Source organism: Methanoculleus thermophilus, assembly GCF_001571405.1.
In the GTDB taxonomy this organism is placed as follows: Archaea; Halobacteriota; Methanomicrobia; order Methanomicrobiales; family Methanoculleaceae; genus Methanoculleus; species Methanoculleus thermophilus.
On sequence record NZ_BCNX01000003.1, the window covers coordinates 55,329 to 168,864 of the forward strand.

General features: G+C 59.0%; 109 protein-coding genes and 3 tRNA genes (1 of these 112 running past the window's edge). 33 read left to right on the forward strand and 79 right to left on the reverse strand.

Going from position 1 to position 113,536, the window contains the following annotated elements; all coding sequences use genetic code 11:
- The 5 genes from MCUTH_RS00360 to MCUTH_RS00385 form a co-directional block, all read left to right on the forward strand.
- Positions 1-947, forward strand: partial view of a potassium channel family protein gene (locus MCUTH_RS00360; protein ID WP_066953877.1) — the 3' portion only. It extends 256 nt beyond the left edge of the window; the window shows 947 of its 1,203 coding nt (coding positions 257-1,203); its start codon lies off the left edge, out of view; its stop codon occupies positions 945-947.
- Between the two features lie 14 nt (positions 948-961).
- A complete protein-coding gene (locus MCUTH_RS00365) occupies positions 962-2,797 on the forward strand; it encodes a DHH family phosphoesterase (protein ID WP_066953880.1) in 1,836 nt (611 codons plus the stop codon).
- A 269-nt stretch (positions 2,798-3,066) separates the two neighbouring features.
- Positions 3,067-3,744, forward strand: a complete 678-nt coding sequence (locus MCUTH_RS00370) for a hypothetical protein (RefSeq protein ID WP_066953883.1) — start codon at positions 3,067-3,069, stop codon at positions 3,742-3,744.
- Between the two features lie 294 nt (positions 3,745-4,038).
- The gene (locus MCUTH_RS00380; RefSeq protein ID WP_066953890.1) at positions 4,039-4,290 is read left to right on the forward strand and encodes a DUF7123 family protein; all 252 of its coding nucleotides are present in this window, start codon (positions 4,039-4,041) and stop codon (positions 4,288-4,290) included.
- 30 nt (positions 4,291-4,320) lie between these two features.
- Positions 4,321-4,506, forward strand: coding sequence for a hypothetical protein (locus MCUTH_RS00385; RefSeq protein WP_066953892.1), 186 nt, complete (start codon positions 4,321-4,323; stop codon positions 4,504-4,506).
- A 2-nt stretch (positions 4,507-4,508) separates the two neighbouring features.
- On the opposite strand, the gene MCUTH_RS00390 is transcribed toward MCUTH_RS00385, so the two are convergent.
- On the reverse strand, positions 4,509-5,117 hold the full coding sequence (locus MCUTH_RS00390; protein ID WP_066953895.1) for a hypothetical protein: 609 nt from the start codon (positions 5,115-5,117) through the stop codon (positions 4,509-4,511).
- Positions 5,118-5,299: 182 nt separating this feature from the next.
- Between MCUTH_RS00390 and MCUTH_RS00395 the strand changes: the two genes are divergently transcribed.
- Positions 5,300-5,560 carry a hypothetical protein gene (locus MCUTH_RS00395; RefSeq protein WP_066953898.1) on the forward strand — a complete coding sequence of 87 codons (261 nt, stop codon included), beginning with the start codon at positions 5,300-5,302 and terminating at the stop codon, positions 5,558-5,560.
- Between the two features lie 20 nt (positions 5,561-5,580).
- Here the strand turns inward: MCUTH_RS00395 and MCUTH_RS00400 are convergent, their stop codons facing one another.
- The 4 genes from MCUTH_RS00400 to MCUTH_RS00415 are packed head-to-tail and all read right to left on the reverse strand — an operon-like array spanning position 5,581 to position 11,015.
- Positions 5,581-6,375 carry a CheR family methyltransferase gene (locus MCUTH_RS00400; protein WP_066953900.1) on the reverse strand — a complete coding sequence of 265 codons (795 nt, stop codon included), beginning with the start codon at positions 6,373-6,375 and terminating at the stop codon, positions 5,581-5,583.
- A gap of 36 nt (positions 6,376-6,411) precedes the next feature.
- Entirely contained in the window at positions 6,412-6,879 is a 468-nt protein-coding gene (locus tag MCUTH_RS00405) for a chemotaxis protein CheW (protein ID WP_066953903.1), read from the reverse strand.
- Positions 6,880-6,889: 10 nt separating this feature from the next.
- Positions 6,890-10,105 (reverse strand): methyl-accepting chemotaxis protein, encoded by a 3,216-nt coding sequence (locus tag MCUTH_RS00410; RefSeq protein ID WP_083524695.1) that lies wholly within the window; start codon positions 10,103-10,105, stop codon positions 6,890-6,892.
- A 13-nt stretch (positions 10,106-10,118) separates the two neighbouring features.
- Entirely contained in the window at positions 10,119-11,015 is an 897-nt protein-coding gene (locus MCUTH_RS00415) for a ParA family protein (protein WP_236707418.1), read from the reverse strand.
- A gap of 813 nt (positions 11,016-11,828) precedes the next feature.
- On the opposite strand from MCUTH_RS00415, the gene MCUTH_RS00420 reads away from it, so the two are divergent.
- The 3 genes from MCUTH_RS00420 (at position 11,829) to MCUTH_RS00430 (ending at position 15,391) form a co-directional block, all read left to right on the forward strand.
- Complete coding sequence (locus MCUTH_RS00420; RefSeq protein ID WP_066953906.1) at positions 11,829-12,188, forward strand: hypothetical protein; 360 nt, start codon at positions 11,829-11,831, stop codon at positions 12,186-12,188.
- Between the two features lie 98 nt (positions 12,189-12,286).
- Entirely contained in the window at positions 12,287-13,843 is a 1,557-nt protein-coding gene (gene ade, locus MCUTH_RS00425; protein ID WP_066953909.1) for an adenine deaminase, read from the forward strand.
- 969 nt (positions 13,844-14,812) lie between these two features.
- On the forward strand, positions 14,813-15,391 hold the full coding sequence (locus tag MCUTH_RS00430) for an MJ0548 connectase family domain-containing protein (RefSeq protein WP_066953911.1): 579 nt from the start codon (positions 14,813-14,815) through the stop codon (positions 15,389-15,391).
- Between the two features lie 95 nt (positions 15,392-15,486).
- Here the strand turns inward: MCUTH_RS00430 and eif1A are convergent, their stop codons facing one another.
- Positions 15,487-15,798, reverse strand: a complete 312-nt coding sequence (eif1A, locus tag MCUTH_RS00435; protein WP_083524697.1) for a translation initiation factor eIF-1A — start codon at positions 15,796-15,798, stop codon at positions 15,487-15,489.
- A gap of 353 nt (positions 15,799-16,151) precedes the next feature.
- On the opposite strand from eif1A, the gene MCUTH_RS00440 reads away from it, so the two are divergent.
- Entirely contained in the window at positions 16,152-16,412 is a 261-nt protein-coding gene (locus MCUTH_RS00440; RefSeq protein ID WP_066953916.1) for an RNA recognition motif domain-containing protein, read from the forward strand.
- A gap of 175 nt (positions 16,413-16,587) precedes the next feature.
- Here the strand turns inward: MCUTH_RS00440 and MCUTH_RS00445 are convergent, their stop codons facing one another.
- The 7 genes from MCUTH_RS00445 to MCUTH_RS00470 all read right to left on the reverse strand — a co-directional run bounded on the left by MCUTH_RS00445 (position 16,588) and on the right by MCUTH_RS00470 (position 21,078).
- A complete protein-coding gene (locus tag MCUTH_RS00445) occupies positions 16,588-16,863 on the reverse strand; it encodes an aldolase (protein WP_066954655.1) in 276 nt (91 codons plus the stop codon).
- Positions 16,864-16,868: 5 nt separating this feature from the next.
- On the reverse strand, positions 16,869-17,204 hold the full coding sequence (locus tag MCUTH_RS00450; protein WP_066953919.1) for a cupin domain-containing protein: 336 nt from the start codon (positions 17,202-17,204) through the stop codon (positions 16,869-16,871).
- A gap of 127 nt (positions 17,205-17,331) precedes the next feature.
- Positions 17,332-17,517: a cupin domain-containing protein gene (locus tag MCUTH_RS12095; RefSeq protein ID WP_318010068.1), complete on the reverse strand. Its 186-nt coding sequence runs from the start codon at positions 17,515-17,517 to the stop codon at positions 17,332-17,334.
- Between the two features lie 65 nt (positions 17,518-17,582).
- Positions 17,583-18,365 carry a DUF2115 domain-containing protein gene (locus MCUTH_RS00460; protein ID WP_224732760.1) on the reverse strand — a complete coding sequence of 261 codons (783 nt, stop codon included), beginning with the start codon at positions 18,363-18,365 and terminating at the stop codon, positions 17,583-17,585.
- A gap of 137 nt (positions 18,366-18,502) precedes the next feature.
- Complete coding sequence (locus MCUTH_RS11495) at positions 18,503-18,685, reverse strand: hypothetical protein (protein WP_150468702.1); 183 nt, start codon at positions 18,683-18,685, stop codon at positions 18,503-18,505.
- Between the two features lie 90 nt (positions 18,686-18,775).
- The gene (gene cooS, locus MCUTH_RS00465) at positions 18,776-20,680 is read right to left on the reverse strand and encodes an anaerobic carbon-monoxide dehydrogenase catalytic subunit (RefSeq protein WP_066954661.1); all 1,905 of its coding nucleotides are present in this window, start codon (positions 20,678-20,680) and stop codon (positions 18,776-18,778) included.
- A 53-nt stretch (positions 20,681-20,733) separates the two neighbouring features.
- On the reverse strand, positions 20,734-21,078 hold the full coding sequence (locus MCUTH_RS00470; protein WP_066953925.1) for a DUF488 domain-containing protein: 345 nt from the start codon (positions 21,076-21,078) through the stop codon (positions 20,734-20,736).
- Between the two features lie 151 nt (positions 21,079-21,229).
- Here MCUTH_RS00470 and MCUTH_RS00475 point away from each other — a divergent pair, with 151 nt between their 5' ends.
- The 3 genes from MCUTH_RS00475 (at position 21,230) to MCUTH_RS00485 (ending at position 24,930) form a co-directional block, all read left to right on the forward strand.
- On the forward strand, positions 21,230-22,006 hold the full coding sequence (locus MCUTH_RS00475) for a cupredoxin domain-containing protein (protein ID WP_224732759.1): 777 nt from the start codon (positions 21,230-21,232) through the stop codon (positions 22,004-22,006).
- A gap of 258 nt (positions 22,007-22,264) precedes the next feature.
- Complete coding sequence (locus tag MCUTH_RS00480) at positions 22,265-24,421, forward strand: outer membrane protein assembly factor BamB family protein (protein WP_083524698.1); 2,157 nt, start codon at positions 22,265-22,267, stop codon at positions 24,419-24,421.
- 248 nt (positions 24,422-24,669) lie between these two features.
- Complete coding sequence (locus tag MCUTH_RS00485; RefSeq protein ID WP_066953934.1) at positions 24,670-24,930, forward strand: hypothetical protein; 261 nt, start codon at positions 24,670-24,672, stop codon at positions 24,928-24,930.
- 359 nt (positions 24,931-25,289) lie between these two features.
- Here MCUTH_RS00485 and MCUTH_RS00490 read toward each other — a convergent pair whose 3' ends face one another.
- Complete coding sequence (locus tag MCUTH_RS00490) at positions 25,290-29,378, reverse strand: Ig-like domain-containing protein (RefSeq protein WP_224732758.1); 4,089 nt, start codon at positions 29,376-29,378, stop codon at positions 25,290-25,292.
- Positions 29,379-30,275: 897 nt separating this feature from the next.
- Between MCUTH_RS00490 and MCUTH_RS00495 the strand changes: the two genes are divergently transcribed.
- The gene (locus MCUTH_RS00495; RefSeq protein WP_066953940.1) at positions 30,276-30,656 is read left to right on the forward strand and encodes a type IV pilin; all 381 of its coding nucleotides are present in this window, start codon (positions 30,276-30,278) and stop codon (positions 30,654-30,656) included.
- 157 nt (positions 30,657-30,813) lie between these two features.
- Here MCUTH_RS00495 and MCUTH_RS00500 read toward each other — a convergent pair whose 3' ends face one another.
- The 7 genes from MCUTH_RS00500 to thiD form a co-directional block, all read right to left on the reverse strand.
- On the reverse strand, positions 30,814-31,305 hold the full coding sequence (locus tag MCUTH_RS00500) for a hypothetical protein (protein ID WP_066953943.1): 492 nt from the start codon (positions 31,303-31,305) through the stop codon (positions 30,814-30,816).
- A 321-nt stretch (positions 31,306-31,626) separates the two neighbouring features.
- Positions 31,627-32,019 carry a type IV pilin gene (locus MCUTH_RS00505; RefSeq protein WP_066953946.1) on the reverse strand — a complete coding sequence of 131 codons (393 nt, stop codon included), beginning with the start codon at positions 32,017-32,019 and terminating at the stop codon, positions 31,627-31,629.
- A gap of 403 nt (positions 32,020-32,422) precedes the next feature.
- The gene (locus tag MCUTH_RS00510) at positions 32,423-32,947 is read right to left on the reverse strand and encodes a zinc ribbon domain-containing protein (protein WP_066953949.1); all 525 of its coding nucleotides are present in this window, start codon (positions 32,945-32,947) and stop codon (positions 32,423-32,425) included.
- 144 nt (positions 32,948-33,091) lie between these two features.
- On the reverse strand, positions 33,092-33,550 hold the full coding sequence (locus tag MCUTH_RS00515; protein WP_066953952.1) for a hypothetical protein: 459 nt from the start codon (positions 33,548-33,550) through the stop codon (positions 33,092-33,094).
- 1 nt (position 33,551) lies between these two features.
- Positions 33,552-33,830 carry a hypothetical protein gene (locus tag MCUTH_RS00520; RefSeq protein ID WP_066953955.1) on the reverse strand — a complete coding sequence of 93 codons (279 nt, stop codon included), beginning with the start codon at positions 33,828-33,830 and terminating at the stop codon, positions 33,552-33,554.
- 10 nt (positions 33,831-33,840) lie between these two features.
- Positions 33,841-34,272, reverse strand: coding sequence for an Lrp/AsnC family transcriptional regulator (locus tag MCUTH_RS00525; protein WP_066953958.1), 432 nt, complete (start codon positions 34,270-34,272; stop codon positions 33,841-33,843).
- A 186-nt stretch (positions 34,273-34,458) separates the two neighbouring features.
- Positions 34,459-35,274: a bifunctional hydroxymethylpyrimidine kinase/phosphomethylpyrimidine kinase gene (thiD, locus tag MCUTH_RS00530; protein WP_224732757.1), complete on the reverse strand. Its 816-nt coding sequence runs from the start codon at positions 35,272-35,274 to the stop codon at positions 34,459-34,461.
- An 87-nt stretch (positions 35,275-35,361) separates the two neighbouring features.
- Here thiD and MCUTH_RS00535 point away from each other — a divergent pair, with 87 nt between their 5' ends.
- Positions 35,362-36,690 (forward strand): AIR synthase-related protein, encoded by a 1,329-nt coding sequence (locus tag MCUTH_RS00535; protein ID WP_066953962.1) that lies wholly within the window; start codon positions 35,362-35,364, stop codon positions 36,688-36,690.
- On the opposite strand, the gene MCUTH_RS00540 is transcribed toward MCUTH_RS00535, so the two are convergent.
- From MCUTH_RS00540 to MCUTH_RS00600, 13 genes are all read right to left on the reverse strand, one after another.
- Positions 36,687-37,403 carry a class I SAM-dependent methyltransferase gene (locus MCUTH_RS00540; protein ID WP_066953965.1) on the reverse strand — a complete coding sequence of 239 codons (717 nt, stop codon included), beginning with the start codon at positions 37,401-37,403 and terminating at the stop codon, positions 36,687-36,689. The two genes, MCUTH_RS00535 and MCUTH_RS00540, sit on opposite strands and share 4 nt — an antisense overlap.
- Complete coding sequence (locus MCUTH_RS00545) at positions 37,378-38,388, reverse strand: AAA family ATPase (protein WP_066953967.1); 1,011 nt, start codon at positions 38,386-38,388, stop codon at positions 37,378-37,380. The genes MCUTH_RS00540 and MCUTH_RS00545 overlap by 26 nt, the downstream gene beginning before the upstream one ends.
- Complete coding sequence (locus MCUTH_RS00550) at positions 38,375-39,106, reverse strand: 4-phosphopantoate--beta-alanine ligase (protein WP_066953970.1); 732 nt, start codon at positions 39,104-39,106, stop codon at positions 38,375-38,377. The genes MCUTH_RS00545 and MCUTH_RS00550 overlap by 14 nt, the downstream gene beginning before the upstream one ends.
- Complete coding sequence (locus tag MCUTH_RS00555; protein ID WP_066953972.1) at positions 39,103-39,945, reverse strand: pantoate kinase; 843 nt, start codon at positions 39,943-39,945, stop codon at positions 39,103-39,105. The genes MCUTH_RS00550 and MCUTH_RS00555 overlap by 4 nt, the downstream gene beginning before the upstream one ends.
- Entirely contained in the window at positions 39,927-41,054 is a 1,128-nt protein-coding gene (coaBC, locus tag MCUTH_RS00560; RefSeq protein ID WP_066953973.1) for a bifunctional phosphopantothenoylcysteine decarboxylase/phosphopantothenate--cysteine ligase CoaBC, read from the reverse strand. The genes MCUTH_RS00555 and coaBC overlap by 19 nt, the downstream gene beginning before the upstream one ends.
- The gene (locus MCUTH_RS00565) at positions 41,054-41,923 is read right to left on the reverse strand and encodes a class I SAM-dependent methyltransferase (protein WP_066953975.1); all 870 of its coding nucleotides are present in this window, start codon (positions 41,921-41,923) and stop codon (positions 41,054-41,056) included. The genes coaBC and MCUTH_RS00565 overlap by 1 nt, the downstream gene beginning before the upstream one ends.
- A 5-nt stretch (positions 41,924-41,928) precedes the next feature.
- On the reverse strand, positions 41,929-42,972 hold the full coding sequence (locus tag MCUTH_RS00570; protein ID WP_066953977.1) for a 60S ribosomal export protein NMD3: 1,044 nt from the start codon (positions 42,970-42,972) through the stop codon (positions 41,929-41,931).
- Between the two features lie 4 nt (positions 42,973-42,976).
- Positions 42,977-43,270 carry a DUF424 domain-containing protein gene (locus MCUTH_RS00575; protein WP_066953980.1) on the reverse strand — a complete coding sequence of 98 codons (294 nt, stop codon included), beginning with the start codon at positions 43,268-43,270 and terminating at the stop codon, positions 42,977-42,979.
- Between the two features lie 45 nt (positions 43,271-43,315).
- Positions 43,316-44,146, reverse strand: a complete 831-nt coding sequence (locus MCUTH_RS00580) for a TatD family hydrolase (RefSeq protein ID WP_066953983.1) — start codon at positions 44,144-44,146, stop codon at positions 43,316-43,318.
- Positions 44,118-44,471 (reverse strand): dihydroneopterin aldolase family protein, encoded by a 354-nt coding sequence (locus MCUTH_RS00585; RefSeq protein WP_066953985.1) that lies wholly within the window; start codon positions 44,469-44,471, stop codon positions 44,118-44,120. The genes MCUTH_RS00580 and MCUTH_RS00585 overlap by 29 nt, the downstream gene beginning before the upstream one ends.
- Before the next feature lie 357 nt (positions 44,472-44,828).
- Complete coding sequence (locus tag MCUTH_RS00590) at positions 44,829-45,305, reverse strand: hypothetical protein (RefSeq protein ID WP_066953988.1); 477 nt, start codon at positions 45,303-45,305, stop codon at positions 44,829-44,831.
- 422 nt (positions 45,306-45,727) lie between these two features.
- Positions 45,728-47,833, reverse strand: coding sequence for a minichromosome maintenance protein MCM (locus MCUTH_RS00595; RefSeq protein WP_066953991.1), 2,106 nt, complete (start codon positions 47,831-47,833; stop codon positions 45,728-45,730).
- 10 nt (positions 47,834-47,843) lie between these two features.
- The gene (locus MCUTH_RS00600) at positions 47,844-48,812 is read right to left on the reverse strand and encodes a replication factor C small subunit (RefSeq protein ID WP_066953995.1); all 969 of its coding nucleotides are present in this window, start codon (positions 48,810-48,812) and stop codon (positions 47,844-47,846) included.
- Between the two features lie 156 nt (positions 48,813-48,968).
- On the opposite strand from MCUTH_RS00600, the gene MCUTH_RS00605 reads away from it, so the two are divergent.
- From MCUTH_RS00605 to MCUTH_RS00615, 3 genes are read left to right on the forward strand one after another with little or no spacing between them, the layout of a single operon-like run.
- The gene (locus MCUTH_RS00605; RefSeq protein ID WP_066954667.1) at positions 48,969-49,727 is read left to right on the forward strand and encodes a hypothetical protein; all 759 of its coding nucleotides are present in this window, start codon (positions 48,969-48,971) and stop codon (positions 49,725-49,727) included.
- A 6-nt stretch (positions 49,728-49,733) separates the two neighbouring features.
- Positions 49,734-50,468, forward strand: a complete 735-nt coding sequence (locus MCUTH_RS00610; protein ID WP_066953998.1) for a metallophosphoesterase — start codon at positions 49,734-49,736, stop codon at positions 50,466-50,468.
- Positions 50,416-53,145: a DEAD/DEAH box helicase gene (locus tag MCUTH_RS00615; RefSeq protein WP_066954001.1), complete on the forward strand. Its 2,730-nt coding sequence runs from the start codon at positions 50,416-50,418 to the stop codon at positions 53,143-53,145. The genes MCUTH_RS00610 and MCUTH_RS00615 overlap by 53 nt, the downstream gene beginning before the upstream one ends.
- Positions 53,146-53,349: 204 nt before the next feature.
- Here MCUTH_RS00615 and MCUTH_RS00620 read toward each other — a convergent pair whose 3' ends face one another.
- A complete protein-coding gene (locus MCUTH_RS00620; protein ID WP_191092825.1) occupies positions 53,350-53,904 on the reverse strand; it encodes a TATA-box-binding protein in 555 nt (184 codons plus the stop codon).
- A gap of 126 nt (positions 53,905-54,030) precedes the next feature.
- On the opposite strand from MCUTH_RS00620, the gene MCUTH_RS00625 reads away from it, so the two are divergent.
- Entirely contained in the window at positions 54,031-55,734 is a 1,704-nt protein-coding gene (locus MCUTH_RS00625; RefSeq protein WP_066954005.1) for an AMP-binding protein, read from the forward strand.
- A gap of 37 nt (positions 55,735-55,771) precedes the next feature.
- Positions 55,772-55,856: transfer RNA gene (locus MCUTH_RS00630), tRNA-Leu, on the forward strand.
- Positions 55,857-55,881: 25 nt separating this feature from the next.
- Here the strand turns inward: MCUTH_RS00630 and MCUTH_RS00635 are convergent.
- From MCUTH_RS00635 to MCUTH_RS00680, 10 genes are all read right to left on the reverse strand, one after another.
- Positions 55,882-56,136, reverse strand: coding sequence for a DUF2795 domain-containing protein (locus MCUTH_RS00635; protein ID WP_066954007.1), 255 nt, complete (start codon positions 56,134-56,136; stop codon positions 55,882-55,884).
- Positions 56,137-56,519: 383 nt separating this feature from the next.
- Positions 56,520-59,678 carry a fasciclin domain-containing protein gene (locus tag MCUTH_RS11865; protein WP_191092824.1) on the reverse strand — a complete coding sequence of 1,053 codons (3,159 nt, stop codon included), beginning with the start codon at positions 59,676-59,678 and terminating at the stop codon, positions 56,520-56,522.
- 384 nt (positions 59,679-60,062) lie between these two features.
- Positions 60,063-60,776, reverse strand: coding sequence for a fasciclin domain-containing protein (locus MCUTH_RS00645; protein WP_224732756.1), 714 nt, complete (start codon positions 60,774-60,776; stop codon positions 60,063-60,065).
- A gap of 203 nt (positions 60,777-60,979) precedes the next feature.
- A complete protein-coding gene (locus MCUTH_RS00650) occupies positions 60,980-62,410 on the reverse strand; it encodes an aldehyde dehydrogenase family protein (protein WP_066954015.1) in 1,431 nt (476 codons plus the stop codon).
- A 40-nt stretch (positions 62,411-62,450) separates the two neighbouring features.
- Positions 62,451-63,518 (reverse strand): MFS transporter, encoded by a 1,068-nt coding sequence (locus tag MCUTH_RS00655; RefSeq protein WP_066954018.1) that lies wholly within the window; start codon positions 63,516-63,518, stop codon positions 62,451-62,453.
- Between the two features lie 2 nt (positions 63,519-63,520).
- Entirely contained in the window at positions 63,521-65,413 is a 1,893-nt protein-coding gene (locus MCUTH_RS00660; protein WP_066954021.1) for a beta-CASP ribonuclease aCPSF1, read from the reverse strand.
- Between the two features lie 20 nt (positions 65,414-65,433).
- A complete protein-coding gene (gene psmB / locus MCUTH_RS00665) occupies positions 65,434-66,078 on the reverse strand; it encodes an archaeal proteasome endopeptidase complex subunit beta (RefSeq protein WP_066954023.1) in 645 nt (214 codons plus the stop codon).
- Between the two features lie 145 nt (positions 66,079-66,223).
- Positions 66,224-67,084, reverse strand: coding sequence for a CBS domain-containing protein (locus MCUTH_RS00670; protein WP_066954026.1), 861 nt, complete (start codon positions 67,082-67,084; stop codon positions 66,224-66,226).
- Between the two features lie 14 nt (positions 67,085-67,098).
- Positions 67,099-67,527 (reverse strand): universal stress protein, encoded by a 429-nt coding sequence (locus MCUTH_RS00675; RefSeq protein WP_066954029.1) that lies wholly within the window; start codon positions 67,525-67,527, stop codon positions 67,099-67,101.
- Between the two features lie 37 nt (positions 67,528-67,564).
- On the reverse strand, positions 67,565-68,611 hold the full coding sequence (locus MCUTH_RS00680) for an amidohydrolase family protein (protein ID WP_066954033.1): 1,047 nt from the start codon (positions 68,609-68,611) through the stop codon (positions 67,565-67,567).
- Between the two features lie 43 nt (positions 68,612-68,654).
- On the opposite strand from MCUTH_RS00680, the gene MCUTH_RS00685 reads away from it, so the two are divergent.
- On the forward strand, positions 68,655-68,813 hold the full coding sequence (locus MCUTH_RS00685) for a preprotein translocase subunit Sec61beta (protein WP_066954036.1): 159 nt from the start codon (positions 68,655-68,657) through the stop codon (positions 68,811-68,813).
- Here MCUTH_RS00685 and MCUTH_RS00690 read toward each other — a convergent pair.
- Both MCUTH_RS00690 and MCUTH_RS00695 read right to left on the reverse strand, forming a co-directional pair.
- Positions 68,810-69,556, reverse strand: coding sequence for a coenzyme F420-0:L-glutamate ligase (locus MCUTH_RS00690; RefSeq protein ID WP_066954039.1), 747 nt, complete (start codon positions 69,554-69,556; stop codon positions 68,810-68,812). The genes MCUTH_RS00685 and MCUTH_RS00690 overlap by 4 nt on opposite strands.
- Positions 69,557-69,900: 344 nt before the next feature.
- The gene (locus MCUTH_RS00695) at positions 69,901-71,133 is read right to left on the reverse strand and encodes a glycosyltransferase (protein WP_066954042.1); all 1,233 of its coding nucleotides are present in this window, start codon (positions 71,131-71,133) and stop codon (positions 69,901-69,903) included.
- 151 nt (positions 71,134-71,284) lie between these two features.
- Here MCUTH_RS00695 and MCUTH_RS00700 point away from each other — a divergent pair, with 151 nt between their 5' ends.
- From MCUTH_RS00700 to MCUTH_RS00710, 3 genes are all read left to right on the forward strand, one after another.
- Positions 71,285-72,832, forward strand: coding sequence for an FAD-dependent oxidoreductase (locus tag MCUTH_RS00700; RefSeq protein WP_066954670.1), 1,548 nt, complete (start codon positions 71,285-71,287; stop codon positions 72,830-72,832).
- Positions 72,833-72,933: 101 nt separating this feature from the next.
- Positions 72,934-74,472 carry an FAD-dependent oxidoreductase gene (locus tag MCUTH_RS00705; protein ID WP_066954045.1) on the forward strand — a complete coding sequence of 513 codons (1,539 nt, stop codon included), beginning with the start codon at positions 72,934-72,936 and terminating at the stop codon, positions 74,470-74,472.
- A 491-nt stretch (positions 74,473-74,963) separates the two neighbouring features.
- Positions 74,964-75,230, forward strand: coding sequence for a DUF1922 domain-containing protein (locus tag MCUTH_RS00710; protein WP_066954048.1), 267 nt, complete (start codon positions 74,964-74,966; stop codon positions 75,228-75,230).
- 149 nt (positions 75,231-75,379) lie between these two features.
- Here the strand turns inward: MCUTH_RS00710 and MCUTH_RS00715 are convergent, their stop codons facing one another.
- The 18 genes from MCUTH_RS00715 to MCUTH_RS00800 are packed head-to-tail and all read right to left on the reverse strand — an operon-like array spanning position 75,380 to position 86,262.
- Positions 75,380-76,150 carry a formylmethanofuran dehydrogenase subunit C gene (locus MCUTH_RS00715; RefSeq protein WP_066954051.1) on the reverse strand — a complete coding sequence of 257 codons (771 nt, stop codon included), beginning with the start codon at positions 76,148-76,150 and terminating at the stop codon, positions 75,380-75,382.
- Positions 76,147-77,847: a formylmethanofuran dehydrogenase subunit A gene (locus MCUTH_RS00720; protein WP_066954054.1), complete on the reverse strand. Its 1,701-nt coding sequence runs from the start codon at positions 77,845-77,847 to the stop codon at positions 76,147-76,149. The genes MCUTH_RS00715 and MCUTH_RS00720 overlap by 4 nt, the downstream gene beginning before the upstream one ends.
- The gene (locus tag MCUTH_RS00725; RefSeq protein ID WP_066954057.1) at positions 77,844-79,133 is read right to left on the reverse strand and encodes a formylmethanofuran dehydrogenase subunit B; all 1,290 of its coding nucleotides are present in this window, start codon (positions 79,131-79,133) and stop codon (positions 77,844-77,846) included. Before MCUTH_RS00725 ends, MCUTH_RS00720 begins: the two co-directional genes overlap by 4 nt.
- Positions 79,123-79,512, reverse strand: a complete 390-nt coding sequence (locus MCUTH_RS00730) for a molybdopterin dinucleotide binding domain-containing protein (protein ID WP_066954060.1) — start codon at positions 79,510-79,512, stop codon at positions 79,123-79,125. Before MCUTH_RS00730 ends, MCUTH_RS00725 begins: the two co-directional genes overlap by 11 nt.
- Positions 79,509-80,114, reverse strand: a complete 606-nt coding sequence (locus MCUTH_RS00735) for a 4Fe-4S binding protein (RefSeq protein WP_066954062.1) — start codon at positions 80,112-80,114, stop codon at positions 79,509-79,511. Before MCUTH_RS00735 ends, MCUTH_RS00730 begins: the two co-directional genes overlap by 4 nt.
- A 4-nt stretch (positions 80,115-80,118) precedes the next feature.
- The gene (locus tag MCUTH_RS00740; protein ID WP_066954065.1) at positions 80,119-81,207 is read right to left on the reverse strand and encodes a hydrogenase large subunit; all 1,089 of its coding nucleotides are present in this window, start codon (positions 81,205-81,207) and stop codon (positions 80,119-80,121) included.
- Positions 81,204-81,662 carry an NADH-quinone oxidoreductase subunit B family protein gene (locus tag MCUTH_RS00745; protein ID WP_066954068.1) on the reverse strand — a complete coding sequence of 153 codons (459 nt, stop codon included), beginning with the start codon at positions 81,660-81,662 and terminating at the stop codon, positions 81,204-81,206. The genes MCUTH_RS00740 and MCUTH_RS00745 overlap by 4 nt, the downstream gene beginning before the upstream one ends.
- Positions 81,659-82,042, reverse strand: a complete 384-nt coding sequence (locus MCUTH_RS00750) for a DUF1959 family protein (protein ID WP_066954071.1) — start codon at positions 82,040-82,042, stop codon at positions 81,659-81,661. Before MCUTH_RS00750 ends, MCUTH_RS00745 begins: the two co-directional genes overlap by 4 nt.
- Positions 82,039-82,290 (reverse strand): hypothetical protein, encoded by a 252-nt coding sequence (locus tag MCUTH_RS00755; RefSeq protein WP_066954074.1) that lies wholly within the window; start codon positions 82,288-82,290, stop codon positions 82,039-82,041. The genes MCUTH_RS00750 and MCUTH_RS00755 overlap by 4 nt, the downstream gene beginning before the upstream one ends.
- Complete coding sequence (locus tag MCUTH_RS00760) at positions 82,287-83,135, reverse strand: respiratory chain complex I subunit 1 family protein (protein ID WP_066954077.1); 849 nt, start codon at positions 83,133-83,135, stop codon at positions 82,287-82,289. The genes MCUTH_RS00755 and MCUTH_RS00760 overlap by 4 nt, the downstream gene beginning before the upstream one ends.
- Position 83,136: 1 nt before the next feature.
- Positions 83,137-83,340, reverse strand: coding sequence for a hypothetical protein (locus MCUTH_RS00765; RefSeq protein WP_066954080.1), 204 nt, complete (start codon positions 83,338-83,340; stop codon positions 83,137-83,139).
- 6 nt (positions 83,341-83,346) lie between these two features.
- The gene (locus MCUTH_RS00770; protein WP_066954083.1) at positions 83,347-84,015 is read right to left on the reverse strand and encodes a hypothetical protein; all 669 of its coding nucleotides are present in this window, start codon (positions 84,013-84,015) and stop codon (positions 83,347-83,349) included.
- A complete protein-coding gene (locus MCUTH_RS00775) occupies positions 84,008-84,613 on the reverse strand; it encodes an EhaG family protein (RefSeq protein WP_083524717.1) in 606 nt (201 codons plus the stop codon). Before MCUTH_RS00775 ends, MCUTH_RS00770 begins: the two co-directional genes overlap by 8 nt.
- A gap of 2 nt (positions 84,614-84,615) precedes the next feature.
- A complete protein-coding gene (locus MCUTH_RS00780; protein ID WP_066954089.1) occupies positions 84,616-85,083 on the reverse strand; it encodes an EhaF family protein in 468 nt (155 codons plus the stop codon).
- Positions 85,080-85,319 (reverse strand): DUF2107 family protein, encoded by a 240-nt coding sequence (locus MCUTH_RS00785; RefSeq protein ID WP_066954092.1) that lies wholly within the window; start codon positions 85,317-85,319, stop codon positions 85,080-85,082. Before MCUTH_RS00785 ends, MCUTH_RS00780 begins: the two co-directional genes overlap by 4 nt.
- Positions 85,309-85,545 (reverse strand): DUF2108 domain-containing protein, encoded by a 237-nt coding sequence (locus tag MCUTH_RS00790; RefSeq protein ID WP_066954093.1) that lies wholly within the window; start codon positions 85,543-85,545, stop codon positions 85,309-85,311. The genes MCUTH_RS00785 and MCUTH_RS00790 overlap by 11 nt, the downstream gene beginning before the upstream one ends.
- Positions 85,538-85,780 carry a DUF2109 domain-containing protein gene (locus MCUTH_RS00795; protein ID WP_066954096.1) on the reverse strand — a complete coding sequence of 81 codons (243 nt, stop codon included), beginning with the start codon at positions 85,778-85,780 and terminating at the stop codon, positions 85,538-85,540. Before MCUTH_RS00795 ends, MCUTH_RS00790 begins: the two co-directional genes overlap by 8 nt.
- Positions 85,777-86,262: a hypothetical protein gene (locus tag MCUTH_RS00800; RefSeq protein ID WP_191092823.1), complete on the reverse strand. Its 486-nt coding sequence runs from the start codon at positions 86,260-86,262 to the stop codon at positions 85,777-85,779. The genes MCUTH_RS00795 and MCUTH_RS00800 overlap by 4 nt, the downstream gene beginning before the upstream one ends.
- Before the next feature lie 327 nt (positions 86,263-86,589).
- Between MCUTH_RS00800 and MCUTH_RS00805 the strand changes: the two genes are divergently transcribed.
- Positions 86,590-86,674: transfer RNA gene (locus MCUTH_RS00805), tRNA-Leu, on the forward strand.
- Between the two features lie 138 nt (positions 86,675-86,812).
- Here the strand turns inward: MCUTH_RS00805 and MCUTH_RS00810 are convergent.
- The 4 genes from MCUTH_RS00810 to MCUTH_RS00825 form a co-directional block, all read right to left on the reverse strand.
- Positions 86,813-87,160: a HepT-like ribonuclease domain-containing protein gene (locus MCUTH_RS00810; RefSeq protein WP_066954098.1), complete on the reverse strand. Its 348-nt coding sequence runs from the start codon at positions 87,158-87,160 to the stop codon at positions 86,813-86,815.
- A complete protein-coding gene (gene mntA / locus MCUTH_RS00815; RefSeq protein ID WP_066954100.1) occupies positions 87,120-87,449 on the reverse strand; it encodes a type VII toxin-antitoxin system MntA family adenylyltransferase antitoxin in 330 nt (109 codons plus the stop codon). The genes MCUTH_RS00810 and mntA overlap by 41 nt, the downstream gene beginning before the upstream one ends.
- Before the next feature lie 490 nt (positions 87,450-87,939).
- On the reverse strand, positions 87,940-90,198 hold the full coding sequence (locus MCUTH_RS00820) for a PAS domain S-box protein (RefSeq protein WP_066954102.1): 2,259 nt from the start codon (positions 90,196-90,198) through the stop codon (positions 87,940-87,942).
- A 761-nt stretch (positions 90,199-90,959) separates the two neighbouring features.
- Positions 90,960-91,427, reverse strand: coding sequence for an MnhB domain-containing protein (locus MCUTH_RS00825; RefSeq protein WP_161937558.1), 468 nt, complete (start codon positions 91,425-91,427; stop codon positions 90,960-90,962).
- A gap of 475 nt (positions 91,428-91,902) precedes the next feature.
- Between MCUTH_RS00825 and MCUTH_RS00830 the strand changes: the two genes are divergently transcribed.
- A complete protein-coding gene (locus tag MCUTH_RS00830; protein ID WP_066954108.1) occupies positions 91,903-93,312 on the forward strand; it encodes a phosphoadenosine phosphosulfate reductase domain-containing protein in 1,410 nt (469 codons plus the stop codon).
- Positions 93,287-93,895 carry an imidazole glycerol phosphate synthase subunit HisH gene (hisH, locus tag MCUTH_RS00835; protein WP_066954676.1) on the forward strand — a complete coding sequence of 203 codons (609 nt, stop codon included), beginning with the start codon at positions 93,287-93,289 and terminating at the stop codon, positions 93,893-93,895. Before MCUTH_RS00830 ends, hisH begins: the two co-directional genes overlap by 26 nt.
- Positions 93,896-94,051: 156 nt before the next feature.
- Here the strand turns inward: hisH and MCUTH_RS00840 are convergent, their stop codons facing one another.
- Positions 94,052-95,890: an AMP-binding protein gene (locus MCUTH_RS00840; RefSeq protein ID WP_150468698.1), complete on the reverse strand. Its 1,839-nt coding sequence runs from the start codon at positions 95,888-95,890 to the stop codon at positions 94,052-94,054.
- A 183-nt stretch (positions 95,891-96,073) separates the two neighbouring features.
- Between MCUTH_RS00840 and MCUTH_RS00845 the strand changes: the two genes are divergently transcribed.
- The 3 genes from MCUTH_RS00845 to MCUTH_RS00855 all read left to right on the forward strand — a co-directional run bounded on the left by MCUTH_RS00845 (position 96,074) and on the right by MCUTH_RS00855 (position 99,376).
- Positions 96,074-96,898 carry an SDR family NAD(P)-dependent oxidoreductase gene (locus MCUTH_RS00845; RefSeq protein WP_066954110.1) on the forward strand — a complete coding sequence of 275 codons (825 nt, stop codon included), beginning with the start codon at positions 96,074-96,076 and terminating at the stop codon, positions 96,896-96,898.
- A 25-nt stretch (positions 96,899-96,923) separates the two neighbouring features.
- Positions 96,924-97,151, forward strand: coding sequence for a hypothetical protein (locus tag MCUTH_RS11780; protein ID WP_066954113.1), 228 nt, complete (start codon positions 96,924-96,926; stop codon positions 97,149-97,151).
- A 137-nt stretch (positions 97,152-97,288) separates the two neighbouring features.
- The gene (locus MCUTH_RS00855; protein ID WP_066954116.1) at positions 97,289-99,376 is read left to right on the forward strand and encodes a PAS domain S-box protein; all 2,088 of its coding nucleotides are present in this window, start codon (positions 97,289-97,291) and stop codon (positions 99,374-99,376) included.
- A gap of 445 nt (positions 99,377-99,821) precedes the next feature.
- Here MCUTH_RS00855 and MCUTH_RS00860 read toward each other — a convergent pair whose 3' ends face one another.
- From MCUTH_RS00860 to MCUTH_RS00870, 3 genes are read right to left on the reverse strand one after another with little or no spacing between them, the layout of a single operon-like run.
- Positions 99,822-100,517: a C39 family peptidase gene (locus tag MCUTH_RS00860; protein WP_066954119.1), complete on the reverse strand. Its 696-nt coding sequence runs from the start codon at positions 100,515-100,517 to the stop codon at positions 99,822-99,824.
- Between the two features lie 36 nt (positions 100,518-100,553).
- Complete coding sequence (locus MCUTH_RS00865; RefSeq protein WP_066954122.1) at positions 100,554-101,138, reverse strand: HD domain-containing protein; 585 nt, start codon at positions 101,136-101,138, stop codon at positions 100,554-100,556.
- Between the two features lie 57 nt (positions 101,139-101,195).
- On the reverse strand, positions 101,196-102,146 hold the full coding sequence (locus tag MCUTH_RS00870; RefSeq protein ID WP_066954125.1) for an ADP-ribosylglycohydrolase family protein: 951 nt from the start codon (positions 102,144-102,146) through the stop codon (positions 101,196-101,198).
- A gap of 104 nt (positions 102,147-102,250) precedes the next feature.
- On the opposite strand from MCUTH_RS00870, the gene MCUTH_RS00875 reads away from it, so the two are divergent.
- Together MCUTH_RS00875 and MCUTH_RS00880 are read left to right on the forward strand one after the other, a co-directional pair.
- A complete protein-coding gene (locus tag MCUTH_RS00875) occupies positions 102,251-105,331 on the forward strand; it encodes a PD-(D/E)XK nuclease family protein (protein WP_066954129.1) in 3,081 nt (1,026 codons plus the stop codon).
- Positions 105,318-108,617 carry a UvrD-helicase domain-containing protein gene (locus MCUTH_RS00880; protein ID WP_066954132.1) on the forward strand — a complete coding sequence of 1,100 codons (3,300 nt, stop codon included), beginning with the start codon at positions 105,318-105,320 and terminating at the stop codon, positions 108,615-108,617. Before MCUTH_RS00875 ends, MCUTH_RS00880 begins: the two co-directional genes overlap by 14 nt.
- A 32-nt stretch (positions 108,618-108,649) precedes the next feature.
- Here MCUTH_RS00880 and MCUTH_RS11785 read toward each other — a convergent pair whose 3' ends face one another.
- From MCUTH_RS11785 to MCUTH_RS00905, 6 genes are all read right to left on the reverse strand, one after another.
- Positions 108,650-108,811, reverse strand: a complete 162-nt coding sequence (locus tag MCUTH_RS11785; RefSeq protein ID WP_169795886.1) for a hypothetical protein — start codon at positions 108,809-108,811, stop codon at positions 108,650-108,652.
- A gap of 19 nt (positions 108,812-108,830) precedes the next feature.
- Positions 108,831-109,490, reverse strand: a complete 660-nt coding sequence (locus tag MCUTH_RS00885) for a hypothetical protein (RefSeq protein WP_066954134.1) — start codon at positions 109,488-109,490, stop codon at positions 108,831-108,833.
- A 162-nt stretch (positions 109,491-109,652) separates the two neighbouring features.
- Complete coding sequence (locus MCUTH_RS00890; protein ID WP_066954137.1) at positions 109,653-110,126, reverse strand: nuclear transport factor 2 family protein; 474 nt, start codon at positions 110,124-110,126, stop codon at positions 109,653-109,655.
- Positions 110,127-110,278: 152 nt separating this feature from the next.
- Positions 110,279-110,350, reverse strand: a tRNA-Arg gene (locus MCUTH_RS00895).
- 52 nt (positions 110,351-110,402) lie between these two features.
- Positions 110,403-111,434 (reverse strand): hydrogenase formation protein HypD, encoded by a 1,032-nt coding sequence (hypD, locus tag MCUTH_RS00900; RefSeq protein WP_066954140.1) that lies wholly within the window; start codon positions 111,432-111,434, stop codon positions 110,403-110,405.
- 63 nt (positions 111,435-111,497) lie between these two features.
- Positions 111,498-112,313, reverse strand: a complete 816-nt coding sequence (locus MCUTH_RS00905) for a radical SAM protein (RefSeq protein WP_083524702.1) — start codon at positions 112,311-112,313, stop codon at positions 111,498-111,500.
- Between the two features lie 411 nt (positions 112,314-112,724).
- Between MCUTH_RS00905 and MCUTH_RS00910 the strand changes: the two genes are divergently transcribed.
- Positions 112,725-113,456, forward strand: a complete 732-nt coding sequence (locus tag MCUTH_RS00910; protein ID WP_066954143.1) for a sugar phosphate isomerase/epimerase family protein — start codon at positions 112,725-112,727, stop codon at positions 113,454-113,456.
- The last annotated feature ends 80 nt before the right edge of the window (positions 113,457-113,536 follow it).

Genomic DNA, 113,536 nt, shown 5'->3' on the forward strand with positions numbered 1-113,536 from the left:
AGAGGATCGCGAATTCGGCCTCAGATATAGCAAAACTCATTCTAAAAGATATCAGGTTCCCGGCAAAACTCAAGCGTGTCTTTCCAGAGGCTGAAGAGATTGTCACCCGGGTTATTGTCAGTCAGGGCAGCGAACTTGCTGGCCATACGCTTGGTGACCTCAAAGTTCAGAGCACGACAGGGATGCAGGTGATTGCTATCCGACGTGGCAAGGGATGGATATACGATCCCGACAGGGTCACCCGGGTAGAGGGAGGAGATATCTTGATTGCGCGTGGCCCGGAAGCCGGAGAGGATCTCCTCTTCTCAATGGCCGGAGCACCGGAGCGCTCCCGAAGCGAACCACCACGCGCAGGAGAGGTCGACGATCTTGACCGGGCGGTTCAACTGATCATCGAGATGAAGAACCTCTCGGAGCTCTCCGTAGGGCTTGCGTATACATCGCTCCTCTTCAACAACAAGGAGGTTGCACATGAGGTAGTCGCCCTCGATTCAGCACTTGACGATATGCGTTATGACCTGGATCTCTGGGTCCTTGAAGCGGCGCGAAAGATCGAGGATGTGCACTATCTCCGTGGCCTGTTGTACATGTCCTCTTTTGCACAGGCAATCAGTGATTCCGCCCGCTCTATCGTCGACGTCATCCTGCGCGACATCGAGATCCCCCCGGTCTTCAAGAAGATCGTCCGGGAGTCGGACGAGATCATTACGAGGATTCCTGTGGCGGAGTCGTCACCACTTGTGGGGCAGACTCTCAAGGAGGCATCGCTCGGAACGGTGACCGGGATGGTCGTTCTTGCCATCAAGCACGGCGACCGCTGGGTCTACCGTCCGGGAAAGAGTGTCCGGCTGGAGAGCGGTGACATTATCATAGCAAAAGGCAGACGGGACGGTGAGTGCCGGTTGTATGAACTTGCCGGATACGCCCTCGAATTGCCTGAAGGGTAATTTGGTGAACAATTATGGAAGATACTGAAGATATAATCGTCTATCGCCTCGGAGCAAACTGCAGTCTTGACGAGGTGGAGGAAGGAAAGACTTATCTTGGGCGGGTGCAGGGCTTTGCTCCGTTCGGCGTCTTTGTCCAGTTAAATGACCGGGTCAAAGGACTCGTTCATAAGAGCAATGTGAAGTTGCAGCATACTGAGCGTGATCCAATCATCGTTCACGTTCTTCAGATCCGGAGTAACGGTAACATCGACCTTGAAGAAGTCACCCCGACCGTCTACCAGACCCTGAACGTGACCAAGAAGACGACGAGCGTGCTTCTTGCCGATATAGGGAAGAAGATCGGCAGAACGATCCTGATTGAGGGAGAGGTCGCCCAGATCAAGCAGACCTCGGGGCCGACGATCTTCACGATCGTTGACGAGTCCGGCACCGCGAACGCGGCAGCCTTCGTCGAAGCAGGTGTCCGCGCATATCCTGAGGTCGAACTTGGGGATATCGTCGCCCTTACGGGCGAGGTGATGCAGCGCAACAACCAGCTTCAGATTGAGGTCTCATCCATGGAGGTCATGGAGCCGGAGGGTGCGGCACGGGTCAGGGAGCGGATCGACGCGGCGCTGGATAGGCGTGCGGAGCCAGAGGATCTCCCGTTCTTCATTGAGAGCGAGGTCCTTGACGCTCTGCGACCACAGATGCGCCAGGTGGCAAAAGAGATCAGGAAAGCGATCCTGACCGCGCGGCCGATCATTCTCCGTCACCATGCGGATGCGGATGGTATATGCGCTGCCGTCGCGATCGAACAGGCAGTGACTGCGCTTATTCGCGAGAGCGGCGGAGACTTCGACGCGGAGTACTTCCTCTTTAAGCGTTCACCGTCCAAGGCCCCATTCTACGAGTTGGAGGATATTACCAGGGATATCGATTTTGCCCTCAAAGACAACGTCCGCTATGGCCAGAAGATGCCGCTGATCCTCTTGATGGACAACGGGTCCACCGAGGAGGATATGCCGTCGCTGAAGATTGCCCGGATCTACGATCTTCCGGTGATGGTCGTCGATCACCACCACCCCGATGAGATCGTGGATGACTATCTCATCGGGCACGTCAACCCCTACCACGTGGGCGGCGACTACGGGATCACGGCCGGGATGCTCGGCGCGGAGATCGCCCGCATGATCAATCCGAAGGTTGCGGACCAGATCCGGCACCTGCCGGCGATTGCGGGTGTCGGCGACCGAAGCGAAGCTCCGGAGCGTGCTCGCTATCTTGCACTCGTCGCACCGGAGTACTCTGAGGATGATTGCCGGGATATTGCGCTCGCGCTCGACTATGAGCAGTTCTGGCTCCGGTTCAGCGATGGGAGAGAGATTATCAAGGATATCTTAAACCTCTCCGGCAATCCCGACCGCCACGAACGTTTCGTCGACCTGCTGGTCGAAGAGGCGAACCGGGCGATCGAGGAGCAGCTCGAGGCCATTATGCCTCACGTGGAGAGCCGGATCCTGCCAAACGGTGCCAGGCTCTTCATGCTCGATGTGGAAATATTTGCCCATCGGTTCACGTTCCCGCCGCCTGGTAAGACCTCCGGGGAGGTGCACGACCGGCTGGTTCGGGAGCATCCGGGCGAACCTATTGTCACGATCGGATTTGGGCCGGACTTTGCCGTCCTGCGTTCCCGCGGCGTCATGATGAACATACCCAGGATGGTGCGCGAACTTCACAGCGAGATCGTTGGCGGAGGCGTGAGCGGTGGTGGCCACCTCGTTGTTGGGAGCATCAAGTTCGTTGAAGGAATGCGTGACGTGGTGATTGAGAGTCTGATCAAGAAGATTGGTGAGGCCCCAATCTGATCGCTATCTTTCTTGCTGGTACTGCAGCCAGGCTGTTTATCTGGTTGTTGTTAAAAGATCCTGATTTGTGGAACGTATTGGGATCGAAGAGATGTTTTGGCGCTGAAATTATGTCCGGACGCCACCATTCTAGCATCGTTTTTAGAGTCTCTGCCGGGTAACTGTGCATGAGGCCGTCACTGTGCGGGTGGCACCAGGCAGTTAACGGCGTGTGTGATTTTGACAATGATCGAAATATAAAAATATGTATATAGTTAACTGGGGTTCTCATGACCGAGAACCACTGGAGATGGAGAACGCTTCTCGTTGTGCTGTTTGTAACAGCAGCATTTACTCTTCCTGTAGCCGCTCAGAACACGACATCCACAGAACCTCTCACCTGGACGCTCGCTCCGACACCTGCTGAGACGACTGCTAACGCGACTCTGGAGGAGACCCCTATAGAAACTCTGGTTGAGGAGATCGCTACCGAGATCCCGGAGGAGACCTCGATAGAAACTCTGGTTGAGGCGACCACTACCGAGACTTCTGAGGAGACTCTGGTGACAACCCGTTATGAGACGACTGCCAACGAGACCCTGGAGGAAACCCCGACGGATACTCAAATTGAGGAACCCCTCAATGAGTCTCTGGAGAACCGAACTCTCAGCGCGGTTCCGGGTAACGAGACCCTTGACAACGAAACGTATAATGGGACTCTGGAGAGCGATATCGCCAACACGACGACCACTGTGACCGGACCGCCTGTTATCATCGGGACGGATGAGGAACCGATCGAGACAGCACCTGTCGAGAATACCACGGTCGATATGCCGACGTTCACGCCGATACAGGCAGCACAGGTCAACCCAAGTCCAACATCGGCGGCCCCCCTCTCGGTCATCGGCGCCATTGGGGCGATTGCAGTTGCCGCTCTCCTTGTTGTGATCTCAAGGAGAAGGAGGTAATGGTGGAAGATCAGAGGGGTGCGGGAGAGAGAAGAGCGGGGGCCCAGATGTGGATCCGGCCAGGCTCGATTGTTGCCGTGAAGCGCAGAAGGCTAACTTCCTTCTTTTCCAGCATCCACCCTGGCAATGGCCACTTCTTCTTTGTTGTACACTACGTTCCGACTTCATCGGTCGTCATGGCGGCGCCAATTTATATATAACGATTTATATACACAGGAGGTGATTCAAAGAGTTTAAATGGATAAACATAAATAGACCTATGCACTAAAACCACTTGCTCGGGGGCATATGGAAATGTCAACAAAAGATCGCATCAAAGAGAAATACAGCGATACCCAGCGAAAGATCCTGCACCACCTTAAGTCCGGGCTGAAAGCAGGTAAGTCTTACTTCAAATCCAAGTATATTGCAACAGATCTGGGTCTTTCGGCAAAAGAAGTGGGCATCAACCTTGCCATTCTCTCCGAGATCTGTGATGAGCTCGATATCAGGCGCTGGAGTTATTCGAACAGTACGACCTGGCGTGTCACTCCCCGTCCATCATAATTTTTATTCAGTAACGCTCTATTCTACGGCATGAAGATCATTGAGTTCGAAGCACCCGTTGAGTTTGTGGCTAACATCAACGAATACAAGGACTGCCTCATGTCTCAGGACAAGAACCATGAGAACCCTGAAGTGCTCTGGTTCAATATCGACGTCCCGAAGGGGCATGGCGTACGGGCCGGGGACCGGGTCAGAGTTACCGTCGAAAAGATTTGAGTTCAGAGATATTTGGGAAGGGTCTCCAGCGTGATGCGGTATGAGTCTATCTCATTCACGCTGACGATGAGGTAGAAGTCCTTCCCTCCTCTCTCAACATTTTTGATAATACTCCCCGGGTAGCGCAGTTCTGCTCCCTCAATGATGCTTCCGCTCTCCAGATCAACAAGTGCCATCCGAAAGTGCGCTGCCTCCGGTCTTACCGTTGCAGAGACACTGCAGTTCAGTCTCCAGACTGTGTAGGGTACGTGGAACGCCTCGGTGATCCCTCCCCGTGCCTCCTCAATGTAAGCGAACGGGACGATGCCTTCATTCTCCTTCCAGAGGGGATCAGACCCCCCGTACTGAGTGAGATTGCTGGGGAGATAGTAGAGAGGGTAACTCCAGATCTCACTTGTATAAGAAATTCTGGCAGGTCCGATTGGCATCGACGGCGTGGGTGTAGGGGGGGTCGTGATGGGAGGAGTCGGCGCGCCCTCTGGTGGCGTCGGTATCGGGGTTTCAGGTTCACTATTCACTGCATTCACTGCAGGAGGATGCTGAAAGACGATTCCTATGGCGGAAACGATAAGCAGGGCCGCAAGGATGCTGATGATGTCGCCTTTGTCCACAAAATTAGAGCGACGTGTAAAGTAAAAAGTGCTTCGGATTGTGTTTTCATCTACCCAAATATTGGGTCACTTTCTTCTCTAATGGTTTTAAGAAAACCCGGTTTAACTTTTAACTTGGTCTCATTAGAGATCACATTGCGGAAGCAATTAATATTGAGACTTGCATATGTCTTATCAAGCGCATGGAAGTTCCAGAGGTTCGTACATGGGTGATCTTTTACCTGCTCTCCTTTGTCGTACTTCTTGTAGCGACATTCATCACGACGCAGAATGCCGGGCAGCTCTGGATCAGCCTCATGCTCATCATCATCATAGTCGGTGTAAACCTCTGTTTACTGGTCTCTGAGTTGAAGCGTTACCAGGACCGGAAGGCCTTCATGCACAAGATGTCAGTCTTTGATGAGACTGAGACGGATAGAGACTCTTCCGGTCGACGCTGGTAGCATCTTGAGACATGAGTTCATCATGTCGCTTTCCGCAGTATCTTTTGTACGGCGCTGTAGGGAGTAAAGAGATGCTCGACTTCTCTTCCAAGGTATTCCGTTTTGCCCATAACATAATAGCCGTCAGTAGAAAGGGCGGTATGGAAGAGATATGTAAGCTCATTCTTCTGCTTCTCAGTGAAGTAAATCGTGACATTTCGGCAAACGACGATGTCAAGGTACCTCGCCACAGGAACGCCTGACATCAGGTCGTGTTGCCGAAATTTGACGAGTTCTCTGAGATGAGGACAGACCTCAAATGTACCGTCATCGCGACTGATAAAGTGTCTTCTGATCCGGTGCTTGTCTACGTTCTCAAGCGCTTTTAGATCGTAAATGCCGGCCATGGCTTTCTGGAGCGCCTCGGTGTCGATATCTGTTGCATATATCGTTACGTTGAGATCTCGATGGAGTGCCATTAACTCGTGTGCAAGGATGGCGATCGAATATGGTTCTTCGCCTGTGGCGCAACCGGCGCACCAGATCCTGATCAACTTCTTGTGGCGGGCGAGATCTGGAAGTATCTTCTGTTGTATGACTTCAAAGACATCCGGATCACGGAAGAATTTGGTGACGTTGATCGTGAGGGCTTTGCGGAGCAGGTCAATCTCCTCTGGATGCGTGAGAAGATACTTCTGGTAAGCCTCATAGTCCTCAGTGTTCGTAAGGCGCATCCTTGAGAGAATACGCCGCTTAATGTAATCCTCTTTATAGTTTGAACACTTAATCCGAACCAGCCTCTCTATGCACTTCTGAAGTGATGCAAATCCGTCCATACTGAAAAGTCCTCACGGGGCTGCTGATTATTGATTCTAGAAGTGGCTGAGATTTTCGATTACCTTCTGAATATCAAGCCAGATAATCAGATTTTTCATCTCATCGCCATTTTCGTTCCCAACCTTGATGATTCCTTTGACGTAGTCACCTATCGATGATGTAATGCCATCAGTGATCTGCTCGATCTGGTCCTCATGTATCGAGACAACGCTGTGAACGTCATCGACGATGATCCCCACGTTCGATCCGCCTGCTGCGTCCGGCATCAGCACAACAATTTTGTGGTTTTCGCTATTCTCGGCTCCTGGAAGGCCAAGGAGATCTCGAAGGTCAATTATGTTTGTGATCTCGCCTCGCAGATTGATGATGCCTGCAAGGTACCGGGGGGCACGGGGGAGTGGAGTGATTGGCATCATCTCCACAATCTCCCGAGCTATCTGGATATCCAGCGCGTAGTGTTCCTCCCCGAGCTGAAACTCCACGACATCTATGGATGCTGCCATCGGCTCTCCCTCAGTTCAACTTGAACTGCCTCATCATCTTCTCGAGCTGCTCGGCCATCTCTGCCAGTTCGTGCGCTGCGCTCCCGACCTCTTCTGTCGATGCACTGACTTCTTCAGCGAGGGCCGCCATATCCTCGGTGCGGGTCAGAGTCTCCTTGATCATGCTGTTGGACTCGTCCATCTTTTGCATGACCTCGTTCGTGGAGTTTGCCTGGTCTTCGGTGGCCTTGGTTATCTCGGTGATACCGTGGGTCACCACTTCCACGCCGTTGACGATGCGGTTTAAGCTTGCGATGACCTTGTTGACGCTCTCGATGCCTGCCTGGATCTCCTGGTGGGACGCCTGCATCGAGCCTGTAGTCTTCTCGGTGCTTGCCTGGATAGTCCGGATCAGGTCTTCGATATCCTGGCTCGCCCGCTTTGACTCACCGGCAAGGTTCCTGATCTCCCCGGCGACCACGGCAAACCCGCGACCATGCTCCCCTGCACGGGCGGCCTCGATTGCGGCGTTGAGCGCGAGGAGGTTGGTCTGGTTGGCGATGTCGGCGATAAGTTTGACAATGTTATCGATCTCGCGCATCTGGTTGTTGAGGGCGCTGATCTCATCCACGGTCTGTTTGGAGATCTCCTCGACAAGGTGCATCTTCTTCGTCGCAACTTCACCCAGGGCAGCCGCATCGTTTCCTTCCTTCGAGGCCTTCATGGCGTGCTCCATGACCTCCTGCGACGTGCTTGCGATTTCCTCGATGGATGCGGATAAGTCATTAATGTCCTTGTTGATCTCCTCGATCTTCTCAAGCTGCCGCCGCGCATCCTCCGAAGAATGCTGCGTCGAGGTCGCGACCTGCTCCGTGGCCCGGATGATCTCGTCCGAACTCTTGCTGACCTCTTTCGTTGTCTGGTCTACCTGTTGAACGGCCTTTGCCACCTCGGCGAGGAGAGAACGGATGGAAGTCAGTGAGGCATTATAATCGTTCTTAACGTTCCCCAGAGGATCATCGGCCTCTGTGGTCACAAATACTGTCATGTCACCTTTTGCCAAAGCGGCGAGCGCTTTTCCAAGTTCACTGGCGCTCCTTCCGAGTCTCTCGCTCTCCTGTTTGGCGGTTTCCATCAGTTCTTTAATCTGCTCCTCTTTCTTCCGCTGCTCGGTGATGTCGTTGTAGACGGTGAGGACCGAGTCGAGGTTCCCCTCACGGTTGAGGAGCGGGATGTTGTACCGCTCAAGGATGCGGATGCCGGATGGGAACTCTACCGTGACCTCTCCATGGTTTGCCTGCCGGCTGTGTATGGTGTCGATAATCCCCTGACCCGACTGGGAGAGATACTTCATGTCGTGGACGGTGAGCCTCGAGGCCTGATCTTGGGTGTACCCCGAGAGTTTCAGGAATGCCTTATTCGCCATTCTCAGTGTCGCATCCGGGTTCCAGAGGAGAATGGGCATCGGATTCTCCTGAACCATGACCTCGGTCTGCTCCTGCAGCTCCTTGACCCTCTCCATCTCTTCCTGTTGCTTGGTCCAGTCGTTCCAGACGTAGAAGGCCATCTCGATATTGCCGTCCTTATCGAGGATGGGAATGGCGTTCAGGGTAAGGTACTTCTTCACACCGTCAGGCCACTTGACCAGGGCATCAGTCCGTGCGAGCCTCTTCGTCTCGTAGCAGGCGTAGAAGTGTTCGCCGTCAAGGATGGTGATATCATAATCGTAGAGTTTCTTTGCAAGCGTCTCTTCCCGCGTTCCCCGCCACATCCGGACGTATTCGTCGTTGATGTCAATCCGGCTCTTATCGGGCCCGAGGAGTGCAATTGCAAGCGGATTCTGCTTGATCATCGCGTCCACACGGTACTCGGCCTTCTTGACCTCCTCTTCCTTCTCCTTCAGTTCGGTCCAGTCGTTCCAGACGTAGAAGGCTCTCTCGATATTGCCGTTCTTATCGAGAATGGGGATGGCGTTCAGGGTAAGATACTTCTTCACGCCGTCCGGCCACTTGACCATGACGTCCGTCCGCGCGAGTTTCTTCGTCTCGTAGCAGGCGTAGAAGTGTTCGCCGTCAAGGATGGTGATATCGTAGTCGTAGAGTTTCTTTGCGAGCGTCTCTTCCCGGGTTCCCCGCCACATCCGGGCATACTCGTCGTTGATGTCGATCCGGCTCTTGTCAGGCCCGAGGATTGCGATCGCAAGTGGGTTCTGCCGGATCATCGTGTCGACGCTATGCTTGAGTTTCTCGGCCTCCTCTTTCCTTTCCTGAAGGTCGGTCCAGTCGTTCCAGACGTAGAAGGCTACCTCGATATTGCCTTTCTCATCAAGAATGGGGATGGCGTTCAGGGTAAGATACTTCTTCACGCCGTCCGGCCACTTGACCATGACGTCCGTCCGCGCGGGTTTCTTCGTCTCGTAGCAGGCGTAGAAGTGCTCGCCGCGGATCACCGTGATATCATAGTCGTAGAGTTTCTTTGCAAGCGTCTCTTCCCGCGTTCCCCGCCACATCCGGACATACTCGTCGTTGATGTCGATCCGGCTCTTGTCGGGCCCGAGGATTGCGATCGCAAGCGGATTCAGCTTGATCATCGTGTCAATACGACGCTGCATCCGGTAGATCTCTTCCTCTTCCTTCCTTCTCTCAGTGAGATCGTTATAGATGTTTAGAATCCCGGTTAATTCGTTCCTCTCGTTTAGGAGCGGAATCCCGTATTGCTCAAGAGTGTAGACGCCTGTGGGGAACTCAACCGTCACCACTCCGCGAACCCGCCTCTTCTCACTGAGCACCTTCCTGATCCCCTCTCCCTTCTGGTCAAGGACTTTGAAGTCCCCGAGGTACATTGTGGTGACACGCGACTGGTCAAGGCCCGTCATCTGGAGATATGCCTGGTTGACTGTGCGGATCTTCATCGAGGTGTCAACAACCAGAATCGGCATTGGGTTTTCCTGTACGATCGTCTCGAACTGCTTCTGGAGAGATTCCACAGCCTCAAGTCTGCTCTGAAGTGCCTGCTTCTCCTCCTGCTTCTTGTCGAGTATTGCGTTGATCGAAGTGGCCAGAGCCCTGAACTCCTCTGGAACGCTGGCCAGATCGATCCTTGTGGAGTCATCGCCGTTAATTCCTGCGTGGAGCGCAGCCTCAAGTGCCTCAGGCAGTACAACCGTGCCAGACTGCTGCGCCTGGCCTGCCGCGCCTGGCACAACCGGTCCGGTAAATAATGCTTTTCTTCCAGGTTTATCACTCATAGATTACACATCCTCATTGCTTTTCGTCTAATTTCAGCACTGCTGTTGCCACTGCGTGGTATTCTCTACCAGCATCGCTCTCTGGTGCATAGTGGGAGATTGGAAGCCCTTTCTGCTGCGAATCATAGATTGAGGGCGAGTATGGGACCACAAATACCTGTTTGAATGCCTTTTTGACTTCGGCTTCAAACGCCCTCAATCGTTCAGCCTCTTTTTCGTCCTCGGCTGATGGACTTCCCAGGAAAATCCGTTTCAGGAAGAGCGCAAGCCCCCCAGTCTCGGTTGCCTGGCTGTCGGAATTCTTCCAGCGAGTCAGGATGGCGAAGTCTGCAGCGATCTCTTCTCCGAGCATCTCTTTGATGTCATCGAAGAGTGTTGACAGGGCTTCCATACCCCTAAGAGCGAAGGTACCGGGATCGAGAGTGACGATGATGTAGTCTGCTGCAACAAGGCCGTTGATGACAAACTGCCCCATGCTTGGGGGCGTGTCGATCAGGATGAAGTCATAGGTGCCTTGTACCCGGGTGAGCGCTTCTTTGAGCAGTCCTGCCCGGTTCTCTATGCTGTAGAGATAAGGCTCGACCCCTACAAGATCCAGGGTTGCCGGAGCAAGGTCGACCCCTGCCGCCGTGGGAATGATAACATCGTCAATCTCGATGTCAGGAAACCCTTCAAAGGAGTTCATGAAGACATCATACATGCTCACTTCAAGTGATTCAGGGTTGATCCCGAGTCCTGCAGTAGCGTTTGCCTGTGGATCGCAGTCTACTACCAGGACACGTTTTCCCTCCTTCTGAAGGAACCCTGCAATGTTGAGGCACGATGTTGTCTTTCCTGTGCCACCTTTATGGTGGGCAAACGTTACAATTGTTATATCCAGCACCCCTGAATATTCTCTTGGTAATGCCAATTATTAAACCTATTTCTATTGTATCGAAAATATGCAGGCATTGTTCTGAATTTAGAAGTTTCTGATATCTCTGATTGCTAATCTGGCCCTTCAGATGTGCGCGGTGTTCACAGAATGGCGATCGGTACCTGTGGCTACAGTCGATTCCCTCAGGTTTGTTCTCCCGCGCGTTACAGAAGAGATCACTGCTTTCTGGCAGCATCTTATAGAAACCCGTTTTGTAAACGAGTCTTTTAGCCTGTATCTGGCCATCGAGTCCGGATCATCCGCACGCGCTCGGAGACGGATGGCTGGTAGTCGGGTTCCGACCGGGAAATTCGGGAGATCATCCTTGAGAGATAGTCACCTCTCTTACGGTGTGAGGCTGGCGCTCCATCCAGCGGATTGGAGAGGAGGCTCCGGGGGAGATCTTCGGGATCCCTGATCTGGGTAACAGCGCCCCAGCGCTTAGGCCGCATACCGGTCGGCGGCGATAGTATGCCTGGCCGGGGAGAGCGGTCTGGAGGATGAGAATGGAAGGGAGTGATCTCCATCCAGGTATGATATCTGGAGGAAAACGGAGCAGAGCGGGGAGAATAGAGGAATGGAGAACTTGAAAGGATCTGATTATTTGCAATCGCTGGTCTTCCGTACAAGGACGCTTTTTGGCGGTGAATGGAGGCAAGAAGTTTTCAACGTCTGTTTTTTCATAATATATTAATATCATCAACCAGAACTGTGAATAAACAGAATGGAGGTGAATCTATGGTACCGATGGGCTTACGTGGTCCGTACTGCATTGCTGCAGCATGTATGCCCCGGTCCTTTGAGCAAATGTCCGGCAGATACCTTGTTCTCCTAATACTCGCTCTCGTCACCCTTATTGGAACTTCAGGATGCTTATCTACAACGATCGGGGAGATCTCCTATGAACGCGGCTCCCTGCAACTTCATGTGGAGAATGCTGCCGAACCTGTCGAGGATGCTGTGCTTCAGGTAACGATTATGGAAGTGGATATGCTTGAGCAGCGCGAGGTCTATTCTGAAGCACGGTATATCGACCTTGATGCGGGAGAGAACACGTATACTCTTCATGTCGACCTGCAACCAGGTTCGTATAAACTCTTCCTGACAATATTTGTCGGCGATGAACGGAGGACGTCCGTCATCCGTGATCTGGAGGTGACGCACTGATCTCGACCGGGCTTGCGGCGGCGCGGGGGCTTGAACCTGCTGATGTCGTCTTTACCGGTGGAGAGGTCTTCAGCCCGTTCACGTGTACCTGGGAGTGCGTGGACTTTGCAGTGAAGAACGGCCGCATTGTGGGCCTCGGGGAGTATGAGGGGCGGCGGGAGTACAACCTCTCGGGAACTTATGTGGTGCCCGGTCTGATCGACGCGCATGTCCACATCGAGAGTTCACTTCTTGCGCCGACGGAGTACGCACGGCTAGTTCTTGCGCACGGCACGACGACCGTGATCGCCGACCCTCACGAGATCGCGAACGTCTGCGGGGCATCAGGGATCGAGTACATGCTCGCGGAGGGAGCGCGGACGCCGCTCGATATCCTGATCATGCTCCCGGCTTGCGTCCCGGCAACACCCCTCGATATGGGTGGTGCGCGGCTGACTGCTGATGATCTCGCCCGGTTCCGGGGCCGAGAAGGAGTCATCGGGCTTGCCGAGGTGATGAATGTCCCCGGCGTCCTCTCTGGGGACGGTGACCTCCGGGAGAAGATGGACCTCTTTCCCGTGATCGACGGTCATGCACCGCTCCTCTCCGGGAAGGACTTAAATGCCTATATCTACGCAGGGGTTCAGAGCGACCACGAGTGCACTTCACTTTCCGAAAGCAAGGAGAAACTCCTTAGAGGGATGTACATCCTGATGCGGGAGGGCTCGACCGAACGAAACCTCCGTGAACTTCTGCCGCTCGTCAATGCCTGCACGGCCCCGCGGTGTTGTTTTGCCACCGACGACCGGCATGCCGATATGCTCGTGAGCGAAGGGCATATTGACGACTGCATCAGAAAAGCAATTGCCTCGGGCCTGGAGGTCGAGCAGGCACTCCGTATGGCCACGCTCTCTGCTGCCGAGCGATTTGGGCTTCACGATCGCGGCGCCCTTGCACCGGGGAGGCTTGCCGACTTCTGTATCCTCGACGATCCGGACCGTTTCGAGGTCCGGCGGATGTTCAAGCGCGGTGTCGAGGTGATTGGCGCCGGCTACCATCCTCCAGTCTGCCCCATGGCCACCCTGCGCGCCCGTGTACCTGAGCCCCATGAGATTCGGATCACCGGCCGGGGAGAGGCGCGGGTGATCGGGATCGTGCCCGGCCAGATCACAACCCGGGATCTGCGCTTCGCCGTGGATGCTGCAAAGATCCCCGATATTGAGCGCGATATTCTCAAGGCCGTCGTCACCGATCGCTACCGGGCAACCGGTTCCGGAGTCGGGCTTGTCCATGGTTTTGGCCTGCGGGAGGGGGCGATTGCCGGATCTGTCTCGCATGACTCGCACAATATCGTCGCGGTAGGGGTCGGCGACGCTGATATCATCCGGGCTATCGGCGAGGTGGTCAGGCTCGGAGGGGGGCTCGTGGTCGTCTCCGGCAATGATGTCACTGCGCTCCCCCTTGAGTGCGCCGGGCTGATGTCGGCGCTCCCCTACGACGAGGTCGTGGGGCGGCTTGAGGCCCTCAAGAAGCACGCCCGGCGGCTCGGGGCAATCGATAACCCCTTCATGTACCTCTCGTTCCTCGCTCTGACCGTCATCCCCGAACTGCGGGTCACGGAACGGGGGGTCTTTGATGTCCGGGCGTTTTCCGACGTTCCACTCTTCTGCGATTGAGGGTTGCCAGAGGGCGGCGGAAGCTGCCCCCGCTACCACGAAGATTGCCCCACCTCAAAAATAGGGTCGGAGTTTAGCAGTACTCTCCGATCTCCTTTGCCGGGCCGGGTGAGGGTCCGATCTGCCTATGTGGAGCGCTTCACACTCGCTAAAGACTGCCCTTTTTTCTCGAAGATCGACGATTATTCTCCCGGGATATCGCCTGAAGCCCGCGTCCTTTATGCGGAGATCTTCCGCCGGCCTGCGCTACGCGCTTCCGGGTTTCAATACTTGCGGCCTGGAGGCCTCTTGCCACGTGCGGTGCCTTGCCTCCGGCTCTCCCGACCCGCTGTCGGGTTTCATAGGAAGCAGCCTGGAGCCCTCGTGCTACGTGTGGTGCCAATCCACCAATCTTTGCGACACGCTTTCGTGTCTCTTCATCTGCAGATGCAAGGCCACGTTTTGTCTTTCTCCTCTCTCCAGTCATCCCACCATCCTCCCGGGACGTTGTTCAGATTCCATTTCTGGGTGAACTACGCCCTTTTTGGTCCAAAATGAGGTGAATTCGGCCCTTTGCCGGCATTGATCTCCTTTGTACAGTCTGTTTAGTCATCCAGTTCCCGGAGGCTGCTATCAGCAGAATGCTGCTGGATCTTACTATTCGTACATTCACACTCTGGACCGTCACCACGGTCACCCCGGTGATACCGCGCACAATAGCGTGACTATTATAAAAACATTGTTATTATTATGGTCTAATTCATTTTACTGAAATTATTTTGGAATTTGATGCGCTTATATTGCTCTAATTTAAAAACAGGCTTTGACTAACAATGAAAGTGTTATACCTTGTTCCTCATGCAGGGAACATGTCGTGAACCCCTATGATAGAACGGACGTCTCGGATGTGCATCAATAGATTGATGCAGAGTGCGGGTAAGTGGGGTGAGCGCAACAGGCCGTTCGTTGCCAGGGCCGGAGGTTTGCTCTATGACGCTTGTAATTGCGTTCGTCGGGAAACATGGCGCCGTTATGGCGGGGGATATGCGGGAGATTGCATTTCAGGGGGACGACTCCTGCATTGAGGAACTGGAATGCGAACTTTATAGCGGCCGAATTACGTCCGATAGTGAGTTAAATACCAGGGCTGATGAGGTTGGAGTGACAATCCAGGTCAGGGACGATAAGGCCAAGGTATCGCAACAGGACGGGGTGCTCATCGGTGAGGTGACCGAGAGTGATGGGCCGGCCGTCCGCAGAAAGAGGCTATACGCTACAACAGGGAAGTTCGCGATCGCTGAGGTCACTCATTCGCAGTTGAAGGTAACTGAAAGAGGCGGGGCAAGCAACTTTGTGGTTTTGGGAAACGAGATCACAAAGCGGATTGCCAACCAGTGTATTCAGGGGGCCTGGGAGGGTGGATCGGTCCCGGATGCCATCCGGCTCATCATGCTCATCATGCAGATAGCGGCGAGCGTGACGGCATCGGTGAGCAGAACGTTCATACTGGTGCACACAGATCTCACAGGCAACCTGGATGATGCCATCAGTCAGGGTCTCCGGGTATAATTGCCACCTGGATGGCGGATCCTGGGTCATTCCCCCGATCAGCGGTGGGGCCCTTGAGTCTGTGCCATCTCTCAATCGTGGCACAGAAGCGCAGGTTATTGGTTGAGGTAATTGTGCTTCTTGAGCCAATCGACCTGGGGCTTGATATAACGGTAGACGATATCGCACTTCTCATCCTGGAAACTCCAGGGAATAACAATCAGGAGATCGCCTTCACGGATCCAGAGCCGCTTCTTGATCTTACCCTTGATCCGACCGGTGCGCGTCACACCGTCCTCGCATCGGACACGTATATGGTTTGCCCCGAGCATCAGGTCGGCTCGGCCGAATATCTCTCGATTTCGCTTCTTCGGTAACCGTACTCGTACAATCTCTTCGCTGTTTTGGGTTCCTCGTGTATTTGTCAGTTAATCAACTCCATAACAGGCAGTGACGCAGACTCAAGCCTACGTCATTCCTGGAGGTGTATACCAATGACCCGAGCTACCATTAATGTATCTATCCCGAGGCGTATCGGGAACTCTGTGTCAGGGGGTCTAGTAACTAGTAAGATGGATCTCAATCCAATCCCCGGCCTCACTCACTGTATGGGCCATACTCCCCGGCGGTCTGCGGAGATGGTACCCCTATCCCGCCGGGCTCTGACCGCATAGGAGGCACAACCGTTATGCAGTCTCAGTGCTGCAGCGTTGCCTGTGCTTGCAGCCTCCTCCGAAGGGTTGTTAAAGTTTGAAGGTATACGGGTGGAGAGGATCTTTGAATGGAAAGCAGTACGCTGTACGTCGGAAACCTCACCTACTCGGTAAGTGAAGAGCAGTTGAAAGAGTTGTTTACCCAGTATGGGACGGTAAATGACGTCAGAGTTATCGAACGCAAAGGGTTTGGATTTGTTGAGATGTCCACTCCCGAAGAGGCAGAAAAGGCAAAAGAGGCCTTAAACAACACTGTATTCGAGGGGCGCACGTTAAAGATCGACGAGGCACGGCCCCCAAGACCGAGAAGCGAGTTTCGCCGGTACTGAGTTCGTGCTCGGTAGACCACGGAACAGTATCCCGAATACCCCTCTTTTTATAGTATAGATTCGAGTTCCACCTTGATCGACGCGGCCTCTCTTGAAAGCCACATTCGCCGGAGATATGCGGACTGCGTTTAAAGTCCCGGAAGCGCGAGCGCTTCCGGCGGAACCTTCATCCTCTTCACTCAGAGACTGCTCTATACTCCTGCATCAGGGCATCCCCATACGCCTCCCTCTTCTTTGTAGGGATGTAATTGAACGCTGAGGCCCTTCTGAGGAGCTCTTCGCGAACTGCGGCGTCGCTATCCAGATGCAGGTCCCGAACACTGGAGATGATAAACTCAAGTTGATTGATCCCGGTCGCCTTCCCGTCCACGAGGATCGTCTTGATCTTGATCGCATCTGGCCTGACCCCGCCGCAGATGGTGCAGTAGTTACCATCTTTATCGTTTGTCATGTCCATCATTCCCTGATCATCGTCAGCATCATCTTGAACCGCGTGATGGCCGAGAGAGCGTGGGGAACATTTGCCGGGAAGATGATCGTATCTCCCTCGCGCATATGGTGTGTCTCGCCCGCGACCCAGACCTCGCACTCCCCGTCGAGGATCGTTACCACCGCATCGTAGGGTGCAGTATGCTCCGAGAGCCCCTCGTCCTCGTCGAACGAGAAGAGGGTGATGCTCCCCGAGGGTTTGTTGATGATCATTCTGCTTGCCACGGTCCCGTCCTGGTAGGAGACAAGGTCCGCCAACCGAAGGACCTTTCCCTTCAACTCTGCACGCTTCTCTTCAGACATAGTTCATCCACTCACTGTATAACTCATCCATCCCGCCGGCAATCTATTTTTCGCATCTTGCTCACGAATAGACGAGCATCCTGTCCACCGGGCACCGACTGGAGCGCCAGAACTGGCCCGGTGGCCTTCACCACGAGCACCCGAATGTACTATTACTCTCGTTGATCCGGCGATGCGGTATCGATGCCCGGTTCTCGACCTGGCGGTCCTTCCCGATCTCGACGATCCTTGCTCCTTCGAGGACGGAGAAGAGGACGTCCACCGGTGTTCTGCGCTCCTTGAGTGGTTCTCCGGGCGCAAGCGTTATCCCCACCGCCGCCGAGTGCTCGGTGTCGTAGATCTTCCGTGCATCGCTGTGGGGTTTGGTGATCGGTACTTTCAGCCTTTATAGTTCGTCCAGTAGTTTGCGAGACATTCCCGTTTCCTCCGCTCATAACGGCGGGCCCGCATCTCCGGGTAGGTCGGCTCCTTGCTCTGGACCGCCGGGCAGTAGGGGCAGAGTGCGAAAGCCACATCATTGGCCTTATCCCTGACCGGACAGAGATAGGTCCCCTCCCACTCGTCGACGATCTGCCCGCCGGGGAACGGTGTGCCGACCGGGTGGGCGGGCTCTTCCATGACGAACATGGTGAATGCGGAGAGGAGGTACTTCAGGTAAAGGTACCTGGGGTCTTTCTCCCGCGCCTTCTCGGCGCAGGCCTCCGCCACCATGGCGCAGTAGGCACGAAGCGCCGGGTTCGGTGGGGCGTCCAGCTCGGGACCGCCGCCGTTCCGGGAGAGGAGGATCAGGCGGTGGTGCGCCCCGAAGATCTCCTCGCGGACGCTTTCAAGAAGGCGGTCGCGGTAGTTCTCGGGGAGGTCAGCGACCTTTCGTTTGAACCGGGCGTTCATCACCTCAAGGTCGTGCAGGTCGAAGATCCCCACTTCGCAAGCGATCACACCTAGGAGGTCTCTCTTCGTTGTTGCCTCTCCCATCCGCTGGCAGGCCTTCCTGATGGTCGAGACCGATACCGACTGCCCGTTCTTCTCGTCTTCCTCCCAGTTATCAGTGAAGGGGTCGATGATGAAGGAGCAGGCATCGCGAGAACCGGCCCCGGGTGCATCGCGGGCGTCCCGGCCGATGAACCGTCGGAAGCGTTCAAGGATTCTTCTCAGCCGCATGGTCTCACTACTATTCTCCAATGAAGGTGGGGCATGGGGGTGTTTAATTCTGGTGTAGTTGCCATGGTAACAAAGACAAATGACCCCTTCTGGAACCAGACGATCCTCGGGTTGCGCCGCCTGCGGCCTTGCGGCCGTCAGTCTGGAACAGTTAAATCAGCGAGTTTGCCATATACTGCCGATATGTCGCAGGGCCACCCCATTGGATCCTTCTCCCGTCCGAGAGATATGGAATCCGAAAACCGCTTGGGAACGCTTCCCTCCATGCCCCACAATCCTTTTGCAACTTCTTTTTTGGGAATATCTTCAAGAAGACCCATTGCGCCCGATCCTGGTGAGTGGCTCGATACTTATGACCGCGCCTGCATGATCATCTACCGGGGACGGTCGAAAAAGAGGGTTATTATCGCCTATATTCCCAGCTTCTCCCGCTTCGCCTCGATGTGTGCGAGGATCCCCTCCGCTGCCTCCACCGCATCCGTCTCGACGTGGAGCACCCCGCCGGTGATGCCGGGGAGGTCTTGCGTGAGGAGTTTGACGAGGTCCGGCCCCCCGGTCACGGTCGGGACCGGATTGACGTAGGTGTAGAGACCGAGCGCGAGCGCAAACAGGGCGTCGATCGTCGCCTTCTGCTCCATGTACTCTGGAGCTGCGACGGCGACCGGGAGGTCGGGGAGGGGCACGCCGCCGAGGGCTTTGGAGACCGCGAGAAGGAGGTCGGCGCACCTACCGGTGTCGGTGCAGGTCCCAAACCCGAGCACCGGCGGTACACCGAGCGCTGAGCAGAGTCTCTTCAGCCCCGGCCCGGCCTTCTCCTTCGCCTCCGGTGAGCAGAGCCCGGCGACCTGGAGCCCGGCCACGCCGCAGCCCATCCCGAGGACCAGGATATCGCGCGCGATCAGGTTCTCCGCGACCGCGACGGTATGGACGTCCTGCCCGTAATCGCGCAGCGTGGTGCAGGAGACGAGCCCGACGACGCCCCGGATGGTCCCATCCTTGATGGCACTAAGCAACGGGTCAAGACTCCCCCCGAGCGCCTCGACGATGCTCTCTGTGGAGAACCCGACCACCGCCTCCCGCACGGGAAGACCCGGGATCGGCCTTACCTTCTCGCGCCGCTCCCGGAAGTTCTCGATCCCCATCTGGAGGAGCGCTGCCGCCTGTTCTTTTGCCTTCTCGGGGACGTACTCGAGCCTCTCCGTCCCGCCCTCAAAGACGACGACTTCGCTGACCGGGATCAGCTTGAAGTGATACTTCTCGGCGTAGAGGGGGTCGAGCGGGAGCGAGCAGTTCATGTCCGCAGCAAAGACGTCGACCGCCCCGGTGGCAAGCACCGCCTCCTGCATGATCCAGTTTCCCGTGTAGCCGTAGAAGACATTGTCCATCTCTCTTCTCTGGATCAGTTCCTGCCCGGTCTCGATGTTCGCGATGATCCTAAGCCCCTTCGCCCCCACGGCCCGAGCTTTCTCCTGCCACTCGTCGGTGCGGGCGAGGTCGATGAGAGCGAACCCGAGGAAGGGTTCGTGGCCGTTCGGGAGGATGTTGACGTAGTCTGGATCGAGCACCCCGAGGTCGACCCGCATGGGGTGCGGGCGGGGGACGCCGTAGAGGATGTCCTGGATGTACTCGAGCACGATCTGACTCTGGTAGGCCATCGCGACGCCGAGGCGCATCGCCCGCATGGCGTGGCTCGCGTACCATCCGTCGACGTTCGTGAGGGTCGAGGCGGTATCGACGATCGTCTCCCCATAGATCCCGCCGGGGAATAGCCCGAGACGCTTCCAGACCTCTTTACGCTCCTCCGGAGCGAGCCGCTCCACAATCAGGCTCGGCTCGTAGGTGAACCGGTGGAAGTCCTCCTCCACGAAGTCGCAGAGCCGGAGCGCGACCTCGGCATCGCTCCCGCTCGTGTCAATCCCGAGCCGTTCGGCAAACGTCCGAAGTTTTCCGGAATCCGCGATCGTGAACGGGGTCTTCCCTTCCGCGGTCGCCCGGAGGGTTCTCACCGCCTGCGCCGCATGAAAGTGGTAATTCGATGCCCCCATGACGTTCCGGAGGAGCATCATCCGCATCGCCATGCCGTCGGCGTTGATCCCGCAGACACCGCGCCAGTTCCGGGAGGCATCGGCCCGGCAGGGGCCGTTCGAGCAGAAATCGCATCGAGCGCCTGCCCGGCAGAAGGCGCATCGCCGGTCGGGGTCGTTCCCGAGACCCTGAGCCTCGTAGCGGTCCCAGACGTTCGACATGCCGTCCGCTTTGAGCCGCTGATAGACGGTCCTCACCGAGTCGTGGTAGGATATCCTGTCGCTCTCCATGGTCATGGTGAGTGACACTCGCCACAACCATAAGTATGTGTCGGTACCGCGGCTTACCCCTCCTCAAGGTAGCGTTTCAGCGCCACGGCGTTGTTATGCTCCTCGTCTTTAGCGGCGTAGAGAAGCGTCACGGTCCCTTCAGCCGCCTCTCTCTGGAGTTTGGCGAGCGTCTCCTCTTTTTCCTCGAGTTCGGCCCGGTAGCGCCGGAGGAACTCCTCCCACTTTGCCGGGTCGTGCCCGAACCATCGGCGCAGTTCGTTGCTCGGTGCAAGGTCTTTCTCCCACCGGTCGACCACTGCCTTCTCCTTCGAGAGACCCCGCGGCCAGAGCCGGTCGACGAGGATCCGGGTCCCGTCGTCCTCCGAGGGTTCTTCATAGATCCTCTTTGTACGCAGCATGAGGGGGGATACGGCGGCCCCTCACATAACACTGTCCCCCGCGAAAACCTGGCCGGTATTTCAGGACATTCACGAAGATCTCGATGTATATTGGTGTATGGTACACACCTGCGAAAAGTATATTACACTCGTTTCCATCCCCTGCCCCCGTATGACTGGATTGGCGAGACTCCTGATCGTCACCCTGATGATAGGGTGCGTGGCTCTCTTCTCCGGGGCGGTTGCCCAGGAGTATGGGGGCGACCAGACCCCGGTCCCGACCATGGCCGGGGGCGAGACCAATGAGACAAATGTCACCATCACGTCGCCGGAGGTTAATGCCAGCATCCCTGCTGGAAACGTCACGGTGAGCGTGAACGTCACGAACTTCACGCTCGTCGAGCCGACCGGGCAGCCGAATGTGCCGGGCGAAGGGCACCTGCACTACTACCTGGACGCCCCGATACCGACGAATGCAAGTGAACCGGCCATCCCGCCGACCGGCGGCTACGTCATCTCCACGAACCTCACCCATACCTGGGAGAACGTGACGGCGGGCGAACACAACTTCTCGGTTCAACTGGTCAACAACGACCACACGCCGCTCATTCCGCTCGTCTTTGCAACAGTGAACGTCACCGTCGATGGGAACGCGACCGAAAATGCAACGACGGTAAACATCACGGCACAGGATATCGCGTTCGATACGGAGACCATCACGGTGCCAGCGGGAGCGAACGTGACGATGGTCTTCAATAATATGGACAGCGTCCCCCACAACGTTGCAATCTATGACAGTTCTCTCCGGTCGGAAGAGATCTTCGTGGGCGATATCATCACCGGCCCTGCTGAGATCACCTACAACTTCACGGCGCCATCCGAGCCGGGAACCTACTACTTCCAGTGTGATGTCCATCCATCCATGAATGGTGACTTCATTGTGGAGTGATCGGAACAAACGGGTGTGAAGAGCTGGGCTGCTCGCTCTTCTTACCCCTCTTCTCTTCGATACCGGTACTGTGTAGATCTATCGGCTCCGGGAGCGGATCAGCGTTCGGGTAGGCATCCGATCAATCGCACTTCTACGGATCCAGCACAGCATGACTGGGCCTGTGTAATATGGTATTCAGTCAAACGGGCTTATTCTGGCAAAATTACGGCATTCTTGCGAAAAGTATATAGCACGCACATATCATCCCTGCGCCGTATGCAGAGACTGTTGAGACTCCTGATCGTCACCCTTGTGATAGGGTGTTTAACGCTCTTCTCCGGGGCGGTCGCCCAGGAGGAGAACGCGACTAACATGACCAACGAGACAGCAGGATCACAGACGGCGGACGGAGTCCCGCTGGAGATCGTGCAGTATGCGGCTGATTGGCCGCTACCCAATAGAGATTACGAGAATACCCGGGCAACGACAGATGTATCGATTAGCAAAGAGAACGTGAACGATCTGGCAATCGCCTGGACGTTCGATATCAACGCCACCGGCACCTTTGGCGGCGCAAGCAGCAACCCCATCATCATGGGGGACACCGTCTACTTCCAGGATCTCCACGCCAACACCTACGCCTTAAACCTCGCCGATGGTTCGGTGACGTGGGAGAAGATCTACAACAACACCACCGTGACCGGGCCGAACGGGCCGGCGGTCGGGTGGGGTAAGGTCTTCGTGACGAACGACCCCTTCTCCATCGCAGCGTTGAACGCATCGAGCGGTGAGGAACTCTGGGTGATGCAGCTCATCAACACCACGCCTCTTGCCGGGGAGATCATCGGTGAGGGTATCGACATTCAGCCCACGGTCTACAACAACCTCGTCTTCACCTCGACGGTCCCCGGACGCGGTGATGTCTTCTACCGGGGCGGCGCCGTAGGGATCCTCTATGCTCTCGACCAAGAGACCGGTGAGGTTGTCTGGAACTTCAGCACGGTCGACGACCCGGCGAGCATCTGGGGCAACCCTGAGGTCAACAGCGGCGGCGGAGCCTGGTACACTCCGGCCGTGGACACCGGGACCGGCATTACATACTGGTCGATAGCAAACCCGGCGCCGTTCGCGGGAACACCTGAATTCCCGAACGGCGCAAGTCGTCCCGGCCCGAACCTCTACACAAACACCCTGATGGCACTCGACCATGCAACCGGGGATATGGTCTGGTTCACGCAGGTTCTCCCGCACGACCTCTTCGACCACGACCTCCAGATGCCGCCGATCCTCGCCGATGCCAACATCAGCGGAGAGGATCAGAAGATCGTGATCAGCGGCGGAAAGATGGGCAGGGTCTACGCCTTCAACCGTGACACTGGCGCTATCCTCTGGGTGTCCGTCGTGGGCAGGCACGAGAATGATCATCTTGCAGCCCTCCCGCCCGGCAACACCACGGTCTACCCTGGAGCGCTCGGCGGTGTCGAGACCCCGATGGCCTACGCGAACGGCACGGTCTACGTGCCCTACGTTGACCTCTACACCAACTGGACGCCGGAAAGCTCGCTCTCCATTGGTGTTGAGGGCGCACCTCAGGCGGAGATCCAGCCGGTTCCCGAAGGTACGGGCGGGCTTGTGGCTATTGAGGCCAATAGCGGCAAGGTCCTCTGGGACAGGAAACTTGACTCCATCAACGTCGGCGGCGCAACGGTCGTCAATGACCTGGTCTTTACGGGAACGTTCAACGGGACGATCTACGCGTTTGACGCGGTGACCGGCGAAGAGGTCTGGAACTTCACTGCACCTGCAGGCATCAACGCCTGGCCTGCGGTTGCAGGAGACACCATCGTCTGGCCCTGCGGTGTCGGTGAGATGGCCCAGGTCATAGCACTCCGTCCGGGTGGTATGGCCAACGTGACCCCGACTCCGACGGTGAACGTCACTCCGGCAGCGCCAGTGAACATGACCCCGACTCCGACGGTGAATGTCACTCCGGCAGCGCCAGTGAACATGACCCCGATGCCAACAATGAACGTCACCCCGACTCCGACGGTGAACGTGACGCCAACAGTGAATGTCACCCCGGCGCTGACGGTCAACGTCACTCAGACGCCAACGGAGAACGTGACCCCGACAACCCCCGAGGCCGAGATGATGGTGAACATCTCTGCCGATAACCTCGCCTTCGACACGGAGACCATCACGGTGCCGGCGGGGGCGAACGTAACGATGGTCTTTGACAATCAGGACGGGGGTATACCTCACAACGTCGCTATCTACGACAGTCCCCTTCGATCCGAGGAGATATTTGTGGGTGAGGTCATCACCGGACCTGCCCAGATCACCTACAACTTCACGGCGCCATCCGAGCCGGGAACCTACTATTTCCAGTGCGATGTCCACCCCTCGATGAATGGCGACTTCATTGTGGAGTGAGGGAAAGACGGGACAAACCCGTCTTTCTTACCTCTTTCTCTTCACGGGTTTGGTGGGGACCCTGTGTGCGGTAACGGGGACCGGGATTTCCGTCTTGCTCGCAGTATGAAACCCTGGTCGTCCGGGTGGGCGCATCGTTGCAGAAGAGAGCCGGAGCGGGTGAAGGTGCGAACGCAGGCATTGGGCTCTCTATCTTCGGTGCGCCCAAGTAAATTATAAATATCATGTATGCCACGACCCCACCTCTCATGAGGCCGAACCTAGTCCTTCTGGCGGTGCTTCTCATCGTGGGCGCCGGCATACTGATTGCAGGGTGCGTCTCGCCGAGTGGAGACGGCATGCAGCCGATCGAGACCGAGACCCCGATAGATACGGAGACAGTGGCAACCCCTACAGATATGGAGACCGAGGAGACCCCGACGGATATGGCGACTGAAGTTACTTCAACCACCATGGAGACATTACCCGGCGCGACGGACGCGGAAGCAGGCGGCCAGACCGGGTATTGATGAGTTTGCGAAAGGATTGTAGAAGAGGGGATGGACTTCCCCGTTTTTAAATTTCAGATTGAGATTTGAGCCTCTTGTATACACTGCTCTCTCTGAAACTGATGACTCGCCTATACACCTAAGGGTGGAATTGGTGCTATCGGGCGGCAGTGTGCGTCCTAGTGCATTCGCATGTCCCGGGACGGGTCTTTCTGGATGCATCAACAGCCGTAATTTCCGGGATGCGTTTCAGAGGAAAGGCGAAGATCCATTCCAGGAGTGAGCCGGCACCTATCGGGTGAGTAGCCGGGGATCTTCCTCCATCTAGATATCTGCTATTTTGGTTTCTTCAGGATTGGTGCGGTAAAAAAAAGGGAGAATTAGTGTCTCCGCCTCGCCCAGAGGAGGAATGCCAGCGGAGCGAGGAGTGGCGCGTAGATGAGCGGTGTTACCTGTGCCTCCACCGAAACGGTGGTTGGCTCTGTCGTCGCACCCTCGGTCACGATCTCGGTGGGCGTGACGTCTAACTCCTCTCCAGCAGTTGCGTTGGTCTCACCTCCGACTGTTGCATTGGTCTCCCCGATGGGCGTTACGCTCGCCGATGCTGCAGTGATGGCAAAGGTGGAGAACCCCGGTATGATTGCCCGGAAGTGGTAATTGCGCCCTTCATTTCCGATGACTGTGGTCTCCAGGCTCTGCCAGGTGTTGTCGACGTAGCGCATGAGCCTGACATCCTCTGCGGTCGCGTCATGCTCATCGAGCCAAGCGCCGGGGACGGTGAAGACCACCGTTGCGTTGCTGATGCGTTGCGGGTTCACCCAGTTGAGATTGATCTCGAAGTACTCGTAGACGTCACCGGCGGGAGGTCTCGCCGCAGAAGGCTGAGAGGTCTCCTTTACGGTCACCATCATCCTCGGGATAGTCTCGGCTGCCGTGACGGCGACACTGCTGACCGATGAGATGGGGATATTCATAAAGGTGAACGTCTCCCCGGCTCTCAGATTCTCTCGTACTCCTGCATAGAAGGTGGGACGGCTGTCACCACTGTCGCCCCCGCCACCTCCGCCACCGCCTCCGGGGGTGGGAGTTGGTTCGGGCCCGGCGCTGGTCGTGATAGTGACTGTCGCCATCTCGATCGCGCTTCCCGCTGATGCGATCACGTCCACGGTTCCCTCCGCGAACGCGGCAAAGAGCCCGGCACGGTCGATGGAGCCTTTATCCATGTCTGATGAAGCCCAGTCAATCCGGACCCAGTCAATCTCATTCTCGTGCTGGTCAAAGACCTTAGCAGTGAACTCCTGGATATCTCCAGGCTTCACCGTTGCCGTCGGGGGCTCAAGCTCGATTCTGGTCGGGATGGAGAACGAGGGCTCAACGGTCACCTGGATCGAGCCCGAGGCACCTCCCGTTGATGCGGTCAGGGTCACGGTGCCCTCTTTGAGAGCCGTGAAGGTGCCGGACTCGTTGACTGTCCCGACGGCATCGTCACTGCTCTCCCAGGTGAGATTACCGGCAGGTATGACGCTGCCGCTCTCATCCCTCACAGTGAGTGCCAGGGTGTTGTTCGCGGCGATGGTGAAACCGGACGGGCTGACCGTGATCTGCGTAAGCGCCATGGGCGCCGGGAGAACGGTTACCGTTGCGGCCCCGGTCTCGTTGAGCCCCTCAACCGACGCGGTGATGGTAGTGGTACCTTCCCGGAGTGCCGAAAAGACCCCGTCGGATCCAATCTCACCAACGCTCGGGTCATCGGATGACCAGGTCACCTCCCCAGACACTACGCTGCCCTCCGAATCGTATGGAATCGCGGTGAATCGCCTGGTGTCACCCGCATAGACGGTGATCTCCGATGGGGTGACCACGACCCCGGAGGATTCATTGGTGACCCTCACATCCACCGTTCCGGTGATGTTTTGGCCTGATGCTGTGATGGTCGTCCTTCCTGCGGCACGAGCGGTGAAGATGCCTCCCGCATCGATGGTCCCGACGGTCTCGTCGCTACTTGTCCAGTTGATACTGCCGACAGTTATGGGGCGGCCGTTCTGGTCGAGAGCGTTCGCAGCAAAGACTGCGGTGTCGTTGACGTTCAGGGTGATTGCCGCCGGTGTGATGGCGAGGGTCGTTGCGATCGGTTCTTCTTCTCCATCATTGACGGTGACGGTAGCAGTCCCGGATACATTGTCTGCCGTCACGGTGACGTTCGTCGTTCCCACGGCAAGAGCAATGAAGGTGCCAAACTCATCGATGGTTCCGACGGTCTCGTCGCTGCTTGCCCAGGTGACCGCAACGTCGGAGACGACGTTACCGGACCGGTCAAATCCGCTGACCTCAAAGAGCAGGTCGTCGCCGACATTCAGGGTGACTGCGGACGGCTGGATCACAAGCCTTGCAAGCACCGGTTCATCAGCGTTGACGGTGATGGTTGCTTCTGCGGATATGTTTCCTGCCGATGCCGTGACGTTCGTCGTTCCCGCGGCAAGAGCGGTGAAGATGCCGTTCGTGTCAATGCTCCCGACTGTCTCGTTGCTGCTAGTCCAGTTGATCTCGCTGACGGACATGGGCTGGCCGTCCTGATCGAAGATGGTCGCCATGAATCTCTGAGTATCGTTGACCGCGAGGGTGGCACGCGGCGGCGTGATCCTGATCTCTGTTGCGATGGGCTCTACCTCGCTGTCGTTGACGGTGACGGTTGCTTCTGCGGATATGTTTCCTGCCGATGCGGTGACGTTCGTCGTTCCCGCGGCAAGAGCGGTGAAGATGCCATCGGCGTCAATGCTCCCTACGGTCGTGTTGCTGGACGTCCAGGTGACCGTAACGTTGATCATCTCACGGCCACGCTGGTCAAGGACGGTTGCATTGAACCTCTCAGTCTCGTTGATGGCGAGCGTGGCGGTGGGTGGACTGATCGTAATGCTTGTTGGAACCGGTTCGGCCGGTATATCCTCACTGACCGTGACGCTTGCCGTGCCGGAGACGTTATCTACCGATGCCGTGATCTCCGTCGTCCCCACAGCAAGAGCGGTGAAGATGCCATCGGCGTCAATGCTCCCTACGGTCGTGTTGCTGGACGTCCAGGTGACCGTAACGTTGGTCATCTCACGGCCACGCTGGTCAAGGACGGTTGCATTGAATCTCTCAGTCTCATTGATGGCGAGTGTAACGGTGGACGGGCTGATCGTAATGCTTGTTGCGACCGGTTCGGTCGGCGCATCCTCACTGACCGTGACGTTTGCCGTGCCGGAGACGTTGCCGGATGTCGCCGTGATCTCTGTTGTGCCCACTGCAAGAGCGGTGAAGACACCACTTGTATCGATGGTTCCGACGGTCTCGTTGCTGCTTGTCCAGTTGATCTCGCTGACGGTCATGGGCTGGCCATTCTGGTCGAGAGCGGTTGCGTTGAAGGTTATGGTGTCGTTAACGTTCAGAGTGATAGTCTTGGGAGTAACGTTGATGGTCGTCAATACCGGTTCGGTCGGTGCTTTGGGCTCGTAGACAAACATGTAAAGGTTCGAGTTAGGACTCTGGCCCCTCTGCCAGACGATCGTATTGCCGCTGGCAACAGGGTAGAGTTGCTCGTCATCGGGGCCTGCTGGTTCAAAAGCGATCATCTCTTCCCCATCACTCGAGAGGTCGTACATGTATATGGCCCGTGGCCCGTCGCGCATGTCCTCCCAGGCGATGAGACGCTCGCTGATTGTCGGCGAGACCTGATAACCTGGGGCAGTGGTGATCCGCCGCTCTGTCGCTGCCGGATTGTCGAGGTCGGCCATATAGATCTCAGGGTTCGTAGTCCCGTGCCGGTAGTCCTCCCAGGCAATAAGGCTCCCGGACAGCGAGGGCCAGGACTGATACAAGGGAGACGTGGCAGTCGTGGATACCCGGCCAACTACCGATCCCGCCTCGATATCATAATACCAGAGTCGCTCCCCACTGTCAGATTCGTTCACCCAGGCGAGATACCTCTCGGAGAGCGCTGGCCTGAATTCGGTCCCCACAGTCGAGAAAGGAATCGTCGTCTTTGCGTTGGCCTCGATGACGGCCTTCACGGCTCCGGCGCCGATGTCGTAGAGGACGATGTTTGTCTTGCCGGTACTGTTGTCGTACCAGGCGGCGTAGTTTCCGCGGACTATGGGCAGCCACTGATAGCCGGAATCGTTGGTGAGCGGTCTCTCTTCACGAGTGGAGATGTCATAAAGATAGATATCCGAGTTTCCGTTCCGGCTATCCTGCCAGACGATGTAGTTCCCCGAGATGGACGGCATCGCCTGCGAGGCAGGATCAGTCGTTATCCTCTCGCCGGTGTAACTGCCGAGCGATCTTCGGAAATCGCCTACGGTTCCAAGATAGATGTCGTTGTTGCCGTTCCGGTCGTCTTGCCAGACGATTCTGTCGCCGTCGATATCCGGGCGGTCCTGCGCTCTGTCGAAGCCACGATATATGTGCTCCCCCGGCGCAGCCTCTATCGCCATAACCGGTGATATCAACAGTCCGAGAACAACAACTGTGCACAATAGTGCCAGATGTGTATATTTAGTCATTCTTTCCCCCCTTGCTTGATAACACTCCACCTGCGGGATCGTCGATGCATACCTTACGGTACGCACAAACGGGCTGGCTAAAGCAGGCGCTCGGCCGAGCACCCGGCAGGTGTACTGCGAATTCCAATCAAGACCCGGTCATAGGGCAACCGGTGAATGGGTGAATAGTGATATAAATATATATCCTTTACGGTGGTATATTCACAGATTTTTATAATAAATTCAGGTAACCCACATCTATCATCATGAGTACAGATGTGTTGAGAGGGCTCCACTCCCATGCGCCGGGCAGCGATCGCGGATATGTGGTCATTGGCACCCGCTGACTCTATAAAGATTTCTAGATTCTAAATTTTCGCTAAAATCCCCTGTACTCTGTAGATCGGCGCATTACTCTGCATGGTTTTGGAGAAGAGCCTGATCATCAATAGTGGGCGCTGCAATCGCTTTGGACGTTATTATTATGGATTAAGGAGGAGCCGACCGTTCAACGCGTCCCGGCAGGGTCCGGCGGATCCGCTGATAATCCACTCAACGGTTCTCCCCGCAGCATCGTGGAGCGGGGTTGATCGGGGCATCAGTGTTGCAGTGAGTGGAAGGGATCGGGCCAGTCTCGCTCTATCCAGTAAGTATGGTCGGCCGGGGCGGATTTTGTGAGCTCGTTATATCAGGCATGCAGCGCTCTGTGTCGAGGGATACGAACAGATATTGACCTCGATCCTCACCCTATCAATATTGTTTCTTGGTGCTATAGCCACATGTGAAGGATTTATGCTTCCCGGAGTAATACAGGCAGCCTTTTAGGAAAAGGCCGAGAATTACCCATTTATGGAATGTACGGATACAGAGGACGGGATCTCAGAGGTGGTGGGCACGCTTCTTGTGGTGGCGCTCGTGGTCGCTTTTGCGGCGGTTGCGATCTCGATGATCTCCGGGACGGAGATGCCGGATGAGCCAAAGACCGTCGTGGTGACGGTGATCCGGTCGGGAGATACGGTCACGTTCACCAACCACGGTGGAATGAATATGGACCGGGTATCGGAGATCAGGTGCTGGATCGGCGGGGTGGAATCTGGAAATGAGAACTTCACCCTCGAAGCCCGGGTGGGGGCGACGCGAACGTATACTGTGGAGGAGATGACCCGGATTGTAGTCATCGGGAAGTTCGCCGGGAACGAATCATGGATACTGTTTGACGAGATGGTTTGATGGGTTTGCTCGTTTTTGAGGTGACGGCTCTGCTCCATGGGTGGCGATAGCCGGTGATGTGTCGTGCCCGGGTCTGTATGATCAAGATTCGGATGCGCCGTTAATGGGATTCGGTCTTAAAAGGGATGATTTACTGCTCTCCTTCAATATCTTCTCCTTAGTCCTCGTCCTCATCGCCATCATCCCCCACCTTTGCGATGTACCACGCTACCGCGAGAATGAGCGGCACCCCGACCGGGACGGAAAGCCCCGCCGGGCCGTGGAGGAGGGGGCCGTACTGGAGTATACAGGAGAGGAGATAGGCGGCGGCACCACCGGCGACGAGGAGGACGAGCTGTTTCTTGGTCCCGGTAATCCCATCATACCGGCAATAGACGAGGTACCCGGCGGCCGCGAGGAGGAGGCCGGTGCCGAGGACCCAGACGAGGATCGAGAGAGCCGACCGGCCGCCGATAGTACCGGACGTGACATAGCTGAGATCACCGACGAGTGTGATGACGCTCGTCCCGAGGTAGGTCTGCTGGTAGCGGAGGAGGGGCGACTGGAGGCCGGCGCCGAGGCCTTCCTCCCCGACGAGGTAAATGTTCATCGGCAGGATAAGGGCGGCCGCGAGGAGGCAGAAAAGGATAGTTTGATTCTTTGTGAGCATTGTTCATCTCCATTTTACTCGATGGCTGCGGGATGATTCACTGTCCTATCAGTATCTTAAAATATCCTCTCATTTGCTACTGAGCCCGATCGAGCGTCGGAGAGTTCAGGTGCAGGAAACAGGGAACATTGTCGGGTTGTTATACAATACGCACTCCCCGGAAAAATGTGCTCATAGTTGTCCTTTGACTCTAGGCCCATCTATGTTTCTTCCTCCACCCAACAGAGCGTTTTGAGATGAGCTTCATAGTTTATCCAGGGCATAGAAGAAACACATTAGACATTCGATTGGGTTAAGCGGTGCAAATAAAAAAAGGATGGTTTAGTAGAATTTGTCCAAGACAACCTGTTGTGACCCATCGGCGAAGTGTGCAACAACTACTACATGATTCCCAGGCGTAATATTGGCAGCGCTGTAGAGTTGCGCACCAACACGGATATCGTCACCCGAAATTTCGCTGAAGTTACCACCATCGATTGACATATTGAGCGAATTCAGCAGATCAACATCGCCACTACCCTGGAGGGTTACTACAAGGCCCTGTGTGTTGTTTAAGGCAGCCGTAACCGCAACTGTCTTCGTCGTGTCAACATTCGAGCTCATCCCAAACACAAACGCCGCAATAACCGCAGCGAGGATCACGGTGATGGCGACCATGAGGATGACGCCGATCACCGGTGAGACTGCATCTTCATTCTCTCTGAAGTTCATCATACTCATTCTCCTTATTTGATCTCACGCCTCCGATTGGTGCGTAAGTCGACGATATCACCTAATTTTTAATTATATATACGTTTATCGCAGCGATTTCTATAGGAATAGATATATACGATTATCTGCACTTAATCGAAAGATCATTTCATCCCATATATGAGTTGTTGAAAAGAACAAACAGTCATCATCAACGGTATCTCGTATGATGTGAGCTTATGGCGCTGAGATCGCGATGTTAAGGCTCAACATAGGCCCTATGGGTGCGGCAGGTGGGTGAAATTCCGGGGCCAAATCAGGCTCTGATCGCGGGGAGTGCGCGATGCTCCCCCGGGATATGGCGCGGGAGTAAATCATGCGGCAGGAAGAAGGCGTTCGTCCTTGCATTGAAGACGCTAAAAAAAGATTACTCCTGCCACCTCGGCAGTGTTGAGAGATACTGTCGCACCATCTCCTGCGCCTTTTCGAGGGGTATGTCGAGGTTTTTAGCCATCATCGGTGCGTACTTCCCGATCGCCTGCTCTCGGGTGAGATCGGGCTCGGTGAATCTCCCGTTCTGGTAGCAGTAGGTGCAGTAAGCCGTACTCCGCGTTCTGTCCGCCTCTGTCCCAGCATCCTCGTCGCGAAGAAGAGGCATCCCGCAGCTCCCGCAGAAGGCAACCTCCTTCCCGGCCCATCTCTTCAAGCACGATATCTGCTCCCGGGCGAACCGTTCTGCATTTTTGACCGGGATGTCGTAGAGTTGCGACATTATCGCCCCACATCTCTTGGCCATCTCGTCGATGGTGATCTCGGGCTCGGTGAAAGCGCCGTCCCGGTAACAGTAGACACAGTAGTCCTTCGAGAGAGTGCCGTTTGCTTCCGTCCCTAAATGCTCATCCTCGCTCATCGGCATGCCGCAACTCTGGCACGTTCGTGATCTTTTCTCCATAGCCTTCCCCTGGCGCTGAAACGCCTTTAGTAAATGAACGAGTCCTACGGTAGATAAATATTCGCAAAAGTGTTCGGGGAAAACCGGCTGCCGGGGTAGCGGCCGAGCACCCAACCGCGGGCTCATACCCCGGCCAAGGTTGCTTTATTCTTTTCGGGGTGGGAACCGGATCGTCATCCTGCCCCCGGAGACGGGCTCAAGGACTGCGTCGTGCTGGAGCACCCGGATGTAACCCGTAAGGTAGTGCTCAGCCACACGAATATCTGCGAATGTCTCGCGAATAGCCGCTGCGGCGCCGTCTCCGCCGATGCTGAGGATTGCGCTCCCATCGGCTTCATCAATATGCTCACAGGGTATCCCCCATGTTAAGAGGATCCCCTCCATCAGGGTCGGGGGATCGAACTGCTCCTCGGTGTGAGCGAGAAGTGCCGTACCGTCTTCTTTACCGAGTTGCTCGGCGATCACGGCAATTCGCCTGGTAAGATCCAGGGTGGCCTCGGCAAGAAGCCTCTGAATCAATGGTCTAGTGACATCGTGCCGCCGCAGGGACCGGGCTACCTTGATCAGTTGCCAGTCCCGGGCAAACGAGGTACCGGCGCGCATCTCATCCTCTCAGAATGCTATGCGTCATCACGCAGAGGCCGATGATCACCACGATGCGTGAGAAGACCGCGGACCAGGCGATGAGGAAGGCGTCGGGCGTGAAGATGCTCACCAGATCCACAAACGTGATCCCCACGATCAGCGTAAATAGCCCGTAGATAAAGGTGAGCAGCGTCTGTTGCCTGATGATCCGGTAGGCATTGAATATGACTGCGATAAGAAGTGCTCCTAAAAGAAGCGTCACAGTCGAAAGCATCTGCTGCATTGTCTCGATTTGCATTCTCTTCCACCTATATTTGCTCTTTGACCTTCCTCACCGAGATGATCGTCTGGATATCCTTAACCCCCGGGAGGCCAGAGAGGGGGATTAGCACACTCCGCTTCAGTTCGGCGATGTTCTGGACCCTGACCTTGACAAAGAAGTCTCCAGGTTCTAGAATCTCATAGATCTCAAGGATGCTGGGGAGATTCCGCAGAAATTCCTCGACCTCCGATTTATCATCGGGCTGAGCCCTGATGTTCAGAAAGGCGATAAGCGTATGCTCAAAACACTTCTGGTTGATGACAATCGTAAATCGTTCGAGGATACCGGCACTTTTCAGTTTCTCGATTCTCTTAAAGACCGTCGACGGTGCGATGCCCAGCATCGAGCCGAGCTCTGCCATAGACATTCGCCCGTCTCTCTGCAGTTCTCGAAGAATCGCATCGTCAATCTCATCCATTCTAACAGTAATTACAGATTCTTATATATTAAACCTCTGTATTTGGATTAGATAATCATGTGGATATTTCATACTTTTATGGTGTTATTCCAAAGATATTGGATATTTACAGGAATATTGAACTCCAATAAAAAAATATGATATGTTCAGGCGAGATTGGAAATAAATATCAAAATATTGCCGGGATCAGGAAATGTCTTTTCGATATCTATGGATGATTGCTCCTCCCGGATTGACGATTCTCGCGGGCCCAAAATCTCCTGCTGCTTCCCGAATGGCCGTATCGATGAACTTTCGGGCCGCCGCAAATGCGCGGCGCGCAGACTCTCCCCGGGCGAGGTGAGCGGCAAGCGCCGCAGAGAAGCAGCATCCCGACCCATGCACCGAGTAAGGGTACCGCTCCCCGGAGAGTTGCATCACTCCATCCGCGTCAAGAAAGAGATCGACGACCGCGCTACCGGAAAGATGCCCTCCCTTCATAATTACGGCCTGAGCGCCGAGGTCGAGGATGCGCTCGCCGGCTCTGGCCATATCCTCAACGCTTTCGATCCTCATCCCGGCGAGCACCTCTGCTTCCGGCAGATTCGGCGTGACGACCGCGGCTTTGGGGATGAGCAGTTCGGTGAGATCCTTGATTGCATCCTCTGCAAGCAGCCGGTGGCCTGACGTCGAGATCATCACGGGATCGATGACGAGGGTCGCCTCCTCCGGCAGGGTCTCAGCGACGGCCCGGATGACGGATGCGTTTCCGAGCATTCCCGTCTTCCATGCTCCGATTGCAAAATCGTCCGCGACCGCCGCGATCTGGGCCCGGACTGCCTCAGGAGGAAGCATCCAGGCTCCCCGCACTTCACGAGTGTTCTGAGCCGTGACTGCCGTAATTACCGTCAGCCCCCACACCCCGAGGGCCGTGAACGTCTTTAGGTCCGCCTGGATGCCCGCTCCCCCTCCAGAATCCGAACCCGCTATAGAGCAGGCGGCGATCATCCTTGCATGTGCCATTTCCTCAATTGTCGGCGCAGATCCGCATGAACATTTGCCTCTTCCCCGCCACTCCCTTTATCTCGTCGTGCGCCGACCACTCATATAATGGATGTAGAAGAGTTCAGCCGCCGGCACCTCGCTGCCGGCACCCCTGACGACGATATCGTGCGCTTTCTTGCAGAAGATATCCTCACAATCAAGCGTAACCGCGTAACCCCTGCCTACGCCGAGGCGTTCGCCCGTGCGGTCTTAACTGAAGCGAAGAATTCAACCGGTCTTTCCGGCGACCTCTTCACCTACGAGCCCTCAGGCTCGACGATGGGTGAATTCGGCGTCGGATCACGGGGGTCCGGCGACTTCTTCGCCCATCGGCAACTCGCCCGGATCATCGGCCGGACGAAAGCGGCGGTCGGCGTCGATGAGATGGACGATGCCGGCGCTGTCCGTGCGGACGGCGATTATATCGTCATCACCGTCGATGGAATGCACTCTCGTCTCTCCGACTTTCCATTCCTCGCCGGGTTCCATGCCACCCGGGCGACGCTCCGGGATGTCTACGTCATGGGTGCGAAACCCGTCGCCCTCCTCTCCGACATCCACGTCGCCGATGACGGCGATGTCGCAAAGATCTTTGATTATACCGCTGGAGTCTCCGCCGTCGGCGAGGCGATGGGCGTTCCGCTCGTGACCGGCTCGACCCTGCGCATCGGCGGGGACATGGTGCTCGGCTCCCGGATGACCGGGTGCGTCGGCGCCGTCGGGGTCGCCCGGCACCTCACGGCAAGAAAGCAGATCACTCCTGGCGACGTCCTCCTCATGACCGAGGGGGCCGGGGGCGGGACGATTGCCACCGCTGCGATCTACTCCGGGTTCCCGGAGGTCGTCGAGGAGACGATCAACCTCCACTTCCTCAAGGCCTGCGAGGCGCTCCTTGCAAGCGACGTCCTCTCCGGCATCCACGCCATGACCGATGTCACGAACGGCGGGCTGCGGGGCGACGCCTACGAGATGGCGGAGACCGCAGGCTGCCGGATCGTCATCGTCGAGGACGAACTCCGGACTCTTGTGCAGCCCAAAGTCCTCTCGATGCTCGATGCCCTCGAGATCGACTACCTCGGCGTCTCGCTCGACGCTCTCCTGGTTGTCGCGCCGCCGGAACTCGCGCCCGAGATCCAGCGTGTCGTCGCGTCCGCAGGCGTCGTGATGAAAGAGGTCGGTTACGTCGAGGAAGGAGCTCCCGAGTCGGTGCTCTCCGTCAACGGCGAGATCCGTGACTTCTCGCCCCGGTTCCGGGAGTCGGCCTACACGCCGGTCAAGAAGGTCGTGGACGAGGACAAAAGGGATTTCGATGAGATGAAGGTAGGGGTTGAGCGGGCGGCGGAAGCGGCGCTCCAGAAGAAGCTCCGGATCCTCTCCCGGCTTCGCTCCTCTTAATCTTCCGGTTTTTTGCCCGCTGCGCAGACGTTATACGCCAGGTACGGCAGTTTCTCCTCGATGATGGGCTCCACTTTCCGGGCGAGGTTAAAGACCGGATCAGCGAGGTTTAAGTGCGCAAACGAGCATCGGCTGACCGAGAGGTCCTCGAATCCTGCCTCCCGGAAGAGTGACTCAATCTCGGCGTTGGTGTAGTAGTGCTCGTTAAAGTCCCCGACTCCAACCTTCTTTAAGCCGACCATCTCTCCTATGTGATAGATGACCGGGACGATGCTCGTAAAGACAGTCCGCGAGAGTGTGCAGACCGCGATCCGGCCGCCGGGTTTCAGGACCCGGTAGGCCTCGCGGAGCATTCCCTCCGGGTTTGGGATGTAACTGAAGGCGAGCAGGCTTGCGAGAGCATCGAAGGTGGAGTCCCGGAACGGAAGGATATCGGCCGTTCCAACGCAAAACTCGCACTCGGGGCAGCGCTGCCGCCCATGTTGAACCATTCTAGGGCTGATATCGAGTCCTACAGCTCGACCCCCTTCAGCGACGTAGCGCTGGACAAAAAGCCCTGTCCCACACCCGAGGTCGAGAAGGTACCCACCCTTCGGGAGTTCTCTCATCACGTGATCCGAGATGTGGCCGTGGTAATACTTCCCGCGGTGGCCGTCGTAGCGGTCGTCGTAGATATCCGCAACCTCATCATAGTGCTGCTGTACTTTCTTCACTGAACACCTCCCGGGCAATTCGGGCAAGTAGTGCATTGAGCTGCACAAAGTCGTCCGCATTATGGCAGAGACGGTGGTCCGCATCGGCGAGTGCGATGGCAAGCGCCGGATGATTGTATTCCCGCCTGACCACCTGCCGGAGCTCGCCGACGACCTCCCGCGCCGAGAGCCCATACTCGATCATCAGCGACTCAACGATCCTCTTTGCCGCTGCAAAATTGCCGGCCCGGATAGCATCGAACGCGGATGTTGCGACGTTTCCGGTCTCCGAGCGCGAGAGATCCGCGAGGTCGAAGTCCTTCTTTGATTGTGCGGCGATCTGAGCGTACATAATCGCCCGCCGCAGGTCGCCCTGCGCCGCGTGTACGATCAGGTCGAGGTCATCGGCCGGGATTGTGGCCCCCTCTAGAGCGAGGATCTCGTTGAGACGGGCACGGATGACCTCACTCTCAAGCGGGGCAAAGAAGATCGGCAGGCAGCGCGACGCGATAGCCGGGATGATCGCCGACGGCCGGGTGGTGACAAGGATGAACCGGCAGGTGGCGCTATAGCGCTCCATCGTCCGGCGCAGAGCCTGTTGCGCCTCAAACGTCAGGCTCTCAGCATCCTCAAAGACCATCAGTTTGAAGTCGGCATCGAGCGGTCGCATCGAGGCGTACCACTTCACGATCTGCTTGAAATTAACGATCAGGCTCAGATCTTTGCGGTAGATCTGGGCGAATCGTTCATCTGTTTCAAGAGCGCTCTTCCCCTTCCCAAGGAGGTCGGCGGCGCTGAGGATGGTCGTATTTGCCTCCCAGGTCTCGCCGTAGAGCCGTTTTGCGAGGCTTTCCACAGCGATAGACTTGCCGGTGCCGTGCGGGCCGGAGATGAGCATATGCGGCACGCTCCGCGTATCCGCAAACGTCATCAGGTGGCGGACGACTCTCTCCTGCCCGACGATCTCCTCGCATCCCTTGGGTCGGTGGATCTCACTCCAGAGCATGGGCCAGTCTCTCTCTCATCTCATCTATTGCTGCCCTAAGAAGATAGGCATTATCAAGCGAGGCGATCAGGCGTTCTCCCTCCCCCGGCTCAAGGGAGGTACATGCCGTGGTGATCGCAGGGAGAGCACGTGTCACCTCATCGACGATCGTGAGGTTTGCCGTCCGCGCTGTCCGGGAGAGCGGGTTTAAGTCGATGGTAATGACGGTCTTGCCCATCTTTCGGAGCGCTTCGCAGCGATCCCCGTCCTCGAGGGGGACCAGGATGACATCAGCGTCTCCAATCCCCTCCGGGAGACAGAGCGCACGGTCGTGGGAGAGCGGGATGAGCCGCTCCGGCGTACCTGAAAGAACCCGGACGCCGTGCTCTTCAAGCAAGTTGGTGATCAGCCGGATCCGCTCGTCAGTCCGGTGGAAGAGGTTCACCTCGACATCGGCATTGCTTGCCCTCTGCAGTTCAGCGATCTCTCTTGCCGCAAGCGCCGCCGTGTTCCCGTTCACCGATATCACCGCATGCCGGGCGGATAGAAGCATCGCGGCGGCCGTCCGGGCGGCAAGAAGTGCGCTCTCCGTTGTCTTTTCGCCGATCAGGTAATCGAACGCCTCCCCGCGCCCGTGGGAGGCAAGCCCCTCGAGGGCGACGATGCCCTCGCGGGCGCACTCGGCAAGCCGTTCACGGACGACAAGAGAGCGGTAGCGTGGATGGTCTTTTGGGATCATGGTCTCATCTCGATCAGGTATGCGCCGCGGCGTGCGACGCAAAGCCGGTAGACCTCCCCGAACCGGGAGAGGACCGCCTCCGCACCGTTGCCGCAGGCGAAGACGCCGTTTCCCAGCATCGTCATGCTCGCCGGGACACCTGCAGTATCGCAGGCCTGGAGCACCTCTCGTACCTCTGCCGCAATAAGCCCGCTGCTTTCGGCAAATCTGCGCGAGAGACGGCAGAAGTCGGCAAGATCCCGGGGGCAGCGGTCCGGGTACGCGGCGGCTATCCGGGCCATCGCCTCGGGCGACGAGAGGACCGAGGCGGTCGGGAGTGGACCGAGGCTTATGGCGTAGAGTGGTTCCTCCGGGTAGATGCGGGTGATCTCTGCATGGATGCCTGCACCTTTTCTGCAGACAACCCCGCCTGCCTGGATCGCGGCGACGTCCCCTAGACCGGTCCGGTGCAGGACCTCGGCTTCGTGGGCATAAGCAGCCACCTCCTCTGCGGTAAGAGTGAGGGCGAAGAGTTCGTTTGCGGCCGTGAGTGTCGCAAGAAGCGCAGCCGCCGAGAGTCCGAACCCGGCCCCGATAGGTAGCCGGCACTCCGTGGTGACGCGGGCGGCAACACCCAGCCGATCGAGGGCATACTCGATCGGCGGCGACCCGGCGAACGCGTGGCCCTGGTGGATCACCCGGACGCTCGTCTCGCGGGCCGGCTCAACCGTCGAACGCACCCCTTCATTGATGACCACGCCGGCCCCGATGCTCCCGGTCGATGCAGGGTCGCTCCCCTCGACGCGTCGGAAGTAGCCGGATATGTGCCCGGGGGAGAAGGCTACAGCAGTCTGGACCATATCGCCGCAGCGACCTCCTCCTTGGTCCCGGAGATCTCGGTAGTCTCCCCGGTGGTCATGATCCGAAACGATCCCGCCGCCGCGCCCATCGTCGGGGGTGTGTTCACGACGACAACGCTTGCGCCTGCTTCAAGCATCGCCCTTGCCCGCTCCTCCTCGTTCCAGCCCAGTTTGAATGCCACCGTCATCGGCCGGTAGGTCTTCATAACCTCGCTGATGATCTTTGGGAGAGGATTGAGCCGTATGCTCAGCGGCTCTCCGCTTGGGATCTTTCCCTCCCGGCGCTCGGGGGCAAAGTCCGATATCGCCGCGGCGCTGATGTAGATATCGACCCCCTCGTCCCGGCAGACCGAGAGGACGGCATCCCGCATCTCGGCCGCAGTCGTGGCGCGGATATTTCTCACGCACGGGAATGAGCCGCTGTGCACCACCGTCACGTCGGCCCCGAGCCGGAAGGCCGCGAGGGCGAGGGCTCGCCCCATCTGGCCCGTCGACCGGGTGGTGAGGACCCGGACGTCGTCGAGGGGCTCCGCACACGCCCCGCTCGTGATGAGAACCTTCTTTCCGGCGAGCGGATGGCCCATCACTGCCCGTTCGGCGTGAAGGACGATCGTCTCGTTATCGGCGATCTTCGCCTTCCCCTCCTCGATCCTCGGGTCGACGACGACGATGCCCCAGGACTGGAGTCGTCGGAGGTTCTCCCTGACCCCCGGATGGTTGTACATACTCTCGTGCATCGCCGGGACGACCACCACCGGCATCCCTCGGCCAAGCGCCGTCGTCGCGAAGGTGGTCACCGGAGTATCGTCGATCCCGCAGGCGATCTTGCTGATGGTATTTGCCGTGCAGGGGGCGATGAGGAGGAGGTCTGCCGCCCCGCCCTCCCCGCAGTAGAGGACATGCTCCACAAGGCCGGTGATCCGGGTGATCGTTTGCCGGCCGGTTGCGTAGGTCAGGGCGTCGGGGTGGATGATCCCCGCCGCTGCATCCGTCATGACCGCCTGCACCGTCGCACCCCGGCGGCGCAGCGCGTGGGCGAGTTTCACCGTCTCGACGGCTGCAATGCTCCCCGTTACGGCAAGCACCACCGTCTTTCCTGAGAGTGTCATCACGATATCGTCACATCCTGCACCATATGCCATGCGTGCGGGCCGTATTTCTTCACCCGGCGGGAGGTTACTGCCGCCTCAAGGCCGGCCTTGGCGACCTCTTTCTGGATCGTTTCGGTCGCGTTCCCGATGCTGTGGACGTGGAGCACGCTCCCGCTCCGGACGTGAGCGAGGGCATCGGCAAGCATCGAGGGTGCATCGAAGTGACCCATCAGGATCCGATCATAGATGCCGGAGAGATGCTCCCTGCAGTCCCCAAGAACTCCCGTGACCCGGTCCGCGAGATTGTTTGCCATAATGTTTCGTTGAAGGTATTCAAAGGCTATTGGGTTGATCTCCATTGCATGGACCTGTGCACCGCTCATGGCCGCGGGTATCGAGAAGTAACCGATTCCTGCAAACATATCGGCGATGCGTTCGCCGGGCCGGACAAGGGAGGCGATTCTTGCCTTTTCTATACGGTTTCCCTGAGCAAACATCACCCGTGTCGGGTCAAGGATGAACGTGTAGCCCTGCTCGCGGTGGCGCACCTCGCCGGCGGTCCCGTAGAGCACCTCCACGTCCGGGATGCGCATCACACCCGTATACCCTTTCACCCGGATGACGCCTCGGGGGCGGCAATGCTCCACGATCGCGGCAAGTTCGTCCTTTGTCGGTGCGTCGCCGTGGAGGATCGCGATATCCCCGACGAGGTGATATCCCCGGCCCCGGTATCGCGTACGCTCGGGGAGATTCTCGTCGGCAGGATAGCCTTCCCGGACCGGGACCCAGGCGGTCCCGTCCCGGACGTAAGGCCGGCGGGTCGGGTCGACCCACTCCTCCCCCGCAAGATCGGCGAGGGTGTTCGCCGGCACTTTGCGCGCACGCATGGGAATCACCCGACGATGACCAGGCGATCCTCCACCTCATCGCGGAGCACCCGGATTGGCTGCCCCTCCACCGGGAACGTCCAGGGCACCGCATTCACCTCTTTGGTCTGGTAGGTCTTTGGGTCCATCAGTCCTACGGCGCCCGGTTGCGTGAAGACCACGAGCGCGGACTCGGCCTCGCGAACGTTTCCGATGAGGCGCTCCACCTCATCCTCAGTGAGGGTCCGGGCCGTGCCGTTCTGCAGGTCAAAGACCCGGAGACGTTGCCCGTCAATCTCACGCACCTCAAAGTAGCCGCCCCGGGCGACCACCACGTCGCCTTTCTGGTAGAACGGCAGCCGAATCGAGTAGGTGATCCGGTAGAGTGCCCTTCCCTCCTTCTCACCGACCAGTTTCGGATGGGTTGTAAACCGTCCGCCGAGCGCTCCGGTTATCATCCTTGAGATCTCAAGGCCGAGGTGTTGTGTCCCGACGGTGATATCGACGCCGTCTTTTGTGTCCTGGAGATCCGATATGAACGAGAAACGGTCGCCCGACTGCTGGAGCGACTCTTCGACCTGCTCCGCAATCCTTGCGGCAACTTCGCGCTCGTAGGCGTTGATCTTTCTGTTCGTAGCCCGTACCTGGACGATCCCCTCGTAGTAGCCCCCGGAGATGCGGCTGCACCGGTCGCAGGACTCCTTCTGCCAGATGATCTCGGTCTCGCAGGTCTCCTTCACCGGGACCCCATACATCGTCGCTTCCACCTCGACGGTGCAGGTCGTCCTGTTCGGCCCGGTCTCCTGCGACCGGACGGTGACCCGGATATCCTTTGCATCCTCGTGGATGCTCGTCGCCGATACCGCCAGTTCGGCGATCAAGTCCTCACGCGGCATCTGCAGGTCCGACCAGGTCTTGCCGCGCTTCTGCGAGTCGCAGACCGGACAGTAGACCGCCGTCACCCGGGGCTGGCAGGTGAGTAGTCGGACATCCGCGGCCCGGCACTGCGGACAGAGCCCTTCTTCGGTCGGCTGCCCGCATCGGGGGCAGATGCTCGTCTGGATGGTCATGGGATTATATCCTGAATATCTGAGCATGGGGGACGTCGCCGATCATGATGCAGTCCTCCTCATTGACGAGCCCCATGGCTTCTGCGAGGGCTACGACACGCTTCCCTATTATATTAACGTTATCGGCACCGGCAAGAGCTCTCCTGACATCTTCCTCAGCAACACGCTCCGTGCCGTAAAATTCTCTGGTGATGCAGACTTCCACGTCGCCGTGCATCAGGGTGACGTCGAGCAGCTCGGAATCGCAGGCAGCCACCACTTCACCGGCGCCCGGTATACGGTGCACTTTCAAGTACATTGCAGATATCTTGATCGGGAATCATCAAAAAGGTGCGCTGTTGCCTCAAGGAAGGGCAATATCAACGCCGTAGGTGCGGGATGGCGTCTCGACATGGATGCGCCAGGCATCCTCTTCGGTGATGAGTCCTTCCTCGAGGTACCTGCGTGTGAACCGCGGAACGGACTTCGGCCCGATGACCGCTCCGGGCCGGCTGTTCTCGTCCATGTAGTCGCTCTCCATGGTGAACCGCCGCCCCTCGCGGGCAAGCGCGGGAATATCCTCGTGCCGCGCGATGAAGGAGGGCATGAGCGGGGTCTCCGGCGTCGCAAAGTGTTTGACGACCCTCTCGATCGGGATACCCGCTTCGGCGGCCATCTCGACGACATCGATGCAGGGTCCGCTCTCGGCGTGGAGCTGGACGGCGCAGCCGTGTTCGGCGCCAAGTTCGAGTGCGTGGAAGAGGACCGCGTTTGAGGCGCTAAGCACCTCCGGCGGGACCTCGTAGTGGGGCCGACCGCTCTTGAGAGCAACAGCCCGTCCCTCCTCGACGTAGCGGGCCGCAAGGTCGAGACCGGCCATCATGACCGCGGCGGCCTCGTCCAGAGTCATCCGCGCCGCAAGGCGGTTCATCTCCGCAGGGTGGACCCCGAGGACCGGGTAGACGACGAGTCCGGTCTCGCGGACCATCTCGGCTACCCGGAGCGTCGCCTCGAAGACCTCCCGGTAGTCCTCGCCAGACGAGGGTTCGATCCCGAACGACCAGGAGGGCTTTGAGACCAGGAAGATGTGCGTCCCCCCGCTGCGGCGGAAGTCCTTCGCGGCCTCGATCCCCCGGCCGTTCACCGGGTCGATGTGGATATGGTCGTCAGTGATCGGTATCGCTGGTGGTTTCATGGATCTCGACGATCTCCATCATGGGGTAATCGTCCTCGAGGTGCAGTCGGGCCCGGCAGACGGTCGTCCCGACTGTGGTCGTGATCTCGACATCAAACATCTTTCCGGCAAGTTCCGAGTAGCCGAACCGGTTCGAGACCATCATATCCCGGTTCAGCCGGACGCGGATATCCGTCACGTAAGGCTGCAGTCCGACGGCCTGCTCGATGGCGGTCTCAACGGCGGCAGCGGTCTCGCGGGCGATCGGCGTCCCGACGAACTGGTGGTAGAGGGCGCCGAGCTTGATCCCGGCTTCGAAGGCCGCTTTCTCGCGGTCGGTGATCATGGTTAGTAGGTTGGAGGTGCGGGAGTAAGAAGGTGCGCCCCGGGGGCGATGAGAATGAGGAGGTTTTGTTTTACACGCGTTCATAAACACGCAGGAACTTTGGTTTTGTGGGGTTCGGCATCGAGGGTGGCGTAGTTGTGCCGTCTGGAGTACTGGCGGATGTGGGCATCTCTAAACATCTTTGCCGGGAGGGGGACACCCCCTCCCGGTCCCTCCCCCGCGTGGCGATATGCGATGGTTCGTAGAACCGGAGCTGGAGCACCGCCAGGTGCGACTCCCGGTGGATAGCCGTTTCACTCTTCTGAATCTGATATGATGCCGTTGTTCTCAGGCGCATCGCTCCGGTGGATGGAGCCATTATCCCATCTTCTCCCCTTTCCCCGTATCTGGGTGGCGAAGGGAGATGACCAGCCGGAGGATGACGTAGAAGACGGCGGCGACCAGCACGCACTCGAGGTAGAACCCAAGAAGCAGGAACGCAGAGAATGCCAGGTCGTGTGCAGCTGTACCTTCGGCGAGCGGCAGTGCGCTCATGATATCGTCAAGAAGCCGCCCAAAGATCGGCAATCTGTCCGCGAGCAGCGGAGGCTCGCCTCTCCAGCGGTGCGGGGTTATGAACAGGGGAAATACAAGCGGGGTCGTTGCTGCGGCGGTGACGAGCATCGCCTGAATCTTTCCGTGAAACGAGAGGACGCCTGAAACAATCGGGAACGGTGTCGCGGCCCCGGCAACCGCAAGGATCATGAGCACCAGAAAGAAGGCGAGGATGGCGTAGAGCGGTGCGGGCCCCGGATGACCCGAGGCGACGCTGGCGAACCTACCCAGACGGCCCACGCAATGGCCGCGACGAACGGTGGGATTACGAACCGCAGCCGGCTTTGGGAGAGGCGCTCGAGGAGGGGGTGGAGGTTTGCGGAGGACGATGCTCTCATCGGACCGGATCACCCTGTTTCGCGCCCGCGTGAGGCCTTCCTGGCAGAGATTCTGGCGCGGGAAGAGGGTGGTCTCGACTTAAGACCAGCAGGACAATCCAGATGATGACCAACAGAAGCCCAAGTGTGGATCCAAGCTCTTTATCGTAGTTATCCGGGCCCGGCTCCGCCATACAGGAGCCTGGGTGTTGGGTTACTTATAGTTTCTGTCCTCGCTCTCTACACGTCCGGCGTCCTGCTGCAAAAAAAATAAAACAAAACGCTTCGCCGAAAAAATAGGGCCGGCAAAGGAGGACCCGGTGTGCCGGGGGAGAAGGCATCCCCCTACCCGATCAACTTCACCAGCCCGTGCCGGGGCTCGAGCACTTCGCCGCCCCGCTTCAGCTGCTCGATGGTGTGCTCGATCTTGTCGCGGGCGAATCCCTGCTGCACCAGGATCTCAATAACCTCCTCGACCTTCGCCTGGCCGCCTCCGTCGGCGGAGGCGTTCCGGATCGCCTCCTTGACCGACCGGATGATGTCGCGCTGCGCCTTCGTGACCCCGGTCACGAGTTTGTCGATATCGAAACTCCCGGTCTCGGCGTCGTAGGCGACCTGCCGGAGAGATGCATCCACAATCTTTAAGATCCGGTCGGTATCTTCCGTATCAACGGTGTTCGAGAGCCGCATCCGGGCGCTCGCCTCCGAGAGCCGCACCAGCGCTTCGAGTTGCCGGGCGGTAACCGGGACGGGCTTGTTGCCGCTTGCGAGGTTGCGGAGACGCATGTAGTAGGCGACGAGCGCCTCCTTTGCCCCGTCGGAGAGGATGGGGAAGCATGTCCTCTTCGCGTAGGCGATGTACTTCCGGAGAAGCGACGGGTCGATGTCGGGTGTGACCGGCGCAAGGGCACGCTGGATATATGCGTCGTCGACGTTCGGCAGGGGCTTATACTCGTGCTGCTTGATCAGTTCGCCCACTGCGTGGGTCTTGATGATATGGTTGGCGATCGCCTCGTCGCGCTCGGCCTGCGGCTGATCGGTCATCACGAAGATGAGGTCAAAGCGCGAGAGGAGCGAGGGCGGCATGTTGATCTGCTCGCCGATCGGGACGAATTGGTCAAACCGCCCGAGTTTCGGGTTCGCCGCGCCGAGGAGGGCGCAACGGGACTTCAAGGTCGCGGTGATCCCGGCTTTGGCCACCGAAATAGATTGCTGTTCCATTGCCTCGTGCAGCGCGCTCCGGTCCTCTTTCTGCATCTTGTCCATCTCGTCGACAGCGGCGATCCCCATATCCGCGAGGACCAGGGCACCGGCCTCGAGCGTCCAGCGCCCGTCGCCGAACTCGTCCTTGACCGCCGTTGCCGTCAGACCGGCGGATGTCGACGACTTGCCGCTCGTGTAGATACCCCGGGGCGAGAGTTTCACGACGTAGCGCAGGATTTGACTCTTTGCTATACCGGGGTCTCCGACCAGGAGGACGTGGATGTCGCCGCGGAGACGGGAGCCGTCCGGCATCTCCTTTGCGATGCCGCCGAAGAGCTGGAGCGCAATCGCCTCCTTTACGTCGTCCGTGCCGTAGATCGTAGGTGCGATCGACCGGGCAATCTTCTTGTAGATCTGGGGATCGCGGGCGAGCGCCTGGATCTTCGCCTCGTCCTCCTCGGTGATCGAGACCTCCTCGAACTCCTTCTCGGCAACCTCGATGGAGTTGCACTCAAGGTAGATGTCAAAGAGCGTGCTCTTCTGGCCGTAGTTGACCCTCTGAACCGAGCGCAGGATCCCATTCACCACAACCCGATCCCCCGGTGCGACCATCCCGGTGAGGTCGTCGGTGACGTCGATATCGAGCGTCTGGGGCTGCTCGCCGCCACGGAGCCCCTCAGGCGACTCCTGGATCCGGAGTTTCTGTGCATCGACGAACTGACATCGGTTCATGACGAGATCGAGACGAGTCTTGCGCTCGCAGTTCGGGCAGAATTCAGGCTCATCGAACCGTCCGTAACTCTGGGGAACAGGATCCGTGTTCTTTCCGCAAGTGCGGCAACGGAAGACCGCGCTCACGATCCGGGGGCGGACCTCGGTCGTCTTTCGGAGGATTCCTTCAATGCTGATGAAAGTGTTGATCTGCTCGGCCCTGATATCCCGGATGTTGGTCCTCTGCGGCAGGTTCGTGAACCGAATGTTGATCAGGTCGGGGTCCTGGCCGTCCTTGAGTTTGATGAGTTTGTTCTGGATGATTGCATCCCGGATATCCCCGATGACCTTTCCTGGGCTTCGCAGGAGCTCGAACGCGAGCTTATTATTCAGAATTTTCCGAAAATCTATATAGAGCGACCGTTTGTGGGGATACTCGCGGGAGAGTTCGGCAAGTTCTCGCTTATACTGCTTCTTCAAGAACTTCGTCCACTCACCGACGACATCGGTGACTTCCACGGTTATCTCTTTTGGCACAGAGAATCCCTCAACGGTGCTGCTTGGAAGCGATGACGAACCGGGCGAGCAGCGCCTCCATCTGGATGTCGCTGTTTGCCCCTTCCGAGAGACGGAAATCGGTCTCGCCGAGGGCGTCGATCAGTTTTACTTTGAGCGTCCGGTCCATATCGCGCTGGACGAGAGCGCGGTAGCACTGGTTGATCAACTCGTTCGGGGCAATGCCCCGGTCGCGGGTCAATGCGGAGAGAGCCTGTTCCGCCTCATCGAACCTTCCTTCTATTGCGAGGTCGAGAAGTTCGTCGATCTCATCCGGGCGGGCGGTTGCGGTGATTGAGTAGATTGTCTCTTCGTCGATATTCGCCTGGAGGATGGCCGCGCCCTGGAGAGCGTTGATTGCCTTCCTCATGTCTCCCGATGCGACATAGACGATGGCATCGAGCGCTCCATCCGTGATGGTGAGGCCTTCGGCTGCGGCAATCCGCTGCACCTCCTCAATGACGGCCTCTCTATCGAGCGGCCTGAACCGGTAGATGGCGCACCGGCTCTGGATGGGATCGATGATCTTTGACGAGTAGTTGCACGAGAGGATGAACCGGCAGGTCCGGGCGTAAGTCTCCATTGTCCTTCGCAGAGCTGCCTGAGCGTCCGTCGTGAGTGCGTCTGCCTCGTCAAGGAAGAGGATCTTGAACGTCGCGTCACCAAGCGGTGATGTCCTGGCGAAGTCCTTGATCTGGTTTCTAACGACGTCAATGCCGCGCTCGTCGGAGGCATTCATCTCACGGAAGTTCATCTGCCAGGTGTCGCCGAAGAATTCCCGTGCGAGCGCCACGGCTGCAGTCGTCTTCCCGATCCCCGCGCTGCCTGTAAAAAGGAGGTGTGGCAGGTTGCCGGTCTTGACGTAGGATTGGAGGCGCACCACGATCTCCTTCTGTCCGACCATCTCTTCGAGTCTTCTGGGCCGATACTTCTCTATCCAGATGGTGTGGTTGCCTTCCATTGCATGGAATTGTTGGCGCTCGAGCATCGTAAAAGCATCGCTATCTCGGCGATGATCCTTTTTAGAGGGGTGAGAACGAACAAGTAAGTACAGGTACGTATGGAAATACCGGAGGTTCGAATGGAGATCCGGCATTTCCGCACCCATAACGAACGTATGGAACTTTCAGGACGGATATTTGCGCGTGATCTCTCCTCCGCGCGTCATACTATAGACTCGAGCGAAGACCGGGACGGCTCCTATGTGGTGACGCCAACCGGGGCATGGTGCCGCCGCCTCTTCGTCGTCGGTGCAATCACCGAGCAGAAAGGGAGCGGAGATGTTATTTGGGCCCGGGTTGCCGACCCCACCGGGACGTTCCGGGTCACGGCGGACTGGCAGAGCCCGGATGCTCTTGAGACACTCAGGTACATTGAACCTCCGGCATTCGTCGCCGTCACCGGGCGGGCAGTGCTCATCGGTTCCGGGGCGAGAGCAAACGCGACGGTGAACGCCGAGGCGCTCTGCGCGGCGGATCGTACAGCCCGTGACCTCTGGGTGCTCGCGACCGCCGATGCAACGCTTGATCGGCTCGAAGCCCTCAAGAAATGCGCTGATGAGCGGACCGCGACCGCTCGCCGACTCTATCAGACCACGGATGAGGATATCCGGGATATGGCCGGGATGGTGCGGACCGCGCTTGCAAGTATTCGCCCGGATATCTCCGTCGGCGAGATCACGCCTATCATCGGGCGCGACCTACTCCTTGCCGCCCTCGAGGATAAGGGCGGAAGCAGGGGCATCGGAGTTGAGGATGCAATCGCCGTCGGGGTGCAGTCCGGCCTCTCCGCCCGCGACGCCCGGGTCGCGCTTGAAGAACTTCTTGCCGCAGGGGAATGTTACCAGCCCGCATCGGGCATGATCAAACTTATCTGACATACTATGCGCCTTCATTTTATCGAGAACGGCCCGGCCCTCCTGGTCGAGCATGACCGGCGCGTGCTGGTCGTCGCCGACCTGCACATGGGCATCGAATCGGGCCTCGAGCGCCACGGCGTCCACATCCAAAGCCGGAGCGCCGCGCGGACCAAGCGCGTGCTCGCCTGCATTGAAGAGACGAATCCCGACCTCCTCCTCCTCTTGGGGGACGTAAAACACAACGTCCCGATAACGAGCAGGCAGGAGTACCGTGAACTTCCGGGCGTCCTGCAGGAATTCCGCGACCGGGTCCCGATTGCCGTCACTCCGGGCAACCATGACGGCGGTATCGGTCGCTTTCTTAACCCCGGAGAACTCCTCCCGGCCGAGGGCGCACTCATCGACGGCGTCGGCTACCTTCACGGCCACACCCATCCGGACCCGGAACTCTCCGGTCACCTCATCGTCATCGGCCACCACCATCCGGTCATCTCGATCGTGGATGCCGTCGGGTGCGCAGCACGTGCCAGGCCTGCCTACCTCTACTCGTGGATCGAAGAGCCGTCGGGAGATCGCACCCGGCTCCTCTTTGTCCCCGCCTTCAACGAATTTGCAGGAGGAATCGACGTCGGACGGTTGAAGAAGAGCGGGCTTGGGCCCCTTTCACGGTGCATTGATGAAAAAAGCGCGGAGGTGTATCTCGCAGATGGCACGTACGTCGGCACGCCGGCAACACTCTGCCCCACAGACGGCGTTTGATCTCCTCGATCCTAGGGTGCAGGAGGTCGTCCGGAAGCGCGGGTTTACTGAGTTGTCTCCCGCTCAGGAGCAGTCTATCCCGCGGCTCCTTAACGGGGAGAACCTGATCCTGGTAGCGCCGACCGGCACGGGAAAGACCGAGAGCGCAATGCTTCCGGTCTTCGACCGGCTCCTTGAGATTACCGGGGCGGGGTTCAAGGCTGTCTATATCACACCGCTCCGCTCCTTAAATCGGGACATCCTCAATCGGATGGAGTGGTGGTGCCGGGAACTCGGACTCTCGATCGGGGTCCGGCACGGGGATACGCCGCAGAACGAGCGGCGAAAGCAGGCATTGAACCCGCCGGATCTCCTCATCACGACCCCTGAGTCCTTGCAGACACTGTTCATAGGCAAGCGCCTCCGCAAGCACCTGGAGAATGTCAGGTATGTCGTCGTCGACGAGATTCACGAGCTTGCCGACAGCAAACGGGGAGCCCAACTTGCGGTGGCGCTCGAGCGCCTGGTTGCCTGCGCAGGGGAATTCCAGCGGATCGGCCTCTCGGCGACCGTCGGGAACCCGGACGATATCGGTCGGTTTCTCTGCGGGAATCGCCCGTTCTCGCTCGTCGAGGTCCCGGTCGCAAGCAGCCTCGCGATCAACGTCCAGTTCGCCGGAGAGGACTTCTCCTCCCAGACGCGGGCCGTCGAGAAGTGCCTCGATGCCCCCGGCTCCACCCTCGTCTTCGTCAACACCCGGGTGACTGCTGAGGCCCTCGGCCATCAGCTCTACTCCCGCGGCGACGTCGAGGTCCATCATGGCTCGCTCTCACGGGACGTCAGGGTCGATGCCGAGGAACGGTTCAGGAAGGGCGAGATCCGGACACTCATCGCCACATCCTCGATGGAACTCGGGATCGATATCGGGCATATCGAACACGTCGTCCAGTTCGGCTCCCCCCGACAGGTCTCGCGCCTGGTCCAGCGGGTCGGCCGGGCCGGCCACCGTCTCGATACCGTCTCGCGCGGGACCGTCCTTTCCACGGGGTTTGACGATCTCCTGGAGTCGCTCGTGATCGCACGCCGGGCGAGGGCGAACGAGTGCGAGCGGATCATCCCGCCAGCCGGGGCTGCCGATGTGCTCGCGAACCAGGTGGCGGCGATTGCGGTCGAGTACGGCGAGATCGAGGTCTCCCGCGTTCGGGAGATGATCGAGCGATCGGGGGTCTTTGCCGGCTGCGGGCCGCTCCTTGATTCCGTCTGCCGCCAGATGGTGGAGCACCGGCTGATCCGGATCGACGGGACCCGGATCGTCCGGACGGGGCGGGCCCGGCGTTACCTCATCGAGAACCTCTCGATGATCCACGACGAGCGCAAGATGGAGATCTTCGATATGGTCTCGCGCCGCACGGTCGGGACGCTCGACGAGTCGTTCGTCCTCGGGTGGATGCATACCGGCGCGGTCTTCATCACGAAGGGCCAGCTCTGGCAGGTGCTCGAGATTGAGGGAAACAGGATCACGGTCGAGCCGGCCACCCGGGCGAAAGGCGAGGTCCCGTCATGGGAGGGTGAGCAGATCCCGGTGCCGTTCGCTGTCGCCCAGGAGGTCGGGGCGCTCCGGAGAACTCGGGCGTTTGACCGCTACTCAGACGATCCCTGCGCGATAGCATACGCAGAGCGGTTCATGGCCGGAATGGACGAGGGAAACTACCCCGTCCCCACCGACCGCCTCATCACCCTCGAGAACACCGACGAAGGCGTCGTCTGCAACGTCTGCGGCGGACACAAGGCGAACGAGGCGCTGGCACGCGCGCTCTCGGTCCTCCTATCGGCCCGCTACGGGACGACCGTCGGGATCGAGGTCGGCGCTTACCGGTTCCTCCTGCGCCTGCCCCCGGAGATCCGCGCACTGGAGGTTCAGGAGACCCTTGCGGCGCTCGAACCCATGCATCTTTCGGGGATTCTGAAACTCGCCCTGAAACGAACGGCGCTCTTTAAGTGGAAACTTGTGCAGGTGGCAAAGAAGTTCGGCGCCATCGATGCGGACGCCGACTACGAGCGGTTCAGCATCCACCGGCTCATCGAGCTCTTTGACGAGACCGTCATCGCCGCCGAGGCATACCGGGAACTCTTCGCAAACTCGATGGACGTGGACGCAGCGCAGGAGATCCTCAAACGCCTTCGCGACGGCAGGATCGCGGTCGTCACGGGGCGGTTAAGCCCGCTCGGGAGCGATGTGCTCTCGTCTTCCCGGGACATGATTCCGCCGCCGATGATCGACCAGGCGGTGATCGGGACGTTGATGCGCCGGCTTGAGAAGGAGGATGTCGTCCTCTTCTGCATGCACTGCCGGAAGTGGAAGAGCCGGACGACCGTGGAGCGGGTCCCGGATCGCCCGCAATGCCCACTCTGCAATGCGCGCCTCATCGCGGCGTTAAAACCCTGGGACGAGCAGCTCATTCCGGCGGTGAAGAAGAAGAACAAGTCCGATGAGGAGCGGGCGATCGAGGTCAGGTTCCTTCGAAACGCCAACATCGTCCTCTCCAGCGGGAAGAAGGCGATAATAGCCCTCGCGGCAAAGGGCGTCGGCCCTGAGGTGGCGTCACGGATACTTGCCACCATGACCGAAGGGGATGCTTTCTACCGCGAGATCCTCAAGGCCGAGCGGAACTACGTAAAGACGCACAGGTTCTGGTAGTGAGCTCGTGCGGTATCGCCGGAGTTGCACTGGAGTAGCAACACATCCGGTACCGCCACAGTCGGGCAAGATGAGGCTCTTCTAACCCAGGTTCTCCCGACGGCATCATGCCCGGCAGAGTAATCTGGCGATAACCTTACAGCACAAAAAAGAGGCTTTCCTCGGCCTCATTTTTACTCAGAAAATGAACAACAGTAAAGAGGTTTACACGATTGTTTCAAGCCGCTGTTCCAGGAAATCGAGTCCTCGCTTGATATCCTCGATGTTCTTTCCGCCGGTCAGGATGATCTTTCCGGAACTGAAGAGGAGGGCGACAATCTTTGGATCCTCAATGCGGTATACAAGTCCCGGGAACTGCTCAGGTTCGTACTCGATGTTCTCAAGGTTGAGAGTGATGACCACCTTGTTCAGGTTGATGTACCTGCCCATGTCATACGAACAGACAATGTTCGTGACCGCGACCTGTGGCTCGTCATACGTATCGATACCGGCATCCCGAAGTGAGTGCATGATGATATCAAGGCCTTCGCGGAGGTCCTGCTTGTTCCTGATACCGGTGAGCACGACTTTTCCCGAGGAGAAAATCAGGGATGCGATCTTCGGCTTCTCAATGCGATAGACCGCTCCGGGGAACCTCTTCGTATTCAGTTCGCAGTTTTGTATTTTATCTGATACTTTTTCGAGGTCGATCGAGTCGGCAATCACCCCGGAGGCAACGATGTTCTCGATTTTCAGTGACTCGTATCCCTTCTCATCCATCGATATGAGTATCATTTTTCGGACCATAATACTAATGGATAATCTTTATGGCCATTACGAATTTAGAGCGTTCTTCACGGTCGTGCATTCTTTAAATCATGAGCGCGCAATTTTATTGATCACGTTATGGCAGATGATACGCAAAACCCCCCATCCTATGAAGACCTCTGCGCCAACTTCAAGATAGACGTCCCTGAATACTATAACTTCGGCTTCGACGTGATCGATGCATGGGCGAAGAAGGATCGGAATAAACTGGCGATGATCTGGACCGACCAGAAGGGCAACGAGAAGAAATACACATTCTATGACCTCATGCGGCTCTCAAATCAGGCGGTCAACATCTGTCTGAAATATGGTATAAAGAAGGGTGACCGGGTGATGTTGATGCTGCCCCGGGTGCCCGAGTGGTGGATCTTCGTTATCGCCCTCATCAAACTCGGTGCTGTCTACTGTCCCGCAACGACGATGCTGACACCGAAAGATCTGAAATATCGCATCCAGGCAGCCGAGATCAAGATGGTCATCACCCTGGCCGAACATGCGGACAAGGTCGATGAGATCTGTGATGAGTGCCCCACGCTCGCGGTTCGGCTCCTGATCGATGGCGTGAGAGAGGGGTGGGTCAGCTACCCGGTTGAACTTGACTACCCCGCACCCTGCTCACACAGGCTGGTGAACCTCCCCGGAATGCAGCGGACCAAATCGACGGACCCTATGCTGATCTTCTTCACCTCCGGGACTACCGGCGAGCCGAAGATGGTGGTCCATGACTACTCCTATCCGCTCGGGCATATCGTCACCGCGCAACTGTGGCACGACCTGCATCCGAACGATCTCCACCTGACAATATCAGACACGGGCTGGGGGAAGAGCGCATGGGGAAAACTCTTCGGTCAGTGGATCGTCGGCGCGTGCATCTTCGTCTACGACATCAGGGGGCGGTTCCACGCCACCGAGATCCTGCCGCTCATGGAGAAGTACGGGATCACGACATTCTGCTGCCCCCCGACCATCTACCGGATGCTCATCCTCGCCGATCTCGACAAGTTCGATCTCTCCGACCTGCGCCACTGCTGCAGCGCCGGTGAGGCTCTCAACCCCGAGGTGATCCGGGCATGGAAGGAAGGGACAGGTAAGACGATCTATGAGGGCTACGGCCAGACCGAGACGGTGCTCTGCATAGGGACTCTTCCTGGCATGAAGTGCAAGCCCGGATCCATGGGGAGGCCCATGCCCGGCTGGCATGTCGAACTTCACGACGATGAAGGGAATCCGGTCGGTGTCGGTGAAGAAGGGCGGATCGCGATCAGACTCGATCCCCGGCCTGTGGGGCTCTTCCGCGGCTACCTGAACAATGAAGAAGAGAACCGCAGGGTCTTCCAGAATGGGTTCTATTATACCGGCGATAAAGCCTACATGGACGAGGACGGCTACTTCTGGTTCATCGGGCGCGACGACGATGTCATCAAGTCATCCGGCTACCGGATCGGGCCGTTCGAGGTCGAGAGCGCGCTCATGGAGCATCCGGCTGTGCAGGAGGCAGCGGTCGTTGGCTCTCCCGATGTGATCCGGGGCCTGATTGTCAAAGCCTTCATCATCTTAAAACCGGGATATCAGCCCAGCGAAGCGCTGGTCAAGGATATTCAGAGGTATGTTAAGCGAGTGACGGCGCCCTACAAGTATCCCCGTGCGATCGAGTTTGTGGAGTCGCTCCCAAAGACCATATCCGGCAAGATCAAGCGCTATGAACTCCGGGAACTCGAGATGAAGCGGTTCATGGATAACAACAACCACAACCCTCCCCCCTCCACAACGAGCGGGGAGTAATTAGATTTATTTTGTTGGAGATACTACAATATTAGGCGCGAGGGTTGCCAAGCCAGGTCAAAGGCGCTGGATTCAGGGTCCAGTCTCGAAGGAGTTCGAGCGTTCAAATCGCTCCCCTCGCATTCTTTTGACGCGTAAAAAAAAGAGTTATTTGACCCTGCCAAACTCCTGACTGACTTCTGCTGCGGACTGGAAGGTCTGGTCTTGGAACATCTCAAGAACCTGAATCACTGCGTTGGGTGCATTGTTCTTCCTGGCATGGTTGATCAGGTCCTGCTTGTTGGCGGGGTAGTCCATGCCGGCAAGATACTTCTGGAATGCGGATGCACTCAACTCTTCAACCGATGCTGTCTGTGCTACAGAGGCCTGCCCGCCTCTAACCGAGGGTCTCTCTTCTGCCATTGTTCTTACCACCTTTTCTTGTTTGCATCCCTTCCGGAGGGACACACGCATGCCCATAGCTCTAGGTGAATAAAAAAGTTACTGTGTTTTGAGGCCAAAACGACGATAATATGAAGAGAACTAGTTCTGAGTTGGTGATGACCGGATACGGCAGACCCACCCGGTATCATCGGTTCGCCGGAATGCCTCTTGGAGAGGAGTGCTCCTGTTGGCTATCGGGCAAACGGATCTAGGCCCTGGTGTCACTGTGGGCCGTCGGGTTGATCAATTTACGGAATGCCTCCATTGTAACGAGGAGAGATCCGGACCGGTTCACCAGATCAACGCTGGCAACATATTGCCGGTTTTTGGCACCCGGGAAAATTTCCCTCAAAATTAAAAAATTATGCGCTGATGGCAGCCAGTCTGCCCTCATCGCGCATGAACAGCCAGTAGCCCTCGGTTGGATTGAGTCTCTGGTTCTCACCCTGTGCTCCGGTCTGGTTGTTGATGAGCACCGAGCGATACATCTGGTTCTCCGCATCGAACCCGACGACATAGACCCAAGCGTCCTCCACTGATCCCAGGGCTTCATCCGCAGTTCGTGGTGTCATGTCAGAGTAGCCAATGGCATTCCAGCCTGAGCTGAGCGTCCTCATGGCGGGCGCTCTCACCGGGTTGGTGCTGAGACTCAGTTCTATGGTTGTATCCTCGGTTGAATAGACCCAGTATCCAACAAGGACTTCCAGAGTCTCGTTCTCGCCCACCGGAGTGAAGCCGGTTGCCGGTTCAAATGTGTAGATCGGCCGCCCATCAGTCTCGACTTCACTGAAAACCTGTCCTACAGTGTCGTTGCCTACAGCAAGCTGTCTTGGGATGGAGATGAAATTCCAGCCCTCATAGAGTTCGAGGTCCATAGTCTCCCCGGTCGATGGGGTTGGCGTCGTCGGTGTTGGAGTGACGTTGACCGTCGGCGTCGGGGTCACATTGACTGTCGGTGTCGGTGTGACGTTGACTGTCGGCGTCGGAGTCACATTCACTGTCGGTGTTGGGGTGACGTTGACTGTCGGCGTCGGGGTCACATTCACCGTCGGCGTCGGCGTGACGTTGACTGTCGGCGTCGGAGTCACATTCACTGTCGGTGTTGGGGTGACGTTGACCGTTGGTGTCGGAGTCACATTCACCGTCGGCGTCGGAGTGACGTTGACCGTCGGTGTCGGAGTGACGTTGACCGTCGGTGTCGGAGTCACATTGACCGTCGGTGTTGGTGTGACGTTGACCGTTGGTGTTGGGGTCACATTGACCGTCGGCGTCGGGGTTACATTCACCGTCGGTGTCGGAGTCACAGTCACTGTTGGTGTCGGCGTCGGCGTGGGTGTTGGGATTGTGACATCCGGCGGGATCAGGACACCGTCAATCACGTAGACATTGATGTTATTCGTGATCTGGATCTGGTTCTGGACGGTGAAGTTGTTGATGATCAGCTGACCGCCGTCTGTTATTGAAACGTTGACCCCTGATCCTTCAACAGTCGGCAGGGATATCTGGCCGTCGGTTGAGTTCTGGCACAGCATCACGAGTTCTTCGATCGTGTAGTCGCCCTGGATGACGTGATACTCGAGGATAGTGTTTAAGAGCGTGGTGTTGTTGAAGATGAGCGAGAGCGTCTCGTTGCCGAGTTCGTCAAACGCATCATTCGTCGGGGCGCATATGATGTAAGTTCTGTTCTCTTCAAGGCTCTGGTCGAGAGTGGAGTTGTTTACGACTTCGACGAAGGTCGTCAGATTCTCTTCATCAGCAAGCTCAGCGACGATCAATTCGGTGATATTCACCACCGGAGTCGGCGTCGGAGTCACATTGACCGTCGGTGTCGGCGTGACGTTGACTGTCGGCGTCGGAGTCACATTGACCGTCGGTGTCGGCGTGACGTTGACTGTCGGCGTCGGAGTCACATTGACCGTCGGCGTCGGCGTGACGTTGACTGTCGGCGTCGGAGTCACATTGACCGTCGGCGTTGGAGTGACGTTGACCGTCGGTGTCGGGGTCACATTGACCGTCGGCGTTGGAGTGACGTTGACCGTCGGTGTCGGGGTCACGTTCTCTTCGACCGTGACGTTCACCGTCTCAAAGACGAGCGGACTGAGCGGCGTGTGGTCGTTGTTGACCAGCTGGACCGAGAGGTTGTGCTCTCCCGGCGTCACGTTCTCCCAGGTGTGGGTGAGGTTCGCGGAGACGACGTAGCCGCCGGTCGGCGGGATGGCCGGTTCGCTCTCATTCGTCGGTATCGGGGCGTCCAGGTAGTAGTGCAGGTGCCCCTCGCCCGGGGCGTTCGGCTGCCCGGTCGGCTCGACAAGCGTGAAGTTCGTGACATTCACGCTCACCGTGACGTTCCCGGTGGGGATGCTGGCGCCCTCCATGGGTTCAATGATGGTGACGTTCGCTTCGGCGGCCGGCGGGGTTGGCGTCACCGTCGGCGTCGGTGTGACGTTGACTGTCGGTGCCGGAGTCACGTTCACCGTCGGTGTCGGAGTCACATTGACCGTTGGTGCCGGAGTGACATTCACAGTCGGTGTTGGAGTGACGTTGACTGTCGGTGCCGGTGTTACGTTCACCGTCGGGGTCGGAGTCACATTGACCGTTGGTGTCGGGGTGACGTTCACTGACGGCAGTCCCCCGGTCACGTTGAATGCCTGCTGGACAGGGCTCCCGTTCAGGAGGACCGGCACGTCAGGGCCCGGGAACTCGTGGACGCCAAGTACTCCCTGGTCAAGGTGGAGCATGGCGTAGAGGACCGGCGTTGCCTCCTCGACATCAATTGCAATGGTCACGTTCTCGTTCACACCCGGACTGATCGGGCTGAAACCGATGACCGGCCCCGGGGTTCCGTTCTCGTCTGCGTGAATGTCCGCCCATCCGGGTCGATGAATCGTGGCAGTGTCAACGACCACCGTAGCGTTTTCAATCGACTGGTCGGAGATGTTGATCGCCGGTGTCACGTTCTCTGCTGGCGGTGGAATCCCCGTCGGTGTCGGTGTTACGTTGACCGTTGGTGTCGGGGTCACGTTCACTGTCGGTGTCGGAGTCACATTGACGGCTGCCCCGAGTACAGTCGCATTGACTATCAGCGTATACGAGGCGTTCTCTATGGTGTGGTTAAGAGGTCCGTAAGAGTAGATGATGCTGTCGCCGTCGGTCACGTTCGTCACTGCAGGTCCGGTTGTACCCCGTTCGTCATTTATCCAGTATGTCCAGTTATGCGGAGTGCCGTTCACAATCTCGTTAGAGATGTTCATAATCGACAGGATGCTGAGGTTTCCCTCTTGTGGAGGCAGATCTTCAACAACCTGATACTCGAATGCACCAAGGTTTGAGGCTACGTCAAGGGCTCCAAGCACGCTAATCTGAGGCACCTCATACGTCTCGGTACTGTTAACCGGTGTAATGCTTACAATCTCATCCGGGTTCAGTTCAACAGGCCCCTCCCCGATCAGCACTGCCGTGCTTGCGGCAGCGATTGATAGGAGAAGAACGATGCACAAACTGAACTCTACAGGTCTTCTCATGCATATCCCCCCTTGCGGCCAAGGGGATAATCGTTGTAATATAAAAATATTGTCATAAAAATTTTTTAGTGGATATTAGGTCAAATAAAGGTTTGATCAGAGGCATTTCTACATCCTCATTCATCATGAACAGACACATCAACGGCTGGTCCCCAGCCGTCGTAAAAGCGGACGGCATGTTCTTTTGAGGCATGGGGTTCCGCTTGCAATCCTCGATGACCCGGCTTGCCTCTTACCCCGGCGCAGTTGACGGTTCCGGGTGCCATAGTGGAGCAACTTGCAGTCTGTGCAATAATATCCCCAAAAAAAGAGTAGTTAAGAGAATAATCCGCCTCTTCAGTACCCGGAACCGATACTTGCTGCCATCCCTCCTGGCCGTTTACGTCATTGCACGACTCCCACCAGAGGCTGACTCTCAGTCATCGTCTCTGTCGGGATCGGCGTCATGGTCTGATTTTCGGCTGCTGTCAGGTTCAGGGCCGGAGGCACCAGGACCCGGTCGATGATATGAATCACACCATTGGTTGTGTTGATGTCCATGATGGTGATGGTTGCATTCTCAACCATGACTTCGCCGTCGCTGGTGGTGACGTTTAAGGTCTCACCGGAAAGCGTGTTGAGCGTCGTCATGTTCCCGGCCTCTTCACCACCGAGGAGTCCGCTGATGATCTCGATGACGCCGCCGTCAGACTGGCCTCCTGTCTGGTTCTGGCTCATGTTGGTGAGGTTCGCTGCGGTGTACTCGCCCTCAATAACGTGGTACTGGAGCAGTATAGTCAGGTTCCCGGGTTCGTTCATGAGCTGGGTGACGGTATCATTGCCGAGCGCAATGAACGCTTCATTGCTTGGAGCAAAGACCGTGTACGGTCCCGTCGTATTCAGGGTGTCAGAGAGCCCGGCCGTATCGATTGCTTCGGCCAGCGTTGTCAAATTCCGGTCTTGATTGATGTACTCGACAATCGTCACATTTTCTGTCAGATTGACCGGTTGCCCGGTCTGGCCCACGGGTGTCATCGTTGCATTCTCGTCCCCCACCACTGCCGCCGTCACACCAAGCGGCATTGCCAGAAAGACGAGGATGCAGATGCACAGAGTCATCCATTGTCTCATTCTATCCATCCCCCCTTGGGAGGGGGGATGGATACGTATTCAATTATATAAATCTTATTTATGGTTGTGACCGGGTCTTGGTGATAGATCCGGTGACCGGGGCAATCTTCTCACTCCAGCTGCTAGGGAGATGAGCGGCCAATATCGACTCGTATTCCAGGAATCATTGCATCCGTTGGGATATAAGAGGCTTAGAGGCGTATCAGGACAGTCTTCTCCTCTGTGTACTCCTCGAGCGCCCGGCTGCCGTTCTCTCTGCCTATGCCGCTTGATTTCATCCCTCCAAACGGCACCTCCGGCGGAATCCGAAGATGCTGGTTGACCCAGACAATTCCCGCCTCGAGGCTTTCCGTCGCCCGGGCGATCACATCCGCGCTCCGGGTCCATACTGAGGCCCCGAGGCCGTAACGGCTATTGTTTGCGAGATCAATCGCCTCATCGAGGCCCGAGACGGTCGCTATCGGGAGCACCGGGCCAAAGACCTCCTCCGAGAAGAGGATTGAGTCATAGGGGACATCGGTTACAAGCGTCGGCAGGAAGAAGAACCCTCGTTTGTATGCTTCACCCTCAGGAGTCCGCCCTCCCGTGATGATCGTTCCCTCGTCCTGTTCCCGGGCGGTATCGACCTGGGTGACGACCCGCATGAAACCTGCCCGGTTGTTCAGCGGTCCCATGCTGACGCCGCGATCCAATCCGTTCCCGACGACGATCTCCTCGACCCTCGATTTTAAGTGTCGGATGAATTCATCCGCGATAGAATCAAAGAGATAGAGTCTTTTGACTGCCGTGCAGACCTGACCGCAGTTGTAGAATCGACCCCGGATGACCCCCTCAACCGCCATCCCGATATCGGCATCATCCGCAACGATCATGGGATCGCTTCCTCCGAGTTCCAGTGTGAGGTGCTTCATTGTCGGTGCGGCGTCCATGGCGACCTGCCTTCCTGTCCCGACTTCGCCGGTGAATGAGACCTTCCGAATGCCCGGGTTCCTCGCAATCTCGCGGCCGACGGTCTCTCCCGGGCCGGTGACGATGTTCAAGACGCCGGGAGGAAGCCCTGCCTCTTCGAGGATCTCTGCGAGCCGTATACAGGTCAGCGGGGCAGTGCGGGCAGGCTTCAGGACCATGGTGTTCCCTGCCGTCAGAGCCGCCCCGATCTTCCAGCCCATGATGATCGCCGGCATATTCCAGGGAATAATGGCACCACAGATGCCGAGCGGACGTCTCTGGACTGCAGCGTGGCCGTAGCCCCGGATCTTTAAGTACTCTCCCTGTTCCCTCGCAGAGAGGGCGTGGTAGTATTCAAGAATATTTGCAAATCCGTTGATCTCATCAACCGCTTCGCGGATGGGCTTTCCCTGTTCGGTGGTGAGAAGCGTCCCAAGTTCGGTGTTCCGGCGGCGAACCTCCGTTGCAGCAAAGAGGAGGATTTTTGAGCGAACCCGTGGATCTTTCGTCGACCAGTCCGCGAATGCCTCCCCGGCGGCCTCTACAGCAGCCCTGACGTCGTCCTCGTTACCGAACGGCACCTCCTCGATCAGATCCCCCGTAGCTGGATTACGCACCTCAAAGACCTTTCCGGAGGCTGCGTCACACCACTCACCGTTGATCAGCATCTTCATGGATGATCGTTATGACCGGGGTGGTAATATGTGCTCTGGGTCACCCACGGAACTCACACCGGCACCTGCCGATAGGGATGGCCATCATCGCCGACATCCCCGCAAGAAGGAGAAATGCGGGCAAGAATCCGATCTCTCCTGCGACCAGCCCGGCAAGGGCGGGAAGGACTGTAAACCCTGCGTATGCGGAGGTGTTGAAGAGCCCGGTCATCACACCCTGCTGGATCTTCGTCTCTGCGAGGAACGCAAGGATTGCGACAATGATCACCCCTGTAAGGGCGCCGATGATTGGAAAGGCATAGGGGGTTACGTAACTTGCCCCGACCGCCCCGGCCATAAGGAGCGAGGAGATCCGGATGGTCGGAGCGGGACGGAAGGTGATACGGGGCGCGATGAGCACGGCAACGACGGTCGCAACGTTGATCGTTGCAAGCTGCAGGGCAAGAAGCGACGAATCGTTTCCGCTATACTCCGGGTAGATGGCTGCCACTGCCCCGGTCATCCCCACCAGGACGACTGTTGCCGCAAAGAGCCAGAAGTAGTTTCTGACGATCCCGGCAAGATCCGCTCTTGCGAACGTTTCGAGTTTGCTCTCCCTGATTGCGACGCTCGTCGCAAGCGCGGGGATGGAAAGTATCGTAAAGAGGGCTATCCCCGCGAGGTGGTTATCGAGCGTCGAATCGAGCCAGCCTGTCGCGAGGAGCCCCATGACCAGGCCGAGGTTCTGGGCCGCGACGACGTACCCGCTGATCCGCCCGGATGACGGGTGCGAATTCGCCCACGCGAGTGCCGCTGAGAAGAAGAGGCCGGCCCCGATCCCCTCGATTCCCCGGAAGATGAGGAGGGGAAGGCCAGAGGGGAAGAGCAGGATGAGGACCCCGCTTGCGAGGGTCAGGAGAAGGCCGGCACGGATGAGCGGGACACGGCCGATCCGGTCGCTCGCTATCCCCGCCGGCAACACCGAGATGAATGTGCCCAGAAAGTATGCGGCGTAGACCGCACTCTGGGCTGCCGCCCCATCCGCGAAATCCGGGAGCACGGGAACGACGGCGTTTGATAACGCCATCACCACGAATATCCCGAGAAGGATGGGGAGGCTCCGCAGCATACCTAGATCATGCGGTAGGTCTCGAGATTCATGGGAGAGTGCGTCTCGATGCGGTGCCGCTTATATATGGAACTTGCAAGGTCGATTGTCTTATTCTCATCACCATGGATGGTGAAGATCTTCTCCGGCCGGGGCTGGAGGTGAGCAACGTAGTTCATCAACTGCTTGCGGTCAGAATGGCCTGAGAATCCGTCGACCGTCGCGATCTCAAGATTGATCACGATCGTCTCACGCCATCCGAGCGGGATCTCGCGCCAACCTTTCTGGATCCGCCGCCCGAGCGTCCCCTCTGCCTGATAGCCGACGAAGATGAGCGAGTTGCGCTCGTCGGGACCGAGAGCCTTGAGATACTCCATCACCGGACCACCGTTGAGCATACCGCTCGTCGTGATGATGACGCAGGGGTCGCCTGAGATCACCTTCTCGCGGAGATCCGGCGAATCGACCTGGACGAAGGCCTCGGAGAGGAAGGGGTTCATACCCTCGCGGAAGATCTGGTTTCGAAGGTCGCTATTCAGATACTCCGGATAGGTCGTGTGGATCGCCGTCGCTTCCTTGATCATACCGTCGAGGTAGATCTTCACTGCCGGCATCTTCTCTCGCCGGATCCCCTCTTCGAGGGCAAGCATGACCTCCTGCGACCGGCCGACGGCGAACGCGGGGATGATCACCTTCCCGCCGCGCGTGATCGTCGTCGAGATCATCTCGTAGAGTTTCTCTTCCGCCTCCTTCCTCTGCGGCTGGATATCGTTCGCTCCGCCGTAGGTGCTCTCCATGAAGAGGGCTTCAAGCCGGGGGAAGGACGATACCGCGGGAGAGAAGAGCCTCGTCTTCTGGTAGTTGAAATCCCCGGTGAATGCAATGTTGTAGAGCCCATCGCCGATGTGGAAGTGCGCGATTGCCGACCCGAGGATATGCCCCGCGTTGTGGAAGGTGAGCTTGACATCGGGAGCGATGTCCGTCACACTGCCGTAATTGAGAGTGATGGAGTGCTTTATGTAGGTTTTTACCTCGTTTGAGGTGTAGGGGATCTTATCCGTCTCTTTCCGGATAACATCGAGGTAGTCGAGCTGGAGCATCGCCGAGAGGTCCCTCGTCGGAGGGGTGGAGTACACCGGCCCCTCGTAGCCATACTTAAAGAGGAGGGGGACGAGAGCACAGTGGTCGAGATGTGCGTGAGTAAGGACGACCGCATCGAGCGTGTCGAGGGGGTAGATCTCGGGCACGTAAAGGTACGGCGTCCCGTTCGCGGTGCTCCCTGGCTTCTCGCCGCAGTCCACCAGGATCTTGCTCTCCGGCGTTGATATAAGGAACGCAGCACGGCCGACCTCACGGCAGCACCCGAGCGTGGTAACCCGCAGCCACTGGTCTTTGCTTGTGACCTCCCGGTGGATGCGGCGGCCGATCGCCCGCAGGAATGCCTTGCGCTCGTCCTTCACCGACCGCAGATAGGTGCGGATCTGCTTCACCGTCGCGCTCTCGATTGGCGGCGTTCGGACTACCTTCGGCGTCCAGCCGATCTGCTTTGTGATCTCCCGGAGGGTTATGCCGTTCTTGCCGATGACTACCCCGGGCTTTTCTGCCTCGATCAGGACTTCGCCCGTCTCCGGGTCGAAGAAGAGATCTGTGATCCCGGCGCTTTCTGGAACAACAGCCCGGATCTCCTGGGCCGCCCGTTCAGGGTCTTCGAGAATATTCGGGCGCACGACGATGCGCTTGCGCAGGTCTCGCGCCAATATTTTTATAAGATCTGCCTGGTCGGCAAACAGTTTCGGGTCGTCGGTGTAGATTACAAGTTCAGGGCCTTCAAACTCAACATCTGAGACTGTGATCCCGCTGGGAACGATCTTGTTGATCTGCTCCTTAAGTTCCTGAAGTTTCTCTTCAATCACCATTAAAATCGTCCTAAAAAATGTCAGGTTGTCGAGCGGGCTACCGAGGGTCTCTGCACCCCGCTTTCTATATGTTCTTCGTATTTGTCCTTCGTGATCACGACGAGCATAATATCCTCCCCCGACGCGGAGTCACGGCGCATCGCTGATCGGACAGCGCGAAGGGCGAGGTCTCGCGCCTCATCCTCTTTCATATCGGCATGGTACTGATCTTCGAGCACGCCGTAGGCAAAGGGAGACCCGGAACCGGTGGCGACGATCTCCTCTTCCTTGGTTGCCCCGCCCATGGCATCAACGGAGTAGATGCTCGGTCCCTCATTATCGAATCCGCCTACCAAGAGCTGGACATAGTAGGGATAGTAGCGATTCTGGTTCAAGTAGTTCGAGAGCAGGGTAGATGCTGCACCGACCGACATGGTCTTTCCACGGCGCATCTCAAAGAGGTTGCACTCGACCTGCATGATTCGGACGAGTTGTTGCGCGTCGCCGACGCCGCCGGCAGTGGTCATACCGATCCTCGGCGTGATCTGGTATATCTTCTTGGCACGCTTGCTCGCGATCATGTTCCCCATCGTCGCACGCATCTCAGTGGCAAGGACGACTCCGTTATCAAAGATCAGTCCTACCGTGGTTGTGCCCTTCATAATCTCCTGGGAAATATCAAGCATTGAAGCACCCCTAAAACCATTAAAACGCTTTATCACGCTCAAAAGCGGTTATGCGTATAGCGATACCATAAAACATAAATTTATCGTCGTGCCGAATTTTTGGCACGATATGATAAGCATCTATATGTTATATGAATGTTGCCCCTTAATTCTTTCGTAACCCCTGTTGCTCGGGCAGCAGGACTTTGATCAACTCCCGATCGAAGAGCATGGCGATAAGCCGCTTGTTTCCATTGACTACCGGGAGCTGGTCGACTCGGGCGCGCTTCATCTTTAATGCGCACTCACTGACCTCGGAGTTTAAGGGGACGGCAAGAACGTTCTTGACCATTGCATTCTTCACCGGGATTGGGAGCAACTGGATCCTTGAGATACCGTAACTGATGGTGTGCATATCCCGGATACTCTCCCAGGTCCACTCATCGTCATCCGTACCGTTCGAGAAATCGCTGACCTCGACGCCGTCCTCGATACGAGTATGTCTGATGAGGTCCCGTTCCGATATGATACCGGTCAGCGTGCCGTCTTCCATCAGGATGGGAATGGCGTCATAACCGGAGATCTCAAGGATTCGTCCGACAAGCGAGAGGGGGGTCTCTTCCCAGAGGGCATAGGTCTTGCTGACGTAGTTGTCCTTGATCGGTATGTTCAGGCGCATCTGAGCAATAGCACCGATGAGGTCGGCCACGCTGATGAGCCCGACCATTGACCCATCTTCCACGACCGGGAGCCTTCTTATGTTGTGATGCACCATCAGACTGGCCGCCTCAGAGATTGATGCATCAGGCCCGATGACGATCGGGTCAGGTGTCATCAGGAGCCCAAGCTGGGTCTCATCTGTTTTCCGGAGGAGATCTTTTCGGGTGATGATGCCGACGAGTTCACCGTCTTTTAAGACCGGCACACCGCTTATGCCCGTGCGCTTTAAGATCCGCAGGACATCGTCCCGGTTTCCGGGAATCTCGACACAGACGACGTCGGTGACCATGAAGTCCCGAACAAGCATCTGCTGCGAAGAGGTTATGATCTCACCACCGTTGTCGTTATGGGACTGTTGCGCACAACGTACTCGGTCACGCTGCCAAGCAGGAGGCGATCGACGCCGCTCTTACCGTAGGAACCGAGGAAGATGCGGTCGGCACCGAGTTCTTCGGCGAGAGAGATAATCTGTGACCCAGCATGCCCCTGCCGAAGATGAGTGGTAAGCGAAACACCCACTTCATCGGCCTTCTTTCGAGCGGATTTGAGGATATCCTCGCCTTCCTTCTGCAAAACACTATAGATAATCTCGAGTGTGTTGTCCATGGGAAGGGATGAAAAGAGCCCGGATTCGACAACGTAGACGGCATGAACATCGGTGTCCCGACCAACCGCATCATCGAGAGCTTCCTGCAAAGCCCGGTTGGCTGGTTCGGAACCATCTATTGCAACAAGTACCTTACGGAACATACACACCACGCAGAACAGATACTTCTTAAGTGTTTTTCTACTGCATGGTTAAAACGTTTTGGCAAATGAATGATGGATTCAACCGTTTTACAACTGTTGCCCTGATGTCTTTGCTGAAGGAGAGGTTCCCCTTTGCCGGATCGATGACGATAAATGATGCTTTTTGCCTTTCCTCGATATATCCGCTGTTTCCGGCGAGTTGAGCCCCTGCAACGGCGGCGCGAAGGATCTCTTCTGGGGGCGCGCGGTAGATTGTCGCTGTGAATGCCATCTCCGAAAAGAGGTCCGGCTGGACGAACATGACATTATCCGTCCCGAGGAGGAACCTGCCGCCGAGTTCGAGGATACGCTTGATCGGCGGGTGGGCCGACGATGCTGCGACGCCGAGCAGCCAGTTTGATCGCGGGCAGACGGCGATGGGAATTCCCATATCGACGATTTGCCGGAGTTGTGCGTCTGTAGCATGGGTGCAATGGACAAGGAGGTCGGGTTCAAACGCGAGTGCATCATCGATGTCGTTCTGGTTCTTCTCCCCGGCATGAAAGGCGACGAGTTTCCCTGCGGCTCGTGCATTCCTGACGACCTCTTCGGCATTCTTGATATCGTGGACGCTGCTGATGCCCGCACCGTCGCTCACCAGTTCCCCTCCTTCGCGGCCGAGGATGACGGGGCGGCAACAGAGCCCTGCGGCGGCCTCCCGCAGCGCCGCGACTCCTTCGATCCCTCCCTCTCGAAAGTCAGCAAATCCGGCCGTTCCGGCTGCGATCATCGTTATCATGCTCGAACGCATTGCCCGAACGAGGTCATCCCGTGGGGTTGCTGCAAGGATCCTGTGTTTTAAGCCGTTTGGGGGTTTGACGAGGTCTGCGAGGCTCCCATGAGCGGGGAGATCCATCGCCACGGTGTCGCCGAGGTGGGTATGAGCGTTGAAGAGGGCGGGCACGATCCAGCGATCCGGTCTCCGGGAAAGGGGTTCTATCGAGGTTATGATACCGTCCGAGACGGTGATACTCACATCTTCTTCCCTGAGTTCTTCACCAAGGAGTGCCCGACCGGTGACGACGTATGATCTGGTTTCCTGCATCTTGGACCTTTGTTTTATATATTGCGAGGGAGAATATTTCAGTATGGCGAAAAAATCTGGCGGGAGACTGGTATCCTCTGCCGGCCTGGTCAACTACTATGACAGCGAAGACCACCGGGCCATCCATATCAGCCCGAAAGCGGTGATCGCTGTGACCATCGTGACCGGAGTGGCAGTCTTTGTTCTCAATGCCCTCTTCTAATCCTTTTTGCTCTTCAGTGCCGCCCTGATGATATCCTGCTCGGGCGTGAAGTAGACGGTATCGTGTCCGGTCCAGGTCCGGCAGTTTCTAAAGACCACCGCAGGGACTCCCTGGTGGCTCTCGCCCATGACGAAGTTTGCGAAGGCTGCTATCTCATCGACCACTGCTTCCTCGGTGATCTCAAGGACATGGCCGAAGAGATCGGTGTCGCCCCGGTAATCGTTGATCGCAGTCATCCCTGCCCACCCGATAGCAATGCCGGTCTGGCCGCGCCTAAACGACCGACCGCAGGTGTCGGTGATGAGCACCCGGACATTTTTGCCGGTGATGCGGCGGATAGAGTCCCTGATCTCGGCAGCCGCCCCCATGGGATCGGGCGGGAGAATGATGATCCGGCCGTCTTCAACGTTGCTGTGGTCGACACCCGCCCGCACGCCGATATGGCCGGAAGGTAACTCCGATAGGATGAACGGGTACTCAAGCAGGATATCGGCGGACGAGTCCAGCACCGCCTGGACAAAGCGGGGATCTTCCTTGGTCTTTTCCGCGATCCGCACCGCGTCCGCACCGGGGGTGATCGTGGCGAGGTCCCGGGTGAAACCTTTTGACTTTGAGTAGACCGATGAGGCGACGGCGAGGATATCCCCATCCTGAAACGCGACCCGTTCACAGATCAGGGCAGGCAGGTCGTCGCCCTGCTGTATCAGGGGGAGGCCCAAAACTCCGATTACCTGGATATCCATGGAATTCATGGATCAGTGATCGTCTTCACTTCCAGAAAAAGGCTCGGGTTCTCTTGCGGAGGATGACGCGGGATTTTGGGATTATTCGCCCCGGGAAGGGGCGCAACGCATCCTCGAGAGGAGGAGAGCGTTCGGGGCATGATCCCCGAAGGCGCGAGCACTGACGATTCGGAAACGATCAGGGGCCTTCGCGGTGCAACAGGCACAAATGGACGAGACAAGGGGAAAGCCTGGTGGCCGTGACCCGCGGGAACGCGCACCGCTGGTGCTCGATACTGGAAGAGCAACCGGCCGTCTGGAGCAGAGGTTCGCGAAAAGGAGAGACACCTGCGGTGCGACCACGATCACCCGCAGGGCAGCCCCACGTCCTGCTTCAGCCGGAACTCCGGTTCGAACGAGGCAATCAGGTCGAGGTACTGCTCGACGGTCCGGGTGATGAGGAAGTTCTCCCGCACCCTCTCGCGCGCTGCGTGCCCAAGTTGCTTGCGGAGATCAGGGTCGCGGAGCAGCTGAACGATCCTCTTTGCCGCCTCATCGACCGAGGAGACCAGAAACCCGGTCTCTCCATCGCGAATCTGGTAGCGGATGCCGCCGACGTTCCCCCCGATCACCGCTGCACCCTTCCACATCGCCTCCGATACTGTCAGCCCGAACCCCTCCCGGAGGGACTTTTGCAGGACGACCGCCGCCCGCCGCTGGAGTGCGTTCACAAGTGCTCCGTCCTGGACGCTCATCACGATGACCCGCTCGCTACGGTGGGCGAGAAGCGATCGGTAGACCTCGGCCCCCTCCGGATCGTCGGTCGCAACGTTCCCGACAAGAACCAGGGTGCACTCCTCCTCTTTTCGCGCCATCTCAAACGCCTTGATAACCCCCACAGGGTCCTTCCAGTGATCGAACCGTGAGATCTGCACAACCAGAGGGAGATCTGTCGGGATACCGTAATGTTCGAGGCGCTCGTCAATGGCGCTCTCCGAGAGTTCCCGGTTCACGATGGAGAAGGGGTCGATCCCGGGCGTGAAGAAGACCTGCGGTCTCTTGAGATCCAGGCGGTACTCTCCGCAGGAGAGGACGATGGCGTCGTACTTCTCTATGAACGGGACGAGGTAGTTCCAGACCTCCCGGTTCGGCGCAGTCAGGTCAAGGTGGCAGCGCCATACCCAGGGGCTCTTCTTCCGGTAGTGGGTGATCAACGGGAGAGGCTGGGGGTCGTGGACGAAGACCACGTCGTGGTCGAGGTGGTTGCGCACCGCGTTCTCGTAGACGACACGCTCGTAAATCTCCTTCTTGCGGTCGGTCAGGTTGATCTCGGCCCCCTGGAGGGCGTTATGAAACTTCTTTGTCACGCTGAAGAAGTCCGGGGGGCCGTGAACGACGCGCCACCCGGTCTCTATGCCGAGACTGTTCATCAGAAGCGTCAGGGATGCAAGGATCTGCGAGACCCCGCCGCCGTAGTACGTGGAGTTCATGTGCATGACATGAAGGTCGTGGAGCGGTCGTGCCTTCGCCTTGATACGGCGCACGGCCTCTTTCCCGATAAACGGCTCATAGTCGTCGATTGTGTGGATCGCGTTCATCCTGATCGCCCTCCCCCTCCTCGCGATCACTCTTATGCATAGCGGCAAATTCCTCTCCTTTCGCCCCCGGCACCAGGTGCCCGGGCCCCCCTGTTCAATCCTGCACAACCGTTATATGGGTGTCGCGGCACCCACCAGCGAGGAGGCCCATATGGTAGAGATATCAGGATCTCGGGGCGACCTGCCGGGCAGGCACGAGTCGTACTGGATGGCGACCTCGCCGGAAACGGCGTTTCCACCCCTTGACGGCGAAGGGCGCGTTGATGTTGCGGTGATCGGCGGCGGCATTGCTGGAATCACCACGGCGTTTCTGCTCAAACAGGCGGGATTGACGGTCGCCCTCCTCGATGCTTACCGTATTGCCACGGGCACCACAGGTCATACGACCGCAAAGATCACGTCGCTTCACCGGCTTGTCTACAGATACCTGATCGACCGGTTCGGGAGTAAGAAAGCAAAACAATACGGCGATGCAAACCAGGCCGGGATCGAGATGGTCGCATCCCTCGTCCGGGATTACAACATCCCCTGCAGCTTCGAGCGAAAGCCGGCCTACACCTACGCGGAGTTTGAGGAGGAGCGGGATCTGGTCGCGGCCGAGGCGGATGCGGCACGAAGCCTCGGTCTTCCTGCTGCGTTCACCGATGAGGTGCCGCTTCCCGGGCGGACGCACGGGGCGGTAGTCTTCGAGGACCAGGCACAGTTCCATCCACGCAACTACCTCCTGCTGCTCGCCGGGCACCTCCCGGGGGAGGGGAGTTATGTCTTTGAGATGACGCGAGCCCTCGATATCGAGGAGCGGGCTGGAGGCGTCAACGTGAAGACCGACCGGGGCTCGCTCTCCTCAGACTATGCTGTCCTCGCTACGCACTACCCCATTTACGACCGTCCCGGCGCATACTTTGCCCGGATGCACGCCTCACGGTCCTACGCGCTCGGTATCCGTATCGATGAGCCGTTTCCGAACGGGATCTTCATCAATGCAGGAGATCCGGTCCACTCCTGGCGGTCGCAGCCCACTGAAGACGGGGATCTCGTCATCGTTACGGGTGTTGCACATGACAGCGGGACGGTGACCGACACCCGGGCGCACTATCGCAATCTCGAGACCTATGCCCGGGCGATCTACCCGGTGGCATCCGTCGATTACCGCTGGTCGGCACAGGACTACATCACCCTCGATCGCGTTCCCTATATCGGCCGCCTTGCCGCCGGCCACGACCGCGTCTTTGTCGCGACGGGGTTTCAGAAGTGGGGGATGGCTGCCGGGACCGCAGCGGGGATGATCCTTGCCGACCTGATCCTGGGCCGCACGAACCCCTGGGCGGAGGTCTTCGACCCTCTCCGGTTCCAGGACCAGCCGGAGTTCCCGGAGAAGGTGAAAAAGAGGCTCGCGGCTGCAGGGGGAGCGATCGAGATCGACGCAAATCGCATCGACCGCGAGACCGAGGCGATTCCGCCCGGAGAGGGTAAGGTCGTCGAGATCGACGAAGAAAAGATTGCACTCTTTCGGGACGAGCACGGCAAAGTCCATACCCTGGACCCGACCTGCATGCACATGGGCTGCACCGTCGCCTGGAACAACGCGGAGAGGTCCTGGGACTGTCCCTGCCATGGTTCACGCTATGGCGCCGACGGCAGAGTGATCGAGAGCCCGACAGTGAGGGATCTAAAGGAAAAAGAGGTTGTGCGGAAGTAAGGCCGGGACGATTCAATTGCGGAAGGAGTTATATGTACCCGGCACAATGGTGACGCCCACCGTTGGGATTCGGGGGCGGTGGACGAAAGGAGGCTTGACGTATGGAGTATAGACCGGGTACGGGATATAGCCTGCCGGGCAGGCACGAGTCGTTCTGGATGGCCACTACGGCGCAGACATCTCATCCCCCTCTGTCGGGGGATCTGGAGACCGATGTCGCGGTGATCGGCGGCGGGATTGTCGGGATCACCACCGCCCTCCTGCTCAAGCGGGCAGGCTACATGGTCACCGTGATCGAGGCGGACCGGATCGCCCGGGGGGTGACGGGCCGCACGACGGCAAAGATCACGTCGCTCCACCGGCTCATCTATGCCGAGCTCATCGATCGGTTCGGGAGCAGCCAGGCGAAGCAGTATGCCGACGCGAACCAGGCGGCGATCGATACGATAGCATCGTTTGTCCGGGAATACGATATCCCCTGCGACTTTGTCAGGAAACCGGCCTACACCTATGCGGAGTCTGAAGAGGAGCGTGATCTGGTCGCGGCGGAAGCGGATGCGGCACGAAGCCTCGGCCTTCCGGCGACGTTTGTGGAGGACGTCCCGTTGCCGGCCAGAACCTACGGGGCGGTACGGTTCTCAGACCAGGCGCAGTTCCATCCATTAAGATACCTCCTGTACCTTGCTTCCCTGATTCCGGGCGACGGGAGCCGGATCTTTGAGAAGACCCGGGCGCTCGAGGTCCAGGACGGCGGCGGATGGTGTGCGATCCGGACGGAGAACGGGATTATCACGTCCCGGGCGGTGGTCCTTGCGACCCACTACCCCTTCTACGACAGCCCCGGGTTCTACTTTGCCCGGATGGAGCCCTCGCGCTCCTACGTAATCGGGGCCCGGATCGACGAGCCGTTCCCGGAGGGAATGTTCATCAACGCCGATGGGCCGGTCCACTCATGGCGCTCACAGCCCGCCGAAGGGGGTGAACTCGTGCTCGTCGGCGGCATGGAGCACCGGACCGGCGAGCAGGTGGACACACGGAGGCACTACCGCGACCTTGAGGCCTACGCACGGTCGGTCTACCCGATACGGTCCGTCGACTACCGCTGGTCAACGCAGGACTACATCACCATCGACGGCGTCCCGTACATCGGACCGCTCGCCGACGGCCACGAGAACGTCTACATCGCGACCGGATTCCGGAAGTGGGGGATGACCAACGGCACCGCGGCCGCGATGATCCTTGCCGATATGATCCTGGGGCGCGCGAACCCCTGGGCGGAAGTCTATGCCCCCGACCGGTTCAAGCCCGCAGCATCGGCCCGGCGGTTCCTCGTCCATAACATCGAGGTGGCCGAGAGATACATCGGCGGCGTGATATCCCGGCCGGCCGGGGATCTCCGGGACGTTGCACCCGGCGAGGGGAGAATCCTGATGATCGAGGGCGAGAAGACCGGGATCTTTCGAGACCACGAGGGGCGGGTCCACGCGGTCAATCCCACCTGCAGCCATCTCGGGTGCATCGTCGCCTGGAACAGCGCCGAAGAGACCTGGGACTGCCCCTGCCATGGTTCCCGCTACGATCCCGACGGGAAGGTGATCCACGGTCCGGCGGTGAGGGATCTTAAGCCGCGGGGTGGGTGAGAGGGCAAGAATATTGAGAGATGACGGAGGAGAGACCCAACTCGCACCAGTCCACTCACACTTGATCTTCGGTTTGCCTGGCACGGATTTCGTGGGGGTATCGCCACGACTGCCCGCCCCCTTTAGGGGTCGGGAGGAGCGCGAAGCGCGGGTGGTGGGGGTTACAGAGATCTATCACTCCGTGGAGACAGGGGAGGGGGGATGCTCCCCCCGCACCTAGCGGTGCTTGAACTCCGGGCGTTCCGCCCGTCGTTCCTCGAAACTCATCGAGTTTCTCAAGCTCCGCTCTTTCAGAGCGTCGCACTCCCCTGAAACCCTCCCCCATATGGCGATTGCCCCCCGGTCCACTGCACCGGGCGGTGCTCCTGCCCCGTCCTTGGCAAAATGCTGCAACTAAAAACCTTCGCCGATCACTACATGGATTCATTGTGGCATCAGAAAACTCCGGATGGATAATTATAAATCCCGCCACCCGCACACTCCCATTAACCATGTACCTCGTCATCCGCTGCCCGGGTTGCCGAACCTTCACCTATGTGGATCGCTATCAGCGCTGGAGGCTCTGTCCGATGTGTGGTGAGGCGATCAACGTAGGACAGGTGCCCGTTTACCTGGATGCAGATGACTTTTTGGATGCAGAGCAGGTGGTGAAGCAGCTCGAGGCGTATCTGCACCGGACCGGGAAAAAAGACTTGACGGATCAGGATATCCAGCAGTTGCGGACCCAATACGCCAGATGGGTGAAAAACCGGACCTGATCACCAGAGATGCCCGCAACCGGGACAGAGTATACTCACTCTTCTACCGCAGTGCGAACAGTAAAGCCCCGTACGCTCGTTGTATGTCAGAGGCCTTCCGCATTTCTTACAGTGAATCGGGGCCTCGAACCCACACTCATGCCTGACCATCAGTCCAGATATTTGAAGTCCTTCACAAAAAGATTTCCTTTTCCCCGGTTTGCTATATCCCCGGTAAAGTGGATAAGCGTCCGTCCTTCGTGCTGAACCACGCCGACCTTTTTAAAGGTAGGGAGCATCTCCTGTGCGGTTCCATAGACGTAACAGGACCCTTCTTTCATGTTCGCACCGGGACGGCTGCAATTTCCATGAACAATCACCGTGCCGCCGTGCATCTCCGCTCCGGCCATATCCCCGGCATCGCCGTGCACGATCACCGTGCCCCCGGCGATATGCTCTGCGAGGAAATCACCGGCACGGCCGAAGACCTCCACGGTTCCGCCGGTCATCCCCTTTCTGCCGCCGCGATACCCCGACGCGCAGTAGTCGGCGGCGTCGCCCCGGCAGATGATGGTCCCGCCCGTCATCTCCCGCCCGAGCCAGCCGTCGGCGTTGCCGTGGATCTCGATCGTTCCGCCGCTCATGAAGTTGCCGCAGTGCATCCCGATATTGCCGAGGACCGTGATCTTCCCGCCGTCCATGTACTCGCCGATCCTCTTTAAGCGGAACGTATCAGCCCCAGATATGACAACCTCGACGTCTTCCGCCCGGTCGGCATCGCCCTCCACCGAGACCGTGAAGACCTCGTTAAGTCCAAGCTCCCGGTTCCCTCGCCAGACAGAAAGATCGGTGCCTGATAGGAAGTTCTTTGGGACGATCGCCTCCGCCTCGATGGGAATGAACGACTTTGCAGCAGGTTTCATCGCAAGTGTGACCTTCATATCTCCGTCTCCGTCTCAATGCACCGGTTCCGGTTCAGGTACTCCTCCTGCACGGGGTAGTTTCGCATCCGGACGGTGTAGTAGCGATTGAAATTCTCGACGAACTCCTGGTCCTTCTCCATATCATAGGCCTCGGAGACCTTCGGTTTAACCCAGAACGTTGCGTTGCTCCCATCGACCACGCACTCGCCCCTCCGGGCGACGACCCTGCCCCGCTTAATGGTGTACTCGGTCTGGCTGAACGCCTCGATCACCTTCTGATAATCGACCGCAGGATCGACCTCATCGATCCGGATCGGATAGATGGCGACGTCGGCGTAGGCCCCCGGAGCGAGATGCCCTTTCCCGATATCCTGAATACCGAGCGCCTTCGCCTGGCCGGCCCGGGTCATCACCGCGATCTCGTACCAGTCGAGTTCCCGCTCGATCGCCGGGAGGGGCACCCGTGACTCGGTCTCCGGGTGGACCGTCGCGAACTCGGCATCGCGGTACTTCTTGCTCATCAGGAGAGCAATGATCTCCGGATATCGGACGAACGGAGCGCCGTTCGGGTTATCCGTCGTGAGCAGGCACTGCCACGGGCTCTTGGTGAGGAGCGCGAGTTCGAGGCCGATCGCCCACATGATCGAATTGACCAGGTTCTTGCGCCGGTAGACGACCGGGATGATCCCTGAGCCGGTCTCGAGCTCCACGTCGTGGTTGCTCCACTTGTCGTGGTGGAGGCGGTAGAGGTTGAACTCCATCGGCCCGTCGGCGGTCATCGTCGTCGTTCGGCCAAATAGGATCTGCCCCATGTCGATGACGATCTGCGGGCGCATGTTGACAAAGTTTGCAATGGGCTCGCTCTTCGAGCAGAAGTCCTTCCAGTCCGAACCGCCGTAGGCATGGTACTGGACGTGCGTCGCATACAGCGTCTGCCTTTTCGGATTCAGGTCTGGGACGAGCCCGAGCGAACCGAGCGTGCAGGTGTAGTTCCCCGGCGTCCCCAGGTTGTTGCAGTGGAGATGGACTGAGTGCGGGAGGTGGAGGAGTTCGTTCGCCTCGATGACCGACCGGATGATCTCCGCAGGCGTCACCTCAAAATACGGCACCGGATCACGGATGCACGTGACGTTCTTGCCCCACTGCCAGGCCTCGGTGCCGCCGGGATTCGTGAGCTTGACGGCAAACCCCTTGACCGCCCGGAGCGTCCAGGCGATGATGGCCGCGACCCGTTTTACGTCGCCGTCCCGGATCGCCTCCATGATCGCCCAATTTCCGTCGAAGAGGGTGTTTGCCATCATGTCCTGCAGCGGCGTGTAGGTAAACTCCTCGTGGGTGTGCCGGGCCTCGAGCGGCGCCATAGCGCCCTCGAGCAGGGTGGTGTAGCCCATCACGCTGTAGCGGTAACTGTTGCCGTAGGTGGTCGGGACGCTGTAGCCGGAGGTGGCGTGCATCGGTCCGTGCCGGGGCGTCCTTCCGGCCCGCATATCTTCCGGGCTCATGTAGCGCCCGAAGTTCACCTTCGTCCCGCAGACGTGGGTGTGCGAGTCAATCCCGCCTGGCAGGGTGAGCATCCCGCGGGCATCGATCACCTCCGCCGCATCGCTCACCTCCTCGACGATCCTGCCGTCGCGGATGGCGATATCCATCACTTCGGCGTTGATCCCCCGGAGCGGATCGATCACGCAGGCGTTCTTTACGAGGAGTTCGCTCATCGCGCTCTCGCCTCCTGCATCAGCGTGTACATCTTTAAGAGGACCTCCCGATCAGAGGGGTAGACGGTGGAGATGACCTTCCTCGTCCGGATGGGCACCCCGTCCATCCGGTAAGCCGTCCCTTCAGCATCGATCCCGGTCACCGCAACGGGGATCTGGACGTTGCAGAACGCGGTCGTGGCATTCGGGTAGGGATCGAGCTGGACCACCGGGATCTCCGCGAGGTGCTCGAGGCACTTCCGCGGGAAGTGGGCGGCCGGGTCGCTCCCGACGATCAGCGCCGCGTCGCACTCTTTCCGGGCCAGGATGTCCACGGCCGTCGTCTCCCCGGGGTTGTAGAAGGCGATTCCCCGGGAGAAATCGATTCCGAAGGGGTAGCCGGTCATCCAGGTGTTCACTTCGTTCGACCCGTAGACGTTGTAGTGGCCCCGCATCGCCGAGATGGTGAACTTCGTGTGCCGGTTGAGTTCCGAGACGAGTTCGATGGCGTTTCGGATGTTCTTGTACTTCCCGCGGGTCATCGTGATCCCGAGCCCGAAGTAGACTGCCCCGAACTTTGCGGACTTGCAGAGGTTCGCTACCCGGATGAGTTGCTCCCGGGTGACGCCCGCGACCGTCCGCGGGATCGTCTCGGTCTTTCCGCGGACGATCGCACGGAGCGCCGAGAGAACCGCGTAGTCCCCACCGGGCTTGATACGCACGAATTCGTCGGCGATCTCCGCGGTCTCGGTCTTCCTGACGTCGACGACGATCACCTTCCGGTCGCGGAAGGCGTTCTCAAGGAAGAAGCCCTCCGCGTAGCGCGTGTAGCGGGAGAGATGGCGGGGATGGGCATCGATAGGGTTTGCGCCCCAGTAGACCACCAGATCTGCCCGGTTCTTCACCACCCCAAGGGTGCAGCCCGGGTGCCCGACTTCCTGGATGGCGAGGATCGACGGACCGTGGCAGACCGAGGAGGTATTGTCGATGACGCCCCGGACGAGTTCGGCCATATGCACCCCCACGCACTGCGCCTCCCCATGCGTGCCGCTCCACCCATACAGGAGCGGGCGCTCTGCCGCAAGAAGCATATCGGTGGCATACCGGACGGCCTCATCGTAGGTGATATCCTTCCAGGTCTTTCCATCGCGCATGATGGGGTTTTTCAGCCTCTTTTCGCCCATGAACTTCTTTGTCCCGAGTTCGCAGGCGTTCGTGACGGCGACGACACGGTCCCCCTCCACTTCAACCTCGATGTCGTCGCAGAGACATCCGCAGAAGGGGCAGACCGCATCCTTAACGATCATAAGCGAGACCTCCCAGTTCTTCCATCAGTTCATGAACCGTCTTCGGCTCTTCATCCGTCGGTTCGATCTCCACCCGGTGCGACTTGAAATCCGGCATCCCGGTGGAGTGGGTCTCGGCAGAGATGATGTGGTTTGCATACGGTCCATACGGGACAAAGACGGTTCCTGCCTCCACGTCGGGCGACGCGACCGCCCTCATGACAACAGACCCACAGGGACCGGTCACCCGGACAGCATCCCCGTCATCGAGCCCGAGTTCCATCATATCGAACTCGTGCATGAAGCAGGTGGATGTCTCCGCCGCGTATTCGGCTGATGTCTTGTTCTCGACGGTCACGCCCTGGTTCACCGTCCGCCCGGTGTTCATGAGAAAGATCATACTTCCGCCTCCTCCTGCACTCCTTCGACCATCCGGGCGACCCGGATCGCAGAGTTCGGGCAGTGTGTCTCGCAGGTCTTACACCCCGTGCACTTCTCCTCGTGGAGGATTCTCACCCGTCCGCCCTCAATTCGCATGATAACCTCGTCGCTCGCGGACGTCCCCGTCGCTGCAAGTTGGAGATCGATCTGTCGGTTGACCGGGCAGGAGACACAGCAGTTCCCGCACCGCATGCAGAGGGTATCGTCGACCTCGAGGTGATACCACGAGGAGAACGCCGTCCCGTCACGCCGGGCGATATCGAGGATCCGCCCGCTCGCAAGGACGCCTTCAGGACACGCCTCGACGCAGAGGCCGCACCGGATGCAGTGACCGGGGTAGACCTCCGGCTCCCATTGGTCCTGCCGGCGGAGAACCGCTATGGCATCGGGTGCGGGGCAGATCATCATGCAGGAGAAACAGCCCGTGCACTCCTTCTCTGTCCGGGTCGGGTAGCCCTTGAAGTAAGACGGGGTCTCGAGCGGCGCAGTCTTTGCGAAGAAGAACTTCTTCACCCATTCAGGCCGGAGGAACTCCCGCACGTAGTAGACGATCGATCGCATCTCCTCACCTCTCGTTGCACGCGATACAGGGGTCGCTGCTGATGAACGTCGACGTCACATCGGCAATCGAGGTGGCATTGATGATCATCGAGTGGGCGCAGGCCTCGATGTTCATGATCGAGGGCGTTCTGATGGCGATGTCGAGCACCCGGCCGTATTCGTCGGTCTTGATGGTGTAGACGAGCTCGCCCCGGGGTGCTTCGCCGCTGTGCGAGGCGGAACCTGCCTTGCAGAGGCCGCCGCCCCGGATGGGACCTTTTGGGAGCTCGCGTATGCACTTCCGGATCAGGTCGATGCTCTGGACGATCTCCTGGAACCTGACCATGACCCGGGCGAAGTTGTCGCCCTCGGTCCGGGTTATCTGCGTAAACCCGAGTTCCCGGTAGGTCGGGTGCCGGAGGCGCAGGTCGCAGTCCTCGACGCCGCTCGCCCGGGCCGTGGGGCCGACGGTGTGGGCCCGGATGGCCTCCTCGCGGCTCATGAACCCTATTCCTTTGCTCCGGAGCGCGATCAGCGGCCCGGTCTCGAAGATCCTGGTATACCGCTTCACCTCGTCCTCCACCTTCGCGAGGTCGGCAAGCATCCGCTCGGCGTCCTCCGGCAGGAGGTCGAACCGGACCCCGCCCGGGATCATGTAGGCGGTGTTGATCCGCGAGCCCGTCAGCCGTTCCAGGTTGTCAAGCACCGTCTCCCGGGTATTCAAGAGGTACATCGCGAGCGTCTCGTGCTCGATCGTGTAGCAGTAGGAGAAGTTCGCGAGGATGTGGCTTGCCATCCGGTCGAGCTCGTTTGCGATGACCCGGAGGTAAGCCGCCCGCGGCGGAACCGTGATCTCGCTGATCTTCTCCATCGTCTCGATGAAGACCATGTTATGGATGACCGAGCAGATCCCGCAGACGCGCTCCGCAAGGAACATCACCTCCTGCCAGGGCCGCCCCCTCATGATCCGCTCGATCCCTTTCTTCATGTATCCGAGTTCGACCTCGGCCCTGAGCACCCGTTCGCCCGCCGTCTCGCACTTGATGCGGGCGGGCTCTTTCCAGCACGGATGCATCGGGCCGAGGGGTATGGATACGTCGACGGTCTTCTTCATCGCTGCTTCTCCTCGTAGTCTTTGAATATCAGCGGCGCAACCGAGAGTATGGCGGAGAGGATCTCTGTCGGGCGGGGCGGGCAGCCCGGCACCGATGCCGCAATTGGTATATAGTTCTCGACGGGTGGTGAAGTTAAGCTACCCTTTCGGGCATAGACACACCCGGAGATCGGACAATTCCCGATGGCAACAGCCACTTTCGGCTCCGGGATCTTATCCCAGATATCACGAAGTTTGTCTACCCATTGCGGGGTTACAGAGCCGATAACCAGGAGAACATCGGCCTCTCTCGGGTTGTTGTGGACGTAGATACCGTATTGTTCGATATCGTAGCGGGGTGCAAGGCAGGCGAGCACCTCGATGTCGCAGCCGTTGCACGACCCGACGTCGACGTAACTGACGTGGATCGACCTCGAGCGGACGACATTCTTGATCTCCTGGAGAATATTCCTCATGAGAGGATCGCCTCCCGGATCCGTTCTCGGCCTCTTGCGACGGCCTCATCGAAGGATCCGTTCTCTATCATCGCTTGTGTATCGTTGTAAATTTCCTGCATTCTCTCTGTATCCACAAGGGGTATGAATCGGGTGAAGAGTTCGCACCCGAGTTCTTTTGCGACCGCATCGCCCTTGTCCGCGTACTCAAGTCCCATCTCCCACCGGGACTCGAGGTTCTCGAGCAGGGCCATATCGAAGTTCTGGATCAGCACCCTCCGGAGTTTCGCGTCCTTCACCCCGAGACGCTCTGCAATCGCCCGGACGGTCTCGTCATGCCGCGTGCTCGTGAGGATGGTGTACTTCATCTGACGGAGGTCTTTTTCGTAGAGGAACTTCATGCGAGCACCCCGAAACTATGCGCTATCGCGTAGGCGAGGAATCCGAGCACCATCACCCAGAGCAGCCCCATCTCGTAGCGTTTCAGAGCGAGTTCGTCGTGAACCAGGGTAAGCGCCGTGGCGATGACGAGCAGGACCACACCCGCGAGTGTCTGGTCGGCCACGCTCCAGTTCTGGGCGGCCTGGGCGAGGAAGACCGCCACGTAGAAGGCCGCTCCTGCCGTGAGGAGAAGGCGTATCCTACTCATCCCATGATCACCCCGAGGACTATGATGTAGATGACGAGCGCGCCCGTCACGAGACTCTGTATGGTAACCGTGTCGTAGGGCGAGAGCATCGGAGAGACCGCACAGACGAACGAGAGCGAGACGAGGATTAGGAGCATCAGGAGTAACGTGAGACCCAGCGGCAGAGCTCCGACGAAGAGGAGGACGAACGCGTAGAGGAGCACGTAGGTCTTGAGAGCGAACCCCACCTCAAGCCCGGCGCGCCAGACTCCGAAGTGCTCGGTCATGTTTCCGCTCACGATCTCTTTTGCCTCGATGATCGAGAACGGGCCGTAATGCATCTTAGAGAGGATCACGAGATACAGCGCCACGGCCGCCGGGAACGCCGCGGTGAAGAGGAGCGGGCCGTGGACCTGCTGGTAGGCCGCGATCTCCGCGATCGAGAGCGAGCCGGTAAAGAGGTAGATCACGGCGACGGTGGCGAGGAGCGGCAGCTCCGAGGCTGCCGATATGACCGACCGGATGGCCCCGAACTTCGCGTAGGGCGAGCCCGAGGAGAGGCCGGTCCCGTGCTCCACGATCTTGTGGAGGAGATAGACCGCAAAGAGGAGGAGGAGGCTTCCCCCGGAGAGGAGGACAAAGAGGGCTGCGCTCCAGATGCCGATAGCCACAAAGACTACCGCGACAAAGAGGGTCTGGCTTGCCGTCTTCGGTACCCAGGTCTCTTTGAAGGAGAACTTCAGGGTATGCAGGATCTCCTGCCAGATCGGCGGCCCCGGCCGTCCCTGGACTCTTGCGATGATCTTCCGGTGGATGCCGTGGAAGAGCAGGCCGACGAAGGTTGCAAAGAGCAGGTATTCGATCATGTCAGTATCCTATGAACGGGATATCCCCATCCTTGGTTTTCGCGTTCCACCACAGTGCTATGAAGACGACGAAGGCGGGGAAGGCGATGACCGCGAGAATCTGCGCGGCCCAGACCGGGAGGTAGCCGGCGGCCGCGAGGGGCTCGCCTGCTATCCCGATACCCGCCGCCGCAAGACCGGTGATCAGTGCTGTCTGTTTCTTCATGGCTTATCACATCGATATGACGATCTCCGCCACCCGCAGGAAGAGGAGGAGCGAACTGACGTGGACCATCAGGATGAACGGCGCTCCCTGTGCCCTCGTGATCTCCGCCTTTGCCACATAGAACGGTGCCATGCCCTCTCCCATGACGCCGAGGACCAGGAACGCCTTCGCGACGAGGGGGACCGTCACCGCGTCGGTGAAGAGTTCCCACATGCTCAGCGTGCCGGTGCTCGCGGCGATGATCGCCGCGCCGCCAAAGAGCGGTACAGTGGCGAGCATCGCGACGATTCCGTACTGAAACGCGGCGTTTAAGACATGCCGGTTCCGGTAGGCCGCGACGATGCCGATGTTCGTGATCCCGACAAGCGACGCAAAGAGGGTGAAGTTGAAGACGTCCCCGGTCGCCATTGCCCCGAGCGTGGCCAGACCACAGGCGATCGCCATGAATCGCTGGAACCGCATGAGACCGGGGTCGACCTCCTTTGCGTAGTAGGCGTCCCCGCCGAAGGCTATGTCCATCTGTCTTTCGGGCCTGCTCACGATGACGAGCAGCGTGAAGAGGAGGGCGAAGGCGAAGAGCGCCGCGGTGTAGGGGCTGAAGTAGGCGACGATGTCGCCGAACTCCAGCACGAAGAGTTCCGGCCCGCCGATGTTCGGGGTGGGGAGGTTAAACATCCGGACCACCTCTCCGCATCGTTCCCACGAGGGACATCTTTGCCATCACCTTGATGAGGATCGCACCGCCCGCCATCATCACCCCAAAGAACCAGTACGCGGGGAGGAACATGAAGACGAAGAACGCCCCGATCCAGATCGCCCACGCATAGCCGCTCACGGTCTCGATCAACTCGAACTGCTCGGCATGCCCCTTGCACATGAAGTAGAAGACCGCCCCCACCGCAGCGACCGCCCCGCCGGTGAAGCCCGAGAGGATGATGCCGTAGGCGACCAGGATCAGCGCGAGGATGCCCGGAGCGCTGTCCATGACCTCGATCCGGAACGCCGGTCCCTTCGGAGCCTGGAGCCCTTCTCTCGTGATGTAGACCTCGGAGACCGCCATCAGTTCGGATATCCCGACGACGAGCCCCGGGAGGATGAGCGCCTCGGCAAGGTCGGTGGCGATGAGCGCGATCACGACGAGCCCGAGGACCTCCGCGAGGTCGGTGAGGAGGACCCGGTGCAGGTCGTCTTTCTCCCGGACGATGGCTGTAAACCCGATGATGAGCCCGATCACGGCGACGGCGAGCCCGAACGAGTAGGTGGCGGCGTCCATCATCAGGACTCCTCCCTCCGGAAGAGGAAACTCGCGATCGCAAACGCTACAAAGAGGATGCTCGTCTCGACGACCGTATCGAACCCCCGGGTGTTGTAGAGGATCTCATCGATGATGCCGCCGGGGTGGGCGACGATCGTCGTCCCCATATGGAGGGTGGTATCGGCGAGCCACTGGCTGAACGGGGTGAGGTAGGCCGTCACGTAGCCTGCGTAGGGGGAGTTCTCCGGGTACTGCGACTTCACGGGAGTTGTTCCGAACGGCACGCCGCCCCGGTCGTAGGGGTCGAGAGGACTTTCCGGGTTGAGGGTCTTCGGGTAGAGCTGGTCCTCGTTGTAGGTGATGGACGGCAGGGTGATGAGGCCGAAGACGAGCACGATCACGAAGAGGAGCGCATACAGCCCGGTGAGGTTCTCAAGCCTTGAGAGCGCCGCCGATATCCGGGTAATGATCGATCGGTTCGGCGTCATCGTGCGGCCTCCTTGCGTTCGATGACCCGCATGAGAACGAAGGTCGAGATTGCCGTCACGGCGATGAAGGTCATGATAGCGAGCATCTCGTCGTAGGCGAGCATGATCAGGAGAAGCCCGAATGCGGGGATCTCAAGATTGATCAGCCTCGTAAGGTAGGTCTTCTCGCGCGGGAACCCGGCGGCGATCACCCCGATGATGAGGATGATGCACCCGAGGATGAACTCAGGCGTCACGAATATCCCTCCTCATGAGCGGCAGGATGATGATGGTCGAGATGGGGATGATCAGGCTGACGACGATCGCGACGTCCAGGTAACCGCGGTCGACGACGAACGGGATGACGCCGCCGTAGATGATCCCGATTGAGATCAACTTTTTGAAGGGGTCCTGCTGGAGGTAGGTCCCAAGGGCGCCGATGAGCGCCACGGACGCGAAGAGGATGATGATGATCTCATCCACGCCGCTCACCCCCTGCGTACGTGCTTGCGATGGCGTTCGACTCGAGCGTCGACCCGACGAAGTAGGCCGCGGCCGCGACGAGGGCGAGCGGGTGGTCGATCAGCAGGACGAGCGTACCCGCGACGGCGAAGTTCATGACGTTCACGTAGAGAAACTTCCTGCCGGTGTTTTTCTCAAGCGTTGCCCGGATGACGGCAAAGAGCGCAATCGCGGCCACGACGTAGAGCGCTATCATTGCCGGACCCTCCAGAGCCGCGTAAGGAGTCTGCTCGCGTGGACGTGCGAGAGCCCCTGGATGGTGAGGATGGCGATGACCATCCCGGCGATGAAGTCCGTTGCGGCAAATCCGATCTGAGTGAAGCCATAGACGACTAACGTGGCGAGTACCGCCCCGGTGGTCCCGGCGTAACCGGGGTCATGGCAGATGCGGTTGCCGATATACACCATCAGGGCTGCGGCGAGCCCTCCGGGGATGCCGGCGACGTAGACGCCGCAGGCGGCGAGGAGGGTCCCTGCCGAGGCGTCGGGAGAGCAGACGATATTCCCCATCATGGTGCCGCCGGGAAGAGCGCCGCCGCCGGCCTCGATATCGCGCGCAATGGCCGACGCTCCGCTGACACCCCCCGCTTCTGGTAATTTGAAGAGAATATCGATAGTTACGAAGAGTATCCAGCTGATAGCGGCTGCAGCCAGGATGTGGAGGATCTCACCCAGCATTATCACTCAACTACTGGAAAATACGGTCAATCTATTCAATAAAGGTTTTGTTGTTACCATTTCGGGCATGGTTTGGCCGGAATGCACCGGTGGAGCGCCCCAGGGGCGATACCCCCGGGTTACTTTTGTATATCATATAAGATATTCCAAAAACAATATAATTTTCCACGCGCGCATTCTTGGCCGTTGCGCTCCGTTGATGCCGGATATCCAGGTGCCGGGGGTTCATGAGCGGCGGGCGCCGGGATGCCCGGGTTGCGGGGAGCCGGCGACCGCCCGGGCCGCCGGGGAACAAGTATAATGCTCCAGGCGGCGACATATATGCGAGCGGGGGTTGCCGAGCCAGGTCAAAGGCGCTGGATTTAGGGTCCAGTCTCGCAGGAGTTCAAGGGTTCGAATCCCTTCCCCCGCATTCTTTCTGCACACCTCCGGTGGAGCGTGTCCCTGGTAAGGACAGGGTCGGTCATGCGTCGACCACTTCCACGATCGCGATCTCGCCCTCCGTGAGCCCGTAGACCATGCGGCCGTGGCGGGGTGAGATACAGCGCAACTAACGTCTGGTCTCGTTGAGAATCGACAGGATTTCCTGCTTGAGAATCGGAAGATCATCGCGCAGGGTCAGGAACACCGCTTCGTAGTCCACGCCGAAGTAATGGTGGACGATCTTATCCCGCATCCCCGCAGCCTCTCTCCAGGGGATCTCCGGGTGCTCGGCACATAATTCCGGCGATACCATCTTTGCCGCCTCACCAATGATGGTCAGCATGCGCTCGATCCCGGCGCGTTCCAGCCTGTGGTTCCGGAGATCCTCCGCCGATCCGATGCCCCCGGAGAACTCTTCGATGCTTATTATGGCATCAAGGATATGATGGAGATATGCGAGGTCCTCCGGCGTCATAGATCACCACAGCATCACGGTAGATTGCATCGGCAAGGTACGGGCTCACGGCGTTCTCGGTGACGAGATCCACCTTCATGCCAAGAGCCCGGGCGAGTTCGTCCTCGATCCGGACAAGCGAAAAGAGGCTTTTTTTGCGGGCGAATCTGACCAGGATATCGATATCGCTCGCCGGATTGGCGGATCCCCGCGCATAGGAGCCGAAGACCGCGATCCACTCGGCATCGTGTCTGGTGAGTATTGAGATGATAGTCTCGCGTGCCGCCCTGGTTAATGTGTGTCCTGTCATTGCGCCCGACCGTATCTACCGGGGTAGTATGACGCCCATCCGTATCAGTCTTTTGAGGGGCAACGCGGCTCCGGGGAGAGGAGGTGGCTGAACTCTCCTGAAGATGGGGGCAAAGGCTGGAAAGCAACGGTGACCCCGGCCTCTATGACGCGATGAAGCGGACGGCGCCGGAGGCGATCGGTCGCAGTACGCAATCGCTGAGGGGGCCGGTTGTGAATACCGGGTATCTGCAAACGGTTTTGTGTATATCAAAACCGATCCGATATACACAAAGTTCGTTGTGTATACCAGAGTATACACAAACCGTACCCCAGGGGTTATGGGTCACCCATGACCCACAACGGAATTTGTGGGTCACAAAACGCACTATATGACCCACAAAAAAACGTTGTGCGACACAAAATGGGGTTTCATGTCGCACAAAATCTCTTGTGCGACACCGGCGACGCACAACGACCGGACCTAGGAGTCCCCGGGGAAGATATCCCACTCACGCCAGGTCGTACCGCCGCAGGAACTCCCGGACCTGCCGCGACTCGATCCAGCCCCGGTCGAGCTCCGCGATGTAGCCGTTGATCCGGGCTACCTGCTCCCGGATCTTCCCCGTGGCCATCTCTTCATCGAGGAGTTCGCTCATCCCCAGGATCACCTGGAGCGGCTGGCGGATGTGGTCGCCGAGGATCGCGAACTGCTCGATGTTCCGCTCGATCTGCTCGAACGCATGCTGCCGGAGCTGCTCGTTCTGTTTCCGCTCGGTGACGTCCCTGCCGACGACGTGCACCCCGATCACCGACCGGTCGCGGACGATCGGCGACTCGTTCAGTTCGAGAAAGGCCACCGACCCGTCTTTGCGGTAGAACTCGACCTCGAGCCCCTCAACAGGCTCGCCCCGGGCAATCTTCTTCCGCCCCTCCTCCCAGGCGGAGAGCGACGCAGGGACGATGAAGTCCCGGCACTTCCTGCCGAGGACCTCATCGGGCGTGTAACCAAGGATACGGGTCACCGCCGGGGAGATGTAGGCGATCCCGCCCTCTTTGTAGCAGGTGTAGATCATATCGAAACTCTGCTGCATGATCTCCCGGAACTGCGACTCGCTCTTCTCAAGAGAGTCCCATGCCTGGAACCGCTCAATCGTGCCGCCGAGCCGCCCGGCGACGATATCGAGCAGCGCCCGCTCTTCGGCGAGGAACGGCCCTTCGTCCCTCTCCGGCCTCTCGTGGAGGTAGCAGACCTCCACCATCCCGACCGTCTCCCCGAGGACGACGATAGGGGATGCCTGCCGCCAGGGCGTCTCCTCAAAGTGTTCCGTCGCGAACCGGCGCCCCTGCACCGTGATCCGCGCGACGGCATTCTCCGGGAACTCCCAGCCGGAGGGGAGGACCCGGACGACCTCACGGAAGATCTCATCGAGCGAAGACTTCGAATGCCGCTCGATGATCCGGGATACCTCGTACAGGACCGAGAGTTCCTTCACCCGCTCGTTTAAGTCGTGTGTCCGCTTCCGCAGGGCGTCCTCCCCCCGCTTCTTCCCGGTGACGTCCCGCGCAACCGCCGCAACCCGGACGACGTTGCCCCGCTCGTCGGCGGCCGGGTAGAGGATGACATCGTAAAACCGCCCTTCCCACGCATCCTCGAACCGTGCGGGCCGGCCCGACGCGACGACCTCCCCAAGACGCGCCACGTACACTGCCGCCTCATCCGGCGGGAAGAACTCGAATAGGCTCCGGCCGATGAGATCCTCCCGGCTCCGTGCAAACCGCCGTGTCGCCGTCTCGTTGACCTCGATGAGCCGGCCAGTCCTATCGAGGAGAATGATCATCTCGCTCGGGGCGTTCAGGAGCGCCCGGGCCGTCGCCTCGCTCTCCCGGAGTTCGTCCTCGGCACGCTTCCGGTCGGTGACGTCGTAGAGCTGCTCGACGATGAACGCCACCTCGCCGTTCTCATCCAGGATCGGGCTTGAGCGGCACTCCAGGTACCGCCCGAATTCGGGCACGAACTTCTCCACGACCTCCCGCTTTCTGCTCACGACGGCATGGGCCGTCGCACAGACCGTGCAGGGCGCCGTCCTCCCGATGAGTTCGTAGCACTTCCGTCCCCTGACCTCCTCCGGTCTCATCCCGATCAGTTCGTAGCCGGTACGGTTATAGCGCAGGATCGTGTGGTCCGGCAGCTGGACGGCGACGATATCCCCGAGGCTCTCAAACAACCCCTCAAGCAGCCTGTTCATCTCTTCCACTCTGCGCCGTGTTCGCTCCTCCTCGGTGACGTCAAGCCAGGTGACGACGGCCCCGGATATCGTCCCTCCGGTCACGATGGGCGTGGCGGATACGGAGATGTAAATCTCCTCTGCTTGGCCGTCGTGAAGGATAAACCGAACATCAATCAGTTGTTCCCCTCCGATCGCCCGCCGGCCGGGAAGATCTTCCGGTCGAACAGGGTTTCCGTCGGGGTAGTAGAGCGCTGTGCCCCCCTCTCCTCTTCCTAGGAGTGCCCGGGCCACCCGGTCACCTTCACCGGAGCTCACCACGATTGCTTTTCCGGCAGCATCGTAGACTATCCCCCGCCTTCCTATGGCGGCGAGGAGTGCGTTATGCTCGCGTTCTGCCCGGGCGGCAAGATCGCGGTTCTCGGCGAGCAGAGCCTCGATGCCTGCTTTTAGCCTCTCTTGCAGTTGACTGTTGGGCGTGGGAAGAGCATCTTGAATCAACTGCTGGAGTCTATCCAATGGCTCGTTGCGCAAGTTATCCATGTAACATCTCCCTTTCTGGCATTGCTCGGTCTTCTGCATCTCTTTGCTCGCTCTTGCGCTCACGCAATTGGTGTGGTGAGATTGGTCCGTACGGGCCCGGGGTGGATCGGGCGTCCGCTCCTCCGGTCAGCTTGCCGGGCAACCGGTGAACCATGGGCCGCTCTGAAGGCATAGTGAGATGGTGACCATCATCTGCAGGAACAGGTGAAATCAGTATCAATATATTTTTGATAGAATAAATTTAATTGAGCCAGAACTTATTGCTTTGACGCCGAACCTGGTTGCCGGATCTTTTCAGCTTCGAGTACCCACAAGCCCGACGATGACCGCGGATCTGACTGCAATAGATTACCGTGCGGGTATGCGCATGATATACGGCTGGAGATTTGCATCGGGCGCATGAATGGGCCCTCATAAAAACTCTTCTCTTCCGCATCCTTCGGGATTACCGCAGGCAGCAAAGCGGCTCTCTGTCATCGTCATGTGGGCAGGGAGGCTGGAGATCGTGCCCGTCATCGCCCTGGTGGCCCGGGCGTCTCAATGGCTGTCCTGGGTCACTAACGCCGCTCTCCGGGATGGCGCTGAAAGAATCTCGAAAGAGCGATTGGCGGCATTTACGGGGATGACGATGCGAACTCAAGAATATTGAGAGAAAATAATTCTCTTTGTCCTTCTGCGGCTGCAGGAAGCAGAGGGAGGCGCACAAAAAGGCACTATTATGGGCGATCGAGGAGATCGCCGGGGCGGGGCAGAGATGAGCCTTATGTCCGGTGCCCGAGTCTGGAGGCCACATAGAGCGCAATCAGAGAGATTGCCCCGATCACCTCAACACCTATCACGAACGCCATGAGCGGGACCTCGCCGGCTATCCGGAGAACTCCCGCTATCGGTCCGAGCTCGATAGGGGCCTCCCCGGAAGCCGGGGTCGGTTCGGCGAGCCAGTCGTAGAAGAGCGCCATCCCGACTACGAGCATGATGGTTGCCATGAAGATGAAGATGAGCAGCCCCAGGATCTCGGTCTTCCGCAACGTCTTCCCCGCAACTCGCACCGAGGGTACCGCAGTACCTGAAGCGAAGGTCAGCAGGGCAATCCCTACGACGATGGCTGTACATCCGAGGAATGCCCCGGCAGGTGTCGGATTGCCGTACATTGCATAAGATCCAAGAACTAGAGCAACGATGATTCCAATGGCTGCAAAAGCAAGCCTGTTCTCATGCACATCTCTCACTCCATCTCTCCTATCCGGGATTCGCGACCAAGAAGCCGCACTCGACCACCCCATACTTCGGTGCTGAAGGCCCAGCAGACGCTGGATCTGGAGCCCTATCGATGGTTATCCCGACAGGGCAGCCTGGTAGTGCACCTCGAACGTTTGTAGCCAGCTGGCGGGGGGTCACGGAATCACCCGGTACATGCGCTCATCTCTTTTTGCCGATGTAGAATCGCTGGCATACCTATGCCGGATCATATTCTACATGATTGAACATGATAGTACTCTACAGCAAGGATATATTTAAGCGTATGCACCCGCCGTCCGCTGCACCCGGCATACCGGGTTTCGAGCAAGCGGGATACGATCCGGGGTTTCCCGGTGCACAAAGAACGGTCCCTCTCAGATAGGATCCCTGCCATTAGAGGGACTTTGCAGAACGGACCATATACGCACCAAGATATTTATTCATTTCTCTCCAACGAATATGCAAATGCCACGCCTTTATCTTGGAAAGATCCTGCTTCGATGGTGTGATTCCTGCCACGCTCCGGTGCTCTCCGGGACCTGCGCCTGCGGCGCCTCGACCCGCCCGGTCGCCGTCACACCGCCAGGAGACGCCCGGCCTGCGTTTCCCGACGATATCGAGCGGATCAACCGCATATTCTCCGACCATTTCGGAGCGCCACTGATACCGGATGGTCATATCGCACTCTTAAACAAAGTCCCTTCTGAAGATCGTATGGATGAGATCGTCCTCGGCGGCGCGGTCGTGGGGGCGATTCGCTATCTCCCCGAGGCCCGGCGCTGGGAACCTCTTCCGCGTCCTGCTGCCGCGGCGTACCTGAGGCCGACGAAGCGCTTCGTCGTCGTCGACGATGGTGCAGTCCCCTCCATCCGGGACAGCGGTGCGAGCCTCCTTGCGCCGGGCCTCGTCTCGATCGATCCTTCTGTCAGCGAGGGCGACGAAGTCTTCATCCTGACGCGGGCCGGAGAGTGTATCGGCGTGGGCAGGGCGAGAGTCGACGCCGCCACCGCCGCGACGATGGAGCGTGGGACTGTTGTCCGGACCCGCAAAAATGTCCCATCGGTCTGCGTTCCGGGAAAAGCGACATGGGAGGATGCTGTTCGGGCAAACGAACAGGTCCTTGCGGAGCACGAAGCCGCGAGCGTCAAGTTCATACGGGATGTTGCAGAACAGAACCCCAGGCAGCCCACAATCTCTTACTCCGGCGGAAAAGATAGCCTCGCAACGCTGCTCCTCGTACAGAAAGCCCTCGGTCCGGTCCCGCTTCTCTTTGCCGATACGGGGCTTGAGTTCCCCGAGACCTATGAGAATGTGGAGGCCGTAGCGGAACGCTATGGACTTACTGTTCTCCGGATCTCCGATGTGGAGACGTTCTGGAGCGAGTTTGAGAGGAACGGCCCGCCGGCCGTCGACTACCGCTGGTGCTGCAAGGTCTGCAAGCTTCACCCTGTCGGGCGCCTGATCGACGAGAACTGGGGTGAGTGCCTCACGTTCATCGGGCAGCGAAAGTATGAGTCGGTGAAGCGGATGCAGAGCAAGCGGGTCTGGCAGAACGTTCATGTCCCGCAACAACTCTCGGCGGCCCCAATCCAGCATTGGACGGCGATGCACGTCTGGCTCTACATCTTCCGGGAGAAGGCGCCCTACAACCGCCTCTACGAGCGGGGGCTCGACCGTATCGGGTGTTTCATGTGCCCCTCAAGCGACCTTGCAACATTTGAGATCATCGAAGAGGCGCACCCAGAACTCCTGGCGATGTGGCGCGAGAAACTCGCCGGATGGCAGGAGAAGCAAGGCCTCCCCGATGACTGGATCGAGAAGGGGCTGTGGCGGAAGCGGGGAGATGCGGATGAAGAAGCAGATAGTTATAATTGATTACGGGCTCGGCAATCTCCGAAGCGTCTTTCGGGGCCTAGAGAGGGCAGGAGCGGCGGCGGTGATCTCGGCGGACCCGGAGGTGATTGCGGCAGCCGATGGCATCGTTCTCCCGGGCGTCGGGGCGTTCCGCGAGGGGATGGAGATGCTTGGCGATCTCAAAGAGACCGTCCTTTCTGCCGCAAAGGATACGCCGCTTCTTGGGATTTGCCTGGGGATGCAGATGCTCATGGACAGAAGCGAGGAGCACGGCATCCACAGAGGGCTTGGGCTCGTGCCGGGAGACGTCAAGCGCTTCCCCCCCTCCGCCGGGGAGAAGGTACCTCACATGGGCTGGAACACCATCGAGATCCGGCAGGATACAGCACTCTTTGATGGGCTCCGCAGGGAGGAGTACGTCTATTTCGTCCACTCCTACTACGCAGCGGCTGCACCGGAGCATACCCTTGCAAGCACCGACTACATCCACTCCTTCGCGTCCGCCGTCAATAGCGGGCTTGCCTACGGTGTCCAGTTCCACCCGGAGAAGAGCGGCGCAGTCGGCCTTCGGATCCTCGAGAACTTCATCGAGAAGATCTGCTAAATACGAGAACCGCGGGCAGATTGGCGGCCGACCCTTTTTACCCTCATCTCCTCCGGGGTCGGCGGCGTAGCGGCAGGGTGACGGTATGAACCGGCATCTTTCCTGCCCTAGATTTTCATGAATACCCCTTTCTGAGTAAAAATAAATGGGAACTCCTCAGTTCCCGTTCGCGTGCTTGCGCATTTCCTGGTCACGCAGGATGTTGCGCTGGATCTTTCCTGAGATGGTCTTTGGAAGACTCTCGACAAACTCGATTGCTCGAGGATACTTGTACGGAGCGGTGGTGTTCCGGACATGAGCCTGAATATCTCTGACCAGCGATTCAGATGGCTGGTAGCCCGGTTTTAGGATGATGAAGGCCTTGACGATCATCCCCCGGATGAGGTCCGGCGACCCGACAACCGCTGCCTCCTGGACGGCCGGGTGCTCCATGAGCGCGCTCTCGACCTCGAACGGCCCGATCCGGTAGCCGGAAGACTTGATGACGTCGTCGCTGCGCCCAACGAACCAGAAGTAGCCATCCTCGTCCATGTAGGCTTTATCGCCGGTGTAGTAGAACCCATTCTGGAACGCTTCCTTATTTGCCTCGGGGTTGTCCAGGTACTCCACGAAGAGTCCGACCGGCCGGGGATCGAGTTTGATCGCGATGCGCCCTTCTTCGCCGACGCCAACCGGTTTTCCCTCGTCGTCGTGAAGTTCGATATGCCAGCCGGGGACCGGTTTGCCCATGGATCCGGCCTTATGCTTCATGCAGGGGAACGTGGCAATGCAGCAGACGGTCTCCGTCTGGCCGTAGCCCTCATAGATCGGCAGCCCGGTGCCTTCTTTCCAGACGCGGATCACCTCGGGGTTGAGCGGCTCCCCGGCACTACAGCAGTGCCGCAGGTACCGGAAGTCGAACTTATCGAGATCCGCGAGGATCAGCATCCGGTAGACCGTCGGCGGCGCACAGAACGTTGTAATCTCATACTTCTCGATCAGCGGCAAAAGTTCGGTCGCGCTGAACTTCCCCCGAATATCATGGACAAAGATGCAGGCACCGACGATCCACTGGCCGAAGATCTTGCCCCAGGCGCACTTCGCCCACCCGGTATCCGAGAACGTCAGGTGAAGGTCGTTCGGATGCAGGTCGTGCCATAGTTGCGCGGTAATAATGTGCCCGAGCGGGTAGCTGTGGTCGTGCAGCACCATCTTGGCCTGGCCGGTGGTGCCCGACGTAAAGTAGATCAGCATGGGATCGGTCGATTTCGTCTTCTTCGAGATCGGCATGCTGACGGTGTGGTGCGATACTGGTGCTGGGTACTCGAGTTCGTGCGGGTAGCTTACCCAGCCCTCCCGCTCTCCGTCCACGAGGAAGAGGGTCTCAAGCAACGGGCAAGCGTCTGCGACCTCATCGACCTTTTCAGCATTCTCGCAGTTCGTGATGATCATCCGGAATTTACCGGCTTGCACTCGGTATTTGAGGTCTTTTGGCGTCAGCATCGTTGGGCAGGGGCAGAAGACCGCGCCGAGTTTAATGAGCGCAATGACGAAGATCCACCACTCAGGTACCCGGGGCAGCATCAGCATGACCCGGTCGCCCTTCTTGATGCCGTACTTGATGAGGATGTTTGCAGCCCCGTTGGAGAGGTACCGAAGGTCACGGAACGTGTACTTCTTCTCATTCCCCTCCTGGTCGACCCAGATCATCGCCAGTTTGTTCCGATCTATCTCGGCCCACCGATCGATGACGTCGTAGCCGAAGTTGAAATATTCCGGAACATCGATCTTAAAATTGGCGCAGGCAGCATCGTAATCTGTCATGTTTGGCCCCGAGGCGCTTGCAAGCGGCGCTCCCACAGGGACAGCGGCCTTGACCCCGCTTCCGGATGCACCATTGAAGTACGTCTTGCAGAGTTCGTTGAGCCATTCGGACCGGGACATACCCCGGGGTTCGCGTATCCTATCGATCTGCGTGACGAGATCGTCATCCATCGTGACCGAATATCGCACCATATGTACACGTATGTGGTGCAGAATATCACCTTTTTGATTTGACACGCACCACATTCAGAAAAATCACGATCTTTTTGGTGCATTCCACCTGGTGCATACCTGATCATCTGCCATCCGTTTCAGGGGCGCACCACTCTGCCGCACCACTACTTTCAAGTAGGGATCGGGCATGAAAACGGCCACATGGCTGGACAGACTATACTGGTTACGGGTTCGACGGACGGCATCGGGAAGGCAACCGCACGCGCACTGGCTTCATTGGATCATTATGTACTGCTGCACGGCAGAAACCATGAGAAGGGCGAACGAGTCCTTGCAGAACTGAAGGAGGCCACGGGATCCGACCGATTGAGCCTCTATATCGCCGATCTCTCGGTACAGGATCGGATCCGAAGACTTGCGGAGGATATCGCGAAGAAGCATGATCGGCTTGACGTCCTTATTAACAACGCCGGAGTCTTCATGCCGAAACGGGAGGTTTCGCCGGATGGGATCGAGATGACGTTCGCCGTGAATTACCTTGCGCAGGTCCTGCTCACCCATGAACTCCTTCCCCTCCTTCGGAGGAGTGCCCCGGCAAGGATTGTAAACGTTGCATCGATTGCACACCGTGGCGTGGGGTCCGTCGACTGGGGGAACCTCCCGGGCTTTTCGAATTACGACCCCTATGATGCCTACGCCGTATCGAAGGTGGGCATCATCGCCTTCACCATCCAGGCTGCCCGCGTCCTCGAGGGGACGGGAGTGACTGCAAACTGCCTCCATCCCGGGGTGATCGACACAAAACTCCTTCGGGCCTATATTCGCGAACAGAATAACGGTTCCCCGCCGGAGAGAGGAGCCGAGGTGGAGACATACCTTGCTCTCTCGCCGGATGCAGGGAAGGTGAGCGGCAGGTACTTCGAGGAGAACCGGTGGACCCAGCCATCTTCCCTTGCCCTCGATCCCAAAACCCAGGATCGGTTCTGGAAGATGGCGCTTGATCTTACTGGAATTGGTGAGTGGTGAGACGAAAGCATGATGACGGATTAGAGTGAGCGACACTCACCCGGGTATCCGGGCAACCCAGAACCTGGAGGATGAGTGCATGAAGCGTAAACTGAAAGGCGATGAGAAGGCGGAGACGAAAGAGTACTGGTGCGAGATCTGCGGAGCGGCCTGTGACGAGATTACCGAGGAGAACTATCCCGACCTTGAGAAGGCCCGGGTGCTCTGTCCGGACTGCAAGAGATCCTACGAGGAGTCCTGCAGGCTGCGGTGAACGGGAACGGCAGGCTGTGCTCATGCCCGAAAGTTGGGATGGTGGTGGGGTGTCAGCCAGATTTATGAGTCGTGGGAGTAACTATATTGATACCTCGGCGGGGACTACCTCCTGTCAAGTCGCACAACCAGACTCCCATGATACCAACGAAACCTGCACGTGAGGATAAGGCCTCGCCCTCAAGCCTGGTAGAGGGCGATGGTATCCTCATCGTTGACGCCACCCTAACGATCGTGCAGGCTAATCTCCCGATACAGAGCCTTTTTCATGCGACCGAGGAAGATCTTCTCGGAGCAGATGCTTCTTGGGTCATCCAGCAGTATCTTGGACCACTGTTGACGGAGGAAGGAGCACTCAGAGAGGTCATTGCCCTCCTCCACAATGAGATGTGCCCCCCGTCGCTCCTCCTCAATATCCTGATCCCGGGGACGGGTGTCCGGCGGATATCCATCACCACGAGTACTATCAAGACCACTACTCCCGCACTCCGGCTCCTTGTCTTTCATGACACCGGTAAGGGTGATGCCGACCTCGCCTTGAGCGCCCATGAAGAATCCCCCATGGTCATCTTCACCCAGGACTGTGAACTCCGCTATCTCCGCGTCAGCAGTCCTGAAGGCCCCGTCCTCCTCCCGGATTTCGCCCCCGGGAAGACAGATGCCGACCTCTTCTGCCCCGAGGATGCCTCACGGCTGACCAGGCTCAAATCTCGCGTTCTGGAGACCGGGGAGGCAGCGAGGAGTAAACTGCTCCTCACCATCAACGGAGCCGTTCGCACCTTTGATCTGGCGGTTATGCCGATGAAATATGACAACGGACAGGTATACGGCATCTGTGGGACTTTGCTCGACGTTACCGAATGGAGCCGGGTTATCGAGGCGCTCACAACGAGCGAACGGCAGCTTTCCACGCTGTTGAGCAATCTTCGGGGGATGGCCTACCGATGCAGGATAGAACGCAGCTGGACGATGGAGTTCGTCAGCGAAGGAGCGGAGAGGGTCACCGGTTATCTTCCGGAGGACCTGATTGGCAACCGCAAGGTCGCTTATGGTGACCTCATCCACCCCGATGACCGTGAGCGGGTCTGGAGGGAGGTCACATCCGGGCTTGCGGAGGGGAGGCCGTTTCAGATGACGTACCGCCTGATCACAGCAACAGGCGAGGTGAGGTGGGTCTGGGAGCAGGGACGGGGAGTTTCCGGTTCCCGGGGCGGGGTCGATATGATCGAGGGTTACATCACCGATATCACCGACCGCGTCAGAGCCGAGGCTGCCCTCGCAGAGAGCGAAGAACGTTTCCGGAGCATCTTCACCACAAGCCACGCGGTCATGATGATCGTAGATCCCGGGACCGGTGCCATCGTTGACGCAAATCCTGCGGCGAGCGCCTACTACGGCTACCCGCTCGAGACCCTCACCTCGATGCGGATCACCGATCTCAACACCCTCGAACCGGAAGCGGTGCTGGACGAGCTTCAGAAGGCCGCGGTCAGCGAAGGACAGCATTATTCATCCCGTCATCGCTTGGCAGACGGTCAGATCCGCGATGTAGATCTTTACAGTGGTCGGGTTGTCATCCATGGCCGGGTGCTCCTGCATTCCATCGTCCACGACGTCACCGAGCGTCGGAAGGCTGAGGAGCAGTTCCGGGCGCTCCTGGACGCCACGCCCGACGCAGCCATGCTTATCGATCATCGTGGGACCATCCTTGCCTTAAACGAGGTAATGGCGGCACGATTTAACAAAAACGTAGATGAACTCGTCGGGACGTGCTTGTACAACCTCTTCCCGCCGGAACTGGCGGCGGCACGGCGGGATGCGATCGAGCATGCCCTCACTGCGGGTAAACCCTACCGGTACATCGATAAGCGTCCTGGAACGATCCTTGAGATTATCCTCTTCCCGATCCCGGGTGAGCGGGAGGATACCCGCAGGGTGGCGATCGTTTTGCGCGACATCACCCTGCAGCAAGAACTCGAGCAGGCTCGGAAGGAGGCATTCGATCGGATCGAGCAGAACATCGAGCAGTTCGCGATCCTCGGTGACCACATCCGTCAGCCGCTCCAGGTGATTCTTGGAATGTCATACCTGCTCGAGGATGAACAGGCGACCAGAGTGATCCAGGATGAGGTCAGGCGGATCAACGAGTACATCCGGCAGCTCGACCAGGGCTGGATCGAGTCGAGAAAGATCCGGGAATTTCTCAGGCGGCATGAACTGGTGTAACTCTAACGGCCGCGAGTATGCGTTTCACCGCTCAGGGTCGTAACGAATGCGGCAAGGAAGGCGTGCCTCTCTTCGGCGATGCTCCTCACTCTCGCACCGCTGATTCTCCTGCTCGGTCTCTCTGCCCTATTGATAGGTTCGATCCTATTCATCATCGAGGATTCCCCGGAAGGAGAAAATTGTCCAGATACGCCTTCTGCTTCGCCGGTCCGTAGAAGAAGTATCCGAGGACCCGGAAAGATTGCAAGTTGAAGCTCCCTGAGGACTCTCCCGTCGGACGGCACCCTTGCATTGGATCTGAGCATGACGAACCTCCCTTGCAACAGGGTCCGATGCCGGCGGGAGGCCTGCCGCTCGTACCGGGGGAGAGGGTGTCCTCTGCCCCCATTTTCCGATGAGGATGATAGCCGAACCCTGGAGGCCAGGGTGGTGATCATACTTCCGCTCAGGGCAGCGGCGCCTCCGGCACCCAGGCCGGAGGCACGTCCCAGGTGACGAACGCCGGCCGCTCCGCAGGCGCTTCGCCCCGGATGAAGACCCCGATGCCGTGGTACTTAGGCGACTCCGGTCCGTAGGGGAGCTCGGCCAGGTAGTCGTGCCAGGACTGCACGAACTCGTCGCGGTCCATGACGAGCCTCGTCCCGAGGATGGCGGGGTCTTCGATGTAGACGGAGCGGTCGTCCACCCCGATCACGACCATGTAGTGGCCCACCGCCCAGGACTCCTCCCAGGTCTTGTTCGCCTCCCTGAAGCGCTGGCCGTCGATGATGACCGGGACGCCATCGCGGATCGAGGCCTCGAGGTCGGCGATGGTGAGGTTGTCTTTCCACTCCGCCTCAAGGCCGAGGTCTCTTGCCACCCGGACCATATCCCAGGGGTAGGTCCCGTGGACGGGGGTGGTGTTGAGGTAGATGCGGAGGTCGGTCTCGAAGGCGTCGAGGCCCCAGTAGGAGAGCACCGCCTGCATCGATGATGCACCACAGGAGTAATACTCCGCCTGCCGGACGTCGGGGACCCCGGCGAGGATGGTCGGCTCCTCCGGGGCGGCGGGGCCCGGAACCGGGATGCCGGTCGCGAGGAGGATGGCAGCGGCGGCGAGTACGGCGCTGATGAAGAATGAGAGGATTATGCGGGTATCCATGAGAGGGACCTTCCCGGAGAATTGTTAATTATTTCTTTATTGTGCGGGAACGCACTCCTCCTCCAGGGCCGCGAGGAACGCGACGAGGAGCGCATGTCTTTTGGCGGCGATCTCCCGGGCGGTCTTCGTGTACATGAGGTCCTTTAAGTTGAGCAGTTTTGCCCGGATGTGATCGACCGCGTCCGGGATCCCTCCGCCCCGCTCTCCGGCTTGCATGAATGTCCTTGCGATCCCGACCGCGCCCATCGCGTCGAGTTTGTCCGCGTCGGAGAGCACCCGGGCCTCGAGGGTAGCGGGGTCGATCCCGGTGCTGTAGCGGTGCGCCCGGACGGCGTGGGCGATGGCGGCGATGCGGTCTTCTGGGTAGCCGATGGAGCGCAGATACGCCTCTGCCATCCTCGCCCCCTCCTCTTCGTGGAGAGCGCCCGTTCTCTCCTCGAGCGGCCGGGCGATGTCGTGGAATAACGCGGCCGGGATGAGGATATCCATATCGGCGCCTTCGCGTGCACCGATCTCTTCCGAGAGGCGCACGACCCGGAGGGTATGGTCGAACCCGTGCGCTCCGGAGCCCTGGAGCACTGTCCGCACGTGCTCCAGCATCGCATCGATCTCGTTCTGCATGAGAGATCTCTTCCCCGGGATCGGAAAGACTCTTCTCAACCGCTATCGGTCCCCGGCTCACACCGCAGCAAAGCCCGGTGATACCTCGCTACAGCGCATCAGCCGCTCGGCATACGCCTCGATGAGGTCGCGCTTTGCAAGGCACTCGAGCCACCCCCGCGGGATCGCGGACGCCCCGGAGTACGCCCCGGCGAGCTGCCCGTAGACCGCCGCGGTGGTATCGGCATCCTCTCCGAGGTTCACCGCGAGGAGGCAGTCCTCTTCAAACGTGCTGCTCCGGCCAAACGCCCAGAGCGCCGCCTCGACCGAGGCCGCGACATACCCGCGCCCCCGGATCTCGGGCGGCTCTTTGCGGAGGTAGGACCCCGCCGCGACCGCATCGATCTCGCCGGTGAGCGGGTGCTCTTCCCAGTAGCCCGGAACCGGCGAGTAGCGTTCCGAAAGCAGCGCCTCTTTCGGCGCACCGGCAAGTGCTCCGAAGATCAGCCCCCCGAAGTACCTGCAGGCGTCGACGGCCACCGGCAGTGCGTGCGTGGTCCGCGAGCTCTCGCCGGAGAGTAGTTCGATCGCCCGGGCAGGATCTTTAGCGTAGAAGATCGGCACCGGGGCTAGACGCATCAACGATCCGTTGCCTGCCGACCACTCGTCGGTCAGACCAGGGAAGGGCTCGCGGGTGCGCATGAAGCGCTCGAGGGCCCTTCGGGTCGTCGTCCCGATATCAAAGCACCTCTCTGTGCTCGAGAGGTGCCCCTCCCGGTACCAGCGCACGTAACGATCCAGCTGGTCGATGGGGTCGAACCCCTGCCTCTCGTTCAGGCTCTCGGCAAGACAGAGGGCGAGCGAGGTATCGTCGGTCCATTCCCCGGGCTTGAGGTTGTGGCGTCCGCCGCCGACCATGCCGGTGACAGGCTCAAACGTTCCCGGCGGCCGGAACTCGACGGCTACCCCGAGGGCGTCGCCGACGGCGAGCCCGAGCAGGCAGCCGCGGTAACGGTCGATCCTCTCCATGATCAACTCTGGCGTCACTTTCACCAAAGAGCGTTCTGTTTCGGCTCAAATAGCAACTCTCATCCCTTCCTCACTCCCTATCTCTCATCAAGAGAGATTGCCGAATGTCCCGCGCCGTTCTGTACCGCCAATTGCCCGGAGAGGGTCTAGAGAGATTCATTGCGGAGTTCCGGAGATCTGCCGCCCGCGACCCGTTCGCCACCATCCTCATCGTCCCGACCTCCCACCTTGCCCGGAGGATCGTCCACCGCCTCGGCAAGGAGGGTATCCCCGTCATCGCCGATACCGTCACCACCCTCCCCGGGTTTGCAAGGAAGGTGGTCCTGGCCCATGCAACATCGGAGACGCTGATCTCCGCTACCGAGTCACGGCTCATTCTCGCCCGGCTGCTTGCCGCCGGCAGGTGCCCGCTCCTTTCCGGGTCCGGGGCCGTCGAGGAACTCGCGACCCTCTTTGAAGTCCTCATCATGCGGAAGGTCGAGTATCCGGCCGCCCTCGGCGACCTTGCAAGTCAGAAGAGCGCCGAGATTGCCCGCCTCCTCGACGCCTACCTCCAGTTCCTCGACGAGCACCGCCTCGTCGACGAAAGCACGCTCTATTCCCGCGCAATGAGGGTGATCGCCGGTGAAGGCGTCGGGTTCCGGACCGTCTACGTCTATGGGCTCTTCGAGCCGATGCCGCTCGAGCGGGACCTGCTTCTTGCCCTGCGCCAGAGTGCAGATGAGTTCTACTACATGCTGCCCTACGCCCCAAACCCGGCGGTCTTCTCGGACGACGGCGGGTGGCTTGGCCCGGATGCGGTCGTCTCCGGGGATGAAAAAAACGAGCGCTCTTTGCGCATTGCCCGGCTCTTCTCCCGGTGCGAGCCAGCGGACTACAGCGAGTCCATTATGGTCGCAGAACGGCGGGACAGACTCGATGAGGTCCGGGCGATCGCCCAGGAGATCCGCTCCCTGATCACGGGAGGGGTCCGGCCCGATGAGATCGCGGTCGCGTTTCCCGATCTCGCGTCAATGGTGCCCTATGTGGAAGAGGTATTCCCCGACTTCGCGATCCCGTACACCGCGTCCGGCGGTCGGCCGCTCTCTGCATCACCGCTTGTCTGGGCGCTTCTTTCGGTCCTCGCCGTCCCGATCCGCGGCTACCGACGGGAGGACGTCGTCGCCCTCACGGCCTCTCCTTACCTGCCGAACGCCGGCGGTTGCGAGATCGACTTCCTCTCCCGGGAGGCCCGGATCACCGCCGGAGCCGCCTCCTGGGAGGAGCGGTTTGCCGCGCTCATCCGCACCCTTGAGAATGAGCGGGCTAGACCGGATGCGCCCAAGCACCGGCTCACGGCAAAGATTGCTGCCGTCACGGCAGCACAGGAGAAGATCAGGTCGCTCTTTGCCGACCTTGCGGCTCTTGAGGGTGAAAAGACAATCCGGGAGCACCTTGCTGCCTACCGCTCGCTCCTCGAGCGGTGGCAGGCCCCGGTGATGCCGGCAGACGGCGACCCCGATCTCCTCGATCGTGAGGCCCGGGATCTTAGGGGATTTACGGAGGCGCTCGCGGCGCTCGACCGCTTTGCCTTGCTGCTCCCGGGGGAGAAGATACCGCTTGCGGAGTTCTTCTCCATGCTTGAACTCCTTCTCTCCGGGACCCGGACCGGCAGAGAGCGGCACGGCAACGCCGTCCAGGTGGTCGGCGTCCGGGAGGTTGCACACCTTTCCGTCCCCTACCTCTTCATCGGCGACCTCGTGGAGGGCGCGATGCCCCGGCTCACCACCCGGCTTCCGTTCACCACCGATGCCGAGACTCGGCGCCTTGGGACACGAACAGGAGAGGATATCCTCCGGGAAGAGCGCTACCACTTCATCGCGGCTCTCCTTTCCGGGCGGACCCGTGTCTACTTGAGTTACCCCGCATCCGACGGCGCAACGCCGCTGGTGCGATCAGGATTCATCGACGCCGCCAAAGAGGCGTTCTCCCCTGCACCGTGGGGGAGCGGTGACTTCCCGGACTCCCGGCTCGCAGCAGCCAGGCGAGCCGGCGCCCACCTCGCCCGGGGGGAGATGCCGGAGAGGATGCCGCCGGGCCTCACGGTTCCCGAGGCGGTCTCCCGGCTCAACATCGAGAACTACCACAGGAAGGGCGCCTACGACTCCCCCTACGATGGCCTCCTCGAGGGTGACCCGGCAATCCTCGCGGCGCTCGCCGAACGGTTCGGCGACGGGGCGATCTTTTCTCCGACCGCGCTTGAGACCTACGCGGACTGTCCGTTCCGGTTCTACCTGGAGCAGGTCCTCGGACTTGCACCCTTTCCCGATGCCGATCCCGACCTGACGGCACAGGAGCGGGGGAGCCTCATCCACCGGATAACCTATCGGTTCTACTCCGGCTGGAAGGGTGACGGCAACGGGGCGCTCACCGAGGCGTGCTACCCGGATGCCGTCCGGCGGATCCTCGATACCGGCCGGGAGGAGACAGAACGGCTTGCCCTCGATAGCCCCCTCTGGGTTGCGGATAAGGAGGTCCTCCTTGGGTCGCCCGCGGTGGGAAGGGGCCTCCTTGAACGGTTTCTCGAGCACGAGATGGCGGTCGCGGGCTCCCATTTCGTCCCGCAGGCCTTCGAGGTCTCGTTCGGCCTCCCGCTGGTGCCGGGAGAGGTCGACGCTGCCTCGATTGAGGATGCAATCGCCATCCCGCTTGGCAACGAGACGATTCGCCTGCGGGGCAGGGTCGACCGCGTCGACGTCATGCCCGACGGCCGGTTCATGATCACCGACTACAAGACGGGGACCTCACACCACGGACTCAAGGATATCCAGGCTGGAAAAGCGCTCCAGCTCCCTCTATACCTTCGGGCAGTCGAGATCCTGACAGGGATGGAAGGAGTCGCAGGCACCTACTACACCCTCAAGCGCGGGGAGGTCCGGAATCGGCCGGTCTTCTGGGACGCGAGTCTTGCGGAGTGCTTCTCCTGCTACACGGGTTCACAGAGAAACGGCGTCGGGGATGTCCGGGAACTGGTCGAGACCACGCTCTCGTGGGTGCAGAAGTATCTTGCTGGGATTCGGAGGGGCTTCTTCCCGCCCCGGTTGGATTCCGGTCCATGCCCGACCTACTGCGGCTTTAAGACTATCTGCCGGTTCGATCCCCTGCGGATACTCGAAGCGGAGGCGATCCCCGATGGCACTGACTGAACGCCAGGCGAGGGCCGCGCTCGACCATTCAATGAGCCGGTGCGTCACCGCCGGGGCGGGGACGGGAAAGACGCACGTCCTGGTCCAGAAGTACCTAAGCCTCCTTGAAGCCGGTGCCTGTGTCGGGGAGATCCTCGCCCTGACCTTCACCGAGAAGGCGGCGAACGAGATGAGAGTCCGGGTCCGCCAGGCGATTGCAGCAAAAGAGGGAGAGCGGTGGGACGCCACCCGGAATGAGTTCTTGTGGGCGAAGATATCGACTTTCCACTCCTTCTGCGCCTCAGTCCTTCGCGAATTCTCCATCGAGGCCGGGGTGGGGCCGGCCTTTGCCGTCCTTGATGAGTGGGAGGCGTTCCGGCTCCGGGAGAAGGTGGCGGAGGACCTCATCCATGGCTGTCCTCCAGAAACGTGCCGCGCCGCAGTGATTGCTGTCCTGCGGGCGATAGGGCCGTACGAGTTGAAGAGATACCTGGAGACCCTGTACTCCCGCCGCGGGGCTACCGAGGCGTTCTTTGCCGCGCTCGCAGAGGGCGAGGAGAAAGTGCTCGATGCCTGGCAGGAGGCCGTGGAGCGGCATCGGGCGGAGACCCTCGCAACCTTCCTCGAACGTGCCGCCCCATCGATCGAGACGCTCCGGGATCTCGCCGCCCGCTATTCGGGTGAGCGGGACCCGGGGGAGGTCTACCTTCGAGCCATCGGACCCTGCCTCTCCGGTGAGATCAGGGTCGCGGAGATGCTCGAAGTCCACAAAGACCGGCGTTTCTCTGCGAGAATGGGGCAAAAGAAGAATTGGAGCGGTGACGACCTCGATGCCCTCCAGGCGGCCTACAAGAACCTGGATAGGTGCCTCAAGGACCACGCCGGGATCCTCTCGCTTGCGTTCGACCCTGCCGACCCGTTCACCCGGGCGACGCTCGACTTCCTCCGCGACCTCGGGGTGACCTTCTTGACTTTCCTCGAAGCGGTTGAAGCGGAAAAGAGGCGGCAAAACGCCCTCGACTACGATGACCTGGTGAACCGCACCCACCGGCTCTTCTCCGATCGCGAGGATATCCTTAGCGCGCACTTCCGGAATCGGTTCCGGTACATTCTGATCGATGAGTTCCAGGATACCGATCCCGTCCAGATCGCAATCATCAGGGCTATTCTCGGCGACCCGGACGAGAACCCCGCGAATCTCTTCATCGTCGGCGACCCGAAGCAGTCCATCTACCTCTTCCGGGAGGCGGACGTGACGCAGTTCAGGAACGCCCGCGACCTGATCGAGCACGCCCTCGGCGGGGAGACGATAGCGCTCGACGTCAATTTCCGGAGCACCCCGGAGGTTCTCGGGTTTACCAACGCAATCTTCGGCTCTCTGATGGCGGAGTGCGAACGCCCCTGGGAGTTCCTCTACGAGCCCCTGCACGCATCCCGAAAGAGCGAGACCGGTTCGGTCGAACTCCTCCTCTGTCCAAAGATCAAGGACCGGGCGGAAGGCCGCCGGGCCGAAGCGGAGATGGTGGCAAGAAAGATCCGCGCCATCGTCGAGCAGGGAGAGAAGCGGGTCTATCTGGACGGGGGATCAAGGCCGGCCGGGTATGGGGACGTCGCCATCCTCCTTGAGCGGCGGACGAACCTTTCCTACTACGAGTGGGCGCTCGCCCGGTACGGCGTTCCCTACCACGTCCACGCGGGCCTCGGGTTCTACGAGCGCCAGGAGGTCTACGACCTCTATAATATCCTTCGGTTCCTTGTAAACCACCTGGACGATGCGGCGCTCTACGGCGTGCTGCGGTCACCATACTTCGGGTTCTCCGATGCCCGGCTCTATCATCTCGCCGCATCACCGGGGGCATACCTCTGGGAGCGATTGTTGGCGGACGGGGGCGCGGATGCAGTCAGGGCTGCGGCGACCCTCCGGGACTGGATCTCGCTCTCCCGCAGGCTCCCGCCAGCCCTTCTCCTCCGCCGGATCGTCGAATCCTCAGGCATCTTTGTCGTCTTCGGCGGGATGATCGGGGGTGAGCAGGCCGCAGCGAACGTCGAGAAACTGATCGCCATCGCGAGGGAGGCCGGTTCCTCCACGCTCGATGATCTCGTGGCAGAACTCGGGCGATGCATCGATGACGAGCAGCGGGAGGGGGATGCTCTCCTGGATCTTGCGTCCTCCGATGCGGTCCTGATCATGACCGTCCATGCTGCAAAGGGGCTGGAGTTTCCGGTTGTCGTCGTCCCGGACCTTTCGGAGACCCCGCGGCCCGACGGCGCGACCATCATGGTGGAGGAAGGGCTGATGCTCGGGGTCTCGATCCCGAACCCGGCAAACGACCACGAGCGTGAGGAGACGCCCATCCTCCGGATACTCAAGGACGAGCACCGGCAGAAAGAGGAGGCGGAGCGCAAACGGCTCTTCTATGTCGCTGTGACCCGGGCACGAGATCACCTCATCCTCTGCGGAGAGGCGTTGGATGAAGTCCCAAAGAGCCTTGAGGACGGGAAAACCCGGATGGCCTGGCTCGCGCACTGTCTCGGTCTCACGCCAGAGGTCCGCGCCCGGGGCGAGGCCGTGCTCGCCCTCCCAAACGACGAGGAACTCCATATCCCGCTCACCACCGATCCCTCTGCGATCCCGGTCGAGGTGCAGGAGACCGCCAGGGTCTGCCTGTCACTGCCGGACGATCTTCCCGCGGCGGCCGCCCCGGTGGGCATTCTCCCGGACGGGGCGGAGGAGCGCGTATACTCGGCAAGCGAGATTGAGGCGTACCTCCGCGGCTCGTTGGAATCACGGTCACCGGGGTTTGCCACCGGGGGAGACGGCCTGACCCGCGGCCTCGTCGTCCACGAGGTCTTCCAAGGCCGGGACCCCGCTACGGTGCTGCGGCGCTACGGCATGGATTCCGGCAAGGCAGACGAGTACCGGGAGCTCTACGAGCGGTTCCTCGCCTCGCCCCTGATGCAGGACGCTCTCCAGGACCACCGTGAGGTGCCGTTCCTCGTGCGGGTGAACGGGTTTGCGTTCCAGGGGACCATCGACCGACTGGTACAACGACCGGGCGGCGCCTGGCTGCTCATCGACTACAAGACAGGAAAGCCGGGGGATCTTGAGGATTACGCAATCCAGATGACGATCTACCGCCGTGCGGCGAGGCAGATTCTCGGGGCGCCGGTGACACCCTACCTCTACTTCGTCGATCTCGATCGCTGGGTTGAGGTTACGGTGGACGAGGATCGGGTCTTTGCCGAGATCGCCCGTGCGGTCAGGGAGATCGAGGGAGGAAAAGAAGACGAGCAGGGGGTAAGGTAAAGAGAGGTTTTCGCACCGGCCTCCCCGCGGCTTCAGTCATAGAGCCCGATCGCGAGGAGATCGTCGTCCGAGAGTTCGTCCCAGAGTTCAAGGACGATCGAGCCGTCGGCGAGAACGTCTCCGGGGATGACCCATTCGGAGTCGACCTCTCTGACCTCTTCAGCGCCCTCGGGGGTTCTCACGAGCACTTTCATAATACTATCACCATGCCCTCTACTCCCCCCTGGCAGGGCAGGCAAGTTCGCAGGCGCGGCAGTGATCGATGCGTTCTCTCCCGGAGGCTTTGTCGGCGTTCATCCGCTCAAGGCACCGCTCCCGGCTGAACCTGCCGGTGGATAAGGCGTCCATCGGGCAGGCGCGGATGCAGTAGCCCTCGCAGCCGGCACAGAGATCGCCTTTTGGAAGGTCACGATCTGGGCATTCCAGCTCCACCCAGACCGCCCGGAACCGGACCCTCGGCCCGTATCCTGGGACCAGGACGAGGTTGTTTCTCCCCATGCGCCCGATGCCCGCCATACATGCCGCGTCTTTGAGGTAGATCCCGCCGGCCTCCGGCTGGTAGGGGATGACCCGGCTTTCGACCCCATAGTGCTCCTGCAGCCAGCGGCCGAGATCTCTCCCGATACCAGTAAGGATCCGGTCTCCGGGCGTCCCACGGTCTGGTTCCCAGAGGTCGAGTTCGGGGTGCTCTGGATCGTGGTAAAGCCCGAGGACGATGTAGGTCCCCCGGTCTCTCTGCGATCCCCGGTATCCATCCGCAACCGCTGAAGGACAGTCGATAAGCCGCTTTGCCGGGACTGCTCCCGCCACGTCGGCCCCGAGTTCACGCGCTCTCCGGAGGGCCGCTCTGATAATCTCTTGGTCGTCGGGCATTGGAGAGGGTATGGAGCCGGGGGGTGAAGAAGAAACCGGTCGTCCACCGTCTTCGGGCATGGCATACCGAGTCCTGCGTCGCTCATGGTCACGGTACCGTAACACCGGGGATGGACAGCGTCGTGCTGCCGGGTAACGACCCCAAGGACCGGCGGCACAGGATTACAGCCCCAGGTCGGAGAGCCCAGGATGATCATCAGGGCGCCGCCCCAGCGGCCAGTGAAACTTTCGCTCCCCCTCTGTGATCGGCAGGTCGTTGATGCTGGCGTAGCGGCGGCGCATCAGCCCATGCTCATCAAACTCCCAGTTCTCATTCCCATAGGAGCGGAACCAATTCCCCGAGTCGTCGTGCCACTCGTATGCGAATCGTACGGCTATTCGCGCTTCATGGAACGCCCAGACCTCCTTGATCAGGCGGTAATCGAGTTCTTTCGCCCACTTCCGCTGCAGGAATTTGACAATCTCCTCGCGGCCGTTCACGAACTCCGCTCTGTTGCGCCAGACGCTGTCGGGGCTGTACGCAAGCGAGACCCTCACCGGGTCACGGGAGTTCCATGCGTCCTCAGCCATACGGACTTTCTGCACCGCCGTTTCATACGTGAACGGCGGCAACGGGGGTCGACTCTGCTCGGTCATACGTGCATGACATCACTGCGGTGTTGATAAGAGTATGCCCGGATGGCATCGGCGCACCCTCGTGCGGACGGCAGAACGAGGTAGTTAGATAGTAGAATTGCATTGCTAAATCGTAAATGTGCTTTGTGGTGGAACTGAGTTGAGAAATAGGACGCCCCGGCTGGGATTTGAACCCAGGTCGAAAGCTCCGGAGGCTTTCAGGATATCCACTACCCTACCGGGGCCGTCATAACATGTTGTTGCCTATTGTATAAAAGGCCAGCGATAAGGAGCCCCTCATCTCCTCCTTGACTCGTAGAGATGCCAGATCTTACAGGCTCCTTCGTGGCTGACCATGCAGGGACCGACCGGAGTGCGCGGAGTGCAGACCTTCGCAAAGAGCCGGCAATCGGACGGCCGGGCGACGCCGCGCAGCACTTTATCGCAGATGCAGGCCGAATGCTTATCCACGTGCCGGATCGTGATATCGAACTTCTTCTGCGCGTCGTAGGCCTCGAACTCCGGCTTTAAGCGGAGGCCCGATGCCGGGATCACCGGGAACCCGCGCCATTCAACATCGAACGGATCAAAAACCTCATACATGAGGCGTTTCGCCTTGACGTTCCCCTCCCGGGTGACCGCGCGCGGGTATGCGTTCTCCACCTTATGCACGCCATCGCGGACCTGCTGCACCGCCATCAGAAGGCCAAGGAGAATGTCCTCCGGTTCGAACCCCGCGACGACCTGCGGGACGGGGAACCGCTCATACTCTTCATAGCCCATCACCGTGCAGACGTGCCCGGGGAGGATGAACCCATCAAGCGTCGCCTCCCCCTGAGAGAGGAGCCACTCCATTGCCGGGGGGACGAGCCGGTGGCACGAGAGGATCGAGAAGTTTTCTGGCGGGCGGGTGAGGATCGTGGCGGCGACCGTCGGCGCGGTGGTCTCGAATCCGACCGATATAAAGACGACCTCCCGGTCAGGCTCCCGTCTTGCGATCTCCACCGCCTTGTGGACGCCCTGCACCACCCGGACGTCTCCACCGCTCGACTCGAGCGAGCCCTTCGTCCCCGGGACGCGTAAAAGATCGCCGTAGGTCGTAATGGTGCAGCCGCGCTCAACCAGGTCGAGCGCGGCATCAATCTCCCCCTGCGGCGTGATGCAGACCGGACAGCCCGGTCCCATCACGATCTTGAGCCTTTCGGGAAGGATGCTCCGGAGTCCGGCGCGCGCGATCGCCGCCTCGTGGGTACCACAGATATGCATGAGCGTGATATCCCGATCGACGAGATCGTGAAGTGTCTTGAGGATCTCCTTACCTACCGCCATGGATTCTCATACTGATCTCTCGCCGATAGAGCATATTGGTGCCGGTGGTGACACCGGGAGGATTCACGCAGCCCGATAGAAGGTCCCTTTCCCTTCCCGCACGGGCTCGACCAAACCTTCCCCGGTATCTATGGCATCTCTCGACGACGCCCGGCCGGGAGACGCCGCATCGATCACCTCTCCGCCAAGCATCGACGCGATCTGCTCAAGTTTTCCAGGGTTTGCCGGCCTGACCCAGATCTCGGTGCCCGGCCTATCAAGGGTGTTGATCTGGACGCGGTCGGGGTTGATCGCCGCGACGGCGTCCTTGAGAAGCCGGAGTTCCTCTGGGGTGTCGTTGAGGCCCGGGACAATGAAGACCTCAAGCCAGATCTGACCGGTGAACTCCCGGGCAAATGCCGTAATCCCTGCAAGCACCCGTTCTGCGGTGATGCCCGGGCATGGCCGGTTGATCTCTTCAAAGACCTCTTTTGAGACCGCATCAAGCGACGGTACCACGAGGTCTGCCCGCATGAGGGCAGCCCGGACCTCCGGATCAGGAAGGAGCATGCTCCCCGTCAGCACCGCGACCTGGTAATGGGGGTAGTTGTCTTTGATGAAGGCAATAATCCTCTCGATGCCGGTATGGAGCGTCGGCTCCCCCGAGCCGGCAAACGTGACATAGTCAAGATCCGGTGCCGTCGCGAGAAAATCATCGAGTTCCGCAATGACCTGGTCGGCTGGGACGTATTCGCGCCGCTCGCAGGTGAGGTTGAGCGTCCGCCCGCACTCACAGTAGATGCAGTCGTAGGCGCAAGTCTTCTGCGGCATCAGGTCGACCCCGAGCGAGGTACCCAGGCGTCGGGAGAGAACCGGGCCGAAAAGGTGGTGATATCCCATATCCGGGGTATAGTCTAGCGTGAGGAGGTATGAGGATTCCCTTTGCGGCACTAAAGTGGTCGATGGAAGTGAGGCCGCCCGGTTGATGCCGCTCGGGCGGTCAGGAATACCGGCCCGATTGCTGACAGAAAAGACCCGGTAGACAATCGCGTCGATAAACTCATCGTACGCCTGCGCGGTCGAGGATTGTTACGATACTGCCAGAGAGGCGAAGCTCTCGTCGATGGCTTCGGCATTGGATTCGATGTAGGAAATGATCTAGCCTTTGATCTCTCAGGTAGATTCGAGACAAGAACTTCTGAAGCCATCAGCCATAGTTTATCGGTACAGAGTGCCGAAAGTGCCTCATGACACGACGCGCGAAGGTGCTTATTCCGAATGTATATAATGTTTCGGCCGGGAACATTCTGTATGTTCGGTGTCTCCACCTACTGCCTTCACCAGGAGCCGCTCGCAGTAGCACTCGAAAGACTTTCTCCGATAACCGACTGCGTGGAGGTGATGGACGAAGGGCTGCACCACCTCGAGAGCGTAGAGCCGCTGGAGAGTTACTCGTACCTCTACTTCATCCACGCGCCGGCCCGAGGGATCAACATTGCAAGCATCCATGAGCCCATCCGGCGGGCGAGCATCGAGGTCCTGACGCAGACATTCACTCTCGCTGCGGAAGTCGGGGCAGACGTGGTAATCCACCCGGGCTATTACGCGTGGATCCAGGAGCGGGATCATGCACTGGGGATGTTCAAGCAATCGCTCAAAGAGCTGACGGCGGCAGCCGAAGACCTCTCAGTGACGTTCTTTGTGGAGAATATGGGCAACTGGGAATATTTCTTCCTGCGCTCCTGCGAGGATCTGCCGCTCATCGATGGGATCGGGTTTGCGCTCGACGTCGGCCACGCCAACTTGAACGGGTGCCTGGACTGCTTCCTCGCACACCCTACGGCGCACTACCACCTGCACGACAACAATGGCGATGATGACACGCACTCTCCTATAGGGACCGGGACGATCGACTTTGTGGCTGTGATGGAGGCCGTGCAGAGGAACAACGTCATCCCCATTATTGAGGTGGAGACCCTTGATGGAGTGACCGCCAGCATCACCGCACTGGAAGCGATCGATCCTGCGGTGTCGGGTACATAGTTCTGTTCTGACCCGGTACCTCCACCTTTCACCCTGGATCGGCCGTAACCTTTTATAAGGAAAAACTCCAACATAATTGG

Excerpts from the sequence above, each read along its gene's own strand:
- MCUTH_RS00875 (WP_066954129.1), top strand. The coding sequence starts at position 102,251 with ATGTCCCGCGCCGTTCTGTACCGCCAATTGCCCGGAGAGGGTCTAGAG.
- MCUTH_RS00625 (WP_066954005.1), top strand. The coding sequence starts at position 54,031 with ATGGCAGATGATACGCAAAACCCCCCATCCTATGAAGACCTCTGCGCC.
- MCUTH_RS00670 (WP_066954026.1), bottom strand. The coding sequence starts at position 67,084 with ATGCTTGTTCGGGACTTCATGGTCACCGACGTCGTCTGTGTCGAGATT.
- MCUTH_RS00460 (WP_224732760.1), bottom strand. The coding sequence starts at position 18,365 with ATGCGGCTGAGAAGAATCCTTGAACGCTTCCGACGGTTCATCGGCCGG.
- MCUTH_RS00445 (WP_066954655.1), bottom strand. The coding sequence starts at position 16,863 with ATGACAAACGATAAAGATGGTAACTACTGCACCATCTGCGGCGGGGTC.
- MCUTH_RS00660 (WP_066954021.1), bottom strand. The coding sequence starts at position 65,413 with ATGGTGATTGAAGAGAAACTTCAGGAACTTAAGGAGCAGATCAACAAG.
- MCUTH_RS00520 (WP_066953955.1), bottom strand. The coding sequence starts at position 33,830 with ATGCAAATCGAGACAATGCAGCAGATGCTTTCGACTGTGACGCTTCTT.
- MCUTH_RS00750 (WP_066954071.1), bottom strand. The coding sequence starts at position 82,042 with ATGAAGTTCCTCTACGAAAAAGACCTCCGTCAGATGAAGTACACCATC.
- MCUTH_RS00705 (WP_066954045.1), top strand. The coding sequence starts at position 72,934 with ATGGAGTATAGACCGGGTACGGGATATAGCCTGCCGGGCAGGCACGAG.
- MCUTH_RS00615 (WP_066954001.1), top strand. The coding sequence starts at position 50,416 with ATGGCACGTACGTCGGCACGCCGGCAACACTCTGCCCCACAGACGGCG.
- MCUTH_RS00605 (WP_066954667.1), top strand. The coding sequence starts at position 48,969 with ATGGAACTTTCAGGACGGATATTTGCGCGTGATCTCTCCTCCGCGCGT.
- MCUTH_RS00505 (WP_066953946.1), bottom strand. The coding sequence starts at position 32,019 with ATGATGAACTTCAGAGAGAATGAAGATGCAGTCTCACCGGTGATCGGC.
- MCUTH_RS00585 (WP_066953985.1), bottom strand. The coding sequence starts at position 44,471 with ATGATCACCGACCGCGAGAAAGCGGCCTTCGAAGCCGGGATCAAGCTC.
- thiD (WP_224732757.1), bottom strand. The coding sequence starts at position 35,274 with ATGGCACATGCAAGGATGATCGCCGCCTGCTCTATAGCGGGTTCGGAT.
- MCUTH_RS00890 (WP_066954137.1), bottom strand. The coding sequence starts at position 110,126 with ATGACCGAGCAGAGTCGACCCCCGTTGCCGCCGTTCACGTATGAAACG.
- MCUTH_RS00905 (WP_083524702.1), bottom strand. The coding sequence starts at position 112,313 with ATGGGATATCACCACCTTTTCGGCCCGGTTCTCTCCCGACGCCTGGGT.
- MCUTH_RS00650 (WP_066954015.1), bottom strand. The coding sequence starts at position 62,410 with ATGAAGATGCTGATCAACGGTGAGTGGTGTGACGCAGCCTCCGGAAAG.
- MCUTH_RS00365 (WP_066953880.1), top strand. The coding sequence starts at position 962 with ATGGAAGATACTGAAGATATAATCGTCTATCGCCTCGGAGCAAACTGC.
- MCUTH_RS00600 (WP_066953995.1), bottom strand. The coding sequence starts at position 48,812 with ATGGAAGGCAACCACACCATCTGGATAGAGAAGTATCGGCCCAGAAGA.
- MCUTH_RS00680 (WP_066954033.1), bottom strand. The coding sequence starts at position 68,611 with ATGCAGGAAACCAGATCATACGTCGTCACCGGTCGGGCACTCCTTGGT.
- MCUTH_RS00420 (WP_066953906.1), top strand. The coding sequence starts at position 11,829 with ATGTCCGGCAGATACCTTGTTCTCCTAATACTCGCTCTCGTCACCCTT.
- MCUTH_RS00565 (WP_066953975.1), bottom strand. The coding sequence starts at position 41,923 with ATGCGTGCGCGCAAAGTGCCGGCGAACACCCTCGCCGATCTTGCGGGG.
- MCUTH_RS00880 (WP_066954132.1), top strand. The coding sequence starts at position 105,318 with ATGGCACTGACTGAACGCCAGGCGAGGGCCGCGCTCGACCATTCAATG.
- mntA (WP_066954100.1), bottom strand. The coding sequence starts at position 87,449 with ATGACAGGACACACATTAACCAGGGCGGCACGCGAGACTATCATCTCA.
- MCUTH_RS00865 (WP_066954122.1), bottom strand. The coding sequence starts at position 101,138 with ATGCAGAACGAGATCGATGCGATGCTGGAGCACGTGCGGACAGTGCTC.
- MCUTH_RS00810 (WP_066954098.1), bottom strand. The coding sequence starts at position 87,160 with ATGACGCCGGAGGACCTCGCATATCTCCATCATATCCTTGATGCCATA.
- MCUTH_RS00720 (WP_066954054.1), bottom strand. The coding sequence starts at position 77,847 with ATGAGCGAACTCCTCGTAAAGAACGCCTGCGTGATCGATCCGCTCCGG.
- coaBC (WP_066953973.1), bottom strand. The coding sequence starts at position 41,054 with ATGACACTCTCAGGAAAGACGGTGGTGCTTGCCGTAACGGGGAGCATT.
- MCUTH_RS00380 (WP_066953890.1), top strand. The coding sequence starts at position 4,039 with ATGTCAACAAAAGATCGCATCAAAGAGAAATACAGCGATACCCAGCGA.
- MCUTH_RS00655 (WP_066954018.1), bottom strand. The coding sequence starts at position 63,518 with ATGCTGCGGAGCCTCCCCATCCTTCTCGGGATATTCGTGGTGATGGCG.
- MCUTH_RS00620 (WP_191092825.1), bottom strand. The coding sequence starts at position 53,904 with ATGGATGAGAAGGGATACGAGTCACTGAAAATCGAGAACATCGTTGCC.
- MCUTH_RS11865 (WP_191092824.1), bottom strand. The coding sequence starts at position 59,678 with ATGAGAAGACCTGTAGAGTTCAGTTTGTGCATCGTTCTTCTCCTATCA.
- MCUTH_RS00515 (WP_066953952.1), bottom strand. The coding sequence starts at position 33,550 with ATGCGCGCCGGTACCTCGTTTGCCCGGGACTGGCAACTGATCAAGGTA.
- MCUTH_RS00400 (WP_066953900.1), bottom strand. The coding sequence starts at position 6,375 with ATGGACGGATTTGCATCACTTCAGAAGTGCATAGAGAGGCTGGTTCGG.
- MCUTH_RS00610 (WP_066953998.1), top strand. The coding sequence starts at position 49,734 with ATGCGCCTTCATTTTATCGAGAACGGCCCGGCCCTCCTGGTCGAGCAT.
- MCUTH_RS00820 (WP_066954102.1), bottom strand. The coding sequence starts at position 90,198 with ATGGATAACTTGCGCAACGAGCCATTGGATAGACTCCAGCAGTTGATT.
- MCUTH_RS00770 (WP_066954083.1), bottom strand. The coding sequence starts at position 84,015 with ATGTTTAACCTCCCCACCCCGAACATCGGCGGGCCGGAACTCTTCGTG.
- hisH (WP_066954676.1), top strand. The coding sequence starts at position 93,287 with ATGAAGAAGCAGATAGTTATAATTGATTACGGGCTCGGCAATCTCCGA.
- MCUTH_RS00765 (WP_066954080.1), bottom strand. The coding sequence starts at position 83,340 with ATGAAGAAACAGACAGCACTGATCACCGGTCTTGCGGCGGCGGGTATC.
- MCUTH_RS00700 (WP_066954670.1), top strand. The coding sequence starts at position 71,285 with ATGGTAGAGATATCAGGATCTCGGGGCGACCTGCCGGGCAGGCACGAG.
- MCUTH_RS00555 (WP_066953972.1), bottom strand. The coding sequence starts at position 39,945 with ATGGTCCAGACTGCTGTAGCCTTCTCCCCCGGGCACATATCCGGCTAC.
- MCUTH_RS00480 (WP_083524698.1), top strand. The coding sequence starts at position 22,265 with ATGCAGAGACTGTTGAGACTCCTGATCGTCACCCTTGTGATAGGGTGT.
- MCUTH_RS00495 (WP_066953940.1), top strand. The coding sequence starts at position 30,276 with ATGGAATGTACGGATACAGAGGACGGGATCTCAGAGGTGGTGGGCACG.
- MCUTH_RS00725 (WP_066954057.1), bottom strand. The coding sequence starts at position 79,133 with ATGATCGTTAAGGATGCGGTCTGCCCCTTCTGCGGATGTCTCTGCGAC.
- MCUTH_RS11785 (WP_169795886.1), bottom strand. The coding sequence starts at position 108,811 with ATGAAAGTGCTCGTGAGAACCCCCGAGGGCGCTGAAGAGGTCAGAGAG.
- MCUTH_RS00550 (WP_066953970.1), bottom strand. The coding sequence starts at position 39,106 with ATGATCCCAAAAGACCATCCACGCTACCGCTCTCTTGTCGTCCGTGAA.
- MCUTH_RS00475 (WP_224732759.1), top strand. The coding sequence starts at position 21,230 with ATGACTGGATTGGCGAGACTCCTGATCGTCACCCTGATGATAGGGTGC.
- MCUTH_RS00575 (WP_066953980.1), bottom strand. The coding sequence starts at position 43,270 with ATGTACTTGAAAGTGCACCGTATACCGGGCGCCGGTGAAGTGGTGGCT.
- MCUTH_RS00730 (WP_066954060.1), bottom strand. The coding sequence starts at position 79,512 with ATGATCTTTCTCATGAACACCGGGCGGACGGTGAACCAGGGCGTGACC.
- MCUTH_RS00855 (WP_066954116.1), top strand. The coding sequence starts at position 97,289 with ATGATACCAACGAAACCTGCACGTGAGGATAAGGCCTCGCCCTCAAGC.
- MCUTH_RS00430 (WP_066953911.1), top strand. The coding sequence starts at position 14,813 with ATGACGCTTGTAATTGCGTTCGTCGGGAAACATGGCGCCGTTATGGCG.
- MCUTH_RS00885 (WP_066954134.1), bottom strand. The coding sequence starts at position 109,490 with ATGCCCGACGACCAAGAGATTATCAGAGCGGCCCTCCGGAGAGCGCGT.
- MCUTH_RS00690 (WP_066954039.1), bottom strand. The coding sequence starts at position 69,556 with ATGGATATCCAGGTAATCGGAGTTTTGGGCCTCCCCCTGATACAGCAG.
- MCUTH_RS00525 (WP_066953958.1), bottom strand. The coding sequence starts at position 34,272 with ATGGATGAGATTGACGATGCGATTCTTCGAGAACTGCAGAGAGACGGG.
- MCUTH_RS00635 (WP_066954007.1), bottom strand. The coding sequence starts at position 56,136 with ATGGCAGAAGAGAGACCCTCGGTTAGAGGCGGGCAGGCCTCTGTAGCA.
- MCUTH_RS00910 (WP_066954143.1), top strand. The coding sequence starts at position 112,725 with ATGTTCGGTGTCTCCACCTACTGCCTTCACCAGGAGCCGCTCGCAGTA.
- MCUTH_RS00830 (WP_066954108.1), top strand. The coding sequence starts at position 91,903 with ATGCCACGCCTTTATCTTGGAAAGATCCTGCTTCGATGGTGTGATTCC.
- MCUTH_RS00645 (WP_224732756.1), bottom strand. The coding sequence starts at position 60,776 with ATGACTCTGTGCATCTGCATCCTCGTCTTTCTGGCAATGCCGCTTGGT.
- MCUTH_RS00845 (WP_066954110.1), top strand. The coding sequence starts at position 96,074 with ATGGCTGGACAGACTATACTGGTTACGGGTTCGACGGACGGCATCGGG.
- MCUTH_RS00760 (WP_066954077.1), bottom strand. The coding sequence starts at position 83,135 with ATGATCGAATACCTGCTCTTTGCAACCTTCGTCGGCCTGCTCTTCCAC.
- MCUTH_RS00510 (WP_066953949.1), bottom strand. The coding sequence starts at position 32,947 with ATGGAGAAAAGATCACGAACGTGCCAGAGTTGCGGCATGCCGATGAGC.
- MCUTH_RS00710 (WP_066954048.1), top strand. The coding sequence starts at position 74,964 with ATGTACCTCGTCATCCGCTGCCCGGGTTGCCGAACCTTCACCTATGTG.
- MCUTH_RS00780 (WP_066954089.1), bottom strand. The coding sequence starts at position 85,083 with ATGACGCCGAACCGATCGATCATTACCCGGATATCGGCGGCGCTCTCA.
- MCUTH_RS00535 (WP_066953962.1), top strand. The coding sequence starts at position 35,362 with ATGGATGTAGAAGAGTTCAGCCGCCGGCACCTCGCTGCCGGCACCCCT.
- MCUTH_RS00775 (WP_083524717.1), bottom strand. The coding sequence starts at position 84,613 with ATGGACGCCGCCACCTACTCGTTCGGGCTCGCCGTCGCCGTGATCGGG.
- psmB (WP_066954023.1), bottom strand. The coding sequence starts at position 66,078 with ATGCTTGATATTTCCCAGGAGATTATGAAGGGCACAACCACGGTAGGA.
- MCUTH_RS00485 (WP_066953934.1), top strand. The coding sequence starts at position 24,670 with ATGAGGCCGAACCTAGTCCTTCTGGCGGTGCTTCTCATCGTGGGCGCC.
- MCUTH_RS00755 (WP_066954074.1), bottom strand. The coding sequence starts at position 82,290 with ATGAGTAGGATACGCCTTCTCCTCACGGCAGGAGCGGCCTTCTACGTG.
- MCUTH_RS00800 (WP_191092823.1), bottom strand. The coding sequence starts at position 86,262 with ATGCTGGGTGAGATCCTCCACATCCTGGCTGCAGCCGCTATCAGCTGG.
- MCUTH_RS00675 (WP_066954029.1), bottom strand. The coding sequence starts at position 67,527 with ATGTTCCGTAAGGTACTTGTTGCAATAGATGGTTCCGAACCAGCCAAC.
- MCUTH_RS00370 (WP_066953883.1), top strand. The coding sequence starts at position 3,067 with ATGACCGAGAACCACTGGAGATGGAGAACGCTTCTCGTTGTGCTGTTT.
- MCUTH_RS00870 (WP_066954125.1), bottom strand. The coding sequence starts at position 102,146 with ATGGAGAGGATCGACCGTTACCGCGGCTGCCTGCTCGGGCTCGCCGTC.
- MCUTH_RS00405 (WP_066953903.1), bottom strand. The coding sequence starts at position 6,879 with ATGGCAGCATCCATAGATGTCGTGGAGTTTCAGCTCGGGGAGGAACAC.
- MCUTH_RS00695 (WP_066954042.1), bottom strand. The coding sequence starts at position 71,133 with ATGAACGCGATCCACACAATCGACGACTATGAGCCGTTTATCGGGAAA.
- MCUTH_RS00580 (WP_066953983.1), bottom strand. The coding sequence starts at position 44,146 with ATGAAACCACCAGCGATACCGATCACTGACGACCATATCCACATCGAC.
- MCUTH_RS11495 (WP_150468702.1), bottom strand. The coding sequence starts at position 18,685 with ATGGGTCTTCTTGAAGATATTCCCAAAAAAGAAGTTGCAAAAGGATTG.
- MCUTH_RS00410 (WP_083524695.1), bottom strand. The coding sequence starts at position 10,105 with ATGAGTGATAAACCTGGAAGAAAAGCATTATTTACCGGACCGGTTGTG.
- MCUTH_RS00745 (WP_066954068.1), bottom strand. The coding sequence starts at position 81,662 with ATGAGGAATATTCTCCAGGAGATCAAGAATGTCGTCCGCTCGAGGTCG.
- hypD (WP_066954140.1), bottom strand. The coding sequence starts at position 111,434 with ATGGCGGTAGGTAAGGAGATCCTCAAGACACTTCACGATCTCGTCGAT.
- MCUTH_RS00500 (WP_066953943.1), bottom strand. The coding sequence starts at position 31,305 with ATGCTCACAAAGAATCAAACTATCCTTTTCTGCCTCCTCGCGGCCGCC.
- MCUTH_RS00450 (WP_066953919.1), bottom strand. The coding sequence starts at position 17,204 with ATGTCTGAAGAGAAGCGTGCAGAGTTGAAGGGAAAGGTCCTTCGGTTG.
- MCUTH_RS00685 (WP_066954036.1), top strand. The coding sequence starts at position 68,655 with ATGGCGAAAAAATCTGGCGGGAGACTGGTATCCTCTGCCGGCCTGGTC.
- MCUTH_RS00570 (WP_066953977.1), bottom strand. The coding sequence starts at position 42,972 with ATGACCATCCAGACGAGCATCTGCCCCCGATGCGGGCAGCCGACCGAA.
- MCUTH_RS00545 (WP_066953967.1), bottom strand. The coding sequence starts at position 38,388 with ATGCTCTGGAGTGAGATCCACCGACCCAAGGGATGCGAGGAGATCGTC.
- MCUTH_RS00715 (WP_066954051.1), bottom strand. The coding sequence starts at position 76,150 with ATGAAGGTCACACTTGCGATGAAACCTGCTGCAAAGTCGTTCATTCCC.
- MCUTH_RS00490 (WP_224732758.1), bottom strand. The coding sequence starts at position 29,378 with ATGGCGATAGAGGCTGCGCCGGGGGAGCACATATATCGTGGCTTCGAC.
- MCUTH_RS00470 (WP_066953925.1), bottom strand. The coding sequence starts at position 21,078 with ATGCTGCGTACAAAGAGGATCTATGAAGAACCCTCGGAGGACGACGGG.
- MCUTH_RS00735 (WP_066954062.1), bottom strand. The coding sequence starts at position 80,114 with ATGCGATCGATCGTCTACTACGTGCGGGAGTTCCTCCGGCCTGAATGG.
- MCUTH_RS00385 (WP_066953892.1), top strand. The coding sequence starts at position 4,321 with ATGAAGATCATTGAGTTCGAAGCACCCGTTGAGTTTGTGGCTAACATC.
- MCUTH_RS00740 (WP_066954065.1), bottom strand. The coding sequence starts at position 81,207 with ATGAAGAAGACCGTCGACGTATCCATACCCCTCGGCCCGATGCATCCG.
- MCUTH_RS00440 (WP_066953916.1), top strand. The coding sequence starts at position 16,152 with ATGGAAAGCAGTACGCTGTACGTCGGAAACCTCACCTACTCGGTAAGT.
- MCUTH_RS00395 (WP_066953898.1), top strand. The coding sequence starts at position 5,300 with ATGGAAGTTCCAGAGGTTCGTACATGGGTGATCTTTTACCTGCTCTCC.
- MCUTH_RS00840 (WP_150468698.1), bottom strand. The coding sequence starts at position 95,890 with ATGGTGCGATATTCGGTCACGATGGATGACGATCTCGTCACGCAGATC.
- cooS (WP_066954661.1), bottom strand. The coding sequence starts at position 20,680 with ATGGAGAGCGACAGGATATCCTACCACGACTCGGTGAGGACCGTCTAT.
- MCUTH_RS00795 (WP_066954096.1), bottom strand. The coding sequence starts at position 85,780 with ATGATAGCGCTCTACGTCGTGGCCGCGATTGCGCTCTTTGCCGTCATC.
- MCUTH_RS00860 (WP_066954119.1), bottom strand. The coding sequence starts at position 100,517 with ATGGATACCCGCATAATCCTCTCATTCTTCATCAGCGCCGTACTCGCC.